Source organism: Aestuariibaculum sediminum, from assembly GCF_014596945.1.
Taxonomy (GTDB): Bacteria; Bacteroidota; Bacteroidia; order Flavobacteriales; family Flavobacteriaceae; genus Aestuariibaculum; species Aestuariibaculum sediminum.
In genome coordinates, this window is the sequence record NZ_JACVXB010000007.1 from 36,547 (window position 1) to 151,889 (window position 115,343).

The window sequence follows — 115,343 nt, forward strand, 5'->3', positions numbered from 1 at the left end:
CCGCTGGTAATGCTTCTATTACGGCTGCTGATATTGATAATGGTTCTAACGATGCCTGTGGGATTAAATCGCTGGCTCTGGACAATACCGCTTTTACCTGTGCCAATGTTGGACCTAATTCAGTTACCCTTACGGTTACCGATAATAACGATAATACAGCGACCTGTTCAGCTACAGTAACCGTACAAGATACAACGGCTCCAATAATAACCTGTCCCTCACCTGCAACTGCGTTTACATCAGATGATGGTTTAGGAAATTGTTCGACTAATGTTAATCTTGGAACACCTTCTGCAACCGATAATTGTACAGCTTCTGGAGATATAATATTTACAGCTCGAATTGGAACCACAATTATAAACCCTAATACGCATCTTTTTCCGAGAGGAACCTCGACCGTTATTTGGACAGCAACGGATGAAAATGGTAATACCTCATTAACATGTAATCAAACTGTAACAGTAACCGACAACGAAGCACCACTTATTTCATGCCCGACACCTAATGCATTTTATGATACTGACACAGGTGAATGTAACGCCACTCTATCATTTACAGCAACGGCAACAGATAATTGTAGAACATCCCCAACCATTTCATACAGAATTGGAGTTAACCCAATAACATTCCCATACGATTTCCCGATTGGAACAACAACTGTTACCGCTGTAGCAAATGACGGGTACGGGCAAACAAGTTCATGCGACTTCAATGTTATCGTTCAGGATAACGAAAACCCGACTATTATTTGTCCAAGTGATAAAAATGTAAATTTTGCCGCAAATTGTGGGTATACACTACTCGATTACACCTCGGAAGCCTTAACAGGTGACAACTGCGACACCAATGTTATAGTTACTCAAAACCCAGCGCCGGGGACCGTAATTTCTGGAACAACAACAATAACATTAACCGCTACAGATAACTACAGCAATAATACTTCATGTTCGTTTAAGGTTATTCCTGCAGATATAACACCACCAGTTGCTAATTGTAAAGATATAACTATTGAACTGAGTGCCCTAGGTTCTGCAACTATTGCCGCAAGTGACATTAATAACGGCTCAGTTGATGCCTGCGGTATTGCTAATATGACGGTTTCTCCAATGTCATTTAACTGTTCCAATGTTGGTCCTAACCCAGTAGAATTCACAGTTTATGACGACGCTGGAAACAGTGATACTTGTCAGGCTACAGTAACAGTTATAGACAACACTAAGCCAACAATGCTGTGTAATGATTATGTTGTGGTGATGGATGCCATATCAAGAACTGCTTCAATTGCACCATCTGATGTTGATAACGGATCTAACGATGCATGTGGTTTAGCCTCTCTTACAGTGAACCCTAGCATAATTTATGAGGATCCTGCAAACGTTGGTAATGTTACTTACCATAATGTCATTTTAACTGCAACAGATAACAACGGAAACACAAACACCTGTGAGGTTACCGTTACTGTTGAACCCCCTAAAAACCAATTCACCTATTTATACGGAGAAATTGTCAACCCTATACCAGATAACCCTCAACCACCAAGCGCTCTTATCGAGGCAACCGCCTGTCCAGGAGGATTAAACGAGCCTAAAGACGTAGTATTCGATTTGGAAGCCATAGGCTCCTATGGTTTATTACCTGAACAAGTATTGAACTGGGAATACTCCGATGATAATGGTGAAACCTGGAATGTTATAGCTGGAACAGCTGGAATATTAACGTATAGATTTAATAATTTAACGCAAGATACTTTTGTAAGAGTAAGACTTGAAGATGCCGACAATCCTAGTAATATTAGAACATCGGCTGAAGCATTCGTTAGATTTTTACCACCAGACGAACCGCCTACAATTGTTAGTACTTCGAACTTATTTATTTGTTTAAATGAATCTGTGTCATTAGTGGCCGAAAGTTATTTCGATCAACCAAATGGTCAATTCGGTGAAGGTGGAGAATTTAATTACGCTCAACCTGACGGATGGCGAGTAGATTTTATCGACAATTATTTCCCTGCTAGTGGTGACAATGGTTCTGAAGAAACGTGGAAAGAATCAAACTCTAATAATAATGCTACTTTTAGTGGTATAAATTATGATACTTCCGATAACACAAAATTTGCTATTGCGCATGGTGTTGGAAATACGACCACTTTAGAAACCCCTGTTTTCAGTACTATTGGTATGACCTCAGCAGAGGCTATTATGAGTTTTAATACCAGTTATTATTTTTGTAATGGTGGTCATGGTGAAATCTGGTTATCTTTTGATTCCGGGTTAACCTATACTCAGGAATTATTTACATCTGAACACAACTTTACTGATGGCTCTACCACTGGCATAGAACTAGCAACTGGGCCTAGCAAAAAATGTATAGGCAGAACAAACCCTAGAATGGTTCCTGCAACCATCAATCTTGGCGCTTATACTGGACTATCAGGGTTACGTGTTATGTTTAAATTTTATGGCAGTACCACAAATTGTGGTGAAGTAAGTGAAACGTCTCCAAACATTAATAACCCAAATAATATAAGCTGCAACAAAGGTGGTGAAACTTTAGCCAGTGGATGGGCAATCGATGCTGTAGGGTTCGCCTACGCTCAGGTTGACGATGAATTAGAATGGACCGATGAAAACGGAGCTGTAATCGCCATTGGAAGTACGGCTTCAATTACACCTGTTACCCCTGGAATTAGAACATTTGGTGTAACAAACTTGGTAAATAATTGTAGAACCGATAATGACGCTGGAACCGAATTTGTTGATATCCATACAAGCTTAGCCTATGCAGGAGTAGATTACACACCTCTATCTAGCGAGTGTGGTGAAAATGCACTTCAGCTTAATGCTTACGACAATACTAAAACGGCAGTCGAAAACTACAACAAAGGTGCTTACGAAAGCAATTTATATGTTGTTCCCGATACAGCAGCCGGAGATATTGATTATTCAGGTACAGGTGTAACAGGAACTTGGACTGTTACAACCAACAGCACCTCATCATGTGGTAGTTTGGCTACTTTTAATGATGCTTCAAGTCCTGATGCAATCTTTACCGCCGACCCCGGTAATTATACTCTAACGTGGACCCTTTCTAATGGATGTTCAGATACTATTAATGTAACTATAGTAGACTGTCCAACAGTCAATTTTGATGGAGTAAACGACTACGTCACGTTCAAAAACAATTATAACGTCAATCAAATTAATGCATCTAATTTATCCAATTTAGACTTTAGTTTGGAAGTTTGGGTAAAACCGAATTCTATAAGTGGCACACAAACAATATATTCTAGAAAAGATGCTAATAATAATACCAATGGCTATGCCTTATCGCTAGTTAATGGACAAGTTCGTTTTAATTGGTATAACAGCGGCGGAAACGGTTCTGTTACAACAGGAAGTCACAATATAGGCACCGATAGATGGTATCATTTGGCAGTTGTTTTTGATGGCTCAAATTATACTCTATATGTAGATGGTATAGAATTAGATTCCTCAGGCGGAAGTGCACCAGATAATACATCTAATAATATTGAAGCTATATTGGGAGCTATGGATCAGGCGCCACCTAGCAATCCAACAAATTATTTTCATGGTTGGATGGATGAATTTAAAATCTGGAATATGGCGTTATCACCTGAACATATAAGACAAATGATGAACCAAGAGATTGTTCAACGTGGGTCTGATGTTGGTGGTGTAGTCATTCCGACAAAAATTTATGGCCCAGATGTGGATCAAGATGGCATTGAAGAGAACCCGATATTATGGAGTAATCTAGCAGGGTATTACAAAATGGGTGTTGTTTGTGGCGATTTATATCCAGAAGTTGGTGTTGCTGGTAGATTAAGAAATATTACAACAAGTCAACAGCAAACAGCACCAATTCCTTATACAACGAAAGCCAACACTAATTGGGATACCGATGCTACCTGGACCTATTCAGACGTATGGGATGTTCCAAATAGTAATGGTATAAATAACACACCAATTGATTGGAATATCGCAAGACTATCTCATAATTTAACTATAAACACCCGAGATATTAATTTGTTAGGACTTATAGTAAATCCGTCGAAAAAATTAATAGTAACCAATTCGGGGACTCAGGATGAAAGCAACATAGGTCATGGTTTATATATTTCCCATTACTTTAAATTAGATGGTTTTGTCGATTTAATAGGACGATCACAAATAATACAAAGACGCTATGGTTCCTATAATGATCATGATGGCAATTCTGCTACATGGAAAATATTTGAAACACAACAATTTAATGAAAGTATTTTAGATCCAACAAGTGTCGGCTATATAGAACGTGACCAGCAAGGAAACAAAAGTATTTACAATTACAATTATTGGAGTTCTCCTGTTGGAGCAATAAATAACACTTCTAATAACGTGCCTTTTACCCCTGCTAACAACATGTTAGATGGAACCGACACGAATAACCCAAAAAACATATCTTGGGTAGGTGGCTATAATGGAGCTCCTAATACACCTATTCGAATTGCCGAATATTGGCTATGGTCCTACCAGAATTCGATAGCTAACACCTATTCAAAATGGGTAAAACTAAATCGAAACTCAAGCCTCCAAACTGGATTAGGATATACCATGAAGGGAAGTGGCACAAGCAATCCTAGACAGAATTACACATTTAGAGGTAAACCAAATAATAACACAGTAGAAAATCTAATTAATGCTGGAAACAATACACTTATTGGTAACCCATACCCATCTGCTGTATATGCCCCAGAGTTTATAAAGGATAATATTCCAGCTGTTAACCCGGGAGGAGGATCCTCTGTTGCAAACCCAGGCACAACGGGTAGTATTGATGGTACTTTAGGCTTTTGGATTCACTTCGATTCAAATACAACCCACGTATTACGCGAATACCAAGGTGGATATGCTACATTTACGCTCGCCGGAGGTTTAGCCCCACCAGTAGGTTTAAAATACACCACTACCGATGGTTATGAAATTAGTGGAGAAGGAACCACAACGCTTTTACCAATAGCACATATTCCGGTAGCACAAGGATTCCTTGTTACAGCAGCCTTTGCTAACAAAACATCTAATATTGTTCGATTCCAAAACGACCAGAGAGACCGATTATCATTTCCTGCCGGAAGTACTCAAAATTTAGTGTTAAAAAATTCCAATACAAAAGGAGCTAAAAACACGGCAAATTCTAATAAACCAGAAGAACCCGAAAATGAAATTCAACGGATAAGATTTGAATTTAAAAACCAAAAAGGAAAACGACCTTTACTTTTAGCTTTTACACCAAATAATAGTGCTTCAGAAGGTTTCGATTTCGGATATGATGCTAAAATTGACGATCCGTTGGAAGACGATATGCTATTCGCTGTAGATGTTTTCAAAGTAAATATTCAAGCTGTAGGTGCGTTTGATGAATCAAAACAGTATCCGTTTAATATTTATACTAACAAAGGAGGTGACTTTGATATAGAAGTTACAGCCATTGAAAATTTACCTGCCAGCACTAAAGTTTACATTTACGACAGCATGCTAGGAACATATACTAAAATAGATGACAAAAATTCGAGTTTTAATATATCGCTTGACCCAGGAACATACACAGATAGGTTTTACGTTACATTTACCATAAAAGACGAAAAAACACTTTCTACAATCGATGAAAACTTGAAAAACATTCAGGTAAATTATTTACAAAGCACAAAAGAAATTTATATTAATGCCCCTAATATTGATATTAAACAAGTTGAACTTATTAATATCTTAGGACAATCGGTTGGCATTTGGAACAAATTCAATTTCTCATTTAAAACCGGAGTAACACGAATTCCAGTAGATACCAATTTATCTCAGGGCAGTTATATAGTTAATATTGTGACTTCAAATACCAACACCTCGAAAAAGATTATTATCAAATAATAAAAGAATATTATTTATTGAAAAAGCTACCACCTTAGTGGTAGTTTTTTTTTGATACATATCATTTTTTTGTAGTCTATTTCTGGTTATAATGTGCTTTTTATCTATTTTTTATGCGTTTCGTGGATTTTTTTGAATATTTTTATTATATTTGAGCACCAATCTACCAAAAACTTAATCGAATGAAAACGTCATCATACCTTAGCTGCTTTTTATTATTAGGCCTTTGTCTTTTTAACTTTTCTTTTCAATCATATGCCCAAACCAATACTATGGAGCGTATCAGATTAACCTTTACTGTGCCAGGAAAACATGTTAGACCACTATTAATTAGTTTCACAGCCGATAATTCAGCTACTGATGATTATGATTACGGCTACGAAGCCTTAAACAGGAATTCCTTTCCTTACGATATGAGCTGGCTAGTAAATGGACTAAAATGCACTACTCAAGGTGTTGGTAGTTTCGACGACACTAAAAAATACCCTTTATGGTTGTATATGTCTAAAGAAGATGATTTTGTTATTTCATTAACAGCTACCGAAAATTTCGAAACTCCGATCGAAGTATATATTTATGATGCTGTAAAAAATACTTATAGTAAACTAAACGATTCCGATTACAATTCTCATATAGGAAAAGGTGAATACTTCGATAGATACTATTTAGCATTCAAAAACGACAATGCCACATCATCGGATACAGCTGCCAAAACATTATCTACAGAAGATGACATCCTTAAAAACACCAAAATAAGATACTTAAGAAACTCAAAAGAATTATACATCGACACCAATGGCTTAAGTACTATTAAAGAGATTGCCCTAATAAATGCTAGCGGGCAGCGACTATTTACAACAAAAAACATAAACAACTCCAGTCTAAAAACTCCTATATATCAATTAAATAATCAACTGGTATTTGTTAACGTTATTACTGATTTAGGTCAAACTACAAAACAATTAATCGTTAACTAAGAAGACCTTAAAAATCTGCTAAGAAGTTTAATTATTTGAGTTAGTCACTTTTCAAATTGAACTTAAAAAAAAGCTCTAATTAAAATTAGAGCTTTTTACTTATATATGTGCAATCAAATCTTCTAATGTGAGTGTATGTTGCTCACCAGTCTTCATTGTTTTTAAAGTAAATGTATTTGAAGTCATTTCAGATTCACCAACTAAAACCACATAAGGAATGGCTCGCTTATTAGCGTGGTTCATCTGTTTCTTCATTTTCGCGGCGTCTGGATATAACTCGGCATTTATACCGTTTTCTCTCAAAGTTTTAATTGCTTTTAAACTAAATAAAGCCTCCTTGTCGCCAAAATTAATAAACAACACCTCTACATTTTTAGTAACGGTTTCTGGAAATTTATTTAGTTCTTCCAATACGAGATAAATGCGATCTAAACCAAAACTAATACCTACACCACTTACATTTTTAAGTCCGAATATACCGGTTAAGTCATCGTAACGACCACCGCCCCCAATGGAACCCATTTTTACAGAGTCTGGTGCAGCTACCTCAAAAATGGCTCCTGTGTAATAATTTAAGCCACGGGCTAAAGTTACATCTAGTTGCAAGGCCGCTGTTTGTAGCCCTAATTCTGAAATTGCATTATCGATAAAAGCTAGTTCTTCAATGCCTTTCATACCTTCTTCCGAAGTTGACAAAATACTTTTTAAAACTTCTATTTGCGTTTCAAATGCTCCAGATAATGAAAACAGTGGTTGCAGCTTTTCAATACCTTCCTCAGGAATTCCTTTAGAGCGCATTTCTTCTTTAACTTTCTCCTCTCCTATTTTATCGAGCTTATCCAAAGCTACCGTAAAATCAATTAATTTATCGTGCGCCCCAATAACTTCGGCAATACCCGATAATATTTTACGGTTATTAATTTTTATAGTTACACCCTCTAATTTGAGTGCTGAAAAAACCGCATCATATAACTGTATAAATTCTACTTCTTGCCAAAGCGAATCACTCCCCACCACATCGGCATCACATTGATAAAACTCTCTAAATCTCCCCTTTTGCGGGCGATCGGCACGCCAAACTGGCTGGATTTGGTACCGTTTAAACGGAAATTCTATTTCATTTTGATGTTGTACCACATATCGCGCAAACGGCACTGTTAAATCATAGCGCAATGCTTTTTCTGAAATACTTGGCGTTAACTTCAACGAATCTTTTGCCTCGTAAGCTTCCTCATTGGCCTTTCCTAAGAAATCCCCAGAATTTAGAATCTTGAAAATTAAACGATCCCCTTCATCGCCATATTTCCCCATTAGAGTTTCTGAATTTTCAAAACTAGGTGTTTCAATAGGTTGAAATCCGAAAGTTTCAAAAGCGCCACGTATGGTGTTAAATATATAATTTCGTTTAGCTACTTGCTCCGGATTAAAATCTCGCGTTCCTTTTGGTATGCTTGGTTTCTGAGCCATTTGTGGTATGTGTGGTTGTTTTTAGATTTTTCTAAATTAATATTGCTTTATATTTCTAACAATTAAAAATTGTGAGTACCTGAAACCTGTTCAGTTCGACAAAAATAAACGTTTCAATTGATAAAGATTCCGAACCTAGCGGGAATTTTAATTGATTAATTTATCGAAATACTTGTACAAATCGCCCTTAGTGATAACAGCGCCTTGCTCAATCATTTTAAACTTGTCTAAATTTTTATCTTCGGTGTACTCTTTGTCGGCTTGCAAAAACTCGACATTATCATCCATTAAATTTTCACGTAGCCAAGCATAACCTTCTTCTGTCGTAATATCAACATCATTTTTTAGGTTCAATACAATGGCATGCATTTGATTTTCATCTAAATGAAACAGATACATGTGTTGCGGTGAAATATGCTCTAAATATTCAGCTTTATTTAAAACTCCTTCCCAAATTAAATCGCTAAAAACATCTAACTCAGCTTCGGCTAATTCTGGTTTATTTTCCTTTAAATTGGACCATTCATCTGCCGTAATTGATTGTGTTGCCAGAAAGTTTATAAACTCTTGGTGTAGTTCTTCAAATTGTTCTTTTGTAAGTCTTGAATACTTCATTGTATACTTTTATGCTTTTAATTTTTAATATTCGACTGCCATAAAAAAAGCGCCCTTGATATTAAGAGCGCAAATTTAATAATATATTATGCTTTATTCTAGAAAATGTAGCGTAAACCGAATTGCGCTTGCCATCTTGAAGCCAAACTCGAATCATATCCGAATGTTTTTGTTAACGAAGGGTCATAGGTAAAAATTGGCGCTCCGCTAGAAGTATCAACACTAATAGGTGATAAATTATTAGGTTGCTGCACAACTCCCCAATTAGAATTAATTAAATTACCAAAATTCAAAATATCTAAACTAAGCTGTAGCGTATTGGTTTTATCTCCACCTACATTAAAATTCAAATCCTGTAATATTTTAACATCCCAACGACTTCTCCAAGGGGCAAGTGCTCCATAACGCTCAAAATATTTACCGCGGTTGTCACTTAAATATTTATCCTGCTGAATAAATGCCTCATATGCTTCAGCTTGTCCTGCACCGGAAAACTGCATTTGCTGCACCTCGCTGGCTGTTGGGATATAAATTAAGTCATTATTTTGAGTTGAGCTATCGCCATTTATATTACCTGCGTAGGTGTAATTATAACGTCCGCCTTGTGCGTATTCGCCAAAGGTCGAAATGGTAGTTGCCCACTTATCGCCTCCATAAGTCCACTTTTTACTTGCTATAGCAACAAACCTGTGTGTGTCACCATATTTTGAAAACGCCAGTACATCGGCATTTACATTACCAGAAACGGGATTAAAATCAAAAGCATCACCTGTAATTTCAGCTTCAATTGAATTCACATCTTTAGAATTTAAATAGTTATAAGCCAGACTGGTGTAATACCCGTTTCCAAACGTTTTTTGTGCCTTTAGAGTTGTATTCCAAATTCGGCCTTTATCGGTATTGGTAAATACATAAGCATTGTTTCCCTTATCAGCATCCAGGTAAACTGGTCTATTATCTCCAGGAGCATTTAGGGTAGCCGATGGATCTCTATGCCCCCAGTTTTGAACATGCGCCCCGTTAATATCCTTTGTATACGAAATATCAGCAGTAAGTGTTAATCCGTTTTCAAAACGATGATCTGCACCTATATTGGTTCTCCATACCTGAGGCCATTGGTAATCTGGGTCCACAAATTGAAAAAAGCCATCGTCGGCACCACTTACCTGATTACCTAACCATACAAAAGGAAAACGCCCCGTAAAAAAGCCCGAACCACCACGTATTTGAGTTATGCCTTCATCATTAACATCCCAATTAAAACCAACTCTAGGCGAAATTAACCATTTATTGGTTGGCAAGGTTGTAGAGTCGAAAGTAACTTCTTGATTGGAATTAGGGTTATAATACAATACGGAATTATCTCTTGTTGCTCCATTGTCGGTATCTATATATTTTTGAATTAAATCTGCGGTATCAAAATATAGCGGTTTGTCGAAGCGTACACCATAAGTCAGTTTAAATTCTTCGGATACATTCCATTCGTCCTGCAGGTAAAAAGACAATTGCCCTACATTTAATTCGGCCAATTTCCAGCCGCCATCATTTCCAGTCCCGTTAGTATTGAAAGTATCGTAAGCGTTTTGCGTGGCTGCGAGATATTGTTCAACTACACCTCCGGGTTGTGCATTGTCTAAAAACGTTTGCACATCGGGATACGGGCTAAAAATTCCGTAATATGGGAAGATTCCAAAGTTAAACGATTCGTAATTTACAAGATTAAATGAGTTTTGGAATTGGAACTTCTCAAATGAAAACCCTACTGTAAACGTATGATTTCCCTTTGTAATATTTAAATTATTTGTTAACTGAAAAACCTTTTGATCTAATAAATTATTAATAGAAAATGGTTCATGTCCTGCAATAATGTAATTAGATCCGGCACCATCCTGAATTGTTATAATAGGTGCTGGTGTTGAAAATGGATTTCTAAAATCATCAAAATGTGAATATCCAGCTTGTAATTTATTAGCAATCTCGTCGGTTAAATTTGAATTAAGTTCTAATTGAAATGAATTTAACTTATTGTTAATTTCATAGCCTGAATTTCTAAATTGAAGTGTAGAAAAACTTGGACCACGAACACCAAGAGCTGTTGGATGCGCTGGTTTTTCTTTTGATGCATCTAAAAAATTATAAATAACGGCAAGGCGATTATTATCATTAATATTCCAGTCTAATTTAAAAATCCCTTTTGTAGAATTTGAGCCAAAAGTAAAACCTTCATAGGCTCCGGTATCGTATCCTAAGGCCGCTAATGCGCTTTGCACATTCATAAGGTCGGTTTCCGCAACGCGAGATTCATTAACTGCACCTGACCCTGTATTTGGTATCCAACCGTTTGTTCCTAAATCATTTCTATCGTCAATTTCAAAATTGGCAAAGAAAAACAACTTATTTTTTATTATTGGTCCGCCAATACTTAAACCATATTGCAACTGCTCCAAATCTGGTTTTGTAACATCCTCACCTTTAATTTTTCCACCTGTTAAATCTTCATTTCTAAAAAAGCCATAAACGGTTCCATGAAATTCATTAGTTCCGCTTTTTGTAACCGCATTAACCGAAGCTCCGGTAAATCCAGATTGTGTAACATCGTAAGGCGCTGTAGCTACTGAAATTTGATCAATAGCATCTAAAGAGATAGGTTGTGCATCGGTTTGACCTCCTGGGGTAGGCGAATCTAAACCAAAAGGGTTGTTAAAAATAGCACCATCAAGAGAAAAGTTGTTATACTGATCGTTTCTTCCTCCAAATGAATTACCGCTTGCAGAAGGCTCTAGCCTTGTAAAATCGGCTGCAGATCTCGAAATAGTAGGTAAACGCGTAATCTCGCGCCTTCCTACACTGGTTTCGGCGCCAGTACGGTCGCTACCAAAAGTACCAGTTCGCGACCCCTGTATAACAACAGCATCTAATTCCTGATTATCTTCTATTAAAACAATATCTAAATTTAAGGTTTTACCCAAAGACAAATAAACATCATTTAGCGTTTGTTCCTGATACCCAATAAAACTGATGGTTATGGAGTATGGCCCTCCTACTCTTAGGTTAAGTAAATTAAATCTACCATCAAAATTTGATGCGGCGCCATAATTTGTTCCTGTGGGCGCATGCACTGCTAAAATATTAGCACCCGGAAGTGGAACAGAATTAACATCTAAAACAAGTCCTTTAATGTTAGAGGTCGTTACCTGTGAGGAAGCGCATAGGCTCACAAACAAGAAAATAATTAAAAAGGAAATTCTTTTCATGTAATTGGTTTTTAATTGTTTGAGTTAGTCATTTTTTTAATCGAATAAAAGATAGGTATAAATAACTACAAAAAAAAGCCACCCAAAATGGGTGGCTTTTCCTATAAAAAAGAATTACTTTTTAATTTTTAATCATGCAGATTAGTTTGCTTGTGCAATTACTTCAAATTCTAAATCTACATTTACAGTTCTGTGTAAACGTACAGCTGCGTTGTATTTACCTAAACGTTTAACTGTTGTAACTGTGATGAATTTTTTATCGATTTCATGACCTTCTTTTTCTAAAGCTGCCGCTACATCAATGTTGTTTACAGATCCAAATAATTTATCACCTGTTCCAACTTTTGCTGCGATTTTAATTTCTAAAGCTTTTAAAGCTTCAGCTAATTTGTTCGCATCATCAACAATTTTTTGTTCTTTATAAGCTCTTTGCTTTAAGTTTTCTGCTAAAACTTTCTTTGCAGATACTGTAGCCAAAATAGCTTTTCCTTGTGGAATTAAAAAGTTTCTACCATAACCGTTCTTAACTGTTACAACATCGTCTTTAAATCCTAAATTTTCAACGTCTTGTTTTAATATAAGTTCCATTGTTATCGGTATTTTATTTTAATAAATCTGCTACGTATGGCATTAAAGCTAAGTGACGTGCTCTTTTTACAGCTACAGATACTTTTCTTTGATACTTTAATGAAGTTCCTGTTAAACGACGTGGTAATAATTTACCTTGCTCGTTTACAAATTTTAATAAGAAATCTGGATCTTTGTAATCTACGTATTTAATACCAGACTTTTTAAAACGACAATATTTTTTCGCTTTGTTTGTGTCAATATTAAGCGGAGTTAAATATCTGATTTCTCCGTCTTTTTTTCCTTTAGATTGTTGCTCTATAGATGACATAATTACGCTTTTTGTTTAAGTTTTTCTCTTCTTCTCTCTGCCCAAGCTACAGCGTGCTTGTCTAATTTCACAGTTAAGTAACGCATAAAACGCTCATCACGTCTAAACTCTAATTCTAAAGCATTGATTACTTCTCCTTCTACAGTGTACTCAAATAAGTGATAAAATCCACTTTTTTTGTGTTGAATTGGGTAAGCTAATTTTTTTAGTCCCCAATCTTCTTTTGATACCATCTTTGCACCGTTAGAAACAAGAAAATCTTCGTATTTCTTTACTGTTTCCTTTATCTGATCTTCAGATAAAACGGGATTCAAGATGAAAACAGTTTCATAATGATTCATAAAAATCGTTTTTAATGTTTAAAAATTTGGGTGCAAAAATAGTTATTTATTCCATATAAAACAATTATATTTAACTTCAATTTAGGAAGTATACTGAATAAAGAAAATAACTGTTAATTTTATGTTAAAAAATACATTTTAACGATGTTTTTTGGTTTTTGGCGGATTTTTTAGTAATATTGTCGATATCTTAACCGAAATAATATATAATGTTATGACTTTAAACTGTGTAGTAGTAGACGATTCAGCAATACAACGTCTTTCTATTGTTAAGTTAGTGGAGAACCATCCAAATTTAAACTTAATAGCAGAATACAGTAGCGCTTTAGAAACCAAAAATGGTTTAAACACACATCAGGTAGATTTAATATTTTTAGATATTGAAATGCCAGTACTTAATGGTTTTGAACTTTTAGATGTATTAAACAACAAGCCTCAAATTATTTTTGTAACCGGTAAAACCGAATATGCTTTTAAAGCATTTAATTACGATGCTACCGATTATTTACACAAGCCCATTACAAAGGAACGTTTTAATGTATCAGTAGAAAAAGCTTTAGAACAACACAAATTGATCCAGGATTTTAACGAGGAAGAAGGCGAACACATCTTTGTTAAAAGCAACCTTAAAAAACGTAAGGTATATATTAAAGACATAAAATGGATTGAAGCCCTTGGTGATTATGTAAAATTAGTTACCGAAGAAACCAGCCTAGTAGTTCTTTCTACCATGAAATCGTTCGAAAAGGAATTACCTGAGAATAAATTTTTAAGAATACATAAGTCGTATATTGTTAATTTAGATAAAATTGACAGATACAACAGTAAAAATGTTGAAGTTGGCGCTTATGAAATTCCTTTAAGTAGAAACAAAAAAACATTGTTAGTAGACGCCTTAAATAACATTTAATCGCATAAAGTAAAGCTTAGTATTATTTTCTAAGTTTTACTTCGATTATTAAAATCGTCTCTTTAAAAGTTATCGACATTTAAGACAACCCTAACAGATCGAAAATCTTTGATACTAAAGAAGCTATTATTTATCTTAATAATGGCTTCTTTTGTTTTTGCAAGCGACTGTTTTTTAGGAATTTTTACCAATAAATTTTTATGGTACTGGTTTCTAATTCTTGCCACAGGAGGCGATTCTGGTCCTAACACATAATCACCAAACACATGTCGCAAGGATTTACCATACCAAATAGAAGCCTGTTCGGTTTTTTGATAGTCTTTATGCTTTAAGGTAATTTTAATTTGCTTATAAACTGGCGGATATTTAAAATTATAACGTTCATCCATCTGCTCCATATACATTGACATATAATCGTTTGTAGACACCTGCTGTAATATATTATGATGCGGATTATACGTTTGTATTAATACTTTACCCCTTACATCGGTTCGGCCCGCTCTACCTGCAACTTGCAATATTAACTGAAAACTACGTTCATGCGCTCGAAAATCAGGAAAGTTCAACATATTATCGGCATTCATCACGCCAACAAGTTTAACATTACGAAAATCTAATCCTTTAGTAAGCATTTGCGTCCCAACTAAAATATCAATTTCCTGCTGCTCTAGAGCAGTAATGATTTTTTCGTAACCGTATTTTCCTCGCGTGGTATCCAAATCCATTCGCGCCACATTATAATCTGGAAACAATGACTTTACCTCTAACTCGATCTGTTCTGTACCAAAACCTTTACTATCCAGCTCTGGACTACCACAGGCCAGACAATTATCTTGCATTGCCATAATATAACCACAATAATGACAACGCAATTGATTACGATACTGATGATACGTTAAACTAACATCACAATTTGGGCATTGAGGTGAATGCCCACAAGTATTACATTCCACAATTGGAGAATACCCTCTACGGTTCTGAAATAATATAACCTGATAGCCTTCACTTAAAGTTTCGGTCATTTCCTCAATAAGCCGATCGCTAAAATGACCTTTCATGCGCTTACGTTTTAGCTTATCTTTTATATCAACAAGCTCCATATCAGGCATGATAACATTATTATATCTAGTGTTAAGTTCTACCAGTCCGTATTTATTTTGCTGAGCATTAAAATAACTTTCTAAACTTGGTGTCGCCGACCCTAGCAATGTTTTCGACTGATACATATGCGCTAAAACAACAGCAGTATCTCTTGCATGGTACCGTGGTGCTGGATCGAACTGTTTAAAAGATTGCTCGTGCTCTTCATCTATTATAATTAATCCCAAATTATTAAAAGGTAAAAAAATAGACGACCGCGCACCCAAAACCACCTGTGCTTTATGACTGTTATTTAAAACATTATTCCAAACCTCAACGCGTTCATGAACAGTATATTTTGAATGATAAACAGAAACTTGTTCACCAAAATAATTCTGCAACCGTATTATTAATTGCGTTGTTAAAGCTATTTCTGGCAACAAATACAACACCTGTTCTCCTCTACTTATTGCTGCTTCTATCAATTTCACATAAACCTCGGTTTTACCCGAGGAAGTTACACCGTGTAACAGTACCACCGAATGTTTTAAAAAATTCTCTTTTATCTCCTTTAATGCATTTTCCTGATGCACATTTAATCGCTTGGTCGCTTCATTCTCATCGCCTTCATAAGTCACCCGATCGATTTGTATATAGTATTCTTCGAGTACCCCTTTATCTATTAAAGCTTTAATTATCGATGAGGATGCCTCACTGGCTTTAGTTAAATCTGTAACCTTTACTGGCTTTTTTGAAGTGGCAGATAATGAGAACAACGTCATAATTACTTTATGCTGCTTTGGTGCTCTGCTTAAATCATCTAAAAGTTGATGTAACTCTACTTCAGAAGCATAACTGTTATGAAGTCGTACGTAGCGTACTAATTTCGGCTTGTATTTTTCGTAAACCTCCTCCTCTACCGATATTACTTCCTTTTCAATAAGTCGCTTTATTATAGGTAACGCATTTTTTACACCCAAGATGTTAGAAATATCATGAACTTTTAATGACGATTGAAACTGCAGGGCATCATAAACTAAAAACTCATCATCCTTTAAAACAGATTCATCAATGTCCTTTTGTGAATTTTTAGAAACAATAGTTTCACTTTCCAATATGAAAGCACTAGGAAGCGCAGCACGCATAACATCTCCTAGCGTACATAAATAATACGACGCAATCCACTGCCATAATTGTAATTGGGTTTCGTTTATTATAGGCGTATCATCTAGAATTTGATGAATGTCCTTTGCTTCATAAACTCCTGGTGCTTCATTATGAATTTTAAATACAATTCCAGTGTATATTTTAGACTTCCCGAAAGGTACCGAAACACGCATTCCTATTTTTAAAAAATCGGCTTCAGCAGCTGTAATACTATAAGTGAACAACCTTTGCAGCGGTACAGGAATAATAACATCTATAAAATGTGACATTAAAATTATCGTTTTCGAAGTTTATTTAAAGAAGCATTTAATTCGTATCCCAAAAGCAAAATATTTGCATTAAGCCACAGGTAAAATAACAATATTAATAAAGCTCCTATAGAACCATACAATTTATTATACTGACTAAAATTTTCTATATATATACCGAATAAAAATGACGATATTAAAATTAAAATAGTTGTAAATAAAGCCCCTACCGAAAAGAATCTAGAATGCTTCCCTTCTTTTGTTCCAAAATAATACAAGGTAGCTGTAGCTATATAGACCATAAAAACAAAAAACACATATTTTACAGCACTAAACCAAAATACACTCTGTTTCGCGACCCGATAGCCTTTATTCTCTAATGTATTCAACAAACCTTGTACCACATAAATCTGAAAATATCCCAAGAAAGCGATAGTAAGAATTAGTAAAAAGGCTAAAATTAATGCCACCCCTAAAGCGTAAAAATACTGCCTAAAAACATTGCGCGTTAATTGTTCATGATATGAATTTTCAAATCCCGAAAACACGGCATTCACACCATTTGCCATAAGGAGTAACGACAATACAAATACCGACGACAACAAGCCTCCACGCTGCGACTGATCTATATTTTCAAATATATTCTGAAAGAAAAAATCGGATGTTGTGGGCGGTAAAAAGGATTCGAGAAATTTTAAAAACTCTATTTTAAAATCATCAATAGGCACATAAGGAATTATGAAAAGAACAAATAATAAAAACGGGAAAAGTGCTGTGAAAAAGCTAAAAGCAATAGCACTCGCCCTGGTGGTTAATGCCCCTTTTACTATGCCTGTAATGTAGAGTTCTAACAAATCATAAAAAGATAAACCTTCCAGACCAGGTAACTTTATCTTTTTAAAAAACCGAACAAAGACATTTACAATAGGAATTGTATCGAGTTTGTCTTCAATAGGTTTGGTCATTAATTATTTGCTTTTATCGTTTCAAACAAAGTTATTAAAATATAAACATCAATACTGAAAAAAGTATTGATGTTTACAAAAGCCTTTAACTACCTTATGTTTAAACGATTAAACTACTTAATAGCTTTTAAACTTAAATCCATGTTATGTACCGAATGTGTTAAGGCGCCACAAGAAATAAAGTTCACCCCGCATTCAGCATAAAACCTAATCGTAGATTCATTTATATTCCCTGAAGACTCTGTTAAACATTTATCACCAATAAGTTTAACGGCCTTACGTGTATCTTCGTAATCAAAATTATCTAGTAAAATTCTATGCACCCCTTCTAACTGTAAAATTTCTTTTACTTCTATCAAATCGCGGGCTTCAACCATAATTTTTAAATCTTTACCTGTATCTCTTAAATACTGTTTAGTCATTTCAACCGCATTCGTTATGCCTCCAGCAAAATCAATATGATTATCTTTAAGCATAATCATGTCGTATAATGCAAATCTATGGTTTTCACCACCTCCAAGCTTCACTGCCCATTTTTCCAGAACACGTATTCCTGGTGTGGTTTTACGCGTATCTAATATTGTAGTTTTAGTGCCTTTTACTAGGTCTACAAACATTCGGGTTTTTGTAGCTATGGCACTCATACGTTGCATAGCGTTTAACACTGTTCGTTCTGCTTTTAAGATAGAACGCGACGGTCCTTCAACATACATGACAACATCGCCGTAAGTCACTTCAGACCCATCTTCTATAAGTATGTCTAACTTTAAGTTTTTATCTACGTAAGCAAAAACTTTTTTTGCAAAATTAACACCGCCAATAATACCTTTATCCTTTACTAATAATTTGGCCTTACCTCGGGCGTTTTCGGGTATACATGCCAGAGAACTATGGTCTCCATCTCCTACGTCCTCTCTTATAGCATTAGCGATTATCGACTTAACTTCAGAATCGAATTGCTCTTGTGTAATCATAATAATTGTTGGTTTGCAACAAAAATAATAAATTGATTCACTTTTCTAAATTTTAGTTTTACCAATTTTTCATTTTTTTAATGAAAATTTCGTGAATCATTAATTACTAAAGACTAATTTTGCAATTATGACTATAAAACTTGTTGCTATTGGAAAAACGGATAGCAAAAATCTTCAGGCGCTAATTGACGATTACCAGAAACGACTTAAGTTTTACGTTAAATTTTCTATGGATTTAATTCCAGACATAAAAAATGTAAAAAACCTAAGTGAAAGTCAGCAAAAAGTAAAAGAGGGCGAACTAATTTTAAGTAAATTATCCCAAACAGACGTGCTTATTCTATTAGACGAAAACGGTAAACAGTACGATTCGGTAGCGTTTTCTAAATATTTGCAAAAACACATGAATTCAGGCATTAAACAACTGGTTTTTGCTATTGGCGGCCCTTACGGATTCTCGGATGAAATATACCAAAAAGCAAATGGGAAAATATCACTTTCTAAAATGACATTTTCCCATCAAATGATTCGATTATTTTTTACTGAACAACTTTATCGCGGTTTCACTATTTTAAGAAATGAGCCTTATCATCATCGCTAAGTTGTTTTAAAAAAGACATCCTTTAAATTTCCTTTTTTGTAAAAAACACATTAATGCGTTTTCATTAACTCTTTGCGCTTTTCTAATTGGCGCTCTAAATCTTTTATAGTCTGCCTTACTGCAACTTCAAAATTTCGCTCGGTTGAGGTGGCATATAATCTAGGTCCTGGAGCACTTAACTCTATATTACAAATTTTACCCGTTTCGTGCTGCTTTTCGTCTATTTTAAAATATACTGTCGCACTTATTAAAAATTCATAACGATTAAAAATCTTTTTTAATTTCTCTTCTGTAAAAGCCGAAAGGGTTTCACTTACATCTACATCTACGTATTGAAAATTCACAGTCATAATATATAGTTTTTATTAATACTCAAATTTATAAGTATGGTTATTGAATTATAATGATTTTTATCATGTAATATAATCTAATTAATCTTAATACTCTTATTTTTGAGCCTAAAATTGATCATATGGAATTGGTTTTTGCCACCAACAATTTAAACAAGCTTAAAGAAGTACAGGTTTTAATACCGAATCATATAAAACTTTTAAGTTTAAAAGACATTAATTGCAACGAAGACATCCCGGAAACACAAGACACTATAGAAGGGAATGCTATTCAAAAAGCCGAATACATAAAAAACAATTATGGCTACGATTGTTTTGCCGATGACACAGGATTAGAAGTCCAAGCTCTAGGTGGTAAACCAGGGGTCTATTCGGCTCGATATGCAGGCCCTGAGCGTAATTCTGAAGATAACATGAACAAACTATTATCAGATTTAGACGGAAAGAATAATAGACAAGCTCAGTTTAAAACTGTAATTGCACTTCTTATTAATGGCGAATTACACACCTTTACTGGTATATGTAAAGGAGAAATTACCCGTGAAAAATTAGGAAAAAAAGGTTTTGGTTACGACCCAATATTTAAACCAGAAGGATACACCAAAACTTTTGCCGAATTAGATTTAGACACAAAAAACAGTATAAGTCATCGCGGAAAAGCCGTCTCTCAACTCGTTAATTTTTTAAATATATAGTTAGTATTAACAACCCAAAAAAAGCGCTATCGCTATTGGTTGTTAATATTCTTTATGTTACTTTTAAGTTATGACAGAGGAAGAAATAGAAAAAGAAAATGCAGCCATTACCAAGGCGTATAAAGAGTTACTTAAAGTTAGCTATACAACACTTACAGACGACGATAAAAAATTAATTCGTAAAGCTTTTGATATTGCCTTAGACGGCCACAAAAATCAAAGACGTAAATCTGGAGAAGCTTATATTTTTCACCCCATTGCTGTAGCTAAAATTGTTGCTCAAGAGATAGGACTAGATGCCACATCTATAGCCTCGGCCTTGCTGCATGATGTCGTTGAAGATAGTCCTGATTACGAAATCGAGGATATAGAACGCTTATTTGGGAAAACTGTAGCAACTATAGTTGAGGGTTTAACTAAAATTTCGTCGTTAAGCAAAGAAAAAGATATGGATGTTTCGCTTCAAGCCGAGAACTTCCGTAAAATGCTTTTAACGCTAAACGACGATGTGCGGGTTATTATCATTAAAATAGCCGATCGTTTACACAACATGCAAACGATGGATTCCATGCGGACGGATAAACAGGAAAAAATCGCCTCGGAAACCTTATATATTTACGCGCCACTCGCCCATCGTATTGGTCTTTATAATATAAAAACACAGTTAGAAGATCTCGGTTTAAAATATACCGAGCCCGATGTTTACTTCGATATTCTTAATAAAATTAAGGAAAGTAAAGAAGAACAAGATTTATATATTGAGCAATTTAGCGACGTTATAAAGAAAACGTTAGACCGCGAAAATTTAAACTACACCATTAAGGGACGACCAAAATCTATTTTTTCCATTAGAAGAAAAATGATTAAGCAGGGTGTTTCCTTTGATGAAGTTTACGACAAGTTCGCCATTCGAATCATTTATAAAAGCGACCCTGCTAATGAAAAATTCCTTGCCTGGAAAATATATTCAATTGTTACCGATCACTTCAGGCCAAACCCGATTCGTTTACGCGACTGGATTTCATCACCTAAAACTACTGGTTACGAAGCCTTACATATAACTGTTATGGGGCCTAAAGGACGCTGGGTTGAAGTACAAATTCGGAGTGAGCGTATGGATGAAATCGCCGAAAAAGGTTATGCAGCACATTATAAATATAAGCAAGAGGGTGAAAAAGAAGATAGCCTTGAAGATTGGATTAACAAACTTCAAGAAGCCTTGGAAAACCCCGAAACCAACGCGGTAGATTTTGTTGAACAATTCAAATTAAACCTATATTCAAAAGAGATATTTGTATTTACCCCAGCCGGAGAATTAAAATCTCTACCTAAAGGCGCAACGCCTATAGATTTCGCCTTTAGCATTCATACCGAAGTAGGGATGAAAACGCGTGGGGCAAAGGTTAATGGCAAACTTGTACCGCTAAGTCATGAACTAAAAAGTGGCGATCAGGTAAATATTTTAACTTCCGAAAATGCTAAACCAACAGCCAGTTGGTTAGATTACGCTACAACAGCAAGATCGCGAAGTAAAATTAAATCGGCACTTCGGGAAGACAAAAAGCGTATTGGTGAAGACGGAAAAGAAATTTTAAAACGAAAGCTAAAACAATTAAAAATAACCCTTAATGAAAATTCGATTAATGAATTAGTAAATTACTTTAAACTTAAAACGAGTTTAGATCTTTTTTATCGTGTGGGTATTGGTACTATAGACAATACGATGTTAAAGGATTTTGCTTCATCCCGAAGCAATACATTAATGAATTTCATTAAGAATAAAATAAATAGAAAACCAAACATTAGTAAAGAAGAATTAGAAAAAGATGAAATCACCTCTAATTACGATTTATTGGTTTTCGGAAAAGAAGAAGAAAAATTAGATTATAAGCTTTCCAGCTGTTGCAACCCTATTCCTGGAGATGATGTTTTTGGTTTCTTAACGGTTTCTGAAGGTATTAAAGTTCATAAAAAAAATTGTCCGAATGCCTTAAGCCTCCAGTCTAATTACGCTTACCGCATAATGCCTGCCAAATGGATTGATTCCTCGCAGCAAGAATTTTTGGCTAGCATTGTTATTACAGGAATTGACCATATAGGCCTGGTAAACGACATTACTAAAATTATTTCTGAAAATATGCATGTTAACATGAAGAGCATCAGTTTTGAGAGTAACGACGGAATATTTTCAGGTAAAATTAATGTCATTGTTAAAAATAATACCCTCTTAAAAAAGTTATTAGAAAAACTTCGTAAAATTAATGGTATAGATAAAGTTACTAGACAGTAAAAAAAGTGTAAATTTGCAACGAAATTATGAATGCAAGCGCCGATACAAAAAATCAAGAAATAGTAAAAAGTGTTTTTACTAACTTTTTAGAAACCAACGGACACCGTAAAACGCCCGAAAGGTACGCTATATTACAAGAGATATATAATAACAAAGAACATTTTGATATAGAATCCCTATATCTTAATATGAAAAACAAAAAGTATCGTGTATCTCGCGCCACGCTTTACAATACGATAGAATTACTTCTGGAATGTGGATTGGTTAGAAAACATCAGTTTGGACAAAATCAGGCACATTACGAAAAATCATATTTCGATAGACAACACGACCATGTTATTTTAACAGACACTGGGGAAGTTATAGAGTTTTGCGACCCCAGAATTCAATCTATTAAAAAAACTATTGAGGAAGTTTTTGATATCGAAATTAATAATCATTCACTTTATTTTTACGGAAATAGAAAATCAACCAAATAATTTACATTTAAAATGGCAGTAGATTTACTACTAGGATTACAATGGGGCGACGAAGGCAAAGGAAAAATTGTTGACGTTCTTACCTCTAACTACGACATTATTGCGCGTTTTCAAGGCGGTCCAAACGCAGGACACACCTTAGTTTTCAACGGAAAAAAACACGTATTACACACCATCCCTTCAGGAATTTTTCATGAGGATACTATTAATTTAGTAGGTAATGGCGTGGTTATAGATCCTGTGATTTTTAAAGGCGAACTAGACAAATTGGCCGAACAAGATGTAGACTACCGAAAATCGTTAGTTATATCGCGTAAAGCACATATAATATTACCAACGCACCGATTATTAGATGCAGCGAGCGAAGCCTCGAAGGGAAAAGCTAAAATTGGATCTACCCTAAAAGGTATTGGTCCAACTTATATGGATAAAACCGGGCGTAACGGTATTCGCGTTGGCGATTTAGAGTTAAGTGACTGGCAAGAACGCTATAGAGCTTTAGCCGACAAGCACGAATCAATGATTAAGTTTTACGATGTAGATATTCAGTATAACTTAGAAGAATTAGAAGCAGAATTTTTTAATGCTGTTGAAGTGTTGAAAACACTAACCTTTATCGATTCTGAAGAATATGTTTATCAAGCTCAAAAGTCAGGTAAAACTATTTTAGCTGAAGGCGCTCAGGGATCATTATTAGATATCGACTTCGGAACATATCCTTTTGTAACATCGAGTAACACTACTGCTGCTGGTTCTTGCACTGGATTAGGTGTTGCACCAAACCAAATTGGTGAAGTATTTGGTATATTTAAAGCATACACTACGCGTGTAGGCTCAGGCCCCTTCCCTACCGAATTATTCGATGAGGATGGAGAAACTATGAGTCGCGTTGGTAATGAGTTTGGAGCAACTACCGGTCGCGCCAGACGATGTGGTTGGTTAGACTTAATCGCTTTAAAATATGCTTGCCAAGTTAATGGTGTAACGCAATTAATGATGATGAAAGGCGATGTGCTTTCTGGGTTTAAAACCTTAAAAGTATGTACAGCTTACAAATATAAAGGTGAAGTAATCAAACATTTCCCTTACAATATCGACCCGGAAAATATAGAACCTATCTATACGGAAGTTGAAGGATGGGCTGAGGATTTAACAGGTATGTCTGAAGCATCTCAATTACCCAAAGCACTAAACGATTATATCGCATTTTTAGAAAAAGAATTAGAAATTCCGATTACTATCGTTTCAGTAGGTCCAGATAGAAAACAAACGATATTTAGAAATAAATAATTTTCTACGCTTTCATAAGCATTTAAAGACCACTATTTAGTGGTCTTTTTTTAGTTTATAAAAAGCCATAAATATTTTATTGCGTTTTTTGTATGAAAACAATTTAACTATAGAAATATCGTTATTTTTGCGACAAACATATATATCTTGAAAACATTTAATCCCATATACATTTTATTAATCTTTTGTTTTTTGTTATCTACATTTTGTGTAACAGCGCAAGACAAAAGACAAATTGAAATTAAATATTCAGGAAGACTAAATCGTGACGAAGCTAATTTTCCTGGCGCCACCATCTTAACCAGAGATGATTCCCAACAAGTGCATTTATACCATAATGGCACCGATTTATGGTGTGATAAAGCCATTCGCTACGGACAGGAAAATTTTATTGAAGCTTATGGAAATGTCAAAATGATTCAAGGGGACACCATTAATATGTCTGCCAAATACATTGAGTATAGTGGCATTTCAGAATTGGCTTTTGCGAGTGGCGAAGTCGTTTTAAAAGACCCTAACTCAACCATATCTAGTGACACATTATATTTCGATAGAATTAACCAGGAAGCCTTTTATAAAAGTGGCGGAACCGTTGTAAAGGATACCTCGGGTACTATTACCAGTAAAATTGGTCGTTACTTAATGCAGCAAAAAAAATACCGTTTCACTGAAAATGTCGTGCTAACTAATGACGACGCAATTATTAATTCAGATTACTTTGATTTTTATTCCGATACTGGAAAAGCATTTTTGTATGGACCTTCTACTATAGTCACTGAAACCAGCAAAACCTATTGCGAAAAAGGTTTTTATGACACCAAGAATAAAACTGGTTATGCTGTGAAAAAATCACGAATAGACTACGATAACCGTATTATTGAAGGTGATAGTTTATACTTCGACAACAACATCAGTTTTGCATCGGCTACCAATAATATAAAAGTCACAGACACCATTAACAAAACCATAGTTAAAGGCCATTATGCTGAGGTTTTTAAAGAAAAAGACTCGCTTTTCATAACCAAAAGAGCACTAGCTGCCACGAAGCAAGAAAATGATTCGATTTACATGCATGCCGATAAAATTATGGTAACAGGAAAACCCGATGAACGCATTTTAAGAGCCTATTACAATGCCAAAATCTTTAAAACTGACTTAAGTGGAAAGGCTGATTCTATTCATTCTAATCAAAAAACTGGCGTTACTCAACTTATTAACCTGAATCGCCTGGCTTCTTTAGATAAATTCGCAACGAAACGACGCCCAATCATGTGGAATGTAGAAAGTCAAATGACAGGAGATACCATTCATTTATTTTCAAATACAAAAACCGAAAAATTAGATTCGCTTCTTGTTTTCGACAATGCCTTTATTATTAGCAAAGACACATTAAGTGAAGACGGGTACAATCAAATTAACGGTTTAAAACTTCTTGGTCAATTTGATGACGAAAACCAGCTTAGAACGGTTGACATCAACAAAAACGCACAATCTATTTTTTACGTTAGAAACGACAAACAAGAATTAGTAGGTATCGACAAAGCAAAATCAGGAAGAATATCTATACTTTTTGGAAATGGAGATATAGAAGAATATACCCGATTTAATCAAGTAGACGGCACACTGCCTCCTGAATCGGAATATCTGGAGAAAGATAAACGTTTGAAAGGCTTTGATTGGCGCGAAGACGAACGCCCACAATCTGTAGCCGATTTATTTTCTGAAGACAAACCGATAGTATTACCTAAAATTCAAGGATTAGAAGATTATATTCCCGAGGATGATTTCTTTAATGAGGAAATGATGGAGCGTATTAATATGGCTGGTAATAGTCAAGAGTTTTTAGGATTAAAAAATGGAAATAATCTTTTGGAATATCCTAATGACTTTGAAAATAATATATGGTATAAACAGCATACTAAAGTATCTGCAAAATCAACACTATCGCCTAACAAAAAAGAATTAGTTTATTCTATATCAGGAATAGGGCAAGGTAACGGTCAAATAATTCAAAGCATAAATAAAACACACGGAAAATTCAAATTTTCCATTTGGTTGAAAGGTTCTGGGGTAGTAAGTATAATTATTCAAAGAAATGGTGCGCCTTGGACTAGTTATGAGTCTCTAGGTATAGATCTTCCTGATTCTTGGAAAAAATACAGTATATCGACTTTAAAGCCTCTAGACCAAAGTAAACTTAGATGTTTAATAAGTAATATTGAACCAACCGACGAAGTCTACGCATGGGGAGCCTCACTTATTGAAATAAAAGAAACCCCTGAGGCAAAAGATTAGTTTTAAAGTATGATGAAACAAGACTTCTTAAAATACCAAGCGCAAACGTCGACGTTTCCTTTGGCTATGGAAATTTCTCATGCCAGAGGCAGTTATATTTACGACACCAATGGTAAACCATTTTTGGATTTTGTTTCTGGAGTTTCGGCAACACCTTTAGGGCACAATCACCCAAAAGTGATTAATGCTATCAAACACCAACTGGATAAATATATGCATGTTATGGTATATGGCGAGTATGCACAACACGCACCTGTAGAACTTTGTAAATGTATTGCGAAACATCTACCAAAGCCATTAGACAAAACCTATTTAACAAATTCTGGTACCGAAGCTATTGAAGGGGCACTAAAACTTGCTAAGCGTATAACTGGCAGAAGTGAAATTGTCGCAGCAAAAAAAGCATACCACGGTAATACCATGGGTTCCATGAGTGTTATGGGCTTTGAAGAACGTAAGCAAGCGTTTAGGCCGCTTCTTCCCGGCGTTAAATTTATCGAGTTCAATGAAGAAGAGGATCTTTTAAAAATAACGACGAAAACAGCTGGTGTTATTTTAGAAACCATCCAAGGTGGTGCTGGATTTATTGAGCCTAAAAACGGCTATTTAGAAAAAGTTAGAAAACGCTGTACCGACGTTGGTGCGGTTCTTATTTTAGACGAAATCCAACCAGGTATTGGCAGAACTGGCAAACTTTTCGGTTTCGAAAATTACAATTGCACACCAGATATTGTAGTTATGGGTAAAGGGCTTGGTGGGGGCATGCCTATTGGCGCATTCACTTCTTCAACGAAACATATGGATTTACTAATGGAAAATCCTAAGTTAGGTCATATTACAACTTTTGGCGGACATCCTGTTATTGCTGCGGCAGCTTTAGCTACACTAACAGAAATTACGGAAACCAATTTAATGCCCGAAGCATTGGAAAAGGAAGAACTTTTCAGAAAGCTTTTAATACATCCGTTGATTACAGAAATACGAGGAAAAGGTCTTATGCTGGCCCCAATAATGCAATCTGAAGATATAGCAAACACTGTTGTTTTAAAGAGTCAAGATGCCGGTTTAATCCTGTTTTGGCTGCTCTTCGAAGGTAAGGCTGTGCGAATAACGCCACCTCTAACCATTTCAAATGATGAAATAATTAAAGGATGCGACATAATTATTTCAATTTTAAATGAAATTCAAGAAAGCTAACGCACCATTAACCGACTAATCACCAACAAACAAACTTAATTTTAAAATAAACTCCTTAACTGTTCATTACTTTGTTAAAAACATTTAGGCTTGAACTGTTAATCATTAAAATAGAACATTAAATTTATAGTAGTAGAATTTTACAAATGTGCTTATGGAGTTTAGTCATGATGACAACAATAATTTACCTCTAACAAAATTTGAGTCCATGTTAAAAACAAACCACGTTTTGTTTTTTGACTCAGAGGAATTTGAAAACATCATTCATCACTATCTAAATCAAGGTAAAATAGCTTTAGCTAAAAAAGCAATAAAACTTGGTTTGGACCAGCATCCCTCCTCGGTTAATCTCAGGCTTTTTAAAGTTGAAGTTTATGTGTTTGAAAACAAACTTATTGAAGCAGACACTTTGCTTAATGAACTTTATAATTTGGATCCGATGAATGAAGAAATCTACATCCAAAAAGCAAATATATTTTCTAAAAAAGACGAACATCAGCAAGCTATCGATGTGCTTAAAAAAGCACTTGAACTAACTGACGACGTCGTAGATTTGTATTCGCTTATCGGAATGGAATACCTTTTTCTTGATGAATTTGAAAAAGCCAAAGAATGCTTTATGAAGTGTTTGGAAGAGGATATAGAAGATTATTCTGCACTTTACAATGTGATTTACTGTTTTGACTTTTTGAATCAGCCTGAAGAAGCAATTGAATATTTAAATATATTCTTGGACAAAAACCCTTATTGCGAAGTAGCTTGGCATCAATTAGGCAAACAATACTACAATTTAAAAAATTACAAAAAAGCATTAGCAGCCTACGATTTTGCCATCATTTCAGACGATACGTTTGTCGGTGCTTACCTCGAACGTGGAAAAGTTTTAGAAAAATTAAAACGTTTTAATGAAGCTATTGAAAACTACAGTATAACTTTAGAGTTAGACGACCCTACCTCATTTGCTTTACTGCGCATTGGAAACTGTCATGAAAAGCTTCAAAATGATGAATTAGCCGTTCAGTATTATTACAAAACAGTACATGAGGACCCGTTATTAGATAAAGGTTGGATAGCCATAACACGTTTTTACAATAGAAAACGAAATTATCAAAAAGCGTTATATTACATAAATAAAGCGCTTAACATCGATTCTGAAAATGTTAATTACTGGAAATTATATTCTCAAATTAATCATCGTTTAAATCATTTAGAAGAAGCAGAACGGGGCTTCAAAAAAACCCTAGAGTTAGGAAATTACGAATTAAATACCTGGTTAACAAGAGGCGATATACTATTGAAATTAGGCGAACCAGAAGCTGCTATTTATAATTTTGAGCAAGCCATTGAGTTTTATCCCGAAAATTCGGAGATAGAATATCGTTTAGCTGGTTTATACTTTTCACTTAATGAAAATGATAAAGGTATTTTTTATCTAAAAAATGGTTTAAAGCATAATGAAGAGTTTTCGTTTATTATAGACGAACTATTTCCTGGTGTTTCCAATAAAATCCTGGTAAAAAACATACTAAAAACGAATCAATAATCGGCTGTTTAATTAAAATGTATACCTTTGGTTTTTTACACAAAAACTAAATATGCAACGACGCTTAATTGATTATCTAATCATTTCTTTTAAAGGTTTAGCTATGGGGGCTGCCGATGCTGTTCCTGGAGTATCAGGAGGTACCATCGCATTCATTTCAGGAATTTATGAAGAACTCATTTCCACTATAAGCAATATTAAACCTTCTCTATTTAAAACACTTTTTAAGCGAGGAATCAAAGCATTTTGGCAAGAAGTTAATGGTAACTTTATTCTTGCTTTGTTAACTGGAATTATAATTAGTTATGTGTCGTTTATGAAATTGGCCAAGTTTCTTTTAGAAAACCACCCCATTTTAATCTGGTCATTTTTCTTCGGTCTAATCGTAGCCAGCATTTATTTCGTTGGAAAACAAGTTACAAAATGGAATGCTTCCATAATAATTTCATTAATTATAGGCGCGCTTGTTGCCTTTTATATAAGTTCGCTGCCAGCTATGGAAAATAGTAACAGTAATTGGTTTTTATTTTTTGCTGGAGCAATAGCCATATGTGCTATGATATTGCCAGGAATTTCAGGTTCTTTTATCCTTATCATTTTAGGAGCATACAAAACTTTAAGTGACGCCATTCATGATATGGACATTCAAAAATTAATCATTTTTTTCTGTGGTGCTTTTCTGGGGTTATTAAGCTTTAGTCACGCCTTAAAGTGGCTTTTTAAAAACTATCATAATATAACACTTGCCTTACTAACTGGATTTATTTTCGGTTCTTTAAACAAAGTATGGCCTTGGAAGAACACGTTATCTTGGCATACCAATTCGGAAGGAATAAAATCTCCTTTAATTCAAGAGAGCATTTCTCCATTCTCCTATAATGGCGATAATCAATTTGTATTTGCTGTTTTCTTAATGTTTCTTGGTTTTTTAACTATTTTTATTCTAGAAAAAATAGGATCTAAACAAGCATAAATGGAAAGTACCAGAACACTTAAAGACAAACTTTTTTTAATTCTGAAAGGTTTAGGAATGGGAGCTGCGAATAAAGTTCCTGGTGTGTCTGGTGGTGTTGTAGCATTCGTTGCTGGGTTTTATGAAGAATTTATTTATTCCTTGAAAAAAATAAATGGGAAAGCTTTTAAATTGCTCATAAATGGTCGTTATAAAAGTTTTTTCAATTATATCAATGGTCGTTTTATTAGCTTACTATTCTTTGGAATGATAATTAGCTATTTTAGCGTTTCTAAAGTATTAGACTACCTTATAGAACATTATGAACTTTACGTTTGGAGTGTTTTTTTTGGTATGATAATAGGCTCCATTTATTATATTAATAAAGATTTTAAAGATTGGAATTACCAAACCTATACCTCTCTGGCAATAGGCATATTAATTGGTGCAAGTATTAGTTTTCTAAATCCGGCGAAAGAAAATGACAACCTGTGGTTCGTTTTTTTCTGTGGGATTATAAGTGTTTCAGGTATGACACTACCCGGGTTTTCAGGGTCGTTTATCTTAATTCTTCTTGGGAATTATGTATTACTGTTAGTAGATTCGGTAAATGCTCTTTACGATACATTTTCAGATATTATTCAGGGTAACTTCAGCTTTATAAATAATACCGAACGCATTAGAATGTTACAGGTATTAGCGGTTTTTACTTTAGGTTCAATAGCAGGTTTGGTTACCTTTTCTCATATGCTAAGCTATATTTTGAAAAGATACAAGAGTATCACTTTATCTGCAATTATAGGTTTTATAATAGGATCTTTAGGTGTAGTGTGGCCTTGGAAACACACCATATATAAACTGTCTGATGACGGTTCAATTATATTAGATTCAACAGGAACAAAAATAGTTGCAAATTACCAACGATACATCCCGCAATTAACTAACGAAACGTTTTACGCCATAGCCTTTATTTTCTTTGGCATTGCTATTGTTTTAGGTTTGGAATATTACGGACAAAAAACCAGAAAAATATAATGAACAAACTCGGACTTTTAGGCAGAAATATTTCATATTCATTTTCAAGATCTTATTTTAAAAAGAAATTTGAAGATGAACAGATCCACAATACCACATATGAAAATTTTGATATCCCATCAATCGATGATTTACCCAAAATTCTTATAAATACAAAAGGATTAAAAGGATTTAATGTCACGATTCCGTACAAGCAAGAGGTTATTCCTTATCTCGATAAGCTTAATAAAAAAGCAAAAGCAATTGGTGCGGTTAATACGATTAGAGTAACCAAAAAAGGAAAACTAATAGGTTACAATACCGATTGCTATGGTTTTAAGAAATCATTAAAGCCTCATTTAAAAAAACATCATAAATCTGCATTAATATTAGGCACAGGTGGTGCGAGTAAAGCTGTAGCTTACAGTCTAGACAAACTAGGTATATCTTATAAATATGTATCCCGTTCGGCTTCGAAAGGCGTAGAATATACTTATAAAGACTTAACAGAATCTATAATAAAGGACAATAAAGTTATAGTAAACTGTACACCATTAGGCACTTTTCCTAATATTGAAAACCGACCAGATATCCCTTACAATGGCATAACGAGCAAACACATTCTTTTCGATTTAATTTACAATCCTGAAGAAACCACATTCTTAAAATTAGGCAAAAAACATCAAGCTAAAACAATTAATGGTTTAAATATGCTCATTTTCCAGGCCGAAAAAGCATGGTCAATCTGGAAAATCCCTATTTAAAATGATTAAAAATTGAACCTACCTTCAAATCGAAAACAAATAATTTGCTCTCTAAATATTTGTAAATAATAGACTTGTTAGTATCTTTAAACTCACAAACAAACAAAACGAACCCTAACATTATTAATAATGTCTGATTTGAATATGTTGCACGGAAAAGAAAATCAAAGTAAGAATGAAGAACATTCTGAAAAGGAAACAGTAGAAAATACAGTTAAAGAGTCTGCAGAAACCAATGAGGTTAACGCTTCTGAGCCTGTAGAGAACGATTCGACTACTGAAGAATCGAATTCTGAATTTAAATCAGAATCCGGAACAGAAGATGATGGTGTGGATGAAATTGACGAATCGAACGCTGAAGATGCCGAAGATGAGGGTCATAAAGACAGACACACTATAGAAATGAAGGACTACGACACTATGTCGTTAGAAGCTTTAGCTATAGAATTAGAACGCCTACTTAGAACTGAAAAAGTTCAAGCCATAAAATCGCACGTCGAAGCACTCAATAATGAATTTAAAAGTAAATTTCAAGCGCTTTTAGATGAGAAAAAAGAAGACTTCATAAATGAAGGAGGCAATGAAATTGATTTTTATTACTCTTCTCCTGTACAAAAACGCTATAAGGCAGCATACAACGATTATCGTAAAAAGCGTAACGAGTACTATCAAAATATTGAAAAAAACCTGAAACAAAATTTAGCCGATAAGCTCGAAATCATTGAAGAACTTAAAGGCTTAATTAACGTTGAGGAAAATATCAATACCACATATAAACATTTTAAAGAACTACAGGAACGCTGGAAAAATACAGGGCCTATTCCAAGAGATAAATACAATAATGCATGGAATAGTTACCACCATCATGTAGAAATGTTTTACGATTTCTTGCATTTAAACAGAGATTTACGCGATTTAGATTTTAAGCATAATTTAGAAAAGAAACTATTAATTATTGAGCGCGCCGAAGAGTTAGCAAAAGATGATAATGTTTTAAGAGCCTTTAGGGAGCTACAAGAGCTTCATAAAATGTGGAAAGAAGAGCTCGGCCCAGTAAGTAAGGAACATCGAGAAGAAATATGGAGCAAATTTAAAGCTGCTACTAAAGTAATTAACGACAAGCGACAAGCTTATTTTCAGGAAATTGATAAAATTTATGAAAAAAACTTAGACGTTAAACTAGAAATTATTGATGCCATTAAGGCTATAACTGCTGAAGATATCAAAACGCATAACGGTTGGCAAAAGAAAATAAAAGAAGTAGAAGCCTTAAGAGAATCCTTTTTTAATGCCGGCAAAGTGCCTATTAAAGAAAATGAAAACACTTGGGCTAAATTCAAGGAAGCTGTTCGAACGTTTAATCGTCAGAAAAACGGATTTTATAAAGATCTAAAAAAAGAACAGTACAACAATCTTCAAAAGAAACTAGATTTAATTAAAATTGCCGAGGACAATAAGGACAGTGAAGATTATGAAGTGACTACACCACTTATGAAGAAAATTCAAAGTGACTGGAAAAAAATTGGTCATGTTCCTAGAAAAGACAGCGATAAAATTTGGAAGCGCTTTAAAGCGGCCTGTAATCTTTATTTTGATAAATTACACGCACAGCGTAACGCAGCCAATAAAGAAGGCATGGAAGCTTTTTCTAAAAAATTAGAACTTTTAGATAAATTAAAAAGCTTAAATCCTTTTACCGACAAAGACAAAGGTATCGAGCAAATTAAAGAATTTACAAATCAATGGAAAGAATTAGGTCGTGTCCCTAATGATAAACGCTATATTGAAGGTAAATTCAATAAAGCCGTAGATGAATTACTTTCTGGCTTAGAAATGGATAAAAACGAGGTTGAAATGATTAAGTTCGAGAATAAACTTGACCATATGAACACAGCCGACGATAATCGGGATTTAGACAACGAACGCTCCTTTATTCGTAAGAAGATTGATGAAGTGAAAAGCCAGATTAATCAGCTAGAAAACAATTTGCAATTTTTCACCAATGTAGATGACGATAATCCTTTAGTAAAAGAAGTTCACAACAACATTAAAACACATAAAGAGTCTTTAGAACTTTGGGAGAATAAATTGAGTAAAATAAAGGAAATGTATTAATAACACATAAAAAAAGCCGCTAAATAGCGGCTTTTTATTTAAATATAATTTTCAATTTAAAAACATTTTTCGATAACTTTTTGCATCACCGAATAAGAGGTTGACGCACCTGGAGAAGCCCCTAATAAAGCAGCAATAGACTTGTCTTTAGATACTATTATTTCTGTACCAAATTCAAGCTTTCCAAAGCCCTTTTTGTTTCGCTTTATAATTTGAACGCGTTGGCCAGCAACTACCATTTTCCAGTCGTCATCGCTTGCTTCAGGATAAAATTCTCTTAACATATCCATACGGTCCTTAAAACTTAAACTTACCTGTTTAATTAAATATTTTACCAATGGTAAATTTTGATAACCAGCTCCTAATAAACTCATGATATTATCAAATTCTACCGACCTCGGCAAATCAAACATTGAACCATGTTTCACAGGAATTTGGTTGTAAAACCAGCAAAAGGTCCGAATAGTAATTCTTTTCGCCCGTTAATCATTCGTGTATCCATGTGAGGTACTGACATTGGTGGTGATCCTTTTTTAGCTTTACCGTATACCTTAGCCTGATGCTGTTCTATAATTTCTGGGTTTGTACATCGCAACCACAATCCGCTAATTGGAAATCCTCCATATCCCCTAGCCTCTTTGATGTCACTTTTTTCCAATAAAGGTAAAGCACCACCACCAGCGCCAATAAAAACATAGTTTGAAACAATTTTCCAGTGCTTACCAACATTCTGTCCTTTTACAGACACTAACCAACGTTTATTATCGGTTTTTTGTAAATTATAAACATTACTATTGTTAATCAATTTAACATTAGGCTGCTTTCCTAAAAAGCGAAATAACTGATCTGCAACCTCTCCAAAATTAACATCGTATCCATTTTCGAAATACGTTGCAGCAAGTGCCTCTTTTTCGCTTCTGCCCTGCATCATTAAAGGAATCCACTCTTTAATCTTATCGATGTCTTTTGAAAAGAGCATGTCTTTAAAATGTGGTCTTTCTTTAAGTGCTTTCCAACGCTTTTCTAAATAGGCCACATTTTTCTTTCCTTCAACAAAACTTAAATGAGGTACTTTATTGATACACTTTGAAAGGTTTTTAATATATCCCTTATCAGCACAATTCTCCCAAAATTCCAAGGTATCATTAAATTGCTCCGAAATATCAATGGCTTTAGATATATCTATCTCTCCTTTTTTCTCGGGCGTGTAATTTAATTCACAATTTCCTGCATGTCCTGTTCCTGCATTATTCCAGGCTTCAGAACTTTCTTCTGCCATTTTAGGTAACTTTTCTAAAACAGTAATTTTCTTGCCTGGAAATTTCTCAAAAAGTAGAATTGCCAATGTGGCACTCATTATCCCTCCTCCAATAAGTACAAATTCGGAATGCTTTATCGTTTTTGCCATTTTTGAAACCTTGTTTCTTTAATATTTGGCTGCAAAGATAATTGTTTAGGAAACAATAAAAATTCTTATTTCCTACAATATTTTTTATTTTTAAAAAATTAAAATATTACATATCAATTATTAATAATATTGTATAGTTTGTTCATTGAAAACGCATTAAATATAATTAGTTTTAAAGCTTTTTAGCCTCATCCCAGAATACATCCATTTCGGCAAGGGTCATATCTTTTAACGGTTTGTTTAGACTTTGCGCCTTTTCTTCTAAATATTTAAAACGTTTTGAGAATTTTTTATTGGTTCGTTCTAAAGCATTTTCAGGGTTAACATTTAAAAATCGGGCATAATTTACCATTGAAAATAAAACATCTCCAAATTCGCTTTCTATAGCATCTAGGTTATTGGTTTCTATTTCAGCTTTTAATTCACTTAGCTCTTCTTCTACCTTTTCCCAAACTTGATTAGGTTCTTCCCAGTCGAATCCAACACCAGCTACCTTCTCCTGAATTCTGTTAGCTTTAACTAACGCAGGTAAACTATTGGGAACACCTTCTAACACACTTTTTTTACCTTCTTTCAGTTTCAGGTTTTCCCAGTTTCGCTTTACATCTTCTTCATTTTCAACTTTCACATCGCCATAAATATGAGGGTGTCTGGAAATTAATTTCTCACAAATTCCATTACATACATCGGCAATATCAAATTCATTCGTTTCACTTCCTATTTTTGAATAAAATACAATATGCAACAATACATCTCCTAACTCCTTTTTAACCTCATCTAGATCATTATCTAAAATAGCATCTCCTAACTCGTATGTCTCTTCAATCGTTAAATGTCTTAAGGTTTCCATGGTTTGCTTTTTGTCCCATGGGCATTGCGCCCTTAGCTCATCCATTATAGTTAATAATCTGTCGAATGCTTGAAGTTGCTCTGCTCTTGTATTCATGAATTATAATTTTTTATAAAAATACGATTATAAATGATTCTCATACATTGATTAAAACAAAATATCCAGCCGTTTGGCTGGATATTTATCTATCAATAATTTTAAATTTTAAGCATTTTCAGCAGCTATCAGATTTAACGCTGAACCAGCATTATACCATGCAATTTGAGCTTCATTATAAGAATGATTTAATTTAATGATATCTTTACTACCATCAGCATGAACAATCTCAAGTGTTAGTTGTTTATCTGGTGCAAATTCATTCAAATCTAAGAAGTTAAAAGTGTCATCCTCTTGTATTAAATCGTAATCTGATTCATTGTCGAATGTTAGTCCTAATAAACCTTGTTTTTTTAAATTGGTTTCATGAATACGAGCAAAGGATTTTACAATTACTGCGGCTACTCCTAAATGCCTAGGCTCCATTGCTGCATGCTCACGCGATGAACCTTCGCCATAATTATGGTCTCCTACCACGATTGTTTTTATACCTGCCTTCTTATACTCCCGCTGTACATCGGGAACCCCGCCATACTCTCCTGTTAATTGATTTTTAACAAAATTGGTTTGTTGATTAAATGCATTAACTGCACCGATTAAACAGTTATTTGAAATGTTGTCCAAGTGTCCTCTAAAGCGTAACCATGGACCTGCCATCGAGATATGGTCGGTAGTACATTTACCAAATGCCTTTATTAATAATTTAGCACCTTTAATTTCGTCTCCAATTGGTGTAAATGGTGTTAACAGTTGAAGTCGTTCCGATTCTGGATTGACCACGACCTTCACGTGACTTCCATCTTCTTCTGGCGCTAAATAACCATTATCCTTAACTTCGAATCCTTTTGGTGGAAGCTCCCATCCTGTAGGCTCTTCGAACATCACCTCTTCTCCATTCTCATTAATCAGTTTATCCGTCATTGGGTTAAAATCCAATCGTCCAGATATAGCGATTGCCGCAGTTAATTCCGGCGATGCTACGAAAGCATGTGTATTTGGGTTGCCATCAGCACGTTTTGCAAAGTTCCTGTTAAATGAATGCACAATACTGTTCTTTGGTGCATTTTTGGGGTCGCTGTAACGTGCCCATTGTCCGATACATGGACCACAGGCATTTGTAAATATTTTAGCATCTAATTTTTCAAAAACATCTAGAATACCATCCCGTTCTGCAGTGTATCGAACTTGCTCTGAACCTGGATTTATACCCAATTCAGATTTCATTTTTAATCCTTTATCTATAGCTTGTTGTGCGATTGAAGAAGCTCGCGACAAATCTTCATAAGATGAATTTGTACAAGATCCTATTAAGCCCCATTCTACTACCAACGGCCAATCGTTAGCCTTTGCCTTTTCAGTCATTTCTTTTCCTGCTGGAGTCGATAAATCTGGAGTAAAAGGTCCGTTTAGTAACGGATTTAATTCCGATAAATTAATTTCAATAACTTGATCAAAATATTCTTCCGGATTTGCATAAACTTCAGGATCGGCAGTTAAATACTCTTTTACTTTATTTGCAGCATCGGCCACATCAGCTCGTTCGGTAGAGCGTAAATAACGTTCCATAGATGCGTCGTAACCAAATGTAGATGTTGTAGCTCCTATTTCGGCCCCCATATTACAAATAGTTCCTTTTCCTGTACAAGACATAGAAGTAGCACCTGGCCCAAAATATTCTACAATAGCACCTGTTCCACCTTTAACAGTAAGAATTTCGGCAACTTTTAAAATAACATCTTTGGGTGCCGTCCACCCAGATAATTTTCCAGTTAATTTAACACCAATCAATTTAGGGAATTTTAATTCCCAAGCCATTCCAGCCATAACATCGACAGCATCGGCACCACCAACACCAATGGCAACCATTCCTAGACCACCTGCATTAACCGTATGCGAATCGGTACCAATCATCATCCCACCAGGAAAAGCATAATTTTCTAAAACTACCTGATGTATAATTCCTGCTCCTGGTTTCCAGAAACCTATACCATATTTATTGGAAACTGATTCTAAAAAATTAAATACTTCACTACTTACACTATTGGCGTGTTTTAAATCGGCTGCGGCACCATCCTTTGCTTGTATTAAGTGATCGCAATGCACTGTAGTTGGTACGGCTACCTTATTTTTTCCAGCCTGCATAAATTGTAGTAAAGCCATTTGAGCGGTAGCATCCTGACATGCAATCCTGTCTGGTGCAAAATCAACATAATCTTTTCCTCTTACAAATGCCTTAGTAGGCTTTCCATCCCACAAATGATTGTACAATATTTTTTCTGAAAGCGTTAAAGGTTTACCCACAATTTCTCGAGCTGCATCCACGCGCTCAGCCATTTTGGAATAAACACCTTTAATCATTTCTATATCAAATGCCATATAACTTAATTTTTCAAATTTTTACTTCCCCTAAATTATTAAAAAAAAGCGATATGACTTAGTAATTAACTAAATATTAGATTATTTAAAATTAGTTTAGATTGATTTTTTTATCTTTTTTATTTCGATAAAAATGATTCATAAAAAAACCAGGTTCAAGAAATCAATTTTGAACCTGGTTTTAGTATAATTAAAAAGATAATAAACTATAATATAATTTAAAATGCAACTGCAGCTGTACTCAATTGCTTGTGAGGTGGTTTAAACTTCGTTAAAACAATACCCTCTACTGCAGCTTGATATTCTTCAATATTTGGTGTTCTACCTAAAATTGTAGATAATACCACCACCGGTGTAGATGACAATAAAGATTCTCCTTTTTTCTCACCCGAATCTTTAACCACGCGACCTTGGAATAAACGCGTTGATGTTGCCATTACTGTATCTCCTGGCTCCGCTTTTTCCTGGTTACCCATACATAAGTTACAACCTGGACGCTCTAAGTAAAGCATGTTTTCGTATTTAGTACGAGCTAAACCTTTAGGCGCATTATCATCAAATTCAAATCCTGAATATTTTTGTAACACTTCCCAATCACCTTCAGCTTTTAACTCATCTACAATGTTATATGTTGGAGGCGCAACAACTAATGGTGCTTTAAACTCTACTTTTCCTTGTTGTGCTTCGATATTTTTTAGCATTTGCGCTAATATTTTCATATCACCTTTGTGAACCATACAAGATCCCACGAAACCTAAATCTACTTTTTTAGATCCACCATAGAAAGATAACGGTCTGATGGTATCATGTGTATAACGCTTTGAAACATCTTCGTTATTTACATCTGGATCCGCAATCATTGGCTCAGCTATTTCATCTAAATCAATAACTACTTCAGCAAAATATTTGGCATTAGCATCTGGTCTTAACGCAGGTTTAGCTCCAGACTTTATTTCTTCGATTCTAGCATTGGCTTTATCTACCAGCCCTTGTAATACCTGTTTATCATTATCCATACCTTTTTTAATCATGATTTGGATACGGTCTCTTGCTATTTCTAACGATTCAATAAGGGTATCATCTTCTGAAATACAAATAGATGCTTTTGCTTTCATTTCAGCAGTCCAATCTGTAAATGTAAAAGCCTGATCTGATGTTAAAGTTCCAATATGCACTTCTATGACACGACCTTGGAATACGTTTTCACCACCAAATTGCTTCAACATTTGCTGCTGCGTTGCATGCACTACATCACGGAAATCCATGTAAGGTTTCATTTCACCTTTAAAAGTTACTTTTACAGACTGTGGAATTGGCATAGTCGCCTCACCTGTAGCTAAGGCCAGTGCCACTGTACCTGAATCGGCACCAAAGGCAACACCTTTAGACATACGTGTATGTGAATCTCCTCCAATAATAATAGCCCAATCATCAATTGTGATATCATTTAATACTTTATGAATCACATCGGTCATAGCATGATATTGTCCCTTAGGATCACGTGCTGTAATTAATCCGAAGTCGTTCATAAACTTCATTAACTTAGGAATATTGGCCTTAGATTTATTATCCCAAACCGATGCAGTGTGACAGCCTGACTGGTAAGCTCCATCAACAATTGGAGAAATAACTGTAGCGGCCATAGCCTCTAATTCCTGAGAAGTCATTAATCCTGTCGTATCCTGCGACCCTACTATATTCACTTCGACACGAACATCAGAACCAGCATGTAATGTTTTACCTGGCGTGGTTCCAACAGCATTTTTATTGAATATTTTTTCTACCGCTGTTAACCCTTGACCTTCCACAGAGATTTCTTTTGAAGGCGCGTAAACTGTAGGGGTTTCAACACCTAAAATTCCAGCCGCAATTGTTTGTAATTTTTTCCCAAAAACTACGGCATATGATCCACCTGCTTTAATAAACTCCATCTTTTGCGGAGTTAATGCTGCGGAAATATCTTTTAATTCCTGATCTCCTTTATATAATTTTTTCTCCTTTGTATTAATGGTAAGTACAGTACCTGTTTCTACTGAATACGCTTGCTCTAAAACAGGATCTCCATTTTCATCAACAACGGTATTACCTTCTGAATCCGTTTTCTTTACCCAGTTTTTTAAGTCGATACCAATACCTCCAGTCACGCCTACTGTAGTTAAGAAAATTGGTGAAATACCATTTGTCCCTGCAATGATTGGAGCAATATTAATGAAAGGCACATACGGACTTGCTTGAATACCCGTCCATAAAGCTACGTTATTTACACCCGACATTCTAGAAGAACCAACACCCATAGTTCCTTTTTCGGCGATTAACATAACACGCTTATCAGGATGTTGTTCTTTTAAGGCTGTCAATTCCTGCTGCATGTCTTTATTATGCTCAAAAATACATTGCCCATGTAACTCTCTGTCTGATCTTGAATGTGCATCGGCACCAGGAGATAATAAATCGGTAGAGATATCACCTGTACCTGCAATAAACGTAACGATTTCAATTTCTTCTTCTACATCTGGAAGTTTTGTAAAAAACTCTGCTTTTACATAGCTTTCCAATAAATCCTTAGCAACCGTATTACCAGCATTGTATGCCTCTTCTAAACGAGCGGTATCTGCTTCGTATAAAAACACTTGAGTCTTTAAAACTTCAGCGGCTTCTTTAGCTATAGCCTCGTCGCTTCCCAATGCCAAATCTAATAACACTTCTACTGAAGGTCCGCCTTTCATATGTGATAATAATTCAAAAGCGAACGTTGGAGTAATTTCATCTACAACCTCATTACCAAGAATAATCTCCTTTAAAAATTTCGCTTTTTCCCCAGCTGCACCCGTTGTTCCAGGTACCACATTGTAAATAAAAAATTTAAGCGAATCTTCGCGGTATTGATTTTTAACATCCTTTATTTGATCAATAATCTCAATTAATAAATCCGCCGAATCAATCGGTTTTGGATGAAGCCCCTGAGCTTTTCGCTCCTCGATTTCCTTAATGTAATCGTTGTACATATTCATATTAGAAGTTATTTCGATTTTAATAGCTTGAAACTCGTTCTCTGTTTTTAGATTACTCTGTAAAAAACATTATTTCAAACCGTTTAAACTGTTTTTTTCTTTAGCCTCGCAAAAGTACTGAATTAATACAAAGTTTTAAAAATAAAACAACTAATACCTAGACCAATAATACTAAATTATTATTGTGGTATAATTATTTAATATGCATTGCAATGTTTCAACAAAAATCAGTAAAAAACTGAATTTTCAACATAACCTTTAAATAGGTATTTATAATCGAAACACGCCGCGACTATTACATACGCGATACCACAAAAAATACTTAGTTTCCAATTACCTATCATGTACTTTTACGGCTCAAATTTATTATTTAATTGGAAATAAAAGCATCACAATTTGACTTAAATTGTTGAATACTTAACAAAATAGAAGAATTATTAGTGCCATACGTATTCTAAGAAATAATACGTAGTTTTATTTCTTAATTATCACTTTAAACGAATGCTACAATTAAAATAAACTTTCAATAATCTGGTCTTCGGAAATACCTTCGGCTTCCGCCTTGTAGTTTTTAATTATTCGATGCCTTAAAATTCCTTTAGCAACAGCCTGAACATTCTCTATATCCGGTGAAAATTTTCCGTGTATTGCGGCATGAGTTTTAGCAGCTAAAATTAAATTTTGGGAAGCTCTTGGTCCTGCACCCCAATCGATATAATTTTTTACTAAATCGGTAGCCGCGTCAGAATTAGGTCTTGTTTTACCAACTAATGCTACAGCATATTCAACTACATTGTCGGCAACAGGAATGCGACGTATTAAATGTTGAAAATCTATTATTTGTTGCGCTTTAAATAAAGCATTTACAGATTTTTTAGAATCGCTAGTTGTCGATTTTACAACCTCTACTTCTTCGGCAAACGACGGATAGTCTAAATTAATAGCAAACATGAAGCGATCTAATTGCGCCTCTGGCAAAGGATAGGTTCCCTCCTGCTCAATAGGATTTTGCGTTGCCAAAACAAAATAAGGTAAATCTAATTTATAATGATGTCCTGCCACGGTTACAGCACGCTCCTGCATAGCTTCTAACAAAGCGGCCTGAGTTTTAGGAGGTGTTCTATTTATCTCGTCTGCAAGAATAATATTTGAAAAGATAGGCCCTTTAATAAACTTAAAATGTCGGTCTTCATCTAATATTTCACTTCCCAAAATATCACTTGGCATTAAGTCTGGTGTAAACTGAATACGCTTAAAATCTAAACCTAAGGCCTGAGCAATGGTATTTACCATTAAGGTTTTTGCTAAACCTGGAACACCAATTAAAAGTGAATGCCCGCCTGAAAATATAGAAATTAATATTTGATTTACAACCTCATCCTGCCCTACAATAACTTTGGCTATTTCGGTTTTTAAATCTTTATATTGTTTTACGAATTGTTCAATAGCGGAAACATCAGACATATATTATTTTTTTAACCAGTTACTATTAAAGTCACAATTTCTATACTCACCACTTATTTTAATGTAAGTATCCATTATTTTTTCTTCTTGCCACTTCGCAATAGTGTTTATTTGCTTTTCATTTAGTGCTAATTCTTTAATCTTTAAATAGTCGCGAGCATAATCGGCTTCATGTTCATCAATTCTATCGGTAACCATTAATATTTTGAACATCACTTTGCCTGAGCGATCTTCTTCTTTATACACTAAACTCACTTCATTATCTTTTAAATTTTGAATTTGTGCATATAATTCTGGCTCCATACGGGTTAACTCAAAATTATAATCTTGAGTTATAGGGTTAATTAGCTGCCCACCATCACCACGGGTTTCCTTTTCATCACTGGCTTCTCTGGCTGCATCGGCAAACGAAATATCGCCATCTACAATACTTTTTCTTACTTTTTCTAAACGTTCTTTAGCTTCTTTAATGGCCTCATCTGAAACTTTTGGGCTCATTAAAATATGCGCTACATCACGCTCCTGACCTCTAATTTTTTCACAGAAAACAATGTGATAACCAAAGTCGGATTTAAAAGGCTCTGATATTTCACCTTCCTGTAAAGAAAATGCCACTTGCCTGAATTCTTTAACCATTCGAGGTTGCTTACGGTCTAAAGTGTATTTCCCTCCGCGACTTGCCGATCCAGGGTCTTCAGAGTATAAAATGGCTTTTGTTGAGAAACTTGTACCATTTTCAAGTATATCGGTTTTGAAGCTTTTTAGTTTATCAATAACGCGCTGTTTTTCTTCATCAGATACTTTTGGTTCGGCAACTATCTGTGCCACTTTTAACTCTGTACCAAAAGTAGGACGCTCGTCTTTTGGAATTTTATTAAAAAACTCTCGAACCTCTTCAGGCGTAATTTCAATTTCTCCTACAATTTTTTCCTGCATCTTTTTAGCCAACATGTTTGCTTTGTTTATTTCAAACATTTCATCACGCAGGGTTTGCTCATCTTCTTTTTTATAAAGTTTAACAAGTGCTTCTATTGGCTGTCCCGATTGTTGAACAAACTGATCGATTTGATAGTTTACATTTTGTCTGATTTCGGCATCTGAAACAATTATACTATCCTGAATCGCATGATGTGCGTATAATTTATCTTCTAAAAGTTTTCCGAAAAGCTCACAACGTCCAATATTTTTAGTATCAATGTCTTGAGCTTCTAGTTGCACAATAGCTTTATCAACATCAGAATCTAACAAAATATAATCACCAACCACGGCTGCTACACCATCTACCTTTCTTGCATTTTTGCTAGGGGTTTGTATATCGTTTACTGCTTGGTCTTTTTCAGCTTCCTCTTTAATTATTTCCTGAGCAAACAAAACCTGAGCAGCAAGCATTGTTATACATAAAACCGATATGTTTTTCAATTTATTTATAGATTTCGAATTGTTTATTTTTAATGGCATCTTTTGTAATATCTTTTTCTAATTTTTTAATCAGCTCAAGCTTTCTCTTATTAATAACGATTTGATTAATAGTTGGCTTTACATATTCCAATGGAGCCGTTTCTTTAGGTAACAAAACATCATTTACCTGCATCAAATATACTCCTAATGAATCTTTGAGTTGTACAAAATTAGATTTTTTTAACAGTTCATCTTTATTTTCTGAATTAATAACTGCAATTTTATTAACAACCTGATTAGCTTTTATCCATATAGAATCGTTAAGCGAATATGATTTAAACTGAATTGATAAGGAATCCAGCACACGTTTATCATTATTATTGAAGCGTTTAAATCGCTCTACAACCGACTTGTAGTTGTTCATATCTTCATCTAAATGAATATATCTAAACTTTATTAATTCCTCATTTAACTTGAAAGCGCCTTTATTTAGTTCATAATACCTTTCGGCTTCTTGTTTCGTTATTACTGAATCTATTTCTCTGGCAACTAAAGCCTCTAAATATGCTTTAGAGTACAAATCGTTTTTATATTGATTAACCAACTTATTAAAGTTGTTTTGCGTAGCTTCATTTAAATTTAGTCTTGCACCATCTATCAATAATTGTTGTGTGGCCCACTGATTGATATAATTTTGGACTAGTAAAATACTGTCTTCCTTCGATGTCCCATCAGAAACCAATTCTTCTATATCTTCATAATACAGATATGAATCGTTAACCCGTGCAACAGGAACTTGATCGTCCACTTCTTTAAAAAAATGACATGAGGTTACTAACAACAGTAATACAATTGAGGGATATATGTATCGCACTATCTTATTTTGTTAATTGAGTTTTCACTTTTTGTAAAACGTCTTGATTTACATCTACAGGGTATTTGGCGGCTAATGCCTCTACCCACTTTTGCTCTTTATAAACTTGATAATCGCTTATTACCATGCCTTTTGCTTCTTCCAGTGTTCTTTGTGTTTCAGGAATAATATCTTTTACATCTACTACTACAAACGCATCATTATGCTTATATATTTTTGAAATCCCCTTTTTAAACTGAAAATTTTCGGGCAACGCCTGGTGGCCGGCATCCATAATTTCTTCGGTAAAAATAACATCTATGTTATCGTTGCTGTTTACCAAATTTTTAATATTCTCGACCGACATACCTCCTGCCATAAGTTTAGAAACTTTCTTCATCGTCTTTTGCTTAGCCGATGATGCTACGATAGCATCAACTTTTTCAGGAGCCATATAATTTTCCTTGTGCGCATTATAATAGTCTTCTACCCCTAAAGAATCTGTTTTGGCGGCTTCCCAAATGGTTTCTTCCATTAAATCGAACAGTAACAGACCATCTCTGTATTCGGATACAATATTCGCAAATTCTACATCTTCCTCTTCCAAATGTGCTTCCTGATAGGCTACTAATTGAGAGTTCAGAAATGTATTATAACCTTTTTCTACAATAGTCTTAAAGCTTTCACGTGTACGGTTATATCTCTGATTTCTAACAAGAAAATCGCCAAAATCTTTAAATAAAAGTTGTTTTTCGCCTATTCTAACCAAAGGCTTATCGCCCTCGAAATTAACTGGTAACTCCCAAGACATTCGATAATAATTTTCGTTTAAAATACCCGTAAAATACGTTAACGCGGGTTGCTCATTCGTTACTTTATATTTTGCTTTTAATTTATTATATAAAGCTTCGTCAATTAACTTGGAACGCTGGTCGCGCTTAACACGCTGTTCCAGTTCGGGTTTCATTTCGTTGAAAGAGGCTATTGGTTTTTTACCCAATAGTTTTATAATATGCCAACCGTAATCGGTTTTAATAGGCTCTGAAAAATATCCGATTTCATCTAATCCAAAAACTGTATCTTCAAAAACTTTTGAGTTTACTTGCCCACTACTAATTGGTTCTAAACGTCCCCCATTTGCAGCGGTACTTTTATCTTCTGAAAATTGCTTAGCTAAAGTTTCAAACGTTTCGCCTTGCTGAAGTTTTTTATAAATTTCCTGAATTCTTTCAGCAGATTCCTGTCCGGAAGTATCTTCTTTTTTATGGAAAATCATAATGTGAGCCACAGTGCGTTCACCTCTAGATTTGCGTTTATCTTTTACATAAACTATATGATACCCAAAACGGGTTCTAAAAGGTTCTGATATTTCTCCCACAGGTGTATTATAGGCAGCATTTTCAAACTTATAAACCATTTTAAACCCCGAAAACCAATCTAAATCCTCGCCGTAAATAGTTTGTCCATTGTGCACCTCTTTTCGAACAGTTTCAAAACCTTCTTTCAAAGCGCGCTCGCGAATTTTTACAATATCATTGTAAGCAACCAAAGTATCATCGGGTGTTGGTTCTTCTGGAAGTTTAATAAGAATATGCGTAGCGTTAACATCATAAGATACACGATTGTAAGCTTCCTCAACTAAAGCCTCGGTAACCTGACTATCGGTTATATAGCTACTTGCCAATTGTTTCTTGTAATTAGATAACTCACGTAAATAAGATGGTTTTTTATCCAGGCCTAAAGCTCGGGCTTCCTTCAACTTTAATTTATAATTGGTAAATAATTTTAAATATTCGTCGACATCCTTTTGGGCAGGATCTTGAACCAAATCTAAATTTTTATTGTAAACCCTTATAAATTCTGCGGCTGTAACAGCTTCATCATCTACAGTAAACAAAATTTCTTTATTTGTGGATTGCCCATTTACTTGCAGCAAAACCAACATAAAAAATAATATTGAAATGTACTTTAAATTCATATTTAAAATTTATACCGTAGCAACAAAAATACTAATATAATGCTATAATACAAGTCGCTATATGTTCCCTTTAAAAAGATATATTTTGTACCATTATTTATAATACATTTATACCTTCAAAAATCAATTTTTCATTCAAATTCATGCGAAGACTTAAATTAATCTGGGATTTTAGAGGACCTGTTTCGAGCAAAACGGCACAACACCATGAAATCCATTTAAAAGAATATATACAGATTGAACAAATTGAAAATACCTTAACCGGTGTAGAAGTGCTAAGTGATATGCATGCCATTGCTTACCTTGTAGTTAATGAAGACCAGATGAAACCCATCCGTGACGCTTTAAAACCTCATCGCGGACAGTTATTCAATAATGAATGAAAAGTAAAAAAATTCTTCATTTCAATATGCTCCTTATTGCTTTTAAAGACTATATTCTTAGAAAACTTACCTTTTTGTGGGTTTAGGTGGCATCGTTCTGAATACTTTATCCCAAAACGTATTAGAAACACCGTAAGCTTTATCTGGGTATTGATAGTGATGTAAATTATGATGATGCCACAAATATTTGAATCGTTTCGGAGGACGCTTCATGTGAATCGCTCGATGCACAAAGGAATACATTAAATACCCTAAAAAGAAACCGGGAAAAAATCCATAAGTTAAGTTCGAGAAACCAAAAATCCAGAAAATAATATAAAATATACCAAATAAAAATGAAGCTAATATTAATCCTGGTACAGGCGGCATTAGCAAGCGCTCTTCATCTTTCGGGTATTCATGATGAGACCCATGCATAATAAAGTGAAAACGCTTTGTCCATTTCCAATCGTTGTACCAGTGAAACAAATACCGATGTAATAAATATTCTGCTAAAGTCCAAAAAGCAAAACCCGTAAAAAACAAAATAAGAAAACTAATTACCGAAAGCCCCATAACATCTATGGCTAAATAAGCTAAAAGTAAAATGGTTATACCATAAACGATAATATTGGATGTAGGATTGGTTTTGGTCAGGCTTTCTAAAAACGGATTTTTAAAAATTTGCGCCTGGCCAGTAGAAAAATCGGTGGTTACTCTGTGCTGCTTCATCTGTTCTTAATTCTATTTTAATTCTCAGATGGAATACCCCAAAAATCAACTTGGTTGTTTAACAACATAATGTTACTGGGCATCTCATAACTTTTAACTTTCGTTAATTAAAGATATGAAAAACATTCAAAATATAAATATTCTTATAAAAACAGATCAGTAGCACTTCAAATTTTAAAGATTTTTCCTATATTTATATCCCCCCTAAATTTATTAATAATCAATTTCTTAACTAGTTTAAAAAGCACTGCTAAATTAAAAAATAAGAAACTGATTAGCTTGATTTATAATTAATAGTGATGTAACAGTTTTTATTAATTAAAATTAAGTTTTATGAAAACATCCATTCAACAAGGTGTAATTGCCGAACAACCATTTAACATTGCATTATCGGAAACCAATTTTAAAACCTCAGACTTCCCCACTCGTGCGTTAGAGTTAGGCTTTGTTGATTTAGGTTCTGACAACAGACCTAAATCAAATAAAAGATATAGCATTCTGAGTGCAGGAGATGAAAAATTAAATAGTTTAACTATTCCTAACACTACCTACAAAAAACTAGATATAGACCTCTATTTTTTTTTACGTAGACGACCTCCCTGACTTTTGGTCAAAAAAGAATGAAGGATTATTAAAGATTTCCATCAATACGAGAGACCCACAAAATTTAAATGGCTCTGAAAAAGATGCCACACTTGCCACAAATTTTAGTGTTAAGGACGGTAATTATGCACCTTCCTTCTTATATAAAGGTGTTTTTAGAAATATTATTTTCCGTGATTTTGTTAATTTAAAATTTGACCTATATGAGTTAGATTCTGACGCAGACCAGTACTTCAATAAAGTAAAAAATGTTATTAACGGTGTTGGTGTTCCTGAAATCAAAAATCTAGATGTGCTAAAAGGCATTCCTTACCTTAATTTAGCGACACAACTTTTTGAAAGTATTATTACGACTTTCGGAAAAAATCCAGATGATCATATATGGGGAGAAATTCCAATTATGGATTTAAGCCCAATTATTGGTAGTGCCTTTTTGAGGAGTGGAATTTACATTTTGTATGAAAACAAAAACAGTAAAAAAGAAACCATCGGTAATTCACATATGGAATTCCTGAATGGTAAAATTGTACTTAAAAAAGAGGTTTCAAAACAAACCTTATCAAATCATTTAATGTTTGGAATTAAAGTAGATAATTACGCACCGCAAAATACTCTTTTAAATGGAAAATAAATTAAACCATCGAATTGAAAAATTAATTGGAGGAATTCAAATACAAAATAGATTAAGAAATGGTATTGGCACCTTGGCCTGTATTGTTTTCGACATAGATAGTGGCAAGCCAATGGGACTAACAAATAAACATATTCTAAGAAGAAGCATAGGAAAGCCTGTTATTCAACCTGCGGCTAAACCACATACTAACGAATTCATTATAGGACATGTATATAAAAAAAGTTCAACTCAAGATTGTGCAATATTCGAAATAAATGAAATTTTAAGAAATTATGATCGGGATGATAGTTTATTTGGCTTGACTGGTAGAATTTCAGAATTCATTGAACCTTATGAAGGACTAGAAGTACAAAAAATAGGACAAAAAACTGGTCGAACTTTCGGAGTTGTTAAGAAGTTGCTATCTAAAAATAAATTTATCATCATTCCTAACAAAGAAAAACAAAACCCATTATATGAAATATCCGAGGGAGGTGATTCTGGAGCCTTATGGGTAACGGATGAAACAAATTTTAAAGCTGTTGGTTTACATACGGGAGGCGAAAGAGGTTCCGCTAAGGATAAAGCTTGGGCAATTAAAATAAGTTCTGTATTACATGACTTAAATATCAGATTCTAAACTGTTATCATAATTTTTATTGCTATAATTTCACAGAACTCTATAATTTTTTTACTAAAATAAAAAGGGCTCCTGATTTCAGGAGCCTTTTCTATATATTACTTAAATTATTATCTTGAGTAATTTGGCGATTCTTTAGTAATCGTTACATCATGTGGGTGACTTTCGTTAATTCCACTTGATGTAATTTTAACAAATTGTCCTTTTTCTTTTAAAGTTTCAATGTCTTTCGCACCACAGTACCCCATTCCGGCACGTAAACCTCCAATAAACTGATGAATACTTTCATATAAATCACCTTTGTAAGGTACGCGACCCACAATTCCTTCTGGCACTAATTTTTTAATATCATCTTCTACATCTTGAAAATAACGATCTTTACTACCTTCTTTCATAGCTTCTACAGAACCCATTCCGCGGTAGGATTTAAACTTACGTCCTTCGTAAATAATGGTTTCTCCAGGAGATTCTTTGGTACCTGCTAATAAAGACCCTAACATAACACAATCGGCTCCTGCCGCAATCGCTTTAGGAATATCACCAGTATAACGAATACCACCATCGGCAATAACTGGAACACCAGAACCTTTTATGGCTGAAGCAACTTCTAACACCGCTGAAAATTGAGGAAAACCAACACCTGCTACCACACGAGTTGTACAAATTGATCCTGGACCAATTCCTACTTTAACGGCATCGGCACCGGCTTCAACTAGATACTTAGCAGCTTCGGCAGTTGCAATGTTCCCAACAATAACTTCTAATTTCGGGAATTTCGCTTTTACTTCTTTCAACACATTCACTACACCTCTTGTATGTCCGTGCGCTGTATCGATTACAACCGCATCCACACCTGCATTTACTAAAGCTTCAGCTCTATCAACTGCATCGCCAGTTACCCCTATTGCTGCTGCCACACGTAAGCGACCAAACTCATCTTTATTTGCGATTGGTTTTTGCCTTAGTTTAGTAATATCTCTGAAGGTGATTAATCCAGATAATTTATAGTTATCATCTACAATTAATAACTTTTCAATTTTATGTTCTTGTAGAATCGCTTCAGCATCTTTTAATGACGTTCCAACAGATGATGTTACCAAATTCTCACTGGTCATTACCTCTACTATTGGTCTTTTGTTATCATGCTCAAATCGTAAATCTCGATTCGTAACTATTCCTTTTAATGTACCATTTTCATCAACAATTGGAATACCTCCAATACCATGCTCGGCCATGGCTGCCTTTGCATCAACCACTTTAGAAGTAAGTGGTAAGGTAACAGGATCTATAATCATACCACTTTCAGCTCGTTTAACGCGTCTTACTTTCAACGCCTGAGCCTCTATGGTCATATTTTTATGTAACACACCAATACCTCCCTCCTGTGCCATAGCAATCGCCATTTTACTTTCGGTTACAGTATCCATAGCGGCCGATATAATAGGCACGTTAATGGTAATATTTCTGGTAAATTTTGTTTGAATATTGACTTCGCGAGGAAGAACTTCAGAATATGCAGGAACTAATAAGACATCGTCGTAGGTTAGTCCTTCTCCTACTATTTTATTTTGATGTGCGATCATGATGCAATTACATTTTAATTGCGTGCAAATATACACATTTTTTAAGTTGAATATACTAATTTAGAAACTAAATTATTGTTAATATTTAGCATTTCATATTATAATTAAAAAGCCCGGTCATTGAATACCGGACTTTATTTATTTTTTATCTTCTTCGGGAATTTCCTCGACTGGAACCCATACTTCCGCCATTCATTGGTTGTCCTGCAAATCTTCCGAATTTATACGTGAAATTTAACATAAAGTACTGCTCCAAAATCCTGCTCTCTGAATCCTCGATAAACGTTTCGGTTACGTTTCTTCTGTAACCATTATTTTTTCCTAAAACATCATACCCAACCAAGGTAACTGTTGCCTGGTTATTCCAAAGTTCCATTCCTAAACCTGCATTCCAAAATACAGCATCACCATCGTAATCATCGCCAACACGGCTGTTATATCGGTATGAAATTTTATTAGAAATAAATAAGTTTTTAATAATAAATATTGAAGAATCAAAATTTATATTTTGAACAAAATAATTATTGTCATTAAAAGCATCGGTATCGTATACATTTTTAAAAGCCGAATAGCGATAACGAGCGCTTAAATCAATTTTATTATCGTAGGCATACCTGAACGAAAATGACGGCGTTAATCGTGTGGTTTGCCCAGTGAATTTAATACCATTTTGTACCGATAAACTATTATTAAAACTAGCATTAAAAGACCCGTTAATATTTATATTCGTTTTTTTACTAAAAATGGATTTAGTAATAGTTGCATTACCATCCAATGAATAATCACCATTAATATTTGTGTAGGTGGTGTACCGGTTTAAATCGGCATCTGTGATGGTTGAATTAATTATTTTGTCTTGAGTAAATCCTGCATTAGCATTTCCTGATATGTTTATGTTATGAAATGCTAAATTGTTTTGATACCTGAAGCGGATTCTATGATCTACCTGAGGTTCCAAATCAGGGTTACCTACTCGTATGTGGGTAATATTAGTTACATCTTCAACCGGCTGCAACTGCCCCATGGAAGGTAAGTTTACATTTTGATTATAATCTAAAGAAATCCTTTTGTATCCATTTTCGTCCCTATAGCGAATACGACCCGAATAAGTTAAATAGTTAAAATCGGCCTTAAAGTTTCGTGCTTCTATTAATTGGTCTTTAAAGTTTCTGTAGGTTGTTGTATGTCCAGCTTCAACTTCAAAACGGAATTCATCAAGATCATATCTTAATCGTAACGATGGTCGAATAGTTGTTGCAATATAGCGACTGTCGGTACTTAGTTGATTATTAAAATTATCATAGGAATCATCAACTTCATCATAATCGTAAATAAAAAGCTCATTCGATTGCGTGCTTACATTAGCGTTATAACTGGGAATAATTCTGAAATCCTCTGTAACCTTAGCACTCCATACCCCGTTTACCCCAATATTTGTACTGTTTGTGCTGTTTTCACTTATTTGATCTTGTATTATAGTTTCACCGCGGTTGTAAAGGATATTTTCAGAGTATTTTTTAGTGTCGGAATCCGATTTATTAAAACTCGTATTCAATCCTAATCTGAAATAATTTCCATTTCCACCTCGTACTGGAGTTACACTAAAATCATTACTAATATTGTAATTTGATGCGCTGGTTTCGTTGGTACTGGTGTAATCACTAACTAAATCTCCATTGGTATATTCGGAAGTACTTTTAGACGTCGATCCAGAATCTGTATTGGCTGCATTAAATGATGTATTATTCGATATTTGGACTTTATTATTTGAAGCTTTGTTTTCTGGCTCGATGATAAAATCTATTTCAGAATTTCCGTTATGTGAATCGGAATCATTAAAGCCACTACTTTTTGAATTTGTAATGTAATTTAAATCTGGCAAAAAATTCTCCCTTAAACTTGTACGTTCGGTATCGGTATTTTGAGCACTATACCTGTAATTTGCATTAACCCGAGTTTCATCCCATCGGCCCTTAGTGTAATTGGCGCCAACAAAATCGGATTCTATATACCCATTACTGGTATCGGTATCGGGCAAAGCATTAAACCCACGGGACATATTAATATTATTCGTACCGGCAATAATACCTAACTGTTTCCCGTCAATCATCTGGAATAAATTAGCATTTCCCTGATACTTATCATCGGTACCGTAACCTCCTTTAACATCTCCAAAAATTGCTCGGTTTTGCCCTTTTTTTATTTTCAGGTTAATTTCCTTTGTCCCTGATGTTGATTCCTCGCCGGTAAACTTTTGAAAATCGGTTTTATAATCTGTAACCTGTACCTTACTAATTGCCTGACTCGGAATATTCTTTAAAGCGATATCGCCTTTCTTTTCACCAAAAAAGCGCATTCCATCAACATTTATAGCTTCAACATCAACCCCATTAACGGTAATATTACCATCAATATCAATATCGACACCTGGTAATTTTTTTAATAAATCTTCGGCTTTATCGTTGGGTAGTGTTTTAAAGCTATCGGCATTATATTCTATAGTATCTTTTTTGATTACTACGGGAGGAGCTTTTCCTACTATAGAAACTACATTTAACTCTTCAATCTGATCTTGTAAGGTTACCACACCTAAATCAAGCTCATCGCCCGCTGGCACATCAATATCTTTTAAATAGGGTTTGTAGCCTAAATATGCTATGTTAAAAATAGCTTTCTTATCATCTTCTGCATTTACCTGTATTGAAAACTCTCCATTTTTATTCGTAATTCCATAGGCCATTGGAATACTGTCTTTTACACTTTGGAGATAAACAGTTGCTCCTTCTAAAACAGTAGCAAATTCGTCTTTAACGGTACCTTGCAGGGTAAATTTTTGAGCCATACTTGAAGACGTAATCAAAATGGCTAAAACAAGAATTAAATTTTTAAACATAGATATTTGTTAGCTTATGCTAGCTTAGACCTCATGTTTAAAGCAAAGTTTAACCCTAATATGTTAAAAAAAAGCTAAGGTTTTAAACTATATCTTTATCTGCAATGTCGCATACCAATTTCTTGGTGCCGAAGGAATAATCCCAGGGCCAGGATACCCCGTTGCTCTTCTGGTAAAGTAGGCAGTATCTAAGACATTATTTATACCGGTTTCCAATTTAAAACGTTTGTAGGAATACGATAATGACACATCTAAAACATCATAGCTAGGAATAGCGCCAATAACGCCACTTATCCCTCCATCGACAGAATTAGTTGCATCGGTGAATTGTTGTGACAAATAGGTATACTGAAAACTTGCAGACAAATCTTTAAATCCGAACTTTAAACCTGTTTTCAAATTTACATCCGGTACAAATTCCACTTTATTTCCTTCAACACCTAAAGCTTCAGACGAAGTATACTCTGAGTTTATAAAAGAGGTATTTACAAAATAATTAAACCTAAAGTCGTTAGATAAGCCCAATACTTGCTTTAAATTAAAATCGAAAAGTGATTCTATACCATACATTAAGGCATCACCTATATTACCACGTTCGCTCTTCACTCCTTGACTGGTTTGAATTTGCTTAAAACCAATACGACCGTTATAAATTAAGGCAAAGGCACCTAAATCGTACGATAAAAAGTTTTTAATATTTCCACGCGCCCCGAAATCTGCTGTAAAACCTTTTTCATCGGTAATATCCGGATTAATCTCAAATGCTGGATTATTGATATTTATATCAGAAAAAGTTACCGAGCGGTAATTTTGAGAAACATTACCATAAATCTCTAAGGCACTTACAGGCTTATAACTTAACCCTATCCCAAACAACACAAAAGCTCTATCGAAATCTCTGTTATCTTCTACAGTTTCATCGAGTATTACATTTCCAGCTGCATCCTTATTAATATTCCTGTAGAAGCCTTCACTTTGTGTTCTAATATATTCAAAACGGAAGCCTGGCGTTACCGAAAACTTATCGCTTAAGTAAAAAATATTTTCTCCAAATACAGATGTGTTTAAGTTTGGTAAGTCAAACTGTGATTGGTTTTGATAGTCCGAAAACTGTTGATTATAAAAATTAAAATTAGGGTTACTTCCATCACTACCTGCGCCTTGCTGCTGAAAATTATTAGCTTTATAAAATTTACTTCCTACTAAAAAAGTAGCATCTTTTTTACCAATATTATACTTACTTAATAGTCGCGCTTCAAATCCGAAGTTTTTAAAATCACCTTTTATTAAATCACGTTCCTCACCCGAATCTGGTTGGTCGACGCGATTTGTTCTAAACCCTAAAGCATCTCTTGAAGCATTTAAACCAAAAAAGTTTAAGGTAAAATTGGTATGTTCGGAAAACTTATGATCTAATTTTAAATTGTACAAAAACCAATCGACTTGAAACCAATTACGCTCCCGATTACTTTGGTAAGGATTTGTAGCAAACATATTATCTGTTAACCCTCCACCTTGCTGCGCTAAATATCGCATATAGGTTACATCGCCTGTTACCTTTGTTTTATCGTTAAATTTATACCCCAAATGAGCAAAGGCATTTTTAGATTCAAACTCTGAATTAGCTCTAAAACCATCTCCCTTTTTATAGTTAAAATAACTGTAATAACTAAATTTATCAGCTGTACCACTTATGCTTGTAAAATTGGTGTATAAACCAAAACTACCTACAGTATTTCTTGTAATTAATTCAAATGGTTTATTAGGATTTGGGGTTTTCATTATAAAATTTATTAGCCCTCCAAATTGCGTCCCGTATTGTAAAGAAGCTGCTCCACGAATTACTTGAATGGTTTTTAACCCTTCTGAGGCGGGGGTATAATAACTCTCTGGATATCCTAAAACATCGGCACTTATATCGTAACCATTTTGACGTGTATTAAAATTTGCAGTTCGGTTAGGGTCTAAGCCACGACCACCTACATTTAATTGTAAACCTGCATCGTCATTCTGATAAATATTTAACCCCGCAACCTGACTAAAAATTTGTCGGGCATTGTTCGATGCAAGATTTGCCAAAGACTGGTCCACCAAAACGACTTCGGTCTTTTTTCCAGCATAAATCGCCGTTCCCTCAACATCTTTTAAACGCGATAATTCAAATAATCGTTCTTTTCTTGCTGTAATTTCAACTTCCGAAAGACTAACTGATATAGGGGTTAACATCACATTTAGCTGTGTATTACCGCTTACCGAAATTGATTGTTCTTCAACTTCAAATTCGTAAGTAAAGAAAATTAAGTTTAGTACTTTTTTTACAGCGGTAAATTCGTAATACCCGGAAGCATTCGTAGTGGCCACCAAACCTGTGGTTTTATCATAAATATCTACATTAGCTACGGGTTGATTTGTTTTCGCACTTGTTATTGTTCCGTAAATTTTGTTTTGAGCCTGAACTGCTTGTACAAATAAAAACAGTACAAAAATTAACTTAAAGTCCTTTAATTTCATCGGTAAATGGTAATATCCATTCCTTATGTTGGAATGATTCTTTTTCTTTATATAAATCGACATTTTTATCAATATAAGGGCGACTCAACCTACCGTTAAGCGCCACATAACTTTCAACAAAAACCTGAACATTTTTATGTCCTTGAGTCGTAAAATGATCGCCCAGATAGTGTGCGTATTCTAAAATAAAATCGGGTTGAAAACTCATTTGCTTCTCCTGAAATGACGTTAAAAAATCACTATTATCTACGACAAACGATGTTCCTTTTTTAGCATCTTTAATAATAAAGGTTGTGTGCCCCATTTTTTCCATTAACATCACTCGCCATGAAAACCGAAAGCCCTCCTCTGTCCAGAATAATTCTCCTGGATACAACAAATATCTAAACGGAAACAGTAACTGAAATGAAAAATACACGACTAAAAAAGACACTAAAAACGATTCTCTTTTAATTTTATACGTTGGTTTATACTGAATCTTGGTATTTAAGAAAGGAGCTAAAATTCGCTTTATACCATATATTATTTTATGATGGAAATCGGCTTCGAAGAAGATTAACGTTGAAACAATCATTATAAACGGAAACATTCCTATTGGGAACAAAACCCTTGTAAAAACATGGAAAAATACGACCAAACCAAAAGCCAACCAACGTGTACGTTTATATAATAATAAAAACGGGATGGTTAAATCGTAGAGCATGCCACACCAGCTCATCACGAAATGAAACCATTCCTGCTGCATAATATTTTCACCTAAAAAAGGTAAACTATATTTAGATGGCAACCATATTTTTAAGGGCATTGCTCGAAACAACCAATCGGAATTAATTTTTGCCAATCCCGCATAAAAATAGACGATACCCAAAAGTAATTTCACACTATCAGCGCACCACTTAGGGAATGTTTTAAATGATGTTTTTCTTAATAAGTTATCAACTGAAAAATATGCGTTAGCAGGCAAAAATATCATTAAAAAACTTAAAAGACTTATAAAGTAATAATGATTTAAATAGGTGGTTTTATCCATGAGTTCTATATATGTAAAACTCAGGAAGAAGGTAATAATTGCTATTTTGTATTTAAATCCTAAAGCAATAAATAAAGCAGACAATGCACATACCAAAAATAACAAATACGTATAAATTCCTAATGGTTTTACCCACTCAAAACCGAAGTATGAAAAATGAAATTTGGGTTGAATGTACAAGGTATCAATCCAGCCGTTAACCCAAAACCTGATAATGCTAAACAACATCATGACACCAAAAAGTATTCTGAATACAGCTAAAGGTGCTGCATCAGTTTTTTGTTGTATATATGCTTTCGTGTTATAACCCATTTAAAAACGAAAAGATTCCCTAACGCATCAGAGAACCTTTTTTTATCTATTTTCACCTCAAATTAGTCGCCATCAGCATCAACATAATCAACACTGATATTCATTGCTTGTACCATATCTAATTTTAATAATACAACGACTTTTTGTAACTCATCGTAAGTCATAGTCATTTTTGTATTATCAGCATTTATTTGATTTGCAAAATTGTTGTCTAAAGTATTTAATTGTGTACGGGCTGCATTCATTTGACTATTAATTAAAGCCGATAAATCTTCACTTCCTGTTATCGTTTTCAAATAATCTAAATATGAGCTCAAACTATTATCACTAGTCGACCCATTATAATGTTTTCCATTAAAAAAATCTTGAGAAGCTTTTAAAGCTGCTAATGCTAATTCTTTAGAAATCTCTTGATTGTGATATCCTTCTACCTTTTCAGGATACAAGACGCCACTTGAAAATACACCAGACGGAATACCAACTTTATTGGCTCTTAATCCCTTTTCAAAATAGTATATAAAGTCATTTACAATTTTATTCGTCGCACTAGTTACGGTATTACCTGTACTATTCACAAAAATATCCCTATAAGAGCTTGTCCAGTCATTAAGAACACTTTCATTTAAAGATTTCATATGGTCGACTACATCACTTAAATAAGTTTTATAGCTCTCTGCATTAGTATTTGTTGTATAGATATCCAAAATAGTTGCTTCGTCGTTAGCTACCCCGTAAAGCAGATAATCTAAAGCAGGAAACCCTGTAGCATCTTGGTTATTAGATTGATTTAAATCGTACGAACCGTTAGCAATATTGGATTCAATTTCGGTCACCGATGCCGGATAAATGTTCATGTAAGCACTGAAATAAATAGCTTCAGCTTTACCTATGTTAAACATTTCAGCATATTGCCAGACTTTATAAGCATTTAACCAGGCGGAACGCAAAGCTTCTAAATTGGTTTGATTAGCTGTAGTTACAAACGTATTTTTCGCCTCCACCAAAGCACTAAGCTCAGCATTTAAATCCTGAAAAACAGGAATAATAATATTATCGGCCCAGTTGAGTAACATGGTCTGTCTGTCGAAATTATCGGTAGGCTTACTTCCGCCTCCATCAGAGCTACTGCATGCAGCAATTACAAGTGCTAAAACGATTACAGAAACAACTTTTTTAATCATAACCTTTATATTTCTAAAATATGTTGCAAATATCAGTAAGCAGATGGAAATATTAAACTTTCCACCTGCTTTATTTTCTTAATTAAAATAAATTAATCATTTGTTAACCTTTAGTTTGCTGCTTGCTCAACAGTAAAACCGAATGCTGTTGCAATTTCAGCAGAAATCGTATCTAAAGTTTCTACAGATACATCCCAAAACCCATTTCCTGCTAATAATGTATTTATATAAGAATTCACCTGTGCATTGTTAATGTATGGCATACCTGTTCCTGGTTTTCTTGTAAATTGTAAACTGTACAAAAATCCAAATCCTTCAGACAATTCATGAAATGCATGCGCATAATCAATAGTTGTAGCCTCCAAATCACTTTTAGCGCCCTGTAAATAGTGTACCGCACGAACAGCTATAACTTTAGAAATGTTTTCTCTAATAACTGCTACTTGCGCATCACGAACCTTATAATTTTTAGCAACGATTGCTGCTCTTCCAAGTTTCAATGCCTCATAAACCTCATCGGCAATTCCAGAAAAATCGTCGTCGTCGTTCACTTGTCTTAAATAGGTGTTTAAAAAACGATCGGCATCTAAAACCGGACTTTCAGGATTTTCTTCAGCTCCATAAAGGTAACCATAGGCTTCGTCCCATTTATGTTCCATTGTTGTATAAGTTTTACCTTCTTCAACAACATCATTATCATTATTTTGAACATTACTTCCGGCATCTAAAACGCCAATACTTAAGTAATTATTTAACATCTGATCGGCCATTAATCCACCGATTAAACCTTTAGCTACCGCTTGATTTAATTCTAATCCTTTAGCATTAAAATAGCGCACTGTAGTACTACCTAATTGTTGAAGGTTACCTGCTACGCCTGCACTAGCCGTTACATTCCAACTAGGAAAAACATTATCCGCCTGATCGGTAATCCAGCCATCGAAATCTTGTTTAATTGTATTTGAAAGTGTTGTATTTGTAGCAAAAAAATCATTTGAAGCGGCTACTTTACTTCGTACATTTTTGTTTGAAGCATTTAAATCAGCATGCGTAAAATCCTGATCGCCTTCTGCATGATTAAACATAGCTTGTAAGCTTGCTTTGGTATTTGTATTAACACTTAATGCAGACACCAACTCAGTTGCCATAGCAATTCTGGTAGTTTGCCCTCCAAAATTTACTGTTGATTCACCATTACGTAAAAAGCTGTAAGTAGATGGGGTATTTATATTGTTTTTTTCATTATCGTCATCGCTCGAACAAGAGGTTAATAAAACGGTTGCAACAGCGGCAATTGATAAAAATTTTTTCATTTCTTTTATTTAGACTTAGTATAAATTAATTGACTGCAGCAAAAATAAAACACAATTTTAAACTACCAAAGTTTATTTAGATTAAAAATAAATAAAGTTTTTAAAAAAGGTTTTCAACGAAAAAAATTAAAGAAAACAAACAAGTTTAAGAATAAGACTTAAAAATTCTAGAAGCCTCATTATAAGCACTTTCAAAACTCAATGCATTTAAATTATTATGTTGTTTCGAGGTAAAATAAGATAATAGTTTTTCAGTAGGCATATTTCCTGTTAATTCATTTTTTGCCATTGGGCAACCACCAAATCCTTGTATTGCACCATCAAATCTTCTGCAACCTGCATTAAAAGCAGCATCTATTTTTTCAAACCAGGTAGATGGTGTTGTATGTAAATGGGCTCCAAATTCTATTTGTGGGTATTTTGGAATTAGATTAGAAAATAGGTAATTAATACTTTCCGGATTCGAACTTCCAACCGTATCGCTTAAAGATAAAATTTTAACACCCATTTTATGTAAACGTTCAGTCCATTCACCTACAATATCTACATTCCAAGGGTCGCCGTAAGGATTACCAAATCCCATCGAAATATAAACCACCACTTCCTTATTACTTTTATCAGCTACGTTTAAAATTTCCTGTAAAGTTACAACCGACTGAGCTATGGTTTTATGCGTATTACGCATTTGAAAATTCTCTGAAATTGAAAACGGGTAACCTAAATAGTCAATAGCATCGTGTTTACTAGCGTCGTTCGCTCCGCGTGTATTTGCAATAATGGCTAATAATTTACTCGTAGTTTTACTTAAATCAAGTTGTGCTAGAACTTCGGCGGTATCTACCATTTGTGGTATGGCTTTAGGTGACACAAAACTCCCAAAGTCTATGGTATCAAACCCCACACGAAGCAACGATTGTATGTACTGAATTTTCTTTTCAGTAGGAATAAAGGCTTTGATCCCTTGCATCGCATCTCGCGGACATTCAATAATTTTTACAGCACCTGACATGATTTAGTTTAATAGATAAGAGGATAAAAATACTATAATTTTTTAATCCTAAACCAACAGAATCTAGATTGAATTAATTTCGCTTTAAGATGGCTTTATTTATAGATTTTACTAAAGCAGGCCCCTCATATATAAACCCTGTATACACCTGAACCAAATCGGCTCCAGCATCAATTTTTTCTAAGGCATCTTCAGCAGAATGAATTCCTCCCACTCCAATTATTGGGAATGACCTGTTACTCTTTTCAGAAAGATATTTTATGGTTTTAGTGCTCTTAGATTTTATAGGTTGTCCACTTAATCCTCCATTTCCTATAGCTTCCAATTGAGCTTTCGAGGCTCTTAATCCGCTTCTATCTGTAGAGGTGTTACTCGCAATGACACCATCGAGTTTTGTTTCCTGAACCAACTCTACAATTTCATCGAGCTGGATGGTATTTAAATCAGGAGCAATTTTTAATAGAATTGGCTTTTGAGTTTCGAAGGTCGTGTTTGCCGATTGTACTTCACCAATTAATTCTTCTAAATAATCTTTATCGTTAAGTTTGGCGTGACTTCCAACATTAGGACAGCTTACATTTAATACAAAGTAATCTACAAAAGGATGCAATGCATTAAAACACTCCAAATAATCCTTCGTATAATCTTCAGGTTGAGTACTGGTATTTTTTCCAATATTACCACCTATAATAAGTTGTCCTTTATTCTTTTTTAATTCTGAAATAGCTGCCTCAAGGCCTTCGTTATTAAATCCCATGCGATTAATAATCCCTTGGTCGGCTTTTAATCGAAATAAACGTTTTTTTGGGTTTCCTGGTTGTGCCTTAGGGGTCACAGTCCCTATTTCTATAAATCCAAAACCAAAATTTGCTAATTCGTTATATAACACCGCATTTTTATCAAATCCTGCGGCTAAACCAACTGGATTCTTAAAAGTTAATCCAAATAATTTACGCTCCAATTTAGGGTCGTTAACAACATACATTCCTTTAAACAAGGCTTTAAACCCTGGGATTTTTGATGTTATTTTTATTAATGAAAACGTAAAGTGATGGATCTTTTCCGGATCGAACGCGAAAAATATAGGGCGAAGTAAAAATTTATACATCTCGATTATTTGTGCAAAAGTAGGCTTAATTATTCTAAATAAAAAATTGCCAAAATTTAAAATCAAAAAAATTATAAATCGTATTTTTGAATCTTCAAAACATAAATACAAAATCCTCAATTACAATCCTTTAAAATGATTTCTAAAACCCGCATAATCAATCGATTTGTAAGCTACGTAACCATAGACACCGAATCTGATCCAAAATCTGAAACCACACCTAGCACCGCAAAGCAATGGGATTTAGCCAATAAACTTGCCGACGAGCTAAAAGCCATTGGAATGCATGAAGTGAGCATAGACGAAAATGCATATATCATGGCTACATTGCCAAGTAATGTTAATCATGACGTACCAACTATAGGCTTTGTTTCTCATTTTGATACCTCCCCTGATTTTACAGGTGCCAACGTAAATCCGCAAATCATTGAAAATTACAACGGAAAAGACATTGTTTTAAATGAAAAGGAAAACATTATACTTTCTCCTGATTATTTTGAAGACTTATTACAATATAAAGGTCAAACTTTAATTACCACCGATGGCACAACCCTTTTGGGTGCAGACGATAAAGCAGGTATTACTGAAATTGTTTCGGCTATGGAATATTTAATTAACAACCCAGACATAAAACATGGCCCAATTCGTATAGGCTTTACTCCCGACGAAGAAATTGGACGAGGTGCTCATAAATTTGATGTTGAAAAATTTGATGCGGACTGGGCTTATACTATGGATGGAAGCCAAATTGGCGAATTAGAATATGAAAATTTCAATGCCGCTGGTGCCGTTATTAAAGTAAAAGGGAAAATTGTACATCCCGGCTATGCAAAAGGAAAAATGGTAAACTCCATGTATATCGCTCAAGAATTTATAAGTTCGCTACCTCGTTTTGAAACGCCAGAACACACCGAAGGCTATCAAGGCTTTTTTCATTTATGTTCTATTGAAGGTAAAGTTGAAGAAACAACCTTAGAATACATCATCCGTGATCACGATTTAGGTCATTTTGAGGCTAGAAAAGAAGTACTTAAAAAGCTTACTGAAGAATTAAACTCACAATATGGCAGAGAGGTTATTACTTCCGAAATTAAAGATCAATACTTTAATATGCGTGAAAAAGTAGAACCTGTAATGCATATTGTTGATATTGCAGAAGAAGCTATGAAACAATTACATATTACGCCAATAATTAAACCAATTCGCGGCGGAACAGATGGCTCTCAATTAAGCTATATGGGATTACCATGTCCAAACATTTTTGCAGGAGGTCATAATTTTCATGGGCGTTACGAATATGTTCCTGTTGAAAGCATGATTAAGGCCACTGAAGTAATTTGTAAAATTGCCGAACTAACCGCCTTAAAATACCAATAATTTAGATCATATTACTCAAATTTTAAAGAGGTCTTAAAAGGAAAACTTTCGTCAACTTAAACTTGATTCAGGTTCTCATTAAATCAAATAATCAACGATATGAGATCCTGAAAATAAATTAATAATGACGAGTTTTGCGCCTATTTAGACCTCTTTTTTATTTCTGAAGTAATTCCCATTAATTAATAATCAGTATTTCATGAATCCATCAACTAAAAGCCTAAATAAATTATAGCACACATTAAATTAAAAATATATATTTAAGTAGTAATTAAAATGCTTTTTCAGGAAAACACGCTTTAATAACAACCTTTGTAATATTAAATTTAAAAATCAAAAAATAATAAATTATGATAGCTAATACCTTAAATCTAAATTTAACTACTTATGAGAAAAATAATCGTTGCAAACATCAATTCTGCTTTAAGTGAAGAACTAAATAAAGGAAAACATCATTTAGAATTTGAACTAGAAAAAACTAGCGAACTCCTTTCAAATGGCTGGCATATTATTGACTACTATATTGTAAATACATCCGATTCGTTATTTTCCTTTAGCATTGTTTATATACTCGAAAAAACTTAAAAAAGCATAACAATCAAGGCTAATAATCATTGCCTTTTCGATCCTCCCTCTATTATTTAACAGCACCTGAGTTAAGAATCTTAATTCTTATTAATTACCTCCCCAACCCTGCTTCTTATTTTACATTTGTCGAAGTAAGTAGCACTTTTATCGAAGCTTTTATTATCTTGCCGCTTCATCTAAATTATTATAAATAGCAACCAATAATTACTAACGCATCCTACATTTTAATTTTATCATACATATTTCATAAAATGAAAATAAAACCGTCCTACCTTAAACTGTTATTTTTAATTTTTACCGCATTAACATCATATACAGGTAATACTCAAAAACATCCAAATATCATTTATGTCTTGGCCGATGACTTAGGTTATGGCGATATATCGGCATACAATAAGAATAGTCATATAGAAACCAAATACCTCGATCAAATGATATCTGACGGACTTATGTTTACAGATGCTCATACCTCATCGGCGGTTTGTACCCCTACTCGATATGGAATTATTACAGGTAGATATAATTGGAGAAGTAAACTAAAATCAAGTGTCCTTACAGGTAATTCAAAAGCATTAATAAAACCGACTAAATCCACAGTAGCATCCATGTTAAAAAACCAGGGATATCATACTACTTTTATTGGTAAATGGCATTTAGGCTGGGACTGGGCGCTTTTAGACCCTAATGCTCCCGAAAAACCAGGTTGGAATGCTGAAGACTTTAATAATATAGACTTCTCAAAACCCATTACGAACGGACCAAAAGAATTAGGTTTCGAATATTCATATGGACATAGCGGGTCTTTAGATATGGCACCATATGTGTATGTTGAAAACGGCATGCCTACACAGGTTCCTGATACGATGTCTGGCAATAGCTCTAAATTTTCATGGTGGCGTAAAGGACCAACATCAAAAGATTTTATTCATGAAGATGTAACGCCTAATTTTTTCCGAAGATCTTTCAATTATATAGAAGAACAATCGAAAACCAACGAACCTTTTTTCTTGTACCTAGCGCTGCCTTCTCCACACACACCAATTCTTCCTACGAAAGCATGGCAAGGAAAAAGTAATTTGAATCCTTATGGTGATTTTGTTATGATGGTAGATGACTATATGGGTCGGCTTTTAAAAACTGTAAAAGACGCTGGTATTGAAGACAACACCTTAATTGTTTTCACTAGTGATAATGGCTGTTCACCTGCCGCTGACATAACTGGCATGGAACAATTGGGTCATTATCCTAGCGATGTCTATAGAGGTCATAAAGCCGATATTTTTGAAGGTGGTCACCGAGTACCATTTATTGTAAAATGGCCTAAAAAAATAAAAAAAGGAATTGTATCCAACGAAATTATTTGTACAACCGACTTTATGGCAACTGCTGCAGATATAGTAAATTATAAGTTAGAAGACCATGAAGCCGAAGATAGTTATAGCATCTTGCCTTTGTTTAAAAAACCAAACCCAAAAAAACCATTAAGAGAGGCCACAGTACACCACTCAATTAATGGTAGTTTTGCCATAAGGCAAGGAGATTGGAAATTAATAATGTGTCCGGGTTCTGGCGGCTGGAGTTATCCTAAGCCAGAAAATGAAGAAGTAATTAAAACCCTTCCTGAAGTTCAATTATATAATCTGAAAACTGACCCAGGAGAAACTACAAATCTTCAGGCAAATGAAAAAGAAAAAGTTAAAGCTTTAAAAACGCTACTTATTTCTTATATTAAAAAAGGTAGAAGCACACCTGGAAAACCACAAAATAATGATGCGATTGATTTTGAATGGAAACAAATTGATTTTATAAACAAATCATAGCCAAATACACTTTTATACAAAAACACAAAAAAGCGCCTTTAAAAAGGCGCTTTTTTTGTATTTATCATTTCAAATTTGAAAGTTTTGCCCTTGACATGTATACTTGTAATAACCTTGGGGTTGCAAAACAATGAACATTTGTAACTATACTAAAATATTTGTTTTATAAACTTTTAACTCCAACTACGATTGTAGCGATTTTCGAAATAAAATAACTTATTATAAATACCATTAATGTAACTTTTTACACCTGCATTTTTTGTTAAGCATAAAATATACTAAAACCTCTATGAGACCTTACCAATAATTTTACCCGATTAATCGTTCGCCTCATTAATATTTTATAAATTTATTAGTCATTAACCCTTGGTAATCAACTAATAATTATTTTATGAGAAAATGGATTAAACGATTATTAAAAATCATGATTAGCCTGGTTATGGTCATTTTTATTATCATTACCGTGGTACTTAATGTGATAATAACGCCCGAAAAAGTAACACCCAAAGCTCTGGAAGTTATTAATGAAGCATTATTAGGAAAAGTAGATTGCAAAAGTATAGAGCTCACCTATTTTTCCAGTTTTCCTAACTTCTCATTGAAACTTACCAAAGGCGCCCTTTTACCGAATACAAATTTTTATAAGCAAGACACGCTTATTAGTTTTGATAAAGCAAGAATAAACTTAAGTATTATCGGACTTATTCAAAAAAGTAAAGAAGCTATAAAAAGCATTGAAATTAATAGTCCTGAGCTGTTTTTCTATGTGGATTCTTTAGGTAATTCTAACTGGAATAATTTGGTTTTAATAACTCCAGATACATTAAAAACATCTAAAACACAAAATACAGACAAGCATATAAAACCGTCTGAAATTTATATACCTAAAATTATTATAACCGACGCTAAGGCCAAAGCTGAAGATGGTCTATCTCAAATTAATTATGAGCTTGATTATTTAAATTTATCTATAAACTCAAAAACAACAAAGAACAGCATACAACTTAAAGTTGAAAAAAGTAGCGACCGAATTAGTATTAAACGCCCCAAAAATAGACCGTACAATTTAGAAAACATAAAGGTTAACTCAGAGTTGGAACTAACTTTTGTCGACACTTTACTCACTGTAAAAAGCAGTGAAGTAACGATTAATGATATTGCGTTTGAAAACAAGGGCTATCTTCAATTTTTTCCGAATCAAAAAAAGGTTAAAATAGATCTCACCAGTGAATTATCTACTAAATCTCTTGAAAACATTGCAAATACTATTCCTCCTCGTTTTTTAAGTCAGGATGGTCTAAAAACTAAAGGAGAACTCGAATTACACTCTCACATAAAAGGTATTTATAGTAAAGATAGTTTTCCTGTGACAAATAGCCATATAAAGCTAAGCGATGGATTTATAGGCTATAAAAACTATAAAGGAAAAATTGATGACATGAATGCCGATATTCATACATACCTTAATTTAAACAGCCCTAAAGAATCCTTTACCGAAATAAAAATATTAAAAGTTGTGGGCACAGGCATTAATATTGATGTCTCTGGTCGAATCAAGCAACTTACAGAATCGCCTGTTTTTGACCTTAAATCGAAATCTATAATTGATTTTAATTCCATTACTGAAAATTTCCCAGTAGACAATTCTGTTTCCCTTAAAGGGACATTAAGCTCAAATATAAATGCCTCTTTCAATTCAAGCGACGTTGAAGACTTTCATTTTATGAAAGTAAATCTAGACACCTATCTTCAAGTAGATGACCTTCTGTTACAATCTGAAAAAGACTCCGCGTTAATAGCTTCCGAAAAAATTAATTTTAAAATTAATAAAGGACAAGATCAAAATAAATCATTAACGGCACAATTGCATATCAAAAACACCAAGGCGCTTTATAAAGAAATTTTGGATACACGTATGAAAGAGGTAAATCTTGATTTCAAAGCTGACGATAAACATCAAAATATACCTCAATTTAAAGCTAATATTAATTTACAAAACTTTGAAATTCAGGCCACGGATTCCATTTATAGTTTTATAAAAACACTTCAAATGAATGCTCAGTTTGTTCCTAAAACCAATGAGCGTATGGCTTACATGAAATCAATGGTAAGCACCGATAGTGTAACCCTTTCACAAAAATCGGCATTTGTAACCATTATGGGAGCTCAAACACAATTACAAGTGGAGAAAACATTGAAAAATATATGGGAACCATCGGGTAACTTAACATTTAAAAGTATTTATGCTCACGCCCCAGAATTTGTCTATAACTTAAAAACATCCCAATCTGGAATTTCTTTTAAAAATGACGATTTGACACTAAATCGAACCAAATTATATTTTGGTGATACCGATGTTACACTAACAGGAGAATTGAAACATGCTAGAGGATTCCAAAATGGTGAACTAGTTACTGCAAACTTAATAATGGAATCGAATTTTACCGATGCGAATCAACTTATGCTAGCCTTGGCTCCTCCTGAAACTGGTGAAATCGTTACAGCTAAAAATGAAGTGGTTCTAGATTCTGCTAAAGCCGCAAACATAACGCCAGGTAAACGAATTTTTAGAATACCAAAACAATGTGATTTTAAGCTATCAACCTATGTTAAAGCCTTTAAAATGGGATTTATTAATATAAATGATATCAGTGGAAACATGACCATAAAAGATGGAATTGTTAACATGAACGATATTAACCTGACCACATTGTCGGCAAATATGGATGCCTATTTAAAATACAACCCAAAAAGTAACACCGAAGCAAATTTAGATTTTAGATTTTATATCAGTCAGATAGATATGAATAATATTAACGAGGTGGTTCCAGTCATGGATACCCTCTTCCCCGCCATTAAATCGTTCGAGGGTAAAGCTGATTTTAGAATAAAAGGCAATGTTTTATTGAATGAAAACCTAGACTTTAAGTTACCTAGTTTGCGAGGTGTCGCAGCTCTTAAAGCTCGTAATATTATGGTGGTAAATGACCCGGCATTTAATGATGTAGCCAAAGCTTTTAGTTTTAAGCCCAAACAAAAAAACCCTGTAAAACAACTGGATGTTGAGATAGAATTTAAAAAGGGGGAAGTACAAATCTTGCCTGCGCTTTTAGAAGTTGATAAATATAGATTGGCACTTGGCGGTGTACAGCGCATAGATATGAGTTATGATTATCATGTCTCTGTTTTGAAATCCCCAATCCCTATAAAAATGGGTGTAGACATTACCGGAAGCAATTTTTCCGATCACCATATAAAACTGGTAAAAGCCAAGTACAAATACTATTTCACAGATAAAGAACGATTATTAAAAAAAGCCGATTCAACGGTAATTTTACAAAAAGAGCGTGTTTTAAAAACTCTTAATTTCAATTGATACAAAATAAAAATCACATCTTTTGAAAATGTATATAGAACATCATCTGCATTTTGAAAAAGAATTGAAACTTTTACAAGAATTAATTACCAGCACTAATTTTACCTAAACTATAAAATAGGGTTCCTGAGTTTATAGCCTTAACCCAAAAAAAGTAATCGGTTTAAGCGCCTTTAAATATCATTTTGCATTTGGTATTTTAAAGGTGTTTTTCTTGAAGGTAAACAACAAATTATAATCAATACACCTGAAAATAAAACTAAAGCTTTACTAGAAATGTGTTTTCAATCTAAGACCGATATTGACAAAAAACAATCTTAAATTATCCTAAGGTAGCGATTGAAAATCAAAAATCAGGAAATACCTTAAAACCAAAAAGGAATACTAATAAACTTAGTATTCCTTTGGAATTAAAAGAATTGATAAGTAACCATGAAGCTATAAAATTTAGCTTTGAGTTACTTAGCAAATACAAACAACGCGAGTATTGCGAGTTTATAACCGCTGCAATACGGGATAGCACGAAAAAATCGTGCATGGAAAAAGTTATCCCGATGTTATTGCAGGGCATGGGATTAAACGATAAATATCGCTAATCAATCTTTATACTCTAATGTGACCATCACCATATACATAATACTTATTGGTCACTAATTCTTTAAGTCCTAATGGCCCTCGGTGGTGCAATTTATCGGTACTAATAGCTAATTCGGCACCAGCTCCTAATTGTCCGCCATCTGTAAATCTAGTAGACGCATTATGATAAACTGCAGCACAATCTACTTGTTCCATAAATTGTTGGGCCGTTGTTTTATTTGTAGTCATTATCGTTGCAGAATGCCCTCCGGAATATGTGTTAATTTGTTGTATTGCTTGTTCTACTGAATCTACAGTACCAACTAAACATTTCATTTCCAAAAATTCTTCATACCAAACAGCATCATCTTCGATTAATTTTTCTTCAGTTAAAACCTTATGAGAAGTTTTATCTACCAAAACCGAAACACCATTTGATTTTAACACCGTATTTAAATCTTTCAGCTTACCCTCGAAATTTTCTATGTTGCGGTTTACTAAAATCTTATCTAATGCATTACAAGCAGAAATTTTATGCGTTTTAGCATTTAGAATTACTTTTATTACTTGATGCCAATCAGTTTCGGTATCAACATATAAAAAGTTATTTCCTCGGCCACTCACCAATACCGCACATTTTGCGTGATCCTTAACAAACTTAATTAGGCGCTCACCTCCTCGCGGCACAATTAAATCCAAAGGTTCGGTCGGATTTTTTAAGAACTCCTGAGTCTCTTCTCGATTCATGGTAAGTAACTTAATATATTCGGTACTCAAATTATTTTCGGCTAAAGCCTTATGCCACAATGCTACAATGGCTTTGTTACTATGAATGGCCTCCTTACCTCCTTTAAGTAAAATTTTATTATTGGCTTTAAAGGCTAACACGGTCGCTTCAACCGTAACGTCTGGACGCGATTCATAAATAATCATGATCGTACCAAAAGGCGCCGTTTTGTTAATAATTTCAAGGCCACTATCTAAAGTTTTACTTTCTATTACTTTACCTACAGGATCCTGTTGTACATGTACTTCTTCAATGGCCTGAATCATACCATCAATCTTTTTTTCGTTTAAGATTAAACGGTCGTACATGGCCTGATCTTTTTTATTAAAGGCGTCTATATCTTTTTTATTAGCCTCTAAAATAGTGGTATAGTTTGCCTTAATAAGGTTTACCATACTCACTAATACTTTATTTTTTATATCCTCTGATAATAATTTCATTACAATTTTTTATTTCTTTAAAGCGATACTTTTGTTCCTACAAAATTTCCTTCTATTATATCGATTATGGTATTATCGTTTTTACCATTAGCTATATAAGTTGGAATGTTTTTGGCTGCTGCCTGCTGCGCATAGTCTAATTTAGATCCCATACCTCCACGGCCTTCACCTTCGCTTTTATTACTGTCTTTTATATACTTATCTAAGTTTTCGTTAGGATTAACACTTTCAATTAAATCACTACTTTCGGCATCTGGGTGTCCGGTATAAACACCATCAATATCGGTTAGAATGATTAATTTATCGGCATTTACCAATTGTGCTATTAAACTTGCCAATTCGTCGTTATCGGAAAACATAGACATCGTTACCGACACGGCATCATCTTCATTTGCGATTGGAATTACCCCTTCCGATAATAGCCCTTCTACACAATTAATCATATTCTGGCGGTGTACTCCAGGACTAAAATCCCGTTTAGTAGGTAGTACCTGAGCACACTTCATACCATAATCGTGAAAAATATTGTAATACAAGCGCATCATACGTGGTTGTCCAATAGCAGAATATACTTGTCTTTTTTGGGTTTTATTCTTTATCGATGATTTCCCTAGAACTTCTTTTCCGGCAATTACTGAACCCGATGACACCAAAATGGTCATTATATCACGCTCGTATAGCTCGGCTATTTGTCTTACAAGCTCCCTTAATACAGGTCTTACAATTTTATTGTCTCTATTGGTCATGACATTCGTCCCGACCTTAATCACTATTTTTTCCTTATACATCTTAATATTCTTTACCTAATTCTACTGCTCTATTAAAGGCAGCAAATGCAGCATCCTTTATTAATTCATTAACATTGTTATCGTCCATAGAGTCTAACGCTGCTCTGGTGGTCCCTCCTTTTGAGGCAACGCGCTCCATCCAAGAATCAGGTGATAAATTAGATTGATTAAACAATTCTATCGCTCCTGTAAAAGTTTGTCTTACTAAAACGGTAGAATCTTCTTTTGAAAAGCCCATTTGCTTAGCTGCTTCCATCATACTTTGCATAAAATAGAATACGTAAGCTGGTCCACTTCCGGAAATTCCCGTCGAAGCATCAATGAAATTTTCATTTTTTACCTGTATAGATTTTCCTGTGGTATCTAATAAACTTTCTACGGTTAACATTTCTATACGTGACACATCTGATGAAATAACGTAAGATGTTAACCCTTTACCTATTTGTGCTGGTAAATTTGGCATAGCTCTAACAATTTTTGTTAGTCCTGTAATTTCCTTAATCGATGCAATGGTTACACCAGCCATAATAGAAACTAATATTTGCTGTGAATTTACCAATGGTTTAATGGCTTTAAAAACGCCCTCGGCGTGATATGGCTTTACAGCTATAAATATGAGGTCTGCCTGAGGAACACAATCTTTTAATTCGCTGAAGGCATCGAAGTGCGACATTTGTTGAAGCTCTTCAAGTTTTTCTTCAGACTTATCTAAAACCATAATGTTCTTCTTTTTTAACAATTTGGATTTAGACATCCCTTCGGCATAGGTAAGTCCCATATTACCTGCCCCAATTACTAGTACTTTCATTTTACTTTTTTTATTGTTTGTTTAGTGATTAGACATAATGTCCCGATAGTTGTCCATTTCGACAACTACTTTAATATTTATAGTTTATTTTTTATGAATTATGTTTTAATATTATACAAACAGCATACAATCGCTACAATCTTTTACTTCTCCGTAATAAGTTTCGCGATATTTATGAAGGGTCTTAACTGGTAAGCCTAAAAAGTATTTTCTAATATAGGTTACCTTAGTGGTCAATTCTCCCATTTCTATGGTATGACGCTTTTCGTATTTCGTTTTCCGTTTTATGTAAAATATTTTCATGCAATATTTTTTTTTGGCAACTAATATTGATTAATCTCTGACTAATCTCATTTCGATATTACGCGTTTTAAATCCTTGCTTTTCGAACAATTTAATTACCGGGTTATTTTTGTTTATGTGAATTGAAATGTCGCCATCGCAATAGTTTTTCGTGTATTTAATTAATTCGCTTCCTATACCTTTGTCTCGATATTCCTCCTTAACGGCTATATATACAAGGATATTTTCTGGTATATATTCGTTCATTCCTGTTCGGTTAATTACAGTAGCACCAACAATTTCATTGTTTTTTTCTGCTACAAAAACATAACCTCCTAGTCCTGGTATCTCCTTAGATGCGTATAATATAGATTTTCGAATGGCACTTTTAGTATCCCTAAATTCTCCGGAATACTTATGCAAAAAGTTAGTTATACGATTAATATCAATAATTGAAAGCCTCGAAAAAGCATCAAAGGTTTTAATAGTCATTAACAGATAGTTTTTTTAAGCGCTCCATATGAACATTGGAACACACAATCATGTTAGAATTAATTAAAGCTATAAATACTTAATAAGCTAAGTATATATGCGATAACGTGTTAGGGTAAGACTAAATAGCCTTACAGCTGAAGATATTAAATGGAACGGCTTGGCGGAATAAATTTATCCGATTGATTTCTAAAAACCAGAAAGTTAAAGTTAAAAATTCTGTTGTTTTGTATTTCGTGAATTCCTTTTTCCATGCTGCAAATGTACGAAAACACAAGCCTTTAAGCAAATTCATGGCGTTAAGACAATGATAATGAATTGTGAAAACATGTTAATCAGCGCTCCAATTTTAAGGTATATTCACAAGGCATTTTTATGTTTACAAAAACTTATCTAACTATTGTATCCATCTACCTTAACAAAGATTATGTAAAATAGAAATTCGACGTATTTGCAACTGTTAAAATTACAGCTATATTACCCTGAAAATAAATTTAAAAAAAGTTATTTTTTTTTCAATTTTTATGTTTTTTTCAACGAAATTCATAAAAAAAGGCTTCCATTTTCATGAAAGCCTATTAAATATTTCTAGGTTTTACGTATTACTTTTTAGTTTCGGTAGCATTTAATTTACCACTTAATTCCATCGAAATAGCCGAAAGTTCAAACTTAACTTTTCCAGACATCGTTTCTATGACACAACTTTTGTCTTTATCGTTAAGCTCTAAAATTTTACCGTGCAAACCACTTTTGGTAATTACTTTATCACCTCGCTTTAATTCTGCAGCGAACTTTTTTTCTTTTTTTGCTTTTTTCATTTGAGGTGCAATCATAAAGAAATATACAACTGCAAACATTAGTAAAAACGGTAAAAACTGACTTATTCCTCCTTCTCCCATTAGTATTTATTTAATATGCTGTTTTTAACAGCTTGGTTACATTTTTAATTATTGAGCCTCGGCTGGTTTAACGAATGCCGTAATTTTAACTATTTCTGACCCTTTTTCAGTATTTGCAGAAACAGTAATGGTTTTGGTTATTTTATTGGCTCCACTCCCATTATACTTTACTGAAAATTCAGCTGATTCTCCTGGAGCTAAAGGTTCTCTACTCCAATCTTTAGGAACCGTACAACCACATGAGCTTTTAATATCGGTAACTATCAAAGGGGCATCACCTGTATTCTTGTACGAAAATTTGGTTTCAACCGAAGTTCCTTTTTCTATTTCTCCAAAATCATGAACCGTTTCATTAAATTCAATTTTCGGGAATTTAGATGCTACTGCATCTCTTTCAGCCGCAGCAATTACATTGGCTTCTTCAATTTTATTTGCCGCGTTTTCTTTACAAGATGTAAATGCTATTAAGCCTAATGCACTTAATCCTAATATTAATTTTTTCATCGTAAAATTTATTTAGTATTAATGATGTAAAAATAGAAATTATTTAGTCGATTAAAAACTTTTGTTAAACCGTTTATAAACTTTTAGTCTTTAACTTTATATTAATAAACCAATGGATTTAGCAATATGGTTAAATAAAGGTTTAATCAGGACTACATTAAACCACGTCCAATTTTATTGAGTGAACCTGATTCTTCATATTCTTTAACCAGCTTATCTAAAATACCATTTATAAAAATGCTACTTTTTGGTGTTGAATATTCTTTTGCTATTTCTAGGTATTCATTTATAGTCACTTTTACAGGTATGGAAGAAAAGTTCTTTATTTCGCTAATAGCCATTTGCAGTAATACATAATCGATCTCTGCAATACGCTCTGAATCCCAGTTTTGAGTCTTATTATCGATTTCTTTATTTATAGCTGTTCGATTTAATAACGTCTTCTTAAATAAATTAATAGCGAATTGCTTATCGTCTAAATCTTTGTATAATTTAGGTGTAAAAAACGACTGTGGCGACGTTGGTTTAACTTTACGTAATAACTTTAAAATAGTTGTATTAACCGTAGGAAGATCGTCTAACCATGTTAAATTTTTGTCTTCTAAATACTCGTACAGCTTTTGGTTTGGCGCTATTATATCTTTAAAAACATCTATGATAAACATCTTATCCTCCCTAAAGTCCGATACGCGAGTTTTCATATATTCTTCATACAACTCACTTGTTGTTATGGCTTTAAAAATAAGATCTACATATTCATCGTCCAATTGCCAGTTATCAACCTTATTAATTTCTAACTGATTCTTTAATTCGTGGTTATCCTGAAGAAGATTAAGTACCTCATTATTCACAAACTTTCTGTTTGGATCTTTATCTTCTTGAGTTGCTAAATGCTTATTTTGCTTTTTTACAAGATCGTTTTCCGCACGCTTTTGAACTTCCAGAAGTAAGGCAATCATTAATAAGTACAAATTGTACATATTATCTATGCTAAACAATAAAAACTTTTGATCTTTACTAAAATCGTCACTTTCTCCACCTTTATATGCATAAAGGGTTTGCATTACTTTTACACGAATATGTCTTCTGTTTAACATAATTACAAGGAACTTAAATTTATTTTAACTGAAAAATATTACTATTTCAGATTGCAAAAATAATACTATTTTAAAAAAGTCAGTTCATATTTTTATTAATTCTTCGTTAATTGGATTTTAAGAGATATTTATAATACTGTAGCCTTCTGTGGTTCTCGTTTGTAGTTTTATTACTGTATATTTGCCTGTTAATATTTAAAATTTCTACTTAGACGTTAATTTATCTTAATGAAAGAATTACAACATTTAAATAAGTACTTTTTAAAATATAAATCGAAGCTCATTCTCGGTATTTTAATAACTATTATTGCGCGTATTTTCCTTTTGTATACGCCGCGGTATGTTCGTGAAATTTTTATTGTAGTTGAAAATTATACTGCAGGTAAAATACCCAAAGACGCTGTTAAAGGTGAGCTCATAGAAATTATTGTTTACATTATAGGTGCAGCTATTATTGGCGCTATTCTCACATTTTTCATGCGACAGTATATTATAAATGTCTCACGTTATATTGAATACGACCTGAAAAACGAAGTATACAACCAATATCAAAAACTATCGCTTAACTTTTATAAAAAGAACCGTACAGGCGATTTAATGAATCGTATTAGTGAAGATGTTGGTCGTGTTCGTATGTATGCGGGCCCAGCTATAATGTATAGTATAAATACCATAACACTTTTTATAATTGTTATTATTTATATGTATAACGAGGCACCGTTACTAACCATGTATACCATTATTCCGCTTCCTATATTATCGGTGGTAATTTATAAACTGAGTAAAGAAATACATAACAGAAGTACCATTGTACAGCAATATCTTTCGAAACTTTCAACCTTCACGCAGGAATCATTTAGCGGTATCTCCGTTATAAAAGCCTATGGCATTGAACCACAAACTTCAAATAATTTTGAAAACCTGGCCGAAGAAAGCAAACAAAAACAAGTGAGTTTAGCTAAAGTTCAAGCGTGGTTTTTTCCGATGATGATTTTACTTATTGGTACCAGTAACCTATTAGTTATCTATATTGGCGGAATGCAATATATAAATGGTGAAATAGAAAGCTTAGGAACGATTGCCGAATTTATAATCTACGTCAACCTACTTACCTGGCCTGTAGCTACAGTGGGTTGGGTAACATCAATTGTTCAGCAAGCGGAGGCCTCTCAAAAGCGCATTAATGAATTTCTTAATATAGAGCCTGAAATAAAAAACAATGTAGATTATCACACCGATATAAATGGTGATATTGTTTTCAATAACGTTAATTTCACATACGACGACACTAACATTCAAGCCTTGAAAGGTGTTAGCTTTGAAATTAAACAAGGGGAAACTTTAGCCATTTTAGGCAAAACAGGTTCTGGAAAATCTACCGTACTCGATCTCATTGGACGACTTTACGATATCGATTCTGGAGAAATTACAATTAATAACCAATCGATTGACAAACTCAACCTTATTGATTTACGAGACAGTATTGGTTACGTGCCGCAAGACGCTTTTCTGTTTTCCGACACCATAAAAAACAATATTAAATTTGGTAAAGAAAATGCTACAGATCAGGATGTAATTGCCGCGGCTAAAAATGCACAAGTTCACAAAAATATTGTAAAATTTAATCATGGCTACGACACCATTTTAGGAGAACGTGGTATTACACTTTCTGGTGGACAAAAGCAACGTGTATCCATTGCCCGAGCAATAATCAAATCGCCAAAAATACTTTTATTCGACGATTGCTTATCGGCTGTAGATACGGAAACCGAAGAAAAAATATTAAAAACCCTTTCGAAAATCTCTAAAGGAAAAACATCTATTATTGTAAGTCATCGTGTTTCTTCAGCCAAAAATGCCGACAAAATAATTGTTTTAGACGACGGAAAAATTGTCCAGCAAGGAACACACGATACACTTATTGATGTAGAAGGGTATTACAAACACCTTTATTTGAAACAGTTAAGTGAAACCTCATCGAGCTAAAAAAATTAATTATTTAAAAATCAACCACATAGCTTAAATCAAATTAAAGAAAATGCAACAAAAATTGAGAATTCAAAAAGAAATCTTATAAAATGTTGGTTAATAACACTTTTTTTTAGATTTTTGGTACTGAAAGCATACATAATTAATTTCTATTAACAACTATGAGCAATAATGATATGATGGAGAAAGAGGAGATTTTTTCGAAAGTTTTAAGAGCCGGACGACGTACATATTTTTTCGATGTTAGATCAACAAAAGCAGACGACTATTACTTAACCATTACAGAAAGTAAAAAGTTCACTAATGATGATGGGTCGTTTCATTACAAAAAGCATAAAATCTATATTTACAAAGAAGATTTTGCCGAGTTTAAAGAAATTCTAGCTGAAATGACCGAGTTCATTATCAATGAAAGAGGTGATGAAGTAATTAGCGAGCGTCATCAAAAAGACTTTAAAAAGGAATTTGATACAGTAAACGTGAGTGAGAATGGTGATATACATCAAACTACAGAAAGTTTCACTGATATCGATTTTGACGATATCTAAAATCGCTTTAAACAAAAAATATTTTAAGTCATTGACCAAATTGTGTCAATGACTTTTTTTTTAACCGACTACGCTCCCGTTGGACACACGATTTTCTGGATTCAAAAGGATAACATCTTTTCCCTGAACGGCACCTAAAATTAAGCATTCACTCATAAAATTTGCAATTTGTTTCTTCGGAAAGTTAACTACTGCTACAATCTGCCTATTTAATAAATCTTTAGGTTGATACAGTGTAGTTATTTGCGCTGAAGTCTTTTTTATGCCTAATGACCCAAAATCTATAATTAATTGATAAGCTGGTTTTCGTGCTTGTGGGAAGTCGTTTATTGCGATAATCGTTCCGACTCTTAAATCTATTTTGGTAAAGTCCTCGAAAGTTATTGTTGTATCCATTTCTCAAAATTATAAATAATTCCGAACTTTGATTAAAAATTAAAACATGGCAAATACACCTTCAAATATGCTTCCTTTAGGCACCAAAGCTCCAAACTTTGAGCTTCCGGATACTGTGAGCGGTGAATCAATTAACCTAGAATCTAAAAAAGGAAACAAAGGTACGGTTATCATGTTTATTTGTAATCACTGTCCTTTTGTAATTCATATTAATAAAACATTAGTATCCATAGCAAACGCTTATCGTGTTGAAGACATTAGTTTTATAGCTATCTCTAGTAATGATGTGGTTAACTACCCACAGGATAGTCCTGAAAAAATGAAATTGCATGCAAAAAAGGAAAACTACCCATTCCCTTATTTATATGACGAATCTCAAAAAGTAGCCAAAGCATATGACGCCGCATGTACACCCGATTTTTATGTATTTGACTCCGATTTAAAACTTACTTACCGCGGTCAATTAGATGATTCCAGACCAGGAAACGGTATACCCGTTACAGGACAGGATTTGTGCCATGCTCTGGATTGTTTAATTGAAAATAAACAAAATAAAAAACTTCAAAAACCTAGTATTGGCTGCAATATTAAATGGAAACGTTAAGATAATTTTAGCTCAAAAATACCAACATCAAGCCAAGTATTAAATTTATAACCTACCTCTCGTAAATGCCCAACTTTAGTAAACCCATATTTTTCATGCAGTTTCACACTGGCATTATTTGGTAAGGTTAAAACACCCAATACTACCCTGCAATTGGTTTGTTTTAGTTGTTTAATGAGTTCAGCATAGAGTTTAGATCCAATTTGCTTCCCGTAGTGATTATGCTTTACGTACACCGTAGATTCTAGCGTATGATTGTAAGCGGGTCTAGACCTAAATTTTCCGGCATAGGCGTAACCAAGTATTTCATTATTTTCTTCATAAATTATAAATGGAAACGCTTTGGTAATCTCATGCAATTTATCTTGAAACTCCTGTAAAGACAGAGGCTGCAAATCGAAGGTAACATCGGTATTAATAACGTAGTAGTTATAAATATTTAAAAGCTGTTGTGCATCAGAAAAGGAAACGGGTCGAATCATGGGCATTAAAATAAAAAGTTAAAGTAACTAATTTATCTCAATACTTTATAATTGAATCGCATTTACTGCTTCTTTCAAAGTTAGAAAACGTTTAATTTTTCTTTTGAAGAACAATTCCTCAAACGTTAAATTTATTAAACTTATCCAGTTATGAGAGACAATAAAGTAGTCTCTTAAATTATATTGATTTTTAAAAAACTTTATCCAATCTGTAGGTACTACAGCATAGGAATGAATTCGGTTTGCAATATAAACAACATCTTCTCCTTTCGATCCTAAAAAACAAGTAACATCTTGCGCAATTACCTGACCGTGTTGTTCCCAATTAAAACAAATACCTCTGTTTAATTCTGAAATTACAAAGCCTTTAAAGATATAAACATTCCCAAAATCGTAACTTAATTCCTTTAATACACTCTTGTAAAATACTGTTTCCTTCACACGCTCCATACCTCTAAATAAAGACCAAAGCAGTTACATGAAAAACAAATTAGATGAAAACATTAATTTTTCAGTCTATATTAGGTAAGTTCAAAAAAAAACACCTGATTAATCAGGTGTTTTTCTTTATGTATTTATTAATGCAATTATTTTACATTCATCAACTCAACATCAAAAATTAATGTGGCATTTGGAGGAATAACACCACCTGCACCTCTGCTACCATAGCCCAAGTGACTCGGAATTACAAATCTAGCTTTATCCCCAACATTTAGCAACTGGATACCTTCATCCCAGCCAGAAATCACCTGACCAACACCTACTGGAAAATCAATTGGTTGATTACGTTTATAAGATGAATCGAACACAGTTCCGTCGGCTAATTGTCCTTTGTAATGTACAGAAACATTTTTACCTTTTTCTGCCTTAGCTCCGCTACCTTTTTGAATAATTTGGTAACGCAAACCACTTTCTGTTTTTTCAAATCCAACTGCTAATTTATCTAATTCAGCTTCGATTGCTGCTTTTTCCTCGGCTAAGCGCTTTTCTCTAGAACCTTCAAATGTTCTGAATGCCTCAACGGCGTTATAGTTTTCTGCTTCTTCTCCAACTCTCACTATTTCAAGCGTTTCAATACTATCCCCTTGTGCTATAGCATCAACAACATCTTGACCTTCTACCACTTTACCAAAAACAGTATGATTATTATCTAACCATGGTGTTTCTAAGTGTGTTATAAAGAATTGACTTCCATTTGTTCCAGGCCCGGCATTAGCCATTGATAGTACTCCAGGACCATCATGCTTTAAATCAGGATGAAACTCATCATCAAACTGATAACCTGGATTTCCTGTTCCTGTTCCTTGAGGACATCCGCCCTGAATCATAAAATCAGGAATAACTCTGTGGAATTTTAAACCGTCGTAGTATGGTGTTCCCTGAGGTTTTACTTTATTCTCTAAATTTCCTTCTGCTAAAGCAACAAAGTTACCTACTGTTCCAGGTGTTTTTTTGTATTCTAAAGCAACAAGAATTTCTCCTTTTGTGGTATTGAATTTTACGTATAATCCGTCTTGCATAGTTCTAATTTTTAAGAAAATGCAAAGATAGGAAACTAAGTGCTATTTACTTGTGTAAAGTTTTATAAGTTTTTGTTATAGTTTTATAGATAACGTATGAAGAAATTAAGTTTCAGAGGGTAAATACCAAAACACTTACAACTCTGAAACTTAACAACAAACAAAATTCAATAAATATTACCGTTTATTAGTTAGCAACTTCACTTATAAATTTAATACGATATAAACGCAATTCTTCATCATCATAATCACCATCAAACTCTTCAATGGCTGTTGCAATATTATCTGTGGTGGATTCCATAAAGTAATCATGCAATTCTTCCTGCTGATCCTCATCCAGAATATCGTCTATCCAATAATTGATATTTAGTTTAGTACCAGAGTAAACAATGGCTTCCATTTCCTTTATAAAATCATCCATTTCTAGACCTTTAGCCGAAGCTATATCATCCAGAGGTAATTTTCTATCTATATTTTGAATGATATATAATTTATTCGCAGAATTTGTTCCTGTTGTTTTTACAACCAAATCATCAGGTCTTACAATATCATGTTCTTCAACATACTGAGCTATTAAAGCAACAAAATCTTTACCATATTTTTTAGCTTTCCCTTCTCCAACACCATGAACATTAGCTAGTTCGGTTAAATTAACCGGGTATTTTAAAGCCATATCTTCAAGCGATGGATCCTGGAAAATAACAAAGGGAGGAACACCTAACTTTTTAGCATTCTTTTTACGTAAATCCTTGAGCATATCCATTAATAACGCATCGGCAACTGCAGCCTGTGCTTTAGATGCCGCAACGATAACACCATCATCTGCTGCACTATCAAACTCATGATCTTCTGTCATCATAAAAGACACTGGATTATTTAAGTAATCTTTACCAGCTTTTGTTAATTTAATAACACCGTAAGTTTCAATATCTTTTCGAAGCAAGCCAGCCACTAAAACCTGACGCAATAAGGCCATCCAGTACTTTTTATCCTTGTCTTTACCTAAGCCAAAAAACGGTTGTTCATTCGTTTTATGAGAATTTATTAAGGCATTTTCTTTACCAACAATAACCTGAACCAGGTCTTTAGACTTGTATTTTTCGTTAGTTTTTGAAATCGTTTTTAAGAGAATAACAACATCGTCTTGGGCTTCGTGTTTCTTTTTAGGATGTCTAACATTATCGTCCATATCGCCTCCTTCACCAGTGGCATTATCAAATTCTTCCCCGAAATAGTGCAATATAAATTTACGTCGTGAGATAGAGGTTTCGGCAAATGCTACAACCTCCTGCAATAAAGCGTGTCCTATTTCCTGTTCGGCAACAGGCTTACCAGACATGAACTTTTCCAGCTTTTCAATATCCTTATACGAATAAAATGCCAAACAATGTCCTTCGCCTCCATCCCTACCAGCTCTACCTGTTTCCTGATAATAACTCTCGATACTTTTAGGTATGTCGTGATGAATTACAAAACGAACATCGGGTTTATCGATACCCATACCAAACGCTATAGTTGCAACTACGACATCAACTTCCTCCATTAAAAATTGATCCTGATAACTTGATCTCGATTTAGCATCCAAACCGGCATGATATGGTACGGCATTAATGCCATTTACCTGAAGTACCTGAGCTAATTCTTCAACGCGTTTTCGACTTAAACAATAAACAATTCCAGACTTTCCTGAGTTTTGTTTAATAAACCGAATTATATCAGCATCAACCTGTTTTGTTTTAGGTCTAACCTCGTAATATAAATTCGGGCGATTAAATGACGCTTTAAACGTTTTTGCTCCTGTTATTCCTAAATTTTTTATGATATCTTCCTGAACTTTTGGCGTAGCTGTAGCAGTAAGTCCTATAATTGGAATATTATCGCCAATACGGCCTATAATATGCCTTAAATTTCTATATTCTGGTCTAAAATCATGGCCCCATTCACTAATACAGTGCGCCTCATCAATGGCCATGAACGAAATTTTCACAGAACGTAAAAATTCAACATTCTCTTCTTTAGTAAGCGATTCTGGAGCAACATATAGCAACTTGGTTATACCATTTACTATATCCTCTTTTACACGCTTTATTTCTGTTTTATTTAACGAAGAATTGAGAACGTGGGCAATACCCTCTTCGTTTGAAACACCTCGAATAGCGTCCACCTGATTTTTCATTAATGCAATTAAAGGTGAGACTACTATAGCCGTTCCCTCCTGCATTAGTGCGGGTAATTGGTAGCATAACGATTTCCCACCACCAGTGGGCATAATTACAAATGTATTGTTACCCGATAATATACTCTCTACAACATCTTCCTGCAACCCTTTGAACTTGCCAAAACCAAAGTACTTTTTGAGTGCAGAATGCAAGTCACTCTTTTCCATTAATCAGAAAACTATTTAAATTATATTAAACTAATATTTATGACACACAATAAAATAAAATGCGAATTAAGCATTTTAATAGTGTATTAAGAAATCCCTCTTATTTTTTTCGTTAGTTTTGTAAATTAAAAATCGAAATTACTATAAAATAATATTTTATTTACACTTAAAGTTAAGAATTTCTTCAAAAGCATCAACTAAAAAATTTAATAAATTTTGAATAATAACAATTCAATCATTAAAATAGCTAAAGAAACCATAGAAGCTGAAAGCCAAGCTATTTTAAATTTATCGAATCTTGTCGATTCTGATTTTGCTCAAGCCGTTGAACTTATATATAAATCAAAAGGTCGTGTAATAATTACTGGTATTGGAAAAAGTGCCATAATTGCCAGTAAAATTGTGGCTTCATTAAATTCAACAGGAACCCCAGCTGTTTTTATGCATGCAGCCGATGCCATACATGGAGATTTAGGTTTAATTCTTAAAGAAGATGTGGTAATTTGCATCTCGAAAAGCGGAAACACACCAGAAATTAAAGTGCTGGTACCACTCATAAAGCGTGTGAATAATAAAATGATTGCCATTACCGGAAATAAAGATTCGTTTCTTGGTCAACATGCCGACTATATTTTAAATGCGTACGTTGAAAAAGAAGTTTGTCCGAACAACCTGGCTCCTACTACAAGTACCACAGCACAATTAGTTATTGGTGATGCTTTAACTGTTTGCCTGTTGGAGTTACGAGGATTTACAAGTAACGACTTCGCGAAATTCCACCCAGGTGGTGCACTTGGTAAAAAACTATATTTACGAGTTCAGGATATTTCATCGGTTAATAACAAACCTAAGGTAGAAGCCTCTACTCATATTAAAGATGTAATTATTGAAATTACAGAAAAAATGCTAGGAGTTACCGCTGTGGTAGAAAACAATAAAATTATTGGTATAATTACAGATGGTGATTTACGTAGAATGCTTACCAAAGCCGAAAATTTCGAAAATCTTACTGCAAAAGATATTATGGGAACCAACCCAAAACGTATTGAAGCCAGCGCAATGGCTATCGATGCTTTAGAAATTATGGAAGCTAATGAGATTTCACAAATTCTGGTTGAAGATAACGGTGAATACGCCGGAGTGGTTCATCTTCACGATTTAATAAAAGAAGGAATCATATAATGGCCAAAAAACAAAAAAAGAACATCAATGAGATGTCATTCCTTGATCATCTCGAAGATTTACGCTGGCATCTTATTAGAATTTGTGCCGGTGTTATGATTGTCGCAACATTAGCGTTCACATTTAGCCGATTTATATTCGACGATATCATATTTTTTCCGCTGAACATGAATTTTCCAACCTATGAATTTTTATGTCAGGCAGGACAATTTGTTGGCGTTACCACATCATTCTGTAATGATGAAATTCCAATGATGATACAAAGTAGAACCATGGCGGGGCAATTTTCTGCCGATATATGGACTGCTATATTAGCCGGATTCATCATCTCATTTCCGTATACCATCTATCAATTATGGAAATTTGTTAGCCCAGGCTTACACGAAAACGAACGCAAACATTCACGAGGATTTATAATTATTTGCTCCCTCCTATTCTTTTTAGGAGCTTTATTTGGTTATTACATTATTACCCCTTTATCTATTAATTTCCTTGCTAATTACAGCATCTCAAAAGTTGTGGAAAATCAAATAGATATTAGTTCATACATTGGTTTGGTACGTTCTTCGGTTTTAGCCTCTGGATTAATTTTCGAATTACCTATAGTCATATACTTTTTAACTAAAATAGGTTTAGTAACGCCTGAAATTTTAAGAAAATATAGAAAATTTGCCTTGGTAATTGTGCTTATCTTATCGGCTGTAATTACACCACCAGATATCGCTAGTCAGGTTATTGTGGCAATTCCTATTTTAATTTTATATCAGGTAAGTATTTATATTTCAAAACTTGTTGTTAAAAATCAAAAGATAGCAACGCAGGAAATTAGAAAGTAATGATTCCATGAGAGATCATTGGTATGTTTCTTAATTTTTAATACCTTAATTTTTAATACATAATTTTTAACCAATGTCAGATATAGTTAACGAATTTAACGAATACCGTTCAAAAATGAACGACAAAATTCTTTCTGATAACAATAAAGTTATTAAAAGGATTTTCAATTTAGACACAAACGCTTACGCGGAAGGTGCTTTAGATGTTAAAACAAAAGAACTTTTAGGCTTGGTGGCCTCAACAGTATTAAGATGCGATGACTGCATAAAATACCACATGGAAACCAGTTATAAAATAGGATTAAAAAAAGAAGAAGTTGTCGAGGCATTAAGCATTGCAACCTTAGTTGGAGGAACAATAGTTATTCCACACTTACGTCGGGCATATGAATTTTGGGATGCCTTAGAGGAACAAAATACATCGAAATAAAAATTAAAACCTGAACACAATTATAGTATTTTACTATTTTTAGCGTTTTATTTCTGAAGCACAAACAAAATTCAGAATAAATAAAACCATTTAAACCGCCCTTAGAGCACGAAACCTATGATTTTAAAAGCCGAAAATTTAATGAAGTCCTACAGCGGACGAAAAGTAGTTAAAGATGTTTCTCTTGAAGTAAACCAGGGAGAAATTGTTGGATTATTAGGACCTAACGGTGCGGGAAAAACCACGTCGTTTTACATGATTGTAGGATTAATTAAACCAAACGGCGGCCATATTTTTTTAGATAATACCGAGATTACCCAGTACCCCATGTACAAGCGTGCACAAAACGGAATTGGGTATTTAGCTCAGGAGGCTTCAGTGTTTAGAAAACTTAGTATTGAAGACAATATTTTAAGCGTACTTCAGCTAACCAAATTGAGTAAAAAAGAGCAACTCCATAAAATGGAATCATTAATTGAAGAATTTGGACTCGGTCATATTCGAAAAAACCGTGGAGATTTATTATCAGGTGGTGAGCGTCGTCGTACAGAAATTGCTCGAGCCTTAGCCACCGATCCAAGCTTTATTTTATTAGATGAACCCTTTGCGGGTGTAGACCCTGTTGCTGTTGAAGATATTCAGCGCATTGTAGCACAACTTACCAAGAAAAACATTGGTATTTTAATTACCGATCACAACGTACAGGAAACGTTAGCCATTACAGACAGAACTTACTTAATGTTTGAAGGTAGTATTCTTAAAGCAGGAGAACCGGAAGAACTTGCTAACGATGAAATGGTTAGAAAAGTATATCTAGGTCAGAACTTCGAACTTCGTAAAAAGAAAATTAGAGAATAGTATGATTAGATTTTAAAAAAAGTAAAACCAGAGCTCGGCTCTGGTTTTTTATTTGTGTTGTTATTAAAACCTGTTATCCCCATCAAGCAAATCACCTAAGCCTCCAAGAATACTTCCTTCACCTTTGTCTTTTCCTCCTGCGCGTGGTGCAGACGCCAAAACACGACCAGCTAATCTGCTAAACGGCAACGACTGAATATATACCACCCCAGGCCCTTGTAGTTTTGCGTAAAAGAGGCCTTCCCCTCCGAAAATGGTATTTTTTATACCTCCAATAAATTCAATATCATAATCGATATCCTGAGTAAAACCTATAATGCATCCTGTATCAACGCGTAAAACTTCGCCTGGCTGTAGTACCTTACGTGCCATAGTACCTCCTGCATGCACAAAAGCCATGCCATCGCCTTCCAGTTTTTGCATGATGAAACCTTCTCCTCCAAACAGTCCACGGCCCAAACGTTTTGAAAATTCTATTCCCACACTTACCCCTTTGGCTGCACATAAAAAGGCGTCTTTTTGACAAATAAATTTACCGCGATATTCGGTTAAATCAATTGGAATAATCTTTCCTGGATAAGGTGACGCAAACGAAACTTTGCGTTTGCCCGATAAATTGTTATAAAACGCGGTCATAAATAAACTCTCTCCTGTTAATATTCGTTTTCCCGCTCCTAAAATTTTACCTAAAAATCCAGAATCGTTTTGAGAACCATCGCCAAAAATGGTTTCCATTTTAATGCCATCGTCCATCATCATAAAACTACCCGCTTCGGCTACCACGCCTTCTTGAGGATCCAATTCAATTTCTACATACTGCATTTCTTCACCGTATATATGATAATCAATTTCGTGTGCTGTCATTTTAAAATATTATTTTATTGATACGCCTATTTGTTGAATAATTTCAGGAAATGTTACAATCGTTCTTTAAAATTTAACTTACGATTTCAATTTGACACTCCATTCGAAAATAAACGACGACACTTGAATGCCTTCATTATTCAAACCTACTGATCTTAATTTTACCGTTTGTCCCTCGCCGGTTTCAATAGCTTTTTGCAAACAATCATCAATTAAAGCTCCGTCGTAGCAAGTAAAAGTGATTCTTCCAGTTGCCTTTTTAGTGAAAACAGCATTATTAGAAGTAACTAACATAGAAATTCGTTTCCCCGAATTTTCAATTTTCTTAATCATCAATGCACCAGTTGACAGTTCGGCAGCCATCCCTTGCACCGCCCAAAACATAGAACGAAATGGATTTTGATTTATCCAGCGATGTTTAACCGATACAACGCATTTTTTATCATTAATAAATTTAGTTCTTACACCGCAAAAATATGCGGAAGGCAGTTTAAATAAGGTGAAAGTATTTAGTTTTCTGGGAGTTATACTCATATTGAATTAATGTAAATTTTCACTAAGGTATAAAAAATACTCAGGCTTTAAAATGTTAATACTTTGTTAAAATTTAGTACTATGCGTAACATAATACCTGTTTTAAGACATATATTTGCATAAGAAACTATTATATGTTTTAAGATCATGCTAGACAAACACCAAAAAAACATCGCCACATTTATCCACTTATCCACCTTTAGCCGATTTGTAATTCCATTTGGCAATTACATTGGACCAATAATATTATGGGTAACGAATAAGGATAAATCGGAGTTTATAGATGCGCATGGCAAACAAGCCATAAATTTTCAAATTAGTATTTTGCTCTATGCCGTTATATTAGGGACCTTAACAATTCCTTTTTTTATTTTCAAAATATTTAATGGCATTGATTTTTTAAACTTTAATACTTTTCATTTTGATTTACACAAAGCGTCACCGCTTTTATATGTGGGAGGATTTTTAGGTGCCATTGCAGTTATCGCATTCATCCTAGAACTCGTTTTTATAGTAATTGCAAGTTTAAAAGCACGAGATGGTGAATACTACCATTACCCGTTAACGATTAATTTTTTAAAATAATGAATACCAGTAATTACCTTAGAGATTACTTTTTGATCTCATAGTGAAAATCATGAATGCATTGCATTTGCAGCGGCATACCTTTACGTCAATTCGAGTGCCACGCTAAAGTGCGTTATATCTAGAATGACAAAAATAAAGCAAAAAGCCCGAAACTCATTAAATACCAAGGGTTACGCCTAAAATAAAGAATAAAATAACAATCAATTATATACTGAAATATTTCAGTTTTCATCAATCAATCATCAATCAAAAAATGAACAGTTTCACAACATTAAAATGCTTTAGAACATGAAGATAGAGAACACAAAAGCACAAATGCGTAAAGGTGTTTTAGAATTCTGTATACTGTCGGTCTTAAAAGACGAAGACGCCTACGTAGCAGAAATCCTGGATACCTTAAAAGACGCAAAACTGCTTGTGGTAGAGGGCACAATTTACCCGCTACTAACAAGGTTAAAAAATGCCGGACTTCTAAATTATCGATGGGAAGAAAGCACCTCGGGACCACCGCGAAAATACTACGGTTTAACCGAAACAGGTAAATTATTTTTAAACGAATTAAACACCACTTGGAGCGAACTACAAAACGCCGTTAACATAGTAACAAACCAAAAAGCGAACAAAAATGAATAAAACAGTCAACATAAATTTAGCAGGTATATTCTTCCATATCGATGAAGATGCTTACCTAAAGTTACAACGCTATCTTGACGCTATAAAACGTTCATTTACTGACTCTCAAGGTCGTGCTGAAATTATAGCCGACATTGAAGCACGCATTGCCGAATTATTTAGCGAGCGATTGTTAAACGAAAGACAAGTAATAGGTGTGAAAGAAGTAGACGAGGTTATTTCTATTATGGGGCAACCCGAAGATTACCTTGTAGACGACGAAATTTTTGAAGATGAACCCCAATCGTCATCCACACAAACATCAAGAAGTTCAAAAAAACTGTTTCGAGATACCGACAACTCTTATATTGGTGGTGTTTCGGCTGGTTTGGCCCATTATTTTGGTATTGACGTTATCTGGATTCGCTTACTTTTAATTTTATTAGTAATTGGCGCATTTGGTACCGGTGTATTACTTTATATTTTGCTTTGGATTTTAGTACCTGAAGCAAAAACAACTGCGGAAAAACTAATGATGACAGGCGAACCGGTAAACATTAGTAATATAGAAAAAAAAATAAAAGACGGTTTTGAAACAGTTAGCGAAACCGTTTCGGGAGTTGCTAAAAATGTGTCAGATTCGGTTTCAGATGCCGCCAAGAAAGTAGACCTAAAAAATCAGGGAAGTAAAATAAAGTCAAGCTCTCGCACCTTTTTTGATACTCTTGCCGATGTTATTATGTTTTTCTTTAAACTTATTGCCAAGTTTGTTGGCATCATATTAATTCTTGCAGGCGCAGCAAGTTTAATTGCCTTGATTATAGGATTATTTTCATTAAGTCTTACCAATGTTATTCCTGGTGTAGAATTTTTAGAAAACGTAAATGCCGGTAACTCCCCGCTTTGGTTGGCCACATTACTCGTATTTTTCGCTTTTGGTATTCCATTTTTCTTTCTGTTCTACTTAGGATTAAAAATTTTGATCAACAATCTAAAATCAATTGGAAAAATAGCAAAATTCACATTATTAGGTATCTGGTTAATTTCAATCATTGGAATTTCAATAATAGCTATAAACGAAGCTAGCGAGCATGCATTTACTGAGCGTTATATAGAAAAAAACCCAATACGTATAAAAGCAAACGACACTTTAATAGTAACTGTTAGTGAAAATAATTTGTTTAGAAACAAATACAATCACAATAATGAGTTTAAAGTTAAAACGAATGAAAATGGGGAAAAGACCATTTATATGAACGACATATTTATCAATGTAAGATCTACAACAGATAGTATTGCAACGCTTCAAATTAACAAATGGGCAGATGGTAAAACTTATGAAAAAGCTTTAGCACGAGCCGAAAAAATCGATTTTCATTTTGAGGTTAACGATTCTAATTTAATTTTAGAGTCCTTCTATTCTACCTTAGCAAAAAATAAATATAGTAATCAAGATGTAACCATAGTGTTGTATTTACCAGTAAACAGTGTTGTTTATTTCACAAAAAGCACAGAATCGTTCTTAAATTACAGAACACACTCAAATAATATTGTTTCTAGTGACCAGGTAAATCATTACTTAAAAATTGATCATGACCGCGTTATTTGCGACACCTGTGATATTGAAATTGAGGAAGATCAAGATTTTGAAATTGAAGTAGATATGCCAGATGTAAAAATCAATAATCAAGGAATTGAAGTAAAAAATAATGGCAAAAGCGTATTGAAGGTGGACGAAAACGGATTTAATGCTGAATCTGAAAATATAAAAGTTAAAATAGATTCCACAGGTATTAATATAAGTTCAGAAGCACAACCGAAATAGAATAACAATTCATCATCAAAAAACAACAGTTCAATCATTTAGATAATTTTTTAATCTAAAAAAACACATACTTTTAAATAACATTAATCAAATAAATCGAACTATTATGACTACACTAATCAAAATTATTATTACCTCTATTCTGAGTATGAGTCTGTTTTCATGCAATTTCGACATTAGTATAAATCCCGGTGTAAAAGGCAACGGAAAAGTATTAACTCAAAAACGCAGCGTTAATGAACCCTTTACGGGTATAAAAGCCTCTGAAGGCTTAGATGTTTATGTAACGCAAAGCGACAAAGTGAATGTTGTTGTTGAAGCCGACGAAAACTTACAAGACCTCATTATTACCGAAGTTGATAATGGTATTTTAAAAATACATACCAAAAAAAATATAGGTAGATCTAAGGCCAAAAAAGTTACTGTAAGTTTTAAGGATATTACCAGTATAAAATCAACTAGCGGTAGCAGTGTAAAAGGGACTAACACCGTCGTTGAAAATGATTTAATTTTAGAATCCAGCAGTGGTAGCGATATAAAAATTGATGTAAACACTCATAACTTAACTTGTAAAACAAGCAGCGGTAGCGATATTAAAGTTTCAGGAAATACTAAATCACTTAGTGTTGAATCGAGCAGTGGTAGTGACTTTAAAGGCGCCAACCTTATCGCTGAATCAAGTCAGGTTAAAGCCTCGAGTGGCGCCGATATAACGGTTAACACCTTAAAAGATTTAACAGCTAAAGCCAGCAGTGGTGCCGATATAAAATATTTAGGAGATCCAGAAATCATTAATAAGGACAGTAGCTCTTCAGGAAGCGTAAAAAAACAATAATCACCAATCAAAAAAAAGAGGTTGTCTAAAAAGGATAACTTTCGTCAACTTGAACTTGATTCAGGCTCTTAAATAGCTTAATAATCAACAATATGATATTCTGAAACACATTCACAATAACGAGAATTTCGACTTTTTAGACAACCTCTTCCTCTGCTATTCATACAATAGATATCTGGCTCTTATTATTTTAAAAGTTTTTAAATCTGATTGCCAACTTGCGACAATATCTTCAACCGGGATTCCCTGTTCTATTTGATTCTGCAACGTTTTGTTGCCTGCTAATTTTGGGAAAAACTTATTAAAAAAAACAGTTGGATCTTTGGTGCTATTATAAGCATCTATAACCCATTTTAATTCAATTTTATTTAAATCTGATGATGAACTTAAATCACTTCCATAACATAGTACTCCATTATATTTTGGATTTTTAGCTCCAAAATTTGGTCGTGGTGTAAAACTATAATCAAACTTATCTTGAGACAAAAAGGGTGAACCAAATACTTGAAATTGCATTTCTGTACCACGTCCACAACTCACATTAGTGCCTTCAAAAAAACACAAACTGGGATATAAATTTATAGATTTGGCATTAAACAAATTTGGCGATGGTTTTATAGGTAAATCGTATTGAAGTTTATGCGTATAATGCTTTAATGGTACAACTGTAAGGTTGCACCTAACACTATCTTTTAACCATTGTTCACCATTTATCATTTTACCATATTCGCCAATAGTCATTCCATAAACTATAGGCACCGGATGCATACCTACAAAACTCTTAACGTCTTCTTCCAAAACTGGCCCATCTACATAATGTCCGTTTGGGTTAGGTCGATCTAATACTATTACTGGAATATTCAGTTCAGCACAAGCTTCCATAATATAATGTAACGTTGAGAGGTAAGTATAAAATCGAACACCAACATCCTGAATATCAAAAAGCATCACCTCGATACCTTCCAAATGTTCTGCCGAAGGTTTTCTATTCTCTCCATACAGAGAAATAACCGGCAGCCCTGTTTTAGCATCAATACCATCTTCAATATGTTCTCCTGCATCTGCAGTACCCCTAAAGCCGTGCTCTGGAGCATAAACTTTAGTTATCTCAATTTTTAGCGCCAACAATGAATCTACTAGATGTGTGAAATTATTGTTCTCTTTAAAAACAACACTGGTTTGGTTAGCTACAACACCAACCCTTTTTCCTTTCAACAATGGTAAATATCGCTGAATTTGATTTGCACCAACCACGAGGCTGCTATCGTTTAATTGCAAATTATTATCTATTTCATTCCATTTTATATCGCTTTCAACAGACGACTTACATGAAATGACAAACAGTATTAATATAAAACTCAAATACTTCATAAATATTAATATTTTAAAACTTAATTTTTCTTTTATATTGACGCCGCCAACCTGCCTTTTGCTTTTCTCTTACCAAGAATAATGTCGGCCGAAATTTGTTGCGAAATTTCAGTATTTTCATATGAAACAATTAAACTTTCTACATGTTCCAGATTAACCTGCTTTAAACAATACTGACTAGCAAAAACATCGAGAATAACGTTTTTTGTTTTTGATATTGATTCTATCATTTGTTTATCCGTTTTAGAAATATCATTTACCAGACGACTATTCTTTCTATGATAAGCAATAATTATGGTTTTATACGGTTTTATTTTTTTTAAAATTTGCTGAATATTTCTTCCTGAAATCTCCTCCACTTCGATAGTTTCACTTAAGGATTTCCGAAACATTTCACCATTGCCATCACCTAAACTGAGATAGGCTATTTTATCTTCAAAATCACCGTTGAATGTATTTTTCGTTTTATTCTGAATTAAAGTGATAGCATGATCTATTGCCTTACCGTATAATTCGATGCTAGATTCAGAATTTAAATTTTTAATAATGCCTTCAATTTTAATTGGTTTATAGTCGTACAGTCCTACATCATATTTAGCCGAAAGTATCTTTTTTACGGAATGCGCTAAGCGCTTTTCATCAATCAATTTACTTTTGTAAGCTTCAATAATTTTCGCTATTGCCTTTGGCGCATTTTCAGTAAATAACAACACGTCATTCCCCGCCAGAAATGCTGCTAAATCGATATCTCCAGGTGCTTTAAAATTGGCGGCACCTTTCATATTTAAAGCATCGGTGAACACCAGTCCTTCATACTTTAATTGCTCTTTCAAGATAGATGTTACTATATTGTATGACAAAGAGGATGGCAGACTTTTTTGACCCTCCAGCGCAGGAACATTTAAATGAGCTACCATAACACCGGCAATACCCTTTTTAAACAGTTTTTTATAAGGATATAATTCGACTGAGTCTATGCGTTTCTTAGAAAAATTTACTGTTGGCAGAGCCAAGTGTGAGTCTACGTCGGTATCACCATGTCCAGGAAAGTGCTTTGCACATGCCAATACACCTTCACTTTGAATACCTTTTGTAAATGCGAGTGCCTTTTGAGTAACATTATTTTTTTGCTCACCAAAGGACCGCACACCTATAATTGGGTTATTGGGATTGGTGTTAATATCTACAACCGGGGCAAAGTTTAAATGAATCCCTAACCGCTTACAGTTTTTCCCAATTTGTTGCCCTATACTTTCGATGATTGTTTCATCTTGAATAGCCCCCAAAGTCATATTATAAGGATAACGTGAGGTACTATCTAATCGCATATTTAGCCCCCATTCGGCATCGATTCCAACGAGTAAAGGTACTTTTGCTAAAGCTTGATAACGATTGGTTAAATTTGCTTGCCTTACTGGGCCTCCCTGAAAAAAAATAAGCCCTCCTATTCCATAATCTGCTATTAGCTGTTGAATGGAATCTATATGCTTCGCCTCCCGATTTGAATAGGCGGCTACCATAAACAACTGCCCAACCTTTTCTTTTAAGGTCATGTTATTATATACACTATCTACCCAAACTGATTTTGCATTTAAAGCAATGGGAGAAGCATTAACTGTAGTTGTTTTTGCTTTATTAAAAAAAGACAATAAACTAAGAAAAACACCAAAACCAATTAAAAAAAACTTATTCATCTTTATTTGAATTATAGAATAAGATGGCTTTTCTTATGCTTTTGTGCATGTTTAGTAATTGCGTCGCTTTTGTTTCGCTAACACCCAACTCCGACATAATCATTTTAACGCCCCTGTTAACCAGTTTTTTATTAGAAAGTTGCATATCAATCATTTTATTACCTTTCACTCTTCCCAGTTTTATCATAACAGCTGTTGAAATCATGTTTAAGGCTAACTTCTGAGCTGTACCTGCTTTCATTCGGGTACTACCAGTTACAAATTCTGGGCCAACGACTAATTCTATAGGGTAATCAACTTCTTTTGATAATGGTGAATTTTCGTTGCAAGTTATACAAGCTGTAACAATGTTGTTTTTTTTGGCAGTAGCAACACCTCCAATAACATAAGGCGTTGTTCCTGATGCAGCAATTCCTATTAGGACATCCTGAGTATTAATATCATATTCCTGCAATTCTTTCCAAGCCAAGGATGTATCGTCTTCTGCATTTTCAATAGCCTTTCTTAAAGCCCTATCACCCCCTGCGATTAAGCCAATAACCATATCGTCCGGCACGCCATAGGTTGGCGGACATTCTGATGCATCTAAAACACCCAGTCTACCGCTTGTGCCTGCCCCAATATAGAATAATCGACCGCCCTCGCTCATTTTAGAATATATAACATCAATTAATGCCTCTAATGGAGGTAACGATTTCTCGACAGCGTACGGAACAGTTTTGTCTTCAGCATTAATGCTCTTAAGCAACTGAAGTGTATCCATTTTATCTAAATCTTCATAATTTGAAGATGCTTCTGTTGTTAATTTATTTTTCATTTCTTTTGTATAAAAGGTAAACCGCAAACATTTAAGGTGTTTACATTAACACCTATTAGAATTTGAATTCATTGTCCTAAAAAGCAACAATCCTAAGATGGTTAATGCCGCGTTTACAAATATGTTCATAAAGCCAAAATCGAAATTATAACGGCTGGTGAATAAAAAATTTAAAAAGTAGGTAAGAAAAGGCATGACAACACAAACGTAAGGTATTGCTTTATCTTTTACTTTTATTTTAGTAAAAATTCCTAACACATAAAGACCCAATAGTGGGCCATAAGTATAACCGGCTACCTGAAAAATGGTTGTAATAACATCGCCCTTACTTTGAGAAAACAACATGATAATTGTGAAAATCAAAATGGAAAACCCAAATAAGGTTTTGTTTTTAAGTTTTAGTTTCTCAACGGAATTCTTATGCTTCACATCTAAGAAATCGTGGGTAAAAGATGTTGTTAATGCCGTTAAAGCCGAATCGGCACTAGAAAACGATGCTGCGGTAATACCAAGAATAAAACTAATACTGGCCACAACACCAAAATGATTCAAAGAAAGCATAGGAAATAAATTATCTGTATTTAAATACCGTCCTTGTTCTACCGACAAATTAATGCCATATTTTTCAGCATACAAATACAGCATAACACCCAGTCCTAAGAATAAAAATTGCGTTATGGCTAAAATAAGGCTAAAGGTTAAAATATTTTTTTGAGCTTCTTTTTGATTCCTACAGGTTAATGATTTTTGCATCATGTTCTGATCCAACCCCACCATGGCAATCGCAATTAAAACCCCAGAAATAAATTGCTTAAAAAAATTACTACCAGATTTAAAATCCCAATTAAACACCTTAAAATAATCATGAGTAGTCACTGCTGAAATGGTTTGATAAAAATCTAAATTTAAAGCCGATTTAACTACATAAATGGTAATAATCGCTGAGAGAATTAAAAAAAATGTTTGAAGCGTATCTGTCCAAACAATGGTTTTAATTCCAGAACGATGGGTGTACAACCATATTAAAACTAAAATGATGATTACCGTAGCAAAAAAGGGAACTTTAAAAGCATCAAAAACGGCATACTGTAAAATTTTTGCAGCTAAAAGCAACCTTAAGGCAGCTCCAAAGGACTGAGATAATAAAAAGAATAACGACCCTATTTTGTAAGCATTTTTTCCAAAACGGGTTTCTAAATAAGCATAAATAGAGATTAAATTTAACTTATAATATATAGGAATCAACACATAAGTTATAAACACATACCCAACCACATTACCAAGTACAAACTGCAAATAGTAAAAATAGTTATTACTTACCATTCCTGGAATAGAAACAAAGGTAACTCCAGACAGGACTGCTCCTATCATTCCAAAAGCAACTACTTGCCAAGGAGATTTTCTATCCCCTGTATAATAAGAGTCCTCGCTGGTCTTTTTTGAAACGCGATATGAAATCAACATTAAGACGCCAAAATAAGATGCGATAATAACTAAAACAAGCGATGCATTCATGAATTTACTGGAATTAAAATTATTCTTGGTAGGTTACTTTTAAAGCATACTTTTCTTACCCAAAGTATACGCTCAGGTTTATTCGTGTTTTGAAAAATTTTTCAGAAACAGTCATCATGTTGAAAATTGGGGAGAAAAACACATTTACTTTCTCCCCTTTCTCACAAACTATTGACTATAAAAAATTATGAATAAAATGTTTAAACTATTCTTTGTCCCACCACATTCTTGTTAACAAACCATCTCCACCTTGCTGCTGAATAGCCAGCTCAACATTGTCTGGGTTATTAAGTTTTTCTGAAGCAGGATAAACCAAACGTCTTGGGATTTCTCCGCCTGTTAAAGTTGCGGCCACATCGGCAGCAACAAGTTCAGGATATCCAGAACGTTTCCAATTAGAAAAAGTTTCTAAACCATTTCCAAAAGTCGCCACCCAATACTGCTCATTTATCATTTTTAATGCCTGATTTGAATCGAATGGATTTGCCGTTAAATAATCATTTATTTGAGTCGACGTAATACCAACTCCGTGACCATACATCGACAAATAATCCATTGCTGCAGTAACGCCGGCGTTATAGTGAGCTTCAACATCGCCGCCGGCTAAGCCCCAACGCTCTGCTGCTTCTGCTAACATAAATTCAACTTCGGCATAGGTTTGAAAGAAAAATGGCGCATCATAAATTACCACTCCAGAACCTCCAAAAATATTAATGTTTGGCTTAGAATTGGCCTCTCCTCTACTGGCATTATTTATATCTTGACCTTCCTGAAGTGCAAAATCTGTATTTCCATCAACTGTAGAACATAAAACCGAAGTACGCGGATCATTTCTATCTTTCAAGAAATCCATTAAGGTTTTAGAAATTTTCACTTGTGTTGATGCTCTTGAGGTAAAACATTTCGTTAAAGGGTTTACATTTGGTCCCCCATCGTTAGGGGAATTTTCGTATTGCGTATAAGCTATATCCGCATTACTTTCCATAACTCCACCGCTAATAGCCTTTGCTGCCCAAGCCTGAGCAGAGGCATTATCTACTTTCACCATACGCATCGCCAGACGTAACATTAATGAATTTGCGAATTTTTTCCATTTCATGTTATCACCACCGTAAAGTAAATCGGCTGAACCGTAAGAATTAGGTCCTGCTGTATTTAAAACGGTCGCAGCTTCTTCAAGAGTTTGAAGCATATCGGCATAAATATCACTTTGTTTATCATATTTAGGAAAACGAATGCCTTCTAAAAAACCTTTTCCAGCTTCGCTATAAGGAATATCGCCATACAAATCGGTTAAACGACTAAATATCAACACTTTTTGAATTCTAGCAATGGCAAGATCGGCAGCTGCGGTTGGCGAATTACTGGACTCCAATTGTGCTTCTAAATCAACTATGTTTTTTACTGTTGTTCTAAATTGTTCTTCAAAAAACCAATGTGTATTTCCTTCTTTGTACAAAAACGAAACATAAGAGGTATTGTTTAAATGCTGAATATTTTGCATTAAGTGAATAACATTCCAGAATAAATAAGCCACATAATTACTTCCTCCAGTATACAGTTGAATATAAGTTAATTTAGTAGCAGGATCTAATTGCGTTGGTTTGGTGGGATTTACGTTAATGTCTTCAAATCCTTTATCACAAGACCCAAACAATACAACAATCGCTAGTATAGACAGTATTTTTTTCATCTTTTTCATTTTTTAAAATTTAACATTTACAGTAAATCCATAACTTCTTGTTGAAGGTAAACCGAAACGCTCGATACCTTGAGAGTTCAAATTGTTCAGTGCCGACTCTGGATCAACATTATCAATAGACTTAGAAATGAAGAATAAGTTTCTTCCTATTAAGGATAAACGTACATCTTTTATAAAAAGATTTTTTAACGCCTCGCTAGGCAAGCTATACGAAAGACTCAACTCTCTAAATTTAACGAAGTCTGTACTGTAAACAAACTCTTCAGAAATACCACGGCTTTCCTCGGCAACTAAACCATAATAAGTTCTTAAATTTTCAGGTGCTACTGTAATACTAAATGGGTCGCCAGTGGCGTCGTCTATACCCGAAACTACCAAACCATCTTCACGTCCTTCTAAGGTTTTTTTATGCAACCCTCTTAGCATAAGTTCGCGGTTTGTACCAGAGTGCACACTTCCACCAAACTTGGCGTCGATTAAAAAGCTTAAACTTAAGTTTTTGTAGTTAAACCTATTTGAAAAACCTAATGTATAAGGTGCTACACCATTACCTAAAATTTTGTTTTCACCTTGCACTGGTTTAGGTATAGTTCCTGTTAAATCGTACATAATATTACCTGCTTCATCGCGCTTGTATGATGACCCGTAGATTACCCCGTAATTTTCACCTACTATGTGTGAAATTATCGCAGTTCGAGATCTCGTTTGACTACCATCCACATTTATAGGAGTATCTTCATCGTCGGTAGAAACAATTTCACTATCGTTATATCCTAAGTTAAACGACGTATTCCATGAAAAGTTTTCCGTTTTTACAGGCGCACCACCAATAAGTAACTCAAGTCCCTGATTTTCTAACTCTCCAATATTTAATATAGAAGAAGTAAAACCTGAAGATTGCGAAGCTGCTGCCCTAACAATATCATTTGTTGTATTATTTTTATAATAGGCTATATCTAAGTTAAATCGGTTATTGAAAAAGCGCCCTTCTAAACCAAATTCCAACTCATTTTTTTGAAAAGGCACTAAATTTGGATTTGGAATAGAATTTCCGTTTAACTGCCCAAACGATTGCCCTTGGAAGGAACCTGTAACGGCATAATCTAAATTTAAAGCATAAGCATTTTGAGCCCCACCAGCAACTTGCGCATAACTTGATCTAACCTTTAGATAGTTTATAGGGTCAGGAAGATTTAAGGCTTCGCTAAGCAGTAAACTTCCACTTAAAGACCAGTAAAAATCATTGTTTGGAGATTCTTTACCAGGGAACGACAACGTTGAAAACCAGTCATTTCTTCCTGTAAAGGTTACATATAAAAACTGGTCGTAATCCACCTCAAACGAACCATAAACTGAATTTGTTTTTGTTTTAAAATAACTATTTGTTGGCTCGGGTAATGTTGTATTATTCAAATCCTCTAACCCTACCACTATAAAACCTCTACCTAAAGCACTTAAAGACTCGAAGGTATTAACTCTCGTATTTGCACCTATTATTGAATTGGTTGAAAATTTATCGGTTAAACTTTTATCTACTCCAATCATGAAATCACCATTAAATGAAGCGTAAATAGATTTATTTTGAGTTAACTCCCCTGTAGGCCTGTAGGCAGTACCAAATGGAGTTACTCGCATTCTTGATAAGGTATACGTATCTAAACCAGCTCTACCTGTTGCATATAACCAATCTGTAAAATCGTAGCGCAACGTTGTAGATGCAATAAAGCGATTTTTCCTATCATCATTATTAAAATGATTAGACACCCAATACGGATTCGTAATAAACTGACTTGGTTGAAATAGAAGCTCAGTACCTTCTTCATTAGCTCCTGGTTGTAAATCGTAGACATTTAAAGAACTTGGCAACACAAATGCCACTGTATTCGCATTTCCCGGAGTATCACCAAGATTTACCCTATTATGTACTTTTTCAAGAATATATTTAGCATTTACGGTAGATGTTAATTTGGGATTTATTTTCGACATTGCATTTAAAGATAATGACTTTCTATTCAATGTCGAACTCGGAAAAATATCCTTGTTATCTAAATTAGAAAACGAAAAACGGTAATTAAAGTCTTCACCAGCCTTAGTTAAAGCCAACGTATTAATCGCCGTTGTTCCAGTTTTATAAAACTTATCCAAATTATTACCAGTATAAGAATATGGTCGTTTTACGCCATCCCAGTTATATACTGATGATCCATCCATTTTGGCTCCCCATGATTGAAGCGCGAAAGTAAAAGCATCGTCTATAGCTAAGGCTTCATCGGCAATTTCTACTGGAACACCATTATCATCGTATTCAAAACCTGGTTTCAAACCTTGACTTCCTTGCCCGTAAGTAGTTTGCAAATCCTGAATTCCAGTATTTACCTGATCGAACATATAAGAACTGGAGTACTCAACACCAAAACCCTGATTACCTTTACCCGATTTAGTGGTTATCATAATTACCCCATTTGAAGCTAAGGACCCGTATAATGCCGCAGCAGAACTACCTTTTAGCACGGATACAGATTCGATATCATCAGGATTGATAGAGGAAATATCATCACCACCATCACCAGTTCCGTCGTTGGTAGGCCCCACTACCGAACCATTAGTGTTATTAATAATTGGAATACCATCTACCACATAAAGCGGTTGGTTATTTCCTGTTAACGAACTTGCTCCACGAATAATAACTCTGGTAGACCCAGCGGCACCAGTACTAGCCGTAGAAATATTAACACCGGCAACCTTACCTTGTAGCGCATTAACTGCATTGGTTGTCTTTACCTGTGACACCTCGTCGCCTCCAACTTCAGTAAGGGCATAGCCTAGTGCTTTAGCTTCCCTTTTTATACCTAAAGCAGTAACTACCACTTCATCTAAACTGGTAGTATCTTCTTCAAGACTAACACTTATATTTTGGGCTGCACCCTCGAGGGTTATGGATGTTTTTTTATACCCCAAAAAACTAAATACTAATACTTTGCCTTGAGCATTGTCGAGTGATATTGAAAACTCCCCATCGAAGTTTGTAACACTTCCTTTAGACATGCCTTCAACAGCAACATTTACTCCTGCCAATGGAATACCTGTTCCCTTATCGGTAACAGTACCAGAAATTGCTTCTTCCTGCGCAAAGGAATACTGCGCAAAACATAACAAGACCATGGTAATTAATTGAAAATAGACTCTTTTCATATGGTTTAAATTAAGTTAGTTATGCGAAATTTATAAAAAATAAATAATAAAACCTGCAAAATTATGCATTTTTTTTGCAGGTTTTATTTTATTGAAAGCATATTTTAACTTAAAACACGCGAAAACACTAATAAAATTTAGATTTTAATAAATATTTTACGTTTATATAAAAAATAACAAACAAACCAGAAAACCAAAATATGAACCAAAGCGAACAGTAAAGAGCCATTCATAGGACCAGCTAACGGACTAAATATGTGTTCAAATAAATATTTATACCCTGAAACTTTCTCACCTACTACCTTATCATTTACATGAATTAAATAACTCATTGTTTTCACATACAATCCGGATATTACAAAAATAAATAAAGGATTCATCCCGAAATGAACAAAAGGCACTGTCCACTTTCGAAAGCCTTTATAATCAATAATAAATATTAATACCGCCAAAAACCCACACCCGATACCTGCGGTGTAAAGCACATACGAACTTGTCCAGATAGGTTTATTTATAGGAAACCAAACACCCCATATTAATCCTAAAATCACCATGATAGTCCCAACAACAATTAGCTTCCTTATTTTTGAAACCACAGCAGAATTCACACTTAAAATCTGACCTATAAAAAAACCAATAATAACCGTTCCTACGGAAGGAATTGCAGACAAAATACCTTCAGGATCAAATGGTATACCAAATCCTTTATATATATGCTGCTCCCCAAGAAGCCACAGGTCTAAGCTCCTAACTCTATTATTTTCAAGGGATACAAGATCCTCAGCACCAAACCCCATCACACCCCAATACCCAAGTAAAATTGCAAATAAAGCGATTAATAAACCACGTCTATTTAAACTTAAACACATTATAGCTCCAACACCATAAGCCAATGCTATGCGTTGTAAAACACCCATGATTCGAACCTCTGAAAAATTAAAAAAAGGATACAAATTCAAAAAAAGACCTATCAAAAATATTATTGCTGTACGCTTTATAATTTTAAAAAATGTTACCGTAGATAATTGTGTTTCATATTTTTTAAATGAAAACCAAACTGAAATCCCTACTATAAACAAAAAAAACGGAAACACTAAATCGGTTGGTGTACAGCCATGCCATTTCGCATGCCTTAGCGGACTATACACATAAGTCCAGCTACCTGGCGTGTTTACTAAAATCATAAAAGAAATCGTAATCCCCCTTAGAACATCGAGAGAAAGTAACCGTTTTGATGTATCCAAACTTTTCATTAATTTACTTTATATTAACATTGCAATTCAAATATATAATTATTTTTGCTTTAAATTGCACGTTTGAACTTAAATAACTGCATAATTTTGCATATATTTACATCAATACAGCATATATTTTTCGAATCGCACTATTAATTAGGTACAACCATTTATTTATGAAAAAAAAGGAACGCCAACAAAAAGTCATAGACGAAGTAAGCATTAACAGGAAAGTAACTTCAAGTTATCTTTCTGAAAAATTAAAAGTCTCTGAAGACACCATAAGACGCGATATAAAAGAATTACACGATAAAGGGTTGCTTACAAAAGTGCACGGTGGTGCAATTTCAACCATACAAAAGCTTTACCATTATAATGAGGATATTATTTATAATAGAGAAAGCAAAGTAAGAATTGCTCAGAAAGCTATTTCACTCATCGAAGACGGCATGGTTATCATTATAAGTGGAGGGACAACTAATTTAATGTTAGCAAAATTACTACCCAAAGACCTTAAAGCAACAATATACACTTACAGCCTGCCAATTGCTATGCAGCTTACTGAACACCCACTTATTGAAACCATTTTTATTGGTGGTAAAATTCACCGAAATTCAATGGTTACCATCGGCATTGATGTTATCCAGTACCTATCTAATGTAAGGGCAAATATTTGTTTTGTTGGTGTGAGCGCGTTAAATACAGAACAAGGTATCACCGATGAAGGCTACGAAGTATCTTTAATTAAAAAGGCCATGATGAATGCTTCGGATCGTTCTGTGTTTTTGGCCACTACCAACAAACTTAACATCAGACATAGTTATGACGTTTGCAACCTTAAAGAAATTGACACATTAGTAACCGATTTAGATGATGATTGCCCAACAAGAAGTACGTTTATCAATGCAGGTGTTACGGTACTATAAACACTAATCAATGATTAGATCGAAATCTATAGTTATTTGATCGTCTACCGTAATGAGCCCAAACATTTTCTTAGGTTGTTCCAGATTAAAATCACTTAAACACAAGGTTAACGTCCCAATAACTTGAAGTTTATCAGAATCGTTCACTTTTACCGGTATTTTGTACTCGTTAGTAATACCTGCAATTTCAACATCTACTAAGGTTTGCAGGTTTTTCTTTTGATTTAACCCAAACGTTTCTTTTAGAATCAACTTTATTTCCGGATAAGTTTCAGCTTTTAAAATACTCTTAAAATCCTTATTAATACCTTTTCCTCCACAATCAAAACAGCCACTATTTAAAATCAATGCCGTTTCTTTAAACTTAAGCCTATCTCCTTGTGAAAAATAAGTAACTGATACCGGGTTTTCTATGCGCTTGGAATCAAAAACACACTTAAAAGCATGTACATTTGTAGTTCCTTTAACAACAAGACTACTTTTTGAAGAAACCACCACCGCCTCATTTTTTATGGCAGTGTCTTTATTTGTAAAAGCTAATGTTGCCAGCATAAAAACCAAAAACACTACTTTTTTCATTATTAATAATTTTAATTAAACTTTATAAAGATAAAAAAACAAGTCTCTAAAGTAAAATGTTAGTACAATAGTTTAACTATTTAACAATACTTTAGAGACTTAATTTTATTGACTTTAATTTAACGCTTAAGCTTTAGAAGCTAATTACTGCTTCCACCATGGCTCCGTTAAATTTACCACCATTTAAAGCTGTATTTCCTGTATATCCATCATACTCCTGGTTCACATATTCAGCTTTTAGTAAAATGTTTTTTGTCATAAACCATCCAGCGCCTAAATTGAATCTTGAAATATCCACATCGTCTCCATTTCTTTCTTCCGCACTAACTGTATTATAACGACCTCCAACGTAGAAGTTTTCAGTCTTTCCGAAGCGATAAATTAACTCACCTGCAAACTGATTGGCATCTCTTCTTTCTGTTTCAGAATGTCTTCTACCATTTGCCATTTCAATTGTTCCAAAAAACTCTAATCCTCTATATTTAATAAATGGATTAATCATAACTGCAGTTACTTTGTTTCCAAAATTAGGATTGTAACGTCCTGATCTAAAGTTATCGGTAGAACTTATTGAATTTACATCATTTTCGGCATCATAAACATTATATTTATAATCCATAACATGGTAATATCTACCTCCAGCACGGTCTGCACTGTATAAGTAAGAACTAGCTACACTTCCTGTATTATAAATTGACCCTGTTAAACGCAATCTTAAATCTTCATTTATTTGATTATCGTAACCTAATTTCGCTAAGAATGAAGCCCCATTTGCATCATTTTTTACAGTAGACTGGTTTAATTTACCATTTGCAAAACCTACCATACCAAATAAACCACTATCCATTCTATAATAGAATTCAGCACCAACTTCTGTTGTAAAGGCATCCATAATTAAGTTACCAACGAAAGGATTATAAATGGCTTGTGCATTATCACTTCTTCTAAAATGAGCATCACCATAGTTATTTTCCATATGACCAATTCTAATCGTCGCGTGCTTCATAAAATCACTTAACAATCCTTCACTAATAAAGTCTAACTTATCAATTTGGAAATACCCACCTTTCACATATGGTTCTGGGTGGTGACGTGAAGATAAGTACGTTCTTAAGTGCATACGAACACCATCAGCCAAGGCAACATCTAAATCTAAGTTAGCCGTTGCTAAATTAAAATTACTTCCTAGCTCAACAAGGCTAAGGTATCGATTGTTTTGTCCTAAAACATCGGATTGATTTATAGTTCCAAAATTAGAATGATCTAATGATTGAAACTGTAAGGCAAATGAACCTCCTACTCGTACATTTAGACCTTCGAAGGTTGAAATTGTATCTTTAGGATCCTCAAAGACGTTTACCCCTCTTTGATCAGGTTGCCTGTAGTTATCTAAGTTTCGTTTACTCTGCGCATAAAAATTAAGCCCCACCAATAACGCAACAGCTAATGTTGCACTTTTTAAAATTGATCTCATGATTTCTAATTGTTTAAGTTGTTAAGGTTTTAAATTATTGTTTGTTAACATTTTTTATTTTACTACTATTTAAAGACACTAGAAAATTTAACTGTTACATCATTTCCCGTTGTAATTGTACCAAATAACGCTGTAGGCGGATCGATTTTAAAATCGGTCATCTTAAAGGCTTTCTCTCCATCTAAAGTTACTTTTGAATCGGTAACGGTAACTTTCAATGTCATTGGAAGATTTTTAGTAACACCCGCAATCGACAAATCGCCTTGTGCTTTTACTTCAAAAACTCCCGAACCCTTGTCGGTTACGTTTTTTACTTCGGTTAATTTGAATGTAATAGATTTATATTTACTTGTGTTTAATGCTTTGTATGTATTTTTATCCATTGCCGATTTCCCACTTTTTAAACTTTCGGAAACCACACTGATATTAAGTCCGGCGATAGTACACGATGCTTTATCTTCAAACTTTAGTTTTCCAGTTTGATTTTCGGCATCAATATGCCAATCATGTAAACTTGAAGTTCCATAAACTTTTAACGAAGACTCCTTATTTACCAAGCCTAATTCCTGAGCTTGAACCTGACTAAAGCTAACAAATAACAAGACCGCTAAGCCTACCATTTTTATGCCTAAATTTCTAAATTTACTCATGACTTTTATATGTTTTAAATTATACAACAAAGATACATTGGAGTTCAATTTTGAAACTATGATTTTTATCATGTTTCCATACAACCACACCCCTAAAACAACTTAAATTACTGATTTAATGTTAATTAAAAGTAAGTGAAATTTTACAAGAATAAAAAAAGAATATATGTTTTTCTTCTTCAAATAGTCTGCAGAGCACCATTTTAGTAGCGCATTAACTACGCGAACTGATTCGCTATTAAGCTTGAGATAAGTTTAACTTTTTGCATGAAGAAAATAGCTTAAAAAATTCATTTTACAAGGATTAAAACATGAGATATATTAATTTTTTTTAGATAAAAGCATACCCTAGAATTCACACCGAGCTAATCAATTAATAACATAAAAGTTATTTTTATGCTTTTATAAAACAATGCTAGCATTTCATTAGGAGTTAAAAAGCCAGTTAAAAATAATAAACGTTATTTATAGTAAGTTCCTAATAAAAAATAACATTCGATAACACGCATACAGGAAACCATTTTGGTTTAATAATTGGTTATAAAAAGCATTTTTTGCTTATTTAATAGATTTCGATACCAGTAGTTCTTCCTTCCAAACTTAAATAAAAATCTTTATCTACTAAATTATTAAATCCTCTAGGATAAATTCGCCAAAAGACGACGCTACGTGAAAATTGGGTGTTTCCGTATTAGGGTTTACCCAGGTAATCCAGGTAGGCTCCATAAGACCTAAAGTTGATTTATTATATTTAGCCCGATAAACACCTACCTCCAATTTGCCCGATTTCAGAAGACCTAATTGTTTTAACGACTCTAATGAAATTGCCTTCTCGACGGCAAAATAAGCTTGTTCAATATTAGATTTAACCAACAGGTGTTTATCCGGCCATCTCCAAGAATAATCAAAATTCCTGTTGGGGTAAGCAATAAAATCTAAAACTCTTGGAGAAGGATCAATTTCTAAACAATAATAAGGTGATAAGTTTTCATCTTTTCTAAAAAAAAGTTCAACCCGGTCTGAATTTGCAATATTTTGCCAGTTATCACCTTTTAAATCTAAATAAACTGCCTCATCAAAAACTTTAAAACATACCAATAAATGAGTTTCGTTGTAAAGGGCTTTAAATTCAATTTTTTTTACATCACTAGTATCCCAAGGTGAGCTAAAGTCGGTTAAAACATTAGCTTGATCCCATAGAGCATGGTTTCCTGTTCCATCTAATTTAAGTTCTTGTTTATTTATACTTTTAACAAAATATTGCTTCATCAAAAAAATTGGTTAAAATCAAGTCTCAAATGTCATATTTATAATCGACCTGTACCATTTTAACTTTATTTTTTTTCAGCAATTGACTTGGACTGGACAGAACGGTAACCGAGAACCATCTACAGCGGATATAGTGATCCAGTCTCATTCTTGACATAAAGTATTATTAAATAAGAGCTTCCTTAAAATTCAGCTATGGTCAATTTTATCGGCTGCAAGTGGTTCTGTATTTCCGTTTTTTGCAGTCTGAGAGCAACATTAAAACGAATCTACTCCATTACTATGGAGTTTTGTTTTTATGTTTCGTAACACAAATTTCTAACATTTATATTTATATAAAGGATTAATACCTTTTATTTTTTTTATTAATTCAATATTATTCATATGGATAGAACGGTAACCGAGAACCATCTACAGCGGGTATAGTGATCCAGTCTCATTCTTAACATAAAGTATTATTAAACAAGGGCTTCCTTAAAATTGAGCTATGCTCAATTTTATCCGCTGCAAGTGGTTCTGTATTTCCGTTTATTGCACTCCAGGGGTTAAATTAGAAAATCTTCTTTTCACATAAGTGTATAAATTTTAAAATTAAAAAAAATTGAGGGTTAATGCCCTCGATTTTTATACCTCACTATTTTGTGAGACATTTATAGTTATTACTAACAGTTCATTATGAATAAGTCATTGTCTTAGTATATTTTATTTGCCAGGAATTATCTATTTTTTCTAACACGTAGATAACATTACTGCCATTTGCTCTTTCATAAAACTTATCTAATATAACAACTGATTTTGTAAAATCATCATTAAACGACACTCTTGAAAAACTTAATTTAGCTGAAATTCCAAGAGCCTCCATTGTTTCTAAATCCAGTTTTGATTCTTTAGAAAACAATAATTCCTCATTAGTAATTGCATTTAGTTTTAATTTATCTATTTGATTTGAGTTGCTTGATAGTTTAGTTATCGCAATTAATAACTCCTCATAAATTTCTTCTATTTCAACTTTCTCAAATAATGTTTTTGGTCTATAAGGGGAATACTTATTATTTATTCTTTTAAAATTTTTTTCTTCGTATTTAAGAAAATTTTCATTGATACTATATTTAAATATTTTAGCAATTGAACTGTTAGGTTTTTTATCATAATTTAAAACAGTTTCTCTTATATCAAACGTTTCTTCTGAAGGTTTAGGAGGCGCATATAATACTTTTGGCAAACTTTTATATACCGTTCCTATAACCAACATTTCTTCTTTTACCTGTTGTTTTATAAATTGTTTTTCAGACGAACAACTTATAAGTATAATAGTTACTAAAGATAATATTAATCGCATGTTAAATTTGTATTTCATTAACAATTGTTCTATATTCTGTATATTCTTGTGCTTCCTCCATTTCTAATAAATTAGAAACATCCCAATCTCGTAATCCATCCCATGCAAATGATTTATAATATTCTAATGGATATTTAAAATCATCTAATTTTCTTAAAGCAGAAGCAATTGGATTAATATAATATAATGTCATATATGGATGATTTATATCTTCCTCAGCTACCTCCATCTCCCTATAATATTTTAATAGTTCAAACATTCTTGCTCTTATATTTGGATCTTCTTCTTGTTCAAAACGATATACATAACGAGCTATTTCAGCATGAATAGCTTCATGTAAAAATAGCGCTTCATCTTCTAAATTACTACCTGAATACTTTTCAATAAATATATAAATTGTACCAGAATTGGCGATATAACTTGCATCAGTACAAGCATCATTTGAAGAAGGACAATCTCCATTGCCGTCCATAAATATTAAATCATATTTAGCATCATCTATAAATTTACCAACAGTTTCTTTAAATAAATTACTATTTGAATTTTTTAACATTTCATATATACAATTTCCTCTACCGGTAAGGTAATTATATACCTTTTCTTCAGGTAATTCCTCTGTATCTAGAGGACAAGCAGAACAATAATCGTAGTATATCCTGTTCCTGTAAAAACATGATCAGGATCACTAGTATGGTTACCACTTATACCACCACAACTTTGTAATTCAACGTAATAATTCCAATAAACATGTGCATTCTCACCTATCGTAGTTTCTTCACAGGCAACCATCGTTGCATCATCTAAATATAACAAAAAGTACTGCATAAATGGATAAAACGGTAACCGAGAACCATCTACAGCGGATATAGTGATCCAGTCTCATTCTTGACATAAAGTATTATTAAATAAGGGCTTCCTTAAAATTGAGCTATGCTCAATTTTATCCGCTGCAAGTGGTTCTGTATCTCCGTTTTTTGCAGTTAAGCCATCCTTAAAATCAGACCCTCTTAATCAAATGTTATATAATTCTTTATTATAACATTTATAACATGTTGATTCTGCCTAATTTTTTTAAAACTATTCAATAAAGGACAAACATTTATTTCTAAATACTATTTCAAATAATTATGAAAAAAGTAATACTATTATCTTTTATTTTTTGCACATAAATTGAATTATGCGCAAGATTATCTAGCTGATCCTACCTATTGTGCACAGTATATGATTTTCTCTGAAGATTATATTCATCATTCTAGATTTAATATTGAAAGTTGCCCCCTGGTTTGTTGTATGATAGAAACACTTGTAGTTGTAAATTTCCTTCTCAAGTGAATTGTGATTATCGACCAACAACAGGCCATAGTGGGTTTGGTAGTGGACCCGGTTTTGTAAATGTAAGGCTAGGTAATCTTCAAGTTAAAAATAATCTACCTATCTATTCAAATAAACCAAAATAATGCTAATTTGCACTCTGCTTTATAAATTATAATTTGTTGAAATGGACTCATGAGTTCAAGATATCTATTACTATGATAAATTTTAAAAACCTTCTTCTATTCCTTCTATTATATCCTCTCTCTACTATATCTGTATTAGCTCATGCAGAAAAGGTGTACAACCTAGAAGGCACTATAGGTAATCAAGAAATAATTATGGAGATTCGAAATATTGAAGGTTATTATAGTGGAAGATATTGTTTTCGTGATAAAAAAAAATCCATCTATCTTGAGATTGAATATGATTCTATTGCATCTAGATTCAAGATGCTGCAGCCCAGTTTAGAAACAAAAAATCAACAGATATTTGAACAAATTGTTATTACTGAAGACTCGTTACATAATTGGTCTGGTGAACAAAAAACTGCTGATGGTAACATTCATAAGGTTTTTCTATATCCAATCAAAATAACTCATTCTGAGCCTCATTCAATAAAGAATGAAAAGATAAAAAAGACATTATCACCATATAACTATTGCCTGCTTAGTGATATAAAGTTTGAATTAACATCGACTCAAAAATTCAAAAAGGGGATAAAAATAGAATGGCTTACTGAAACAGGATCTAAAACTAAATTATTCCGTGTTGTTGATGGGTTTTCCAGTTCAAAAATGACAGAAATTAACAATTACCTTGAACAGTTTTTTATAAATGATATAATCAATGCTTATAGTTATAAAAATTACCAAAACAAAATAAATATTAGCTATTTCACACCCAATATAATAAGTATAGTTGAGTCAAAAAAAAGTTATACGATTAATAACAATTTAACAACTTCAGTCATGTATTTAACACTAGATTTAAAAACTCTTGAAAAATTAAATCTTGAAGATTTACTCTGGTTGGGAGATGAAAAAACGCCTCGAAACGGGTCTAAAGAATATTTTATTTATAGACGTGAGGTTTTTGGAAAAAAAATAAAAAAATATGTTCATGATTCTTATTCGAAAAAAATAGATGAATCAAAGTGTTCTTTCTCTAATGAAAAGATTTTTCAATTCCCAGATTTTTATCTTTCACAAAAAGGAATGGTACTTATGTTAAATAATTATCTGCTAAGTGATAAATGCAAAAAACAAACATGGATAGTTCTAGGCTACAATGACTTCTCCAGCAAATGGAACAAAGCGTATTTTAATAAAAAGTAAATGAGCAAATTTTAATTTTTGATTTAATTAAAATCTAAATTAATATGTTTAGTGAATTATAACAGGTAAGTACAGGATGGAAAGGTACTAAAACATAAATATTTTTATGTTACAAATCATTAGATATAAAACACTTACTAAACTCCAACTAAACTAAATAGTAAATCTGCAATATTGACCAATTCATTGAAACTGCCAACCTAAACCATTCAGTTCTCAAGTCTGTTTAAATTATTGTTTTTTTTACTTCTTTAAGCTAATTTATGAAAACAGATTTCACAATTAAAAACATCTTTTTAGCACATCTATTTACGGTTAAAATACTATTTGAAAACAGATTATTTTTTAGACTATCAATAATAAGCATATTGACGCTTTTTAGCTTTACACTTCATGCACAGCGTTATATGGAAAACCTTGACAGAGGCTTAATTGCCATGCGAACAAACACTAATTCGGTTCTTATAAGCTGGCGTATCTTGGGTAACGAATACGCCGATAATGCCACCTACAATCTATATCGTGGATCAACATTAATTGCTTCCAATCTTAATGTTTCAAATTATGTTGATGCAACCACTACAAATAATTCTTATAGCGTAGCTGCTGTTGTTAACGGAACAGAGCAAACCCCTTCTGCACTTACAAACATAAGAGGAAATCAGTATTTTACTATTCCAGTCAGATCGATTAACGGAGGCTACACAACTCATAATTTAAATGATGCTTCTGTTGGCGATTTGGATGGAGACGGACAATACGAAATTGTTATAAAAAGACTCTCAAATGATGAATCTCCTAGCTCATCATATAATCACTACCTTGAAGCTTATGAACTTGACGGCACATTTATGTGGGCTATTGATTTAGGACCTAATTTGTT

At 33.9% G+C, this 115,343-nt stretch carries 95 protein-coding genes (1 of these 95 running past the window's edge); 38 read left to right on the plus strand and 57 right to left on the minus strand.

The window, feature by feature from the left end; translation table 11 throughout:
• On the plus strand, nucleotides 1-5,921 hold a 5,921-nt coding region (locus tag ICJ83_RS13995; RefSeq protein ID WP_223154786.1), incomplete at its 5' end, for an HYR domain-containing protein.
• A gap of 272 nt (nucleotides 5,922-6,193) precedes the next feature.
• Nucleotides 6,194-6,898, plus strand: a complete 705-nt coding sequence (locus ICJ83_RS14000) for a hypothetical protein (protein WP_188231032.1) — start codon at nucleotides 6,194-6,196, stop codon at nucleotides 6,896-6,898.
• 99 nt (nucleotides 6,899-6,997) lie between these two features.
• Here ICJ83_RS14000 and hisS read toward each other — a convergent pair whose 3' ends face one another.
• The 6 genes from hisS to rpsF form a co-directional block, all read right to left on the minus strand.
• Nucleotides 6,998-8,365: a histidine--tRNA ligase gene (hisS, locus tag ICJ83_RS14005; protein WP_188231033.1), complete on the minus strand. Its 1,368-nt coding sequence runs from the start codon at nucleotides 8,363-8,365 to the stop codon at nucleotides 6,998-7,000.
• Nucleotides 8,366-8,512: 147 nt separating this feature from the next.
• On the minus strand, nucleotides 8,513-8,980 hold the full coding sequence (locus tag ICJ83_RS14010; RefSeq protein WP_188231034.1) for a DUF6495 family protein: 468 nt from the start codon (nucleotides 8,978-8,980) through the stop codon (nucleotides 8,513-8,515).
• A 98-nt stretch (nucleotides 8,981-9,078) separates the two neighbouring features.
• Nucleotides 9,079-12,234 carry a TonB-dependent receptor gene (locus ICJ83_RS14015; RefSeq protein WP_188231035.1) on the minus strand — a complete coding sequence of 1,052 codons (3,156 nt, stop codon included), beginning with the start codon at nucleotides 12,232-12,234 and terminating at the stop codon, nucleotides 9,079-9,081.
• A gap of 141 nt (nucleotides 12,235-12,375) precedes the next feature.
• A complete protein-coding gene (rplI, locus tag ICJ83_RS14020) occupies nucleotides 12,376-12,822 on the minus strand; it encodes a 50S ribosomal protein L9 (RefSeq protein WP_188231036.1) in 447 nt (148 codons plus the stop codon).
• A gap of 13 nt (nucleotides 12,823-12,835) precedes the next feature.
• Complete coding sequence (rpsR, locus tag ICJ83_RS14025) at nucleotides 12,836-13,135, minus strand: 30S ribosomal protein S18 (RefSeq protein ID WP_188231150.1); 300 nt, start codon at nucleotides 13,133-13,135, stop codon at nucleotides 12,836-12,838.
• Complete coding sequence (gene rpsF / locus ICJ83_RS14030) at nucleotides 13,135-13,473, minus strand: 30S ribosomal protein S6 (RefSeq protein WP_188231037.1); 339 nt, start codon at nucleotides 13,471-13,473, stop codon at nucleotides 13,135-13,137. Before rpsF ends, rpsR begins: the two co-directional genes overlap by 1 nt.
• A 214-nt stretch (nucleotides 13,474-13,687) precedes the next feature.
• Between rpsF and ICJ83_RS14035 the strand changes: the two genes are divergently transcribed.
• On the plus strand, nucleotides 13,688-14,383 hold the full coding sequence (locus tag ICJ83_RS14035) for a LytR/AlgR family response regulator transcription factor (protein ID WP_188231038.1): 696 nt from the start codon (nucleotides 13,688-13,690) through the stop codon (nucleotides 14,381-14,383).
• A gap of 62 nt (nucleotides 14,384-14,445) precedes the next feature.
• Here the strand turns inward: ICJ83_RS14035 and priA are convergent, their stop codons facing one another.
• From priA to nadC, 3 genes are all read right to left on the minus strand, one after another.
• Nucleotides 14,446-16,899, minus strand: a complete 2,454-nt coding sequence (gene priA / locus ICJ83_RS14040; RefSeq protein WP_188231039.1) for a replication restart helicase PriA — start codon at nucleotides 16,897-16,899, stop codon at nucleotides 14,446-14,448.
• 5 nt (nucleotides 16,900-16,904) lie between these two features.
• Nucleotides 16,905-17,843 carry a YihY/virulence factor BrkB family protein gene (locus ICJ83_RS14045; RefSeq protein ID WP_188231040.1) on the minus strand — a complete coding sequence of 313 codons (939 nt, stop codon included), beginning with the start codon at nucleotides 17,841-17,843 and terminating at the stop codon, nucleotides 16,905-16,907.
• 113 nt (nucleotides 17,844-17,956) lie between these two features.
• Entirely contained in the window at nucleotides 17,957-18,817 is an 861-nt protein-coding gene (gene nadC / locus ICJ83_RS14050; protein WP_188231041.1) for a carboxylating nicotinate-nucleotide diphosphorylase, read from the minus strand.
• Between the two features lie 127 nt (nucleotides 18,818-18,944).
• Between nadC and rlmH the strand changes: the two genes are divergently transcribed.
• Nucleotides 18,945-19,418, plus strand: a complete 474-nt coding sequence (gene rlmH, locus ICJ83_RS14055) for a 23S rRNA (pseudouridine(1915)-N(3))-methyltransferase RlmH (protein ID WP_188231042.1) — start codon at nucleotides 18,945-18,947, stop codon at nucleotides 19,416-19,418.
• A 50-nt stretch (nucleotides 19,419-19,468) separates the two neighbouring features.
• Here the strand turns inward: rlmH and hpf are convergent, their stop codons facing one another.
• Nucleotides 19,469-19,768 carry a ribosome hibernation-promoting factor, HPF/YfiA family gene (gene hpf, locus ICJ83_RS14060; protein ID WP_188231043.1) on the minus strand — a complete coding sequence of 100 codons (300 nt, stop codon included), beginning with the start codon at nucleotides 19,766-19,768 and terminating at the stop codon, nucleotides 19,469-19,471.
• 122 nt (nucleotides 19,769-19,890) lie between these two features.
• On the opposite strand from hpf, the gene ICJ83_RS14065 reads away from it, so the two are divergent.
• From ICJ83_RS14065 to ICJ83_RS14115, 11 genes are all read left to right on the plus strand, one after another.
• Complete coding sequence (locus tag ICJ83_RS14065; RefSeq protein ID WP_188231044.1) at nucleotides 19,891-20,463, plus strand: non-canonical purine NTP diphosphatase; 573 nt, start codon at nucleotides 19,891-19,893, stop codon at nucleotides 20,461-20,463.
• A 70-nt stretch (nucleotides 20,464-20,533) separates the two neighbouring features.
• Nucleotides 20,534-22,753 carry a RelA/SpoT family protein gene (locus ICJ83_RS14070; protein ID WP_188231045.1) on the plus strand — a complete coding sequence of 740 codons (2,220 nt, stop codon included), beginning with the start codon at nucleotides 20,534-20,536 and terminating at the stop codon, nucleotides 22,751-22,753.
• A gap of 26 nt (nucleotides 22,754-22,779) precedes the next feature.
• Nucleotides 22,780-23,232 (plus strand): Fur family transcriptional regulator, encoded by a 453-nt coding sequence (locus tag ICJ83_RS14075; RefSeq protein WP_188231046.1) that lies wholly within the window; start codon nucleotides 22,780-22,782, stop codon nucleotides 23,230-23,232.
• A 12-nt stretch (nucleotides 23,233-23,244) separates the two neighbouring features.
• Nucleotides 23,245-24,522, plus strand: coding sequence for an adenylosuccinate synthase (locus tag ICJ83_RS14080; protein ID WP_188231047.1), 1,278 nt, complete (start codon nucleotides 23,245-23,247; stop codon nucleotides 24,520-24,522).
• Nucleotides 24,523-24,714: 192 nt separating this feature from the next.
• Nucleotides 24,715-26,817, plus strand: coding sequence for an OstA-like protein (locus ICJ83_RS14085; RefSeq protein WP_223154788.1), 2,103 nt, complete (start codon nucleotides 24,715-24,717; stop codon nucleotides 26,815-26,817).
• A gap of 12 nt (nucleotides 26,818-26,829) precedes the next feature.
• Nucleotides 26,830-28,014 (plus strand): aspartate aminotransferase family protein, encoded by a 1,185-nt coding sequence (locus tag ICJ83_RS14090; protein WP_188231152.1) that lies wholly within the window; start codon nucleotides 26,830-26,832, stop codon nucleotides 28,012-28,014.
• A gap of 154 nt (nucleotides 28,015-28,168) precedes the next feature.
• A complete protein-coding gene (locus ICJ83_RS14095; protein WP_188231048.1) occupies nucleotides 28,169-29,557 on the plus strand; it encodes a tetratricopeptide repeat protein in 1,389 nt (462 codons plus the stop codon).
• Between the two features lie 52 nt (nucleotides 29,558-29,609).
• Nucleotides 29,610-30,530, plus strand: coding sequence for a DUF368 domain-containing protein (locus ICJ83_RS14100; RefSeq protein WP_188231049.1), 921 nt, complete (start codon nucleotides 29,610-29,612; stop codon nucleotides 30,528-30,530).
• Nucleotides 30,531-31,544: a DUF368 domain-containing protein gene (locus ICJ83_RS14105; protein ID WP_188231050.1), complete on the plus strand. Its 1,014-nt coding sequence runs from the start codon at nucleotides 30,531-30,533 to the stop codon at nucleotides 31,542-31,544.
• Nucleotides 31,544-32,287, plus strand: coding sequence for a shikimate dehydrogenase family protein (locus tag ICJ83_RS14110; protein ID WP_188231051.1), 744 nt, complete (start codon nucleotides 31,544-31,546; stop codon nucleotides 32,285-32,287). The genes ICJ83_RS14105 and ICJ83_RS14110 overlap by 1 nt, the downstream gene beginning before the upstream one ends.
• Nucleotides 32,288-32,416: 129 nt before the next feature.
• Nucleotides 32,417-34,402: a DUF349 domain-containing protein gene (locus tag ICJ83_RS14115; RefSeq protein ID WP_223154789.1), complete on the plus strand. Its 1,986-nt coding sequence runs from the start codon at nucleotides 32,417-32,419 to the stop codon at nucleotides 34,400-34,402.
• A gap of 56 nt (nucleotides 34,403-34,458) precedes the next feature.
• Here the strand turns inward: ICJ83_RS14115 and ICJ83_RS17060 are convergent, their stop codons facing one another.
• From ICJ83_RS17060 to ICJ83_RS14155, 9 genes are all read right to left on the minus strand, one after another.
• The gene (locus ICJ83_RS17060) at nucleotides 34,459-34,815 is read right to left on the minus strand and encodes a malate:quinone oxidoreductase (RefSeq protein WP_262891561.1); all 357 of its coding nucleotides are present in this window, start codon (nucleotides 34,813-34,815) and stop codon (nucleotides 34,459-34,461) included.
• A gap of 11 nt (nucleotides 34,816-34,826) precedes the next feature.
• On the minus strand, nucleotides 34,827-35,810 hold the full coding sequence (locus ICJ83_RS14120) for a malate:quinone oxidoreductase (RefSeq protein ID WP_262891562.1): 984 nt from the start codon (nucleotides 35,808-35,810) through the stop codon (nucleotides 34,827-34,829).
• Between the two features lie 172 nt (nucleotides 35,811-35,982).
• Nucleotides 35,983-36,756, minus strand: a complete 774-nt coding sequence (gene mazG, locus ICJ83_RS14125) for a nucleoside triphosphate pyrophosphohydrolase (RefSeq protein ID WP_188231052.1) — start codon at nucleotides 36,754-36,756, stop codon at nucleotides 35,983-35,985.
• Between the two features lie 108 nt (nucleotides 36,757-36,864).
• Entirely contained in the window at nucleotides 36,865-39,132 is a 2,268-nt protein-coding gene (locus ICJ83_RS14130) for an aconitate hydratase (RefSeq protein ID WP_188231053.1), read from the minus strand.
• A 218-nt stretch (nucleotides 39,133-39,350) separates the two neighbouring features.
• Complete coding sequence (locus tag ICJ83_RS14135; RefSeq protein WP_188231054.1) at nucleotides 39,351-42,143, minus strand: bifunctional aconitate hydratase 2/2-methylisocitrate dehydratase; 2,793 nt, start codon at nucleotides 42,141-42,143, stop codon at nucleotides 39,351-39,353.
• 510 nt (nucleotides 42,144-42,653) lie between these two features.
• On the minus strand, nucleotides 42,654-43,607 hold the full coding sequence (locus tag ICJ83_RS14140) for an AAA family ATPase (RefSeq protein ID WP_188231055.1): 954 nt from the start codon (nucleotides 43,605-43,607) through the stop codon (nucleotides 42,654-42,656).
• A gap of 3 nt (nucleotides 43,608-43,610) precedes the next feature.
• Complete coding sequence (locus ICJ83_RS14145; RefSeq protein WP_188231056.1) at nucleotides 43,611-45,065, minus strand: peptidylprolyl isomerase; 1,455 nt, start codon at nucleotides 45,063-45,065, stop codon at nucleotides 43,611-43,613.
• A complete protein-coding gene (locus ICJ83_RS14150; RefSeq protein WP_188231057.1) occupies nucleotides 45,028-45,879 on the minus strand; it encodes a peptidylprolyl isomerase in 852 nt (283 codons plus the stop codon). The genes ICJ83_RS14145 and ICJ83_RS14150 overlap by 38 nt, the downstream gene beginning before the upstream one ends.
• A 4-nt stretch (nucleotides 45,880-45,883) precedes the next feature.
• Entirely contained in the window at nucleotides 45,884-47,836 is a 1,953-nt protein-coding gene (locus ICJ83_RS14155) for a peptidylprolyl isomerase (protein WP_188231058.1), read from the minus strand.
• Between the two features lie 143 nt (nucleotides 47,837-47,979).
• Here ICJ83_RS14155 and ICJ83_RS14160 point away from each other — a divergent pair, with 143 nt between their 5' ends.
• Nucleotides 47,980-48,219: a hypothetical protein gene (locus tag ICJ83_RS14160; protein WP_188231059.1), complete on the plus strand. Its 240-nt coding sequence runs from the start codon at nucleotides 47,980-47,982 to the stop codon at nucleotides 48,217-48,219.
• A 66-nt stretch (nucleotides 48,220-48,285) separates the two neighbouring features.
• Here the strand turns inward: ICJ83_RS14160 and ICJ83_RS14165 are convergent, their stop codons facing one another.
• Nucleotides 48,286-48,930, minus strand: a complete 645-nt coding sequence (locus ICJ83_RS14165; protein ID WP_188231060.1) for a sterol desaturase family protein — start codon at nucleotides 48,928-48,930, stop codon at nucleotides 48,286-48,288.
• A gap of 333 nt (nucleotides 48,931-49,263) precedes the next feature.
• Here ICJ83_RS14165 and ICJ83_RS14170 point away from each other — a divergent pair, with 333 nt between their 5' ends.
• The 3 genes from ICJ83_RS14170 (at nucleotide 49,264) to ICJ83_RS14180 (ending at nucleotide 50,786) form a co-directional block, all read left to right on the plus strand.
• A complete protein-coding gene (locus ICJ83_RS14170) occupies nucleotides 49,264-49,533 on the plus strand; it encodes a hypothetical protein (protein WP_188231061.1) in 270 nt (89 codons plus the stop codon).
• A gap of 292 nt (nucleotides 49,534-49,825) precedes the next feature.
• Entirely contained in the window at nucleotides 49,826-50,164 is a 339-nt protein-coding gene (locus ICJ83_RS14175; protein ID WP_188231062.1) for a hypothetical protein, read from the plus strand.
• The gene (locus tag ICJ83_RS14180) at nucleotides 50,154-50,786 is read left to right on the plus strand and encodes a chymotrypsin family serine protease (protein ID WP_188231063.1); all 633 of its coding nucleotides are present in this window, start codon (nucleotides 50,154-50,156) and stop codon (nucleotides 50,784-50,786) included. Before ICJ83_RS14175 ends, ICJ83_RS14180 begins: the two co-directional genes overlap by 11 nt.
• 110 nt (nucleotides 50,787-50,896) lie before the next feature.
• Here ICJ83_RS14180 and guaB read toward each other — a convergent pair whose 3' ends face one another.
• The 8 genes from guaB to ICJ83_RS14220 all read right to left on the minus strand — a co-directional run bounded on the left by guaB (nucleotide 50,897) and on the right by ICJ83_RS14220 (nucleotide 63,726).
• On the minus strand, nucleotides 50,897-52,369 hold the full coding sequence (gene guaB, locus ICJ83_RS14185; RefSeq protein WP_188231064.1) for an IMP dehydrogenase: 1,473 nt from the start codon (nucleotides 52,367-52,369) through the stop codon (nucleotides 50,897-50,899).
• A gap of 145 nt (nucleotides 52,370-52,514) precedes the next feature.
• Complete coding sequence (locus tag ICJ83_RS14190) at nucleotides 52,515-55,262, minus strand: outer membrane beta-barrel protein (protein ID WP_188231065.1); 2,748 nt, start codon at nucleotides 55,260-55,262, stop codon at nucleotides 52,515-52,517.
• An 87-nt stretch (nucleotides 55,263-55,349) separates the two neighbouring features.
• Entirely contained in the window at nucleotides 55,350-57,773 is a 2,424-nt protein-coding gene (locus ICJ83_RS14195; protein WP_188231066.1) for a TonB-dependent receptor domain-containing protein, read from the minus strand.
• A complete protein-coding gene (locus tag ICJ83_RS14200; protein ID WP_188231067.1) occupies nucleotides 57,754-59,115 on the minus strand; it encodes an HTTM domain-containing protein in 1,362 nt (453 codons plus the stop codon). The genes ICJ83_RS14195 and ICJ83_RS14200 overlap by 20 nt, the downstream gene beginning before the upstream one ends.
• 62 nt (nucleotides 59,116-59,177) lie before the next feature.
• The gene (locus tag ICJ83_RS14205) at nucleotides 59,178-60,296 is read right to left on the minus strand and encodes an imelysin family protein (RefSeq protein ID WP_188231068.1); all 1,119 of its coding nucleotides are present in this window, start codon (nucleotides 60,294-60,296) and stop codon (nucleotides 59,178-59,180) included.
• A gap of 110 nt (nucleotides 60,297-60,406) precedes the next feature.
• Nucleotides 60,407-61,609 (minus strand): DUF4856 domain-containing protein, encoded by a 1,203-nt coding sequence (locus tag ICJ83_RS14210; protein WP_188231069.1) that lies wholly within the window; start codon nucleotides 61,607-61,609, stop codon nucleotides 60,407-60,409.
• A gap of 145 nt (nucleotides 61,610-61,754) precedes the next feature.
• On the minus strand, nucleotides 61,755-62,618 hold the full coding sequence (locus tag ICJ83_RS14215; RefSeq protein WP_188231070.1) for a hydroxymethylglutaryl-CoA lyase: 864 nt from the start codon (nucleotides 62,616-62,618) through the stop codon (nucleotides 61,755-61,757).
• Between the two features lie 73 nt (nucleotides 62,619-62,691).
• Nucleotides 62,692-63,726: a quinone-dependent dihydroorotate dehydrogenase gene (locus tag ICJ83_RS14220; RefSeq protein ID WP_188231071.1), complete on the minus strand. Its 1,035-nt coding sequence runs from the start codon at nucleotides 63,724-63,726 to the stop codon at nucleotides 62,692-62,694.
• 135 nt (nucleotides 63,727-63,861) lie between these two features.
• Between ICJ83_RS14220 and pepT the strand changes: the two genes are divergently transcribed.
• The 5 genes from pepT (at nucleotide 63,862) to ICJ83_RS17140 (ending at nucleotide 71,483) form a co-directional block, all read left to right on the plus strand.
• Nucleotides 63,862-65,103: a peptidase T gene (gene pepT / locus ICJ83_RS14225; protein ID WP_188231072.1), complete on the plus strand. Its 1,242-nt coding sequence runs from the start codon at nucleotides 63,862-63,864 to the stop codon at nucleotides 65,101-65,103.
• 387 nt (nucleotides 65,104-65,490) lie between these two features.
• Complete coding sequence (locus ICJ83_RS14230; protein WP_188231073.1) at nucleotides 65,491-65,688, plus strand: hypothetical protein; 198 nt, start codon at nucleotides 65,491-65,493, stop codon at nucleotides 65,686-65,688.
• A 254-nt stretch (nucleotides 65,689-65,942) separates the two neighbouring features.
• Nucleotides 65,943-67,511 (plus strand): sulfatase family protein, encoded by a 1,569-nt coding sequence (locus ICJ83_RS14235; protein ID WP_188231074.1) that lies wholly within the window; start codon nucleotides 65,943-65,945, stop codon nucleotides 67,509-67,511.
• A 391-nt stretch (nucleotides 67,512-67,902) separates the two neighbouring features.
• Nucleotides 67,903-70,887 carry an AsmA family protein gene (locus ICJ83_RS14240; protein ID WP_188231075.1) on the plus strand — a complete coding sequence of 995 codons (2,985 nt, stop codon included), beginning with the start codon at nucleotides 67,903-67,905 and terminating at the stop codon, nucleotides 70,885-70,887.
• 404 nt (nucleotides 70,888-71,291) lie between these two features.
• Nucleotides 71,292-71,483, plus strand: coding sequence for a YdeI/OmpD-associated family protein (locus ICJ83_RS17140; RefSeq protein ID WP_188231076.1), 192 nt, complete (start codon nucleotides 71,292-71,294; stop codon nucleotides 71,481-71,483).
• Nucleotides 71,484-71,490: 7 nt separating this feature from the next.
• Here ICJ83_RS17140 and ICJ83_RS14250 read toward each other — a convergent pair whose 3' ends face one another.
• From ICJ83_RS14250 to nusB, 8 genes are all read right to left on the minus strand, one after another.
• The gene (locus tag ICJ83_RS14250) at nucleotides 71,491-72,690 is read right to left on the minus strand and encodes a glutamate-5-semialdehyde dehydrogenase (protein WP_188231077.1); all 1,200 of its coding nucleotides are present in this window, start codon (nucleotides 72,688-72,690) and stop codon (nucleotides 71,491-71,493) included.
• A 17-nt stretch (nucleotides 72,691-72,707) separates the two neighbouring features.
• Nucleotides 72,708-73,478 carry a glutamate 5-kinase gene (proB, locus tag ICJ83_RS14255; RefSeq protein WP_188231078.1) on the minus strand — a complete coding sequence of 257 codons (771 nt, stop codon included), beginning with the start codon at nucleotides 73,476-73,478 and terminating at the stop codon, nucleotides 72,708-72,710.
• A 1-nt stretch (nucleotide 73,479) separates the two neighbouring features.
• Nucleotides 73,480-74,286: a pyrroline-5-carboxylate reductase gene (gene proC / locus ICJ83_RS14260; RefSeq protein WP_188231079.1), complete on the minus strand. Its 807-nt coding sequence runs from the start codon at nucleotides 74,284-74,286 to the stop codon at nucleotides 73,480-73,482.
• 111 nt (nucleotides 74,287-74,397) lie between these two features.
• Nucleotides 74,398-74,589 (minus strand): hypothetical protein, encoded by a 192-nt coding sequence (locus tag ICJ83_RS14265; protein WP_188231080.1) that lies wholly within the window; start codon nucleotides 74,587-74,589, stop codon nucleotides 74,398-74,400.
• 30 nt (nucleotides 74,590-74,619) lie between these two features.
• Nucleotides 74,620-75,060 (minus strand): GNAT family N-acetyltransferase, encoded by a 441-nt coding sequence (locus ICJ83_RS14270; protein WP_188231081.1) that lies wholly within the window; start codon nucleotides 75,058-75,060, stop codon nucleotides 74,620-74,622.
• A 602-nt stretch (nucleotides 75,061-75,662) separates the two neighbouring features.
• Nucleotides 75,663-75,959: a preprotein translocase subunit YajC gene (yajC, locus tag ICJ83_RS14275; RefSeq protein ID WP_188231082.1), complete on the minus strand. Its 297-nt coding sequence runs from the start codon at nucleotides 75,957-75,959 to the stop codon at nucleotides 75,663-75,665.
• Nucleotides 75,960-76,007: 48 nt separating this feature from the next.
• The gene (locus ICJ83_RS14280; protein ID WP_188231083.1) at nucleotides 76,008-76,463 is read right to left on the minus strand and encodes a DUF1573 domain-containing protein; all 456 of its coding nucleotides are present in this window, start codon (nucleotides 76,461-76,463) and stop codon (nucleotides 76,008-76,010) included.
• A gap of 152 nt (nucleotides 76,464-76,615) precedes the next feature.
• A complete protein-coding gene (gene nusB, locus ICJ83_RS14285) occupies nucleotides 76,616-77,560 on the minus strand; it encodes a transcription antitermination factor NusB (RefSeq protein ID WP_223154790.1) in 945 nt (314 codons plus the stop codon).
• Nucleotides 77,561-77,788: 228 nt separating this feature from the next.
• Between nusB and ICJ83_RS14290 the strand changes: the two genes are divergently transcribed.
• Nucleotides 77,789-79,546 carry an ABC transporter ATP-binding protein gene (locus ICJ83_RS14290; protein ID WP_188231084.1) on the plus strand — a complete coding sequence of 586 codons (1,758 nt, stop codon included), beginning with the start codon at nucleotides 77,789-77,791 and terminating at the stop codon, nucleotides 79,544-79,546.
• A gap of 164 nt (nucleotides 79,547-79,710) precedes the next feature.
• Entirely contained in the window at nucleotides 79,711-80,097 is a 387-nt protein-coding gene (locus tag ICJ83_RS14295; protein ID WP_188231085.1) for a PUR family DNA/RNA-binding protein, read from the plus strand.
• Nucleotides 80,098-80,157: 60 nt separating this feature from the next.
• On the opposite strand, the gene ICJ83_RS14300 is transcribed toward ICJ83_RS14295, so the two are convergent.
• Nucleotides 80,158-80,493 (minus strand): tRNA-binding protein, encoded by a 336-nt coding sequence (locus ICJ83_RS14300; protein WP_188231086.1) that lies wholly within the window; start codon nucleotides 80,491-80,493, stop codon nucleotides 80,158-80,160.
• A gap of 46 nt (nucleotides 80,494-80,539) precedes the next feature.
• Between ICJ83_RS14300 and ICJ83_RS14305 the strand changes: the two genes are divergently transcribed.
• A complete protein-coding gene (locus ICJ83_RS14305) occupies nucleotides 80,540-81,097 on the plus strand; it encodes a thioredoxin family protein (RefSeq protein WP_188231087.1) in 558 nt (185 codons plus the stop codon).
• On the opposite strand, the gene ICJ83_RS14310 is transcribed toward ICJ83_RS14305, so the two are convergent.
• From ICJ83_RS14310 to recQ, 4 genes are all read right to left on the minus strand, one after another.
• A complete protein-coding gene (locus tag ICJ83_RS14310) occupies nucleotides 81,094-81,585 on the minus strand; it encodes a GNAT family N-acetyltransferase (RefSeq protein ID WP_223154791.1) in 492 nt (163 codons plus the stop codon). The two genes, ICJ83_RS14305 and ICJ83_RS14310, sit on opposite strands and share 4 nt — an antisense overlap.
• A gap of 39 nt (nucleotides 81,586-81,624) precedes the next feature.
• Nucleotides 81,625-82,029: a hypothetical protein gene (locus tag ICJ83_RS14315; RefSeq protein ID WP_188231088.1), complete on the minus strand. Its 405-nt coding sequence runs from the start codon at nucleotides 82,027-82,029 to the stop codon at nucleotides 81,625-81,627.
• Nucleotides 82,030-82,166: 137 nt separating this feature from the next.
• The gene (locus ICJ83_RS14320; protein WP_188231089.1) at nucleotides 82,167-83,099 is read right to left on the minus strand and encodes a peptidylprolyl isomerase; all 933 of its coding nucleotides are present in this window, start codon (nucleotides 83,097-83,099) and stop codon (nucleotides 82,167-82,169) included.
• Between the two features lie 187 nt (nucleotides 83,100-83,286).
• Nucleotides 83,287-85,485: a DNA helicase RecQ gene (gene recQ / locus ICJ83_RS14325; RefSeq protein WP_188231090.1), complete on the minus strand. Its 2,199-nt coding sequence runs from the start codon at nucleotides 85,483-85,485 to the stop codon at nucleotides 83,287-83,289.
• A 216-nt stretch (nucleotides 85,486-85,701) separates the two neighbouring features.
• Between recQ and ICJ83_RS14330 the strand changes: the two genes are divergently transcribed.
• The 4 genes from ICJ83_RS14330 to lptB all read left to right on the plus strand — a co-directional run bounded on the left by ICJ83_RS14330 (nucleotide 85,702) and on the right by lptB (nucleotide 88,791).
• Nucleotides 85,702-86,667: a KpsF/GutQ family sugar-phosphate isomerase gene (locus ICJ83_RS14330; RefSeq protein WP_188231091.1), complete on the plus strand. Its 966-nt coding sequence runs from the start codon at nucleotides 85,702-85,704 to the stop codon at nucleotides 86,665-86,667.
• Between the two features lie 32 nt (nucleotides 86,668-86,699).
• Nucleotides 86,700-87,503 carry a twin-arginine translocase subunit TatC gene (gene tatC, locus ICJ83_RS14335; RefSeq protein WP_223154792.1) on the plus strand — a complete coding sequence of 268 codons (804 nt, stop codon included), beginning with the start codon at nucleotides 86,700-86,702 and terminating at the stop codon, nucleotides 87,501-87,503.
• A gap of 73 nt (nucleotides 87,504-87,576) precedes the next feature.
• Nucleotides 87,577-87,933, plus strand: coding sequence for a carboxymuconolactone decarboxylase family protein (locus ICJ83_RS14340; RefSeq protein ID WP_188231093.1), 357 nt, complete (start codon nucleotides 87,577-87,579; stop codon nucleotides 87,931-87,933).
• Nucleotides 87,934-88,050: 117 nt separating this feature from the next.
• A complete protein-coding gene (lptB, locus tag ICJ83_RS14345; RefSeq protein ID WP_188231094.1) occupies nucleotides 88,051-88,791 on the plus strand; it encodes an LPS export ABC transporter ATP-binding protein in 741 nt (246 codons plus the stop codon).
• Between the two features lie 63 nt (nucleotides 88,792-88,854).
• Here lptB and ICJ83_RS14350 read toward each other — a convergent pair whose 3' ends face one another.
• Together ICJ83_RS14350 and ICJ83_RS14355 are read right to left on the minus strand one after the other, a co-directional pair.
• A complete protein-coding gene (locus ICJ83_RS14350) occupies nucleotides 88,855-89,655 on the minus strand; it encodes a TIGR00266 family protein (RefSeq protein ID WP_188231095.1) in 801 nt (266 codons plus the stop codon).
• 78 nt (nucleotides 89,656-89,733) lie between these two features.
• Nucleotides 89,734-90,189, minus strand: coding sequence for a DUF4442 domain-containing protein (locus ICJ83_RS14355; RefSeq protein WP_188231096.1), 456 nt, complete (start codon nucleotides 90,187-90,189; stop codon nucleotides 89,734-89,736).
• Nucleotides 90,190-90,336: 147 nt separating this feature from the next.
• On the opposite strand from ICJ83_RS14355, the gene ICJ83_RS14360 reads away from it, so the two are divergent.
• The 4 genes from ICJ83_RS14360 to ICJ83_RS14375 all read left to right on the plus strand — a co-directional run bounded on the left by ICJ83_RS14360 (nucleotide 90,337) and on the right by ICJ83_RS14375 (nucleotide 94,049).
• Nucleotides 90,337-90,774, plus strand: coding sequence for a DUF4870 domain-containing protein (locus ICJ83_RS14360; protein ID WP_188231097.1), 438 nt, complete (start codon nucleotides 90,337-90,339; stop codon nucleotides 90,772-90,774).
• Between the two features lie 291 nt (nucleotides 90,775-91,065).
• On the plus strand, nucleotides 91,066-91,410 hold the full coding sequence (locus ICJ83_RS14365; protein WP_188231098.1) for a PadR family transcriptional regulator: 345 nt from the start codon (nucleotides 91,066-91,068) through the stop codon (nucleotides 91,408-91,410).
• Nucleotides 91,403-93,214 carry a PspC domain-containing protein gene (locus ICJ83_RS14370; protein WP_188231099.1) on the plus strand — a complete coding sequence of 604 codons (1,812 nt, stop codon included), beginning with the start codon at nucleotides 91,403-91,405 and terminating at the stop codon, nucleotides 93,212-93,214. Before ICJ83_RS14365 ends, ICJ83_RS14370 begins: the two co-directional genes overlap by 8 nt.
• 106 nt (nucleotides 93,215-93,320) lie before the next feature.
• Entirely contained in the window at nucleotides 93,321-94,049 is a 729-nt protein-coding gene (locus tag ICJ83_RS14375; RefSeq protein WP_188231100.1) for a head GIN domain-containing protein, read from the plus strand.
• Between the two features lie 156 nt (nucleotides 94,050-94,205).
• Here the strand turns inward: ICJ83_RS14375 and ICJ83_RS14380 are convergent, their stop codons facing one another.
• From ICJ83_RS14380 to ICJ83_RS14410, 7 genes are all read right to left on the minus strand, one after another.
• On the minus strand, nucleotides 94,206-95,420 hold the full coding sequence (locus tag ICJ83_RS14380) for an exo-beta-N-acetylmuramidase NamZ family protein (RefSeq protein ID WP_188231101.1): 1,215 nt from the start codon (nucleotides 95,418-95,420) through the stop codon (nucleotides 94,206-94,208).
• A gap of 32 nt (nucleotides 95,421-95,452) precedes the next feature.
• Entirely contained in the window at nucleotides 95,453-97,114 is a 1,662-nt protein-coding gene (locus ICJ83_RS14385; protein ID WP_188231102.1) for a glycoside hydrolase family 3 protein, read from the minus strand.
• On the minus strand, nucleotides 97,107-97,931 hold the full coding sequence (murQ, locus tag ICJ83_RS14390; RefSeq protein ID WP_188231103.1) for an N-acetylmuramic acid 6-phosphate etherase: 825 nt from the start codon (nucleotides 97,929-97,931) through the stop codon (nucleotides 97,107-97,109). The genes ICJ83_RS14385 and murQ overlap by 8 nt, the downstream gene beginning before the upstream one ends.
• Before the next feature lie 45 nt (nucleotides 97,932-97,976).
• The gene (locus ICJ83_RS14395; RefSeq protein WP_188231104.1) at nucleotides 97,977-99,446 is read right to left on the minus strand and encodes a sodium:solute symporter; all 1,470 of its coding nucleotides are present in this window, start codon (nucleotides 99,444-99,446) and stop codon (nucleotides 97,977-97,979) included.
• Between the two features lie 205 nt (nucleotides 99,447-99,651).
• Entirely contained in the window at nucleotides 99,652-101,139 is a 1,488-nt protein-coding gene (locus ICJ83_RS14400; protein ID WP_188231105.1) for a SusD/RagB family nutrient-binding outer membrane lipoprotein, read from the minus strand.
• A 12-nt stretch (nucleotides 101,140-101,151) separates the two neighbouring features.
• Nucleotides 101,152-104,340 (minus strand): SusC/RagA family TonB-linked outer membrane protein, encoded by a 3,189-nt coding sequence (locus tag ICJ83_RS14405; protein ID WP_188231106.1) that lies wholly within the window; start codon nucleotides 104,338-104,340, stop codon nucleotides 101,152-101,154.
• A 137-nt stretch (nucleotides 104,341-104,477) separates the two neighbouring features.
• Nucleotides 104,478-105,593 (minus strand): acyltransferase family protein, encoded by a 1,116-nt coding sequence (locus tag ICJ83_RS14410; RefSeq protein WP_223154793.1) that lies wholly within the window; start codon nucleotides 105,591-105,593, stop codon nucleotides 104,478-104,480.
• 158 nt (nucleotides 105,594-105,751) lie between these two features.
• Here ICJ83_RS14410 and ICJ83_RS14415 point away from each other — a divergent pair, with 158 nt between their 5' ends.
• Entirely contained in the window at nucleotides 105,752-106,501 is a 750-nt protein-coding gene (locus ICJ83_RS14415; RefSeq protein WP_188231107.1) for a DeoR/GlpR family DNA-binding transcription regulator, read from the plus strand.
• 3 nt (nucleotides 106,502-106,504) lie between these two features.
• Here the strand turns inward: ICJ83_RS14415 and ICJ83_RS14420 are convergent, their stop codons facing one another.
• The 7 genes from ICJ83_RS14420 to ICJ83_RS14450 form a co-directional block, all read right to left on the minus strand.
• Nucleotides 106,505-107,080, minus strand: coding sequence for a YceI family protein (locus ICJ83_RS14420; RefSeq protein ID WP_188231108.1), 576 nt, complete (start codon nucleotides 107,078-107,080; stop codon nucleotides 106,505-106,507).
• A gap of 133 nt (nucleotides 107,081-107,213) precedes the next feature.
• Nucleotides 107,214-108,554 (minus strand): hypothetical protein, encoded by a 1,341-nt coding sequence (locus ICJ83_RS14425; protein WP_188231109.1) that lies wholly within the window; start codon nucleotides 108,552-108,554, stop codon nucleotides 107,214-107,216.
• A gap of 65 nt (nucleotides 108,555-108,619) precedes the next feature.
• Nucleotides 108,620-109,204: a YceI family protein gene (locus ICJ83_RS14430; RefSeq protein WP_188231110.1), complete on the minus strand. Its 585-nt coding sequence runs from the start codon at nucleotides 109,202-109,204 to the stop codon at nucleotides 108,620-108,622.
• A gap of 621 nt (nucleotides 109,205-109,825) precedes the next feature.
• Nucleotides 109,826-110,473 carry a sugar-binding protein gene (locus ICJ83_RS14435; protein WP_188231111.1) on the minus strand — a complete coding sequence of 216 codons (648 nt, stop codon included), beginning with the start codon at nucleotides 110,471-110,473 and terminating at the stop codon, nucleotides 109,826-109,828.
• Between the two features lie 673 nt (nucleotides 110,474-111,146).
• Nucleotides 111,147-111,812: a hypothetical protein gene (locus ICJ83_RS14440; protein WP_188231112.1), complete on the minus strand. Its 666-nt coding sequence runs from the start codon at nucleotides 111,810-111,812 to the stop codon at nucleotides 111,147-111,149.
• A 1-nt stretch (nucleotide 111,813) separates the two neighbouring features.
• Entirely contained in the window at nucleotides 111,814-112,365 is a 552-nt protein-coding gene (locus ICJ83_RS14445; protein WP_188231113.1) for a hypothetical protein, read from the minus strand.
• A gap of 68 nt (nucleotides 112,366-112,433) precedes the next feature.
• The gene (locus tag ICJ83_RS14450) at nucleotides 112,434-112,637 is read right to left on the minus strand and encodes a hypothetical protein (RefSeq protein WP_188231114.1); all 204 of its coding nucleotides are present in this window, start codon (nucleotides 112,635-112,637) and stop codon (nucleotides 112,434-112,436) included.
• A gap of 704 nt (nucleotides 112,638-113,341) precedes the next feature.
• On the opposite strand from ICJ83_RS14450, the gene ICJ83_RS14455 reads away from it, so the two are divergent.
• Nucleotides 113,342-114,460: a hypothetical protein gene (locus tag ICJ83_RS14455; RefSeq protein ID WP_188231115.1), complete on the plus strand. Its 1,119-nt coding sequence runs from the start codon at nucleotides 113,342-113,344 to the stop codon at nucleotides 114,458-114,460.
• Between the two features lie 263 nt (nucleotides 114,461-114,723).
• On the plus strand, nucleotides 114,724-115,343 hold the 5' end (the start) of the coding sequence (locus ICJ83_RS14460) for a rhamnogalacturonan lyase family protein (RefSeq protein ID WP_188231116.1). It continues 1,588 nt past the right edge of the window; the window shows 620 of its 2,208 coding nt (coding positions 1-620); it begins with the start codon at nucleotides 114,724-114,726; the stop codon falls past the right edge of the window.

Bases quoted from the DNA above. Each gene is read 5' to 3' on its own strand.
- ICJ83_RS14000 (WP_188231032.1), top strand. From the start codon at position 6,194: ATGGAGCGTATCAGATTAACCTTTACTGTGCCAGGAAAACATGTTAGA.
- hisS (WP_188231033.1), bottom strand. From the start codon at position 8,365: ATGGCTCAGAAACCAAGCATACCAAAAGGAACGCGAGATTTTAATCCG.
- ICJ83_RS14010 (WP_188231034.1), bottom strand. From the start codon at position 8,980: ATGAAGTATTCAAGACTTACAAAAGAACAATTTGAAGAACTACACCAA.
- ICJ83_RS14015 (WP_188231035.1), bottom strand. From the start codon at position 12,234: ATGAAAAGAATTTCCTTTTTAATTATTTTCTTGTTTGTGAGCCTATGC.
- rplI (WP_188231036.1), bottom strand. From the start codon at position 12,822: ATGGAACTTATATTAAAACAAGACGTTGAAAATTTAGGATTTAAAGAC.
- rpsF (WP_188231037.1), bottom strand. From the start codon at position 13,473: ATGAATCATTATGAAACTGTTTTCATCTTGAATCCCGTTTTATCTGAA.
- ICJ83_RS14035 (WP_188231038.1), top strand. From the start codon at position 13,688: ATGACTTTAAACTGTGTAGTAGTAGACGATTCAGCAATACAACGTCTT.
- priA (WP_188231039.1), bottom strand. From the start codon at position 16,899: ATGTCACATTTTATAGATGTTATTATTCCTGTACCGCTGCAAAGGTTG.
- ICJ83_RS14045 (WP_188231040.1), bottom strand. From the start codon at position 17,843: ATGACCAAACCTATTGAAGACAAACTCGATACAATTCCTATTGTAAAT.
- nadC (WP_188231041.1), bottom strand. From the start codon at position 18,817: ATGATTACACAAGAGCAATTCGATTCTGAAGTTAAGTCGATAATCGCT.
- rlmH (WP_188231042.1), top strand. From the start codon at position 18,945: ATGACTATAAAACTTGTTGCTATTGGAAAAACGGATAGCAAAAATCTT.
- hpf (WP_188231043.1), bottom strand. From the start codon at position 19,768: ATGACTGTGAATTTTCAATACGTAGATGTAGATGTAAGTGAAACCCTT.
- ICJ83_RS14065 (WP_188231044.1), top strand. From the start codon at position 19,891: ATGGAATTGGTTTTTGCCACCAACAATTTAAACAAGCTTAAAGAAGTA.
- ICJ83_RS14070 (WP_188231045.1), top strand. From the start codon at position 20,534: ATGACAGAGGAAGAAATAGAAAAAGAAAATGCAGCCATTACCAAGGCG.
- ICJ83_RS14075 (WP_188231046.1), top strand. From the start codon at position 22,780: ATGAATGCAAGCGCCGATACAAAAAATCAAGAAATAGTAAAAAGTGTT.
- ICJ83_RS14080 (WP_188231047.1), top strand. From the start codon at position 23,245: ATGGCAGTAGATTTACTACTAGGATTACAATGGGGCGACGAAGGCAAA.
- ICJ83_RS14090 (WP_188231152.1), top strand. From the start codon at position 26,830: ATGAAACAAGACTTCTTAAAATACCAAGCGCAAACGTCGACGTTTCCT.
- ICJ83_RS14095 (WP_188231048.1), top strand. From the start codon at position 28,169: ATGGAGTTTAGTCATGATGACAACAATAATTTACCTCTAACAAAATTT.
- ICJ83_RS14100 (WP_188231049.1), top strand. From the start codon at position 29,610: ATGCAACGACGCTTAATTGATTATCTAATCATTTCTTTTAAAGGTTTA.
- ICJ83_RS14105 (WP_188231050.1), top strand. From the start codon at position 30,531: ATGGAAAGTACCAGAACACTTAAAGACAAACTTTTTTTAATTCTGAAA.
- ICJ83_RS14110 (WP_188231051.1), top strand. From the start codon at position 31,544: ATGAACAAACTCGGACTTTTAGGCAGAAATATTTCATATTCATTTTCA.
- ICJ83_RS14115 (WP_223154789.1), top strand. From the start codon at position 32,417: ATGTCTGATTTGAATATGTTGCACGGAAAAGAAAATCAAAGTAAGAAT.
- ICJ83_RS17060 (WP_262891561.1), bottom strand. From the start codon at position 34,815: ATGTTTGATTTGCCGAGGTCGGTAGAATTTGATAATATCATGAGTTTA.
- ICJ83_RS14120 (WP_262891562.1), bottom strand. From the start codon at position 35,810: ATGGCAAAAACGATAAAGCATTCCGAATTTGTACTTATTGGAGGAGGG.
- mazG (WP_188231052.1), bottom strand. From the start codon at position 36,756: ATGAATACAAGAGCAGAGCAACTTCAAGCATTCGACAGATTATTAACT.
- ICJ83_RS14130 (WP_188231053.1), bottom strand. From the start codon at position 39,132: ATGGCATTTGATATAGAAATGATTAAAGGTGTTTATTCCAAAATGGCT.
- ICJ83_RS14135 (WP_188231054.1), bottom strand. From the start codon at position 42,143: ATGAATATGTACAACGATTACATTAAGGAAATCGAGGAGCGAAAAGCT.
- ICJ83_RS14140 (WP_188231055.1), bottom strand. From the start codon at position 43,607: ATGTCTGATGTTTCCGCTATTGAACAATTCGTAAAACAATATAAAGAT.
- ICJ83_RS14145 (WP_188231056.1), bottom strand. From the start codon at position 45,065: ATGCCATTAAAAATAAACAATTCGAAATCTATAAATAAATTGAAAAAC.
- ICJ83_RS14155 (WP_188231058.1), bottom strand. From the start codon at position 47,836: ATGAATTTAAAGTACATTTCAATATTATTTTTTATGTTGGTTTTGCTG.
- ICJ83_RS14160 (WP_188231059.1), top strand. From the start codon at position 47,980: ATGCGAAGACTTAAATTAATCTGGGATTTTAGAGGACCTGTTTCGAGC.
- ICJ83_RS14165 (WP_188231060.1), bottom strand. From the start codon at position 48,930: ATGAAGCAGCACAGAGTAACCACCGATTTTTCTACTGGCCAGGCGCAA.
- ICJ83_RS14170 (WP_188231061.1), top strand. From the start codon at position 49,264: ATGAAAACATCCATTCAACAAGGTGTAATTGCCGAACAACCATTTAAC.
- ICJ83_RS14180 (WP_188231063.1), top strand. From the start codon at position 50,154: ATGGAAAATAAATTAAACCATCGAATTGAAAAATTAATTGGAGGAATT.
- guaB (WP_188231064.1), bottom strand. From the start codon at position 52,369: ATGATCGCACATCAAAATAAAATAGTAGGAGAAGGACTAACCTACGAC.
- ICJ83_RS14190 (WP_188231065.1), bottom strand. From the start codon at position 55,262: ATGTTTAAAAATTTAATTCTTGTTTTAGCCATTTTGATTACGTCTTCA.
- ICJ83_RS14195 (WP_188231066.1), bottom strand. From the start codon at position 57,773: ATGAAATTAAAGGACTTTAAGTTAATTTTTGTACTGTTTTTATTTGTA.
- ICJ83_RS14200 (WP_188231067.1), bottom strand. From the start codon at position 59,115: ATGGGTTATAACACGAAAGCATATATACAACAAAAAACTGATGCAGCA.
- ICJ83_RS14205 (WP_188231068.1), bottom strand. From the start codon at position 60,296: ATGATTAAAAAAGTTGTTTCTGTAATCGTTTTAGCACTTGTAATTGCT.
- ICJ83_RS14210 (WP_188231069.1), bottom strand. From the start codon at position 61,609: ATGAAAAAATTTTTATCAATTGCCGCTGTTGCAACCGTTTTATTAACC.
- ICJ83_RS14215 (WP_188231070.1), bottom strand. From the start codon at position 62,618: ATGTCAGGTGCTGTAAAAATTATTGAATGTCCGCGAGATGCGATGCAA.
- ICJ83_RS14220 (WP_188231071.1), bottom strand. From the start codon at position 63,726: ATGTATAAATTTTTACTTCGCCCTATATTTTTCGCGTTCGATCCGGAA.
- pepT (WP_188231072.1), top strand. From the start codon at position 63,862: ATGATTTCTAAAACCCGCATAATCAATCGATTTGTAAGCTACGTAACC.
- ICJ83_RS14230 (WP_188231073.1), top strand. From the start codon at position 65,491: ATGAGAAAAATAATCGTTGCAAACATCAATTCTGCTTTAAGTGAAGAA.
- ICJ83_RS14235 (WP_188231074.1), top strand. From the start codon at position 65,943: ATGAAAATAAAACCGTCCTACCTTAAACTGTTATTTTTAATTTTTACC.
- ICJ83_RS14240 (WP_188231075.1), top strand. From the start codon at position 67,903: ATGAGAAAATGGATTAAACGATTATTAAAAATCATGATTAGCCTGGTT.
- ICJ83_RS14250 (WP_188231077.1), bottom strand. From the start codon at position 72,690: ATGAAATTATTATCAGAGGATATAAAAAATAAAGTATTAGTGAGTATG.
- proB (WP_188231078.1), bottom strand. From the start codon at position 73,478: ATGTATAAGGAAAAAATAGTGATTAAGGTCGGGACGAATGTCATGACC.
- proC (WP_188231079.1), bottom strand. From the start codon at position 74,286: ATGAAAGTACTAGTAATTGGGGCAGGTAATATGGGACTTACCTATGCC.
- ICJ83_RS14265 (WP_188231080.1), bottom strand. From the start codon at position 74,589: ATGAAAATATTTTACATAAAACGGAAAACGAAATACGAAAAGCGTCAT.
- ICJ83_RS14270 (WP_188231081.1), bottom strand. From the start codon at position 75,060: ATGACTATTAAAACCTTTGATGCTTTTTCGAGGCTTTCAATTATTGAT.
- yajC (WP_188231082.1), bottom strand. From the start codon at position 75,959: ATGGGAGAAGGAGGAATAAGTCAGTTTTTACCGTTTTTACTAATGTTT.
- ICJ83_RS14280 (WP_188231083.1), bottom strand. From the start codon at position 76,463: ATGAAAAAATTAATATTAGGATTAAGTGCATTAGGCTTAATAGCATTT.
- nusB (WP_223154790.1), bottom strand. From the start codon at position 77,560: ATGTTAAACAGAAGACATATTCGTGTAAAAGTAATGCAAACCCTTTAT.
- ICJ83_RS14290 (WP_188231084.1), top strand. From the start codon at position 77,789: ATGAAAGAATTACAACATTTAAATAAGTACTTTTTAAAATATAAATCG.
- ICJ83_RS14295 (WP_188231085.1), top strand. From the start codon at position 79,711: ATGAGCAATAATGATATGATGGAGAAAGAGGAGATTTTTTCGAAAGTT.
- ICJ83_RS14300 (WP_188231086.1), bottom strand. From the start codon at position 80,493: ATGGATACAACAATAACTTTCGAGGACTTTACCAAAATAGATTTAAGA.
- ICJ83_RS14305 (WP_188231087.1), top strand. From the start codon at position 80,540: ATGGCAAATACACCTTCAAATATGCTTCCTTTAGGCACCAAAGCTCCA.
- ICJ83_RS14310 (WP_223154791.1), bottom strand. From the start codon at position 81,585: ATGCCCATGATTCGACCCGTTTCCTTTTCTGATGCACAACAGCTTTTA.
- ICJ83_RS14315 (WP_188231088.1), bottom strand. From the start codon at position 82,029: ATGGAGCGTGTGAAGGAAACAGTATTTTACAAGAGTGTATTAAAGGAA.
- ICJ83_RS14320 (WP_188231089.1), bottom strand. From the start codon at position 83,099: ATGCAAGACGGATTATACGTAAAATTCAATACCACAAAAGGAGAAATT.
- recQ (WP_188231090.1), bottom strand. From the start codon at position 85,485: ATGGAAAAGAGTGACTTGCATTCTGCACTCAAAAAGTACTTTGGTTTT.
- tatC (WP_223154792.1), top strand. From the start codon at position 86,700: ATGTCATTCCTTGATCATCTCGAAGATTTACGCTGGCATCTTATTAGA.
- ICJ83_RS14340 (WP_188231093.1), top strand. From the start codon at position 87,577: ATGTCAGATATAGTTAACGAATTTAACGAATACCGTTCAAAAATGAAC.
- lptB (WP_188231094.1), top strand. From the start codon at position 88,051: ATGATTTTAAAAGCCGAAAATTTAATGAAGTCCTACAGCGGACGAAAA.
- ICJ83_RS14350 (WP_188231095.1), bottom strand. From the start codon at position 89,655: ATGACAGCACACGAAATTGATTATCATATATACGGTGAAGAAATGCAG.
- ICJ83_RS14355 (WP_188231096.1), bottom strand. From the start codon at position 90,189: ATGAGTATAACTCCCAGAAAACTAAATACTTTCACCTTATTTAAACTG.
- ICJ83_RS14360 (WP_188231097.1), top strand. From the start codon at position 90,337: ATGCTAGACAAACACCAAAAAAACATCGCCACATTTATCCACTTATCC.
- ICJ83_RS14365 (WP_188231098.1), top strand. From the start codon at position 91,066: ATGAAGATAGAGAACACAAAAGCACAAATGCGTAAAGGTGTTTTAGAA.
- ICJ83_RS14370 (WP_188231099.1), top strand. From the start codon at position 91,403: ATGAATAAAACAGTCAACATAAATTTAGCAGGTATATTCTTCCATATC.
- ICJ83_RS14375 (WP_188231100.1), top strand. From the start codon at position 93,321: ATGACTACACTAATCAAAATTATTATTACCTCTATTCTGAGTATGAGT.
- ICJ83_RS14380 (WP_188231101.1), bottom strand. From the start codon at position 95,420: ATGAAGTATTTGAGTTTTATATTAATACTGTTTGTCATTTCATGTAAG.
- ICJ83_RS14385 (WP_188231102.1), bottom strand. From the start codon at position 97,114: ATGAATAAGTTTTTTTTAATTGGTTTTGGTGTTTTTCTTAGTTTATTG.
- murQ (WP_188231103.1), bottom strand. From the start codon at position 97,931: ATGAAAAATAAATTAACAACAGAAGCATCTTCAAATTATGAAGATTTA.
- ICJ83_RS14395 (WP_188231104.1), bottom strand. From the start codon at position 99,446: ATGAATGCATCGCTTGTTTTAGTTATTATCGCATCTTATTTTGGCGTC.
- ICJ83_RS14400 (WP_188231105.1), bottom strand. From the start codon at position 101,139: ATGAAAAAAATACTGTCTATACTAGCGATTGTTGTATTGTTTGGGTCT.
- ICJ83_RS14405 (WP_188231106.1), bottom strand. From the start codon at position 104,340: ATGAAAAGAGTCTATTTTCAATTAATTACCATGGTCTTGTTATGTTTT.
- ICJ83_RS14410 (WP_223154793.1), bottom strand. From the start codon at position 105,593: ATGAAAAGTTTGGATACATCAAAACGGTTACTTTCTCTCGATGTTCTA.
- ICJ83_RS14415 (WP_188231107.1), top strand. From the start codon at position 105,752: ATGAAAAAAAAGGAACGCCAACAAAAAGTCATAGACGAAGTAAGCATT.
- ICJ83_RS14420 (WP_188231108.1), bottom strand. From the start codon at position 107,080: ATGAAAAAAGTAGTGTTTTTGGTTTTTATGCTGGCAACATTAGCTTTT.
- ICJ83_RS14425 (WP_188231109.1), bottom strand. From the start codon at position 108,554: ATGAGATCAATTTTAAAAAGTGCAACATTAGCTGTTGCGTTATTGGTG.
- ICJ83_RS14430 (WP_188231110.1), bottom strand. From the start codon at position 109,204: ATGAGTAAATTTAGAAATTTAGGCATAAAAATGGTAGGCTTAGCGGTC.
- ICJ83_RS14435 (WP_188231111.1), bottom strand. From the start codon at position 110,473: ATGAAGCAATATTTTGTTAAAAGTATAAATAAACAAGAACTTAAATTA.
- ICJ83_RS14440 (WP_188231112.1), bottom strand. From the start codon at position 111,812: ATGCGATTAATATTATCTTTAGTAACTATTATACTTATAAGTTGTTCG.
- ICJ83_RS14445 (WP_188231113.1), bottom strand. From the start codon at position 112,365: ATGTTAAAAAATTCAAATAGTAATTTATTTAAAGAAACTGTTGGTAAA.
- ICJ83_RS14450 (WP_188231114.1), bottom strand. From the start codon at position 112,637: ATGCAGTACTTTTTGTTATATTTAGATGATGCAACGATGGTTGCCTGT.
- ICJ83_RS14455 (WP_188231115.1), top strand. From the start codon at position 113,342: ATGATAAATTTTAAAAACCTTCTTCTATTCCTTCTATTATATCCTCTC.